The 92,196-nt window shown below is 58.0% G+C and carries 109 protein-coding genes, 1 other RNA gene, 2 pseudogenes and 1 riboswitch; of the genes and pseudogenes, 91 read left to right on the top strand and 21 right to left on the bottom strand.

Going from position 1 to position 92,196, the window contains the following annotated elements:
* The 37 genes and pseudogenes from DXX99_RS05050 to DXX99_RS05230 all read left to right on the top strand — a co-directional run.
* Positions 1–140: EF-Tu C-terminal domain-related protein (locus tag DXX99_RS05050; RefSeq protein WP_476692342.1), on the top strand; the 140-nt coding region annotated here is incomplete at its 5' end.
* A gap of 23 nt (positions 141–163) precedes the next feature.
* Positions 164–472: a 30S ribosomal protein S10 gene (gene rpsJ, locus DXX99_RS05055; RefSeq protein ID WP_015739497.1), complete on the top strand. Its 309-nt coding sequence runs from the start codon at positions 164–166 to the stop codon at positions 470–472.
* Positions 473–491: 19 nt separating this feature from the next.
* A complete protein-coding gene (rplC, locus tag DXX99_RS05060; protein WP_115792432.1) occupies positions 492–1,121 on the top strand; it encodes a 50S ribosomal protein L3 in 630 nt (209 codons plus the stop codon).
* A gap of 15 nt (positions 1,122–1,136) precedes the next feature.
* Positions 1,137–1,760, top strand: coding sequence for a 50S ribosomal protein L4 (gene rplD / locus DXX99_RS05065; protein ID WP_115792433.1), 624 nt, complete (start codon positions 1,137–1,139; stop codon positions 1,758–1,760).
* 2 nt (positions 1,761–1,762) lie between these two features.
* Positions 1,763–2,047, top strand: coding sequence for a 50S ribosomal protein L23 (gene rplW, locus DXX99_RS05070; RefSeq protein WP_015739494.1), 285 nt, complete (start codon positions 1,763–1,765; stop codon positions 2,045–2,047).
* Positions 2,048–2,068: 21 nt separating this feature from the next.
* Positions 2,069–2,896, top strand: a complete 828-nt coding sequence (gene rplB / locus DXX99_RS05075) for a 50S ribosomal protein L2 (RefSeq protein WP_015739493.1) — start codon at positions 2,069–2,071, stop codon at positions 2,894–2,896.
* Between the two features lie 18 nt (positions 2,897–2,914).
* Positions 2,915–3,199, top strand: a complete 285-nt coding sequence (rpsS, locus tag DXX99_RS05080) for a 30S ribosomal protein S19 (protein ID WP_115792434.1) — start codon at positions 2,915–2,917, stop codon at positions 3,197–3,199.
* A 13-nt stretch (positions 3,200–3,212) separates the two neighbouring features.
* Entirely contained in the window at positions 3,213–3,563 is a 351-nt protein-coding gene (gene rplV, locus DXX99_RS05085; RefSeq protein WP_115792435.1) for a 50S ribosomal protein L22, read from the top strand.
* 2 nt (positions 3,564–3,565) lie between these two features.
* Positions 3,566–4,228 carry a 30S ribosomal protein S3 gene (gene rpsC / locus DXX99_RS05090; protein WP_115792436.1) on the top strand — a complete coding sequence of 221 codons (663 nt, stop codon included), beginning with the start codon at positions 3,566–3,568 and terminating at the stop codon, positions 4,226–4,228.
* On the top strand, positions 4,229–4,684 hold the full coding sequence (gene rplP / locus DXX99_RS05095; RefSeq protein WP_115792437.1) for a 50S ribosomal protein L16: 456 nt from the start codon (positions 4,229–4,231) through the stop codon (positions 4,682–4,684).
* Positions 4,674–4,883, top strand: a complete 210-nt coding sequence (gene rpmC / locus DXX99_RS05100) for a 50S ribosomal protein L29 (RefSeq protein WP_115792438.1) — start codon at positions 4,674–4,676, stop codon at positions 4,881–4,883. The genes rplP and rpmC overlap by 11 nt, the downstream gene beginning before the upstream one ends.
* An 18-nt stretch (positions 4,884–4,901) precedes the next feature.
* Complete coding sequence (rpsQ, locus tag DXX99_RS05105) at positions 4,902–5,201, top strand: 30S ribosomal protein S17 (RefSeq protein WP_015739487.1); 300 nt, start codon at positions 4,902–4,904, stop codon at positions 5,199–5,201.
* Between the two features lie 31 nt (positions 5,202–5,232).
* Positions 5,233–5,601: a 50S ribosomal protein L14 gene (rplN, locus tag DXX99_RS05110; protein WP_015739486.1), complete on the top strand. Its 369-nt coding sequence runs from the start codon at positions 5,233–5,235 to the stop codon at positions 5,599–5,601.
* A 13-nt stretch (positions 5,602–5,614) separates the two neighbouring features.
* Positions 5,615–5,938 (top strand): 50S ribosomal protein L24, encoded by a 324-nt coding sequence (rplX, locus tag DXX99_RS05115; protein WP_115792439.1) that lies wholly within the window; start codon positions 5,615–5,617, stop codon positions 5,936–5,938.
* Between the two features lie 33 nt (positions 5,939–5,971).
* The gene (gene rplE, locus DXX99_RS05120; RefSeq protein WP_115792440.1) at positions 5,972–6,523 is read left to right on the top strand and encodes a 50S ribosomal protein L5; all 552 of its coding nucleotides are present in this window, start codon (positions 5,972–5,974) and stop codon (positions 6,521–6,523) included.
* A gap of 19 nt (positions 6,524–6,542) precedes the next feature.
* Positions 6,543–6,728 (top strand): type Z 30S ribosomal protein S14, encoded by a 186-nt coding sequence (locus DXX99_RS05125; protein ID WP_015739483.1) that lies wholly within the window; start codon positions 6,543–6,545, stop codon positions 6,726–6,728.
* 22 nt (positions 6,729–6,750) lie between these two features.
* Positions 6,751–7,149: a 30S ribosomal protein S8 gene (rpsH, locus tag DXX99_RS05130; RefSeq protein ID WP_041459163.1), complete on the top strand. Its 399-nt coding sequence runs from the start codon at positions 6,751–6,753 to the stop codon at positions 7,147–7,149.
* A 19-nt stretch (positions 7,150–7,168) separates the two neighbouring features.
* Positions 7,169–7,717 (top strand): 50S ribosomal protein L6, encoded by a 549-nt coding sequence (rplF, locus tag DXX99_RS05135; RefSeq protein WP_115792441.1) that lies wholly within the window; start codon positions 7,169–7,171, stop codon positions 7,715–7,717.
* 15 nt (positions 7,718–7,732) lie between these two features.
* A complete protein-coding gene (gene rplR / locus DXX99_RS05140) occupies positions 7,733–8,098 on the top strand; it encodes a 50S ribosomal protein L18 (protein ID WP_015739480.1) in 366 nt (121 codons plus the stop codon).
* 18 nt (positions 8,099–8,116) lie between these two features.
* Entirely contained in the window at positions 8,117–8,638 is a 522-nt protein-coding gene (gene rpsE / locus DXX99_RS05145; RefSeq protein ID WP_015739479.1) for a 30S ribosomal protein S5, read from the top strand.
* 3 nt (positions 8,639–8,641) lie between these two features.
* The gene (rpmD, locus tag DXX99_RS05150) at positions 8,642–8,824 is read left to right on the top strand and encodes a 50S ribosomal protein L30 (RefSeq protein ID WP_115792442.1); all 183 of its coding nucleotides are present in this window, start codon (positions 8,642–8,644) and stop codon (positions 8,822–8,824) included.
* Between the two features lie 20 nt (positions 8,825–8,844).
* Positions 8,845–9,294: a 50S ribosomal protein L15 gene (gene rplO, locus DXX99_RS05155; protein WP_115792521.1), complete on the top strand. Its 450-nt coding sequence runs from the start codon at positions 8,845–8,847 to the stop codon at positions 9,292–9,294.
* Positions 9,288–10,550 carry a preprotein translocase subunit SecY gene (gene secY / locus DXX99_RS05160; protein ID WP_115792443.1) on the top strand — a complete coding sequence of 421 codons (1,263 nt, stop codon included), beginning with the start codon at positions 9,288–9,290 and terminating at the stop codon, positions 10,548–10,550. The genes rplO and secY overlap by 7 nt, the downstream gene beginning before the upstream one ends.
* A 19-nt stretch (positions 10,551–10,569) precedes the next feature.
* Positions 10,570–11,316 (top strand): type I methionyl aminopeptidase, encoded by a 747-nt coding sequence (gene map, locus DXX99_RS05165; RefSeq protein WP_115792444.1) that lies wholly within the window; start codon positions 10,570–10,572, stop codon positions 11,314–11,316.
* A gap of 19 nt (positions 11,317–11,335) precedes the next feature.
* Entirely contained in the window at positions 11,336–11,635 is a 300-nt protein-coding gene (locus DXX99_RS05170) for a KOW domain-containing RNA-binding protein (RefSeq protein WP_115792445.1), read from the top strand.
* Between the two features lie 20 nt (positions 11,636–11,655).
* Entirely contained in the window at positions 11,656–11,874 is a 219-nt protein-coding gene (gene infA / locus DXX99_RS05175) for a translation initiation factor IF-1 (RefSeq protein WP_015739473.1), read from the top strand.
* Positions 11,875–11,965: 91 nt separating this feature from the next.
* Positions 11,966–12,079 (top strand): 50S ribosomal protein L36, encoded by a 114-nt coding sequence (rpmJ, locus tag DXX99_RS05180; protein WP_015739472.1) that lies wholly within the window; start codon positions 11,966–11,968, stop codon positions 12,077–12,079.
* A 17-nt stretch (positions 12,080–12,096) separates the two neighbouring features.
* Positions 12,097–12,465 (top strand): annotated as a pseudogene (rpsM, locus tag DXX99_RS05185) (30S ribosomal protein S13); the annotation flags it as partial.
* 26 nt (positions 12,466–12,491) lie between these two features.
* Complete coding sequence (rpsK, locus tag DXX99_RS05190) at positions 12,492–12,878, top strand: 30S ribosomal protein S11 (RefSeq protein WP_115792447.1); 387 nt, start codon at positions 12,492–12,494, stop codon at positions 12,876–12,878.
* Between the two features lie 25 nt (positions 12,879–12,903).
* Positions 12,904–13,530, top strand: a complete 627-nt coding sequence (gene rpsD / locus DXX99_RS05195; protein WP_115792448.1) for a 30S ribosomal protein S4 — start codon at positions 12,904–12,906, stop codon at positions 13,528–13,530.
* Positions 13,531–13,560: 30 nt separating this feature from the next.
* Positions 13,561–14,520 (top strand): DNA-directed RNA polymerase subunit alpha, encoded by a 960-nt coding sequence (locus tag DXX99_RS05200; protein ID WP_115792449.1) that lies wholly within the window; start codon positions 13,561–13,563, stop codon positions 14,518–14,520.
* Between the two features lie 3 nt (positions 14,521–14,523).
* Positions 14,524–14,865 (top strand): 50S ribosomal protein L17, encoded by a 342-nt coding sequence (rplQ, locus tag DXX99_RS05205; protein WP_115792450.1) that lies wholly within the window; start codon positions 14,524–14,526, stop codon positions 14,863–14,865.
* On the top strand, positions 14,862–15,641 hold the full coding sequence (truA, locus tag DXX99_RS05210; RefSeq protein WP_115792451.1) for a tRNA pseudouridine(38-40) synthase TruA: 780 nt from the start codon (positions 14,862–14,864) through the stop codon (positions 15,639–15,641). Before rplQ ends, truA begins: the two co-directional genes overlap by 4 nt.
* On the top strand, positions 15,632–16,084 hold the full coding sequence (smpB, locus tag DXX99_RS05215; protein ID WP_115792452.1) for an SsrA-binding protein SmpB: 453 nt from the start codon (positions 15,632–15,634) through the stop codon (positions 16,082–16,084). Before truA ends, smpB begins: the two co-directional genes overlap by 10 nt.
* A 2-nt stretch (positions 16,085–16,086) precedes the next feature.
* Positions 16,087–16,446, top strand: a transfer-messenger RNA (tmRNA) gene (gene ssrA, locus DXX99_RS05220).
* 112 nt (positions 16,447–16,558) lie between these two features.
* Positions 16,559–17,287, top strand: a complete 729-nt coding sequence (locus tag DXX99_RS05225) for a carbon-nitrogen hydrolase family protein (protein ID WP_115792453.1) — start codon at positions 16,559–16,561, stop codon at positions 17,285–17,287.
* Between the two features lie 15 nt (positions 17,288–17,302).
* Positions 17,303–17,884, top strand: coding sequence for a GerMN domain-containing protein (locus DXX99_RS05230; protein ID WP_115792454.1), 582 nt, complete (start codon positions 17,303–17,305; stop codon positions 17,882–17,884).
* Between the two features lie 22 nt (positions 17,885–17,906).
* On the opposite strand, the gene DXX99_RS05235 is transcribed toward DXX99_RS05230, so the two are convergent.
* The 5 genes from DXX99_RS05235 to DXX99_RS05255 form a co-directional block, all read right to left on the bottom strand.
* Positions 17,907–19,100: an ABC transporter substrate-binding protein gene (locus DXX99_RS05235; protein WP_115792455.1), complete on the bottom strand. Its 1,194-nt coding sequence runs from the start codon at positions 19,098–19,100 to the stop codon at positions 17,907–17,909.
* Positions 19,101–19,166: 66 nt separating this feature from the next.
* A complete protein-coding gene (locus DXX99_RS05240) occupies positions 19,167–19,892 on the bottom strand; it encodes an ABC transporter ATP-binding protein (RefSeq protein ID WP_115792456.1) in 726 nt (241 codons plus the stop codon).
* Positions 19,877–20,656, bottom strand: coding sequence for an ABC transporter ATP-binding protein (locus DXX99_RS05245; RefSeq protein ID WP_115792457.1), 780 nt, complete (start codon positions 20,654–20,656; stop codon positions 19,877–19,879). Before DXX99_RS05245 ends, DXX99_RS05240 begins: the two co-directional genes overlap by 16 nt.
* Complete coding sequence (locus DXX99_RS05250) at positions 20,638–21,561, bottom strand: branched-chain amino acid ABC transporter permease (protein WP_115792458.1); 924 nt, start codon at positions 21,559–21,561, stop codon at positions 20,638–20,640. The genes DXX99_RS05245 and DXX99_RS05250 overlap by 19 nt, the downstream gene beginning before the upstream one ends.
* Positions 21,562–21,565: 4 nt before the next feature.
* Positions 21,566–22,438 (bottom strand): branched-chain amino acid ABC transporter permease, encoded by an 873-nt coding sequence (locus tag DXX99_RS05255; protein ID WP_115792459.1) that lies wholly within the window; start codon positions 22,436–22,438, stop codon positions 21,566–21,568.
* 119 nt (positions 22,439–22,557) lie between these two features.
* Between DXX99_RS05255 and DXX99_RS05260 the strand changes: the two genes are divergently transcribed.
* Genes DXX99_RS05260 through DXX99_RS05275 form a run of 4 tightly spaced genes read left to right on the top strand, consistent with a single transcriptional unit; the run spans position 22,558 to position 28,459 of the window.
* On the top strand, positions 22,558–23,259 hold the full coding sequence (locus DXX99_RS05260; protein ID WP_240610825.1) for a YetF domain-containing protein: 702 nt from the start codon (positions 22,558–22,560) through the stop codon (positions 23,257–23,259).
* A gap of 38 nt (positions 23,260–23,297) precedes the next feature.
* Positions 23,298–23,882 (top strand): ComEA family DNA-binding protein, encoded by a 585-nt coding sequence (locus DXX99_RS05265; RefSeq protein ID WP_115792461.1) that lies wholly within the window; start codon positions 23,298–23,300, stop codon positions 23,880–23,882.
* 16 nt (positions 23,883–23,898) lie between these two features.
* Entirely contained in the window at positions 23,899–26,274 is a 2,376-nt protein-coding gene (locus tag DXX99_RS05270; RefSeq protein WP_115792462.1) for a DNA internalization-related competence protein ComEC/Rec2, read from the top strand.
* On the top strand, positions 26,264–28,459 hold the full coding sequence (locus DXX99_RS05275; RefSeq protein WP_134642954.1) for a universal stress protein: 2,196 nt from the start codon (positions 26,264–26,266) through the stop codon (positions 28,457–28,459). Before DXX99_RS05270 ends, DXX99_RS05275 begins: the two co-directional genes overlap by 11 nt.
* Here the strand turns inward: DXX99_RS05275 and kdpC are convergent.
* The 6 genes from kdpC to DXX99_RS05305 form a co-directional block, all read right to left on the bottom strand.
* On the bottom strand, positions 28,391–29,008 hold the full coding sequence (gene kdpC, locus DXX99_RS05280) for a potassium-transporting ATPase subunit KdpC (RefSeq protein WP_115792464.1): 618 nt from the start codon (positions 29,006–29,008) through the stop codon (positions 28,391–28,393). The genes DXX99_RS05275 and kdpC overlap by 69 nt on opposite strands.
* Positions 29,009–29,019: 11 nt before the next feature.
* Positions 29,020–31,044 carry a potassium-transporting ATPase subunit KdpB gene (gene kdpB, locus DXX99_RS05285; RefSeq protein ID WP_115792465.1) on the bottom strand — a complete coding sequence of 675 codons (2,025 nt, stop codon included), beginning with the start codon at positions 31,042–31,044 and terminating at the stop codon, positions 29,020–29,022.
* Positions 31,045–32,751, bottom strand: a complete 1,707-nt coding sequence (kdpA, locus tag DXX99_RS05290) for a potassium-transporting ATPase subunit KdpA (protein ID WP_115792466.1) — start codon at positions 32,749–32,751, stop codon at positions 31,045–31,047.
* A gap of 22 nt (positions 32,752–32,773) precedes the next feature.
* Complete coding sequence (gene kdpF, locus DXX99_RS05295) at positions 32,774–32,863, bottom strand: K(+)-transporting ATPase subunit F (protein WP_115792467.1); 90 nt, start codon at positions 32,861–32,863, stop codon at positions 32,774–32,776.
* A gap of 244 nt (positions 32,864–33,107) precedes the next feature.
* Positions 33,108–35,285 carry an amylo-alpha-1,6-glucosidase gene (locus DXX99_RS05300; RefSeq protein WP_115792468.1) on the bottom strand — a complete coding sequence of 726 codons (2,178 nt, stop codon included), beginning with the start codon at positions 35,283–35,285 and terminating at the stop codon, positions 33,108–33,110.
* The gene (locus DXX99_RS05305) at positions 35,269–36,489 is read right to left on the bottom strand and encodes a glycosyltransferase family 4 protein (RefSeq protein WP_115792469.1); all 1,221 of its coding nucleotides are present in this window, start codon (positions 36,487–36,489) and stop codon (positions 35,269–35,271) included. Before DXX99_RS05305 ends, DXX99_RS05300 begins: the two co-directional genes overlap by 17 nt.
* 236 nt (positions 36,490–36,725) lie before the next feature.
* Between DXX99_RS05305 and DXX99_RS05310 the strand changes: the two genes are divergently transcribed.
* From DXX99_RS05310 to DXX99_RS05370, 13 genes are all read left to right on the top strand, one after another.
* On the top strand, positions 36,726–37,961 hold the full coding sequence (locus DXX99_RS05310) for a GGDEF domain-containing protein (RefSeq protein ID WP_115792470.1): 1,236 nt from the start codon (positions 36,726–36,728) through the stop codon (positions 37,959–37,961).
* 225 nt (positions 37,962–38,186) lie between these two features.
* Positions 38,187–39,725 carry a ribonuclease Y gene (rny, locus tag DXX99_RS05315; protein ID WP_115792471.1) on the top strand — a complete coding sequence of 513 codons (1,539 nt, stop codon included), beginning with the start codon at positions 38,187–38,189 and terminating at the stop codon, positions 39,723–39,725.
* 21 nt (positions 39,726–39,746) lie between these two features.
* Positions 39,747–40,529 (top strand): TIGR00282 family metallophosphoesterase, encoded by a 783-nt coding sequence (locus DXX99_RS05320; protein ID WP_165847726.1) that lies wholly within the window; start codon positions 39,747–39,749, stop codon positions 40,527–40,529.
* Positions 40,530–40,604: 75 nt separating this feature from the next.
* Positions 40,605–40,865, top strand: a complete 261-nt coding sequence (locus DXX99_RS05325; protein WP_015739446.1) for a stage V sporulation protein S — start codon at positions 40,605–40,607, stop codon at positions 40,863–40,865.
* Between the two features lie 85 nt (positions 40,866–40,950).
* Complete coding sequence (locus DXX99_RS05330) at positions 40,951–41,874, top strand: dipeptidase (RefSeq protein WP_205664641.1); 924 nt, start codon at positions 40,951–40,953, stop codon at positions 41,872–41,874.
* Positions 41,875–41,886: 12 nt separating this feature from the next.
* On the top strand, positions 41,887–42,708 hold the full coding sequence (locus DXX99_RS05335) for a PHP domain-containing protein (RefSeq protein ID WP_115792474.1): 822 nt from the start codon (positions 41,887–41,889) through the stop codon (positions 42,706–42,708).
* A gap of 77 nt (positions 42,709–42,785) precedes the next feature.
* Positions 42,786–43,040, top strand: coding sequence for a translation initiation factor 2 (locus tag DXX99_RS05340; protein WP_115792475.1), 255 nt, complete (start codon positions 42,786–42,788; stop codon positions 43,038–43,040).
* Between the two features lie 61 nt (positions 43,041–43,101).
* Complete coding sequence (locus DXX99_RS05345; RefSeq protein WP_115792476.1) at positions 43,102–43,536, top strand: DUF3842 family protein; 435 nt, start codon at positions 43,102–43,104, stop codon at positions 43,534–43,536.
* A gap of 7 nt (positions 43,537–43,543) precedes the next feature.
* Complete coding sequence (gene cbiB, locus DXX99_RS05350; RefSeq protein ID WP_115792477.1) at positions 43,544–44,542, top strand: adenosylcobinamide-phosphate synthase CbiB; 999 nt, start codon at positions 43,544–43,546, stop codon at positions 44,540–44,542.
* Complete coding sequence (gene cobS, locus DXX99_RS05355) at positions 44,509–45,249, top strand: adenosylcobinamide-GDP ribazoletransferase (protein WP_115792478.1); 741 nt, start codon at positions 44,509–44,511, stop codon at positions 45,247–45,249. The genes cbiB and cobS overlap by 34 nt, the downstream gene beginning before the upstream one ends.
* Positions 45,243–46,355: a threonine-phosphate decarboxylase CobD gene (gene cobD, locus DXX99_RS05360; RefSeq protein ID WP_115792479.1), complete on the top strand. Its 1,113-nt coding sequence runs from the start codon at positions 45,243–45,245 to the stop codon at positions 46,353–46,355. The genes cobS and cobD overlap by 7 nt, the downstream gene beginning before the upstream one ends.
* Positions 46,345–46,962: an alpha-ribazole phosphatase gene (gene cobC, locus DXX99_RS05365; protein ID WP_115792480.1), complete on the top strand. Its 618-nt coding sequence runs from the start codon at positions 46,345–46,347 to the stop codon at positions 46,960–46,962. Before cobD ends, cobC begins: the two co-directional genes overlap by 11 nt.
* A 12-nt stretch (positions 46,963–46,974) precedes the next feature.
* Complete coding sequence (locus DXX99_RS05370) at positions 46,975–47,988, top strand: mechanosensitive ion channel family protein (RefSeq protein WP_115792481.1); 1,014 nt, start codon at positions 46,975–46,977, stop codon at positions 47,986–47,988.
* Between the two features lie 19 nt (positions 47,989–48,007).
* Here the strand turns inward: DXX99_RS05370 and DXX99_RS05375 are convergent, their stop codons facing one another.
* The 5 genes from DXX99_RS05375 to DXX99_RS05400 form a co-directional block, all read right to left on the bottom strand.
* Complete coding sequence (locus tag DXX99_RS05375) at positions 48,008–48,331, bottom strand: alpha/beta-type small acid-soluble spore protein (protein WP_115792482.1); 324 nt, start codon at positions 48,329–48,331, stop codon at positions 48,008–48,010.
* Between the two features lie 520 nt (positions 48,332–48,851).
* Complete coding sequence (locus DXX99_RS05385; RefSeq protein WP_115792484.1) at positions 48,852–50,039, bottom strand: MFS transporter; 1,188 nt, start codon at positions 50,037–50,039, stop codon at positions 48,852–48,854.
* A complete protein-coding gene (locus tag DXX99_RS05390) occupies positions 50,036–50,536 on the bottom strand; it encodes a HEAT repeat domain-containing protein (RefSeq protein WP_115792485.1) in 501 nt (166 codons plus the stop codon). The genes DXX99_RS05385 and DXX99_RS05390 overlap by 4 nt, the downstream gene beginning before the upstream one ends.
* On the bottom strand, positions 50,529–50,972 hold the full coding sequence (locus DXX99_RS05395; RefSeq protein ID WP_115792486.1) for a universal stress protein: 444 nt from the start codon (positions 50,970–50,972) through the stop codon (positions 50,529–50,531). Before DXX99_RS05395 ends, DXX99_RS05390 begins: the two co-directional genes overlap by 8 nt.
* The gene (locus DXX99_RS05400) at positions 50,972–52,135 is read right to left on the bottom strand and encodes a cation:proton antiporter (RefSeq protein ID WP_115792487.1); all 1,164 of its coding nucleotides are present in this window, start codon (positions 52,133–52,135) and stop codon (positions 50,972–50,974) included. The genes DXX99_RS05395 and DXX99_RS05400 overlap by 1 nt, the downstream gene beginning before the upstream one ends.
* A gap of 68 nt (positions 52,136–52,203) precedes the next feature.
* Positions 52,204–52,268: riboswitch (Fluoride riboswitch) on the bottom strand.
* A 379-nt stretch (positions 52,269–52,647) separates the two neighbouring features.
* Here DXX99_RS05400 and DXX99_RS05405 point away from each other — a divergent pair.
* The 10 genes from DXX99_RS05405 to DXX99_RS05450 all read left to right on the top strand — a co-directional run bounded on the left by DXX99_RS05405 (position 52,648) and on the right by DXX99_RS05450 (position 60,573).
* A complete protein-coding gene (locus tag DXX99_RS05405) occupies positions 52,648–52,935 on the top strand; it encodes a hypothetical protein (RefSeq protein ID WP_115792488.1) in 288 nt (95 codons plus the stop codon).
* Between the two features lie 77 nt (positions 52,936–53,012).
* Positions 53,013–53,411 (top strand): hypothetical protein, encoded by a 399-nt coding sequence (locus DXX99_RS05410; RefSeq protein ID WP_115792489.1) that lies wholly within the window; start codon positions 53,013–53,015, stop codon positions 53,409–53,411.
* Positions 53,412–53,439: 28 nt separating this feature from the next.
* Complete coding sequence (locus DXX99_RS05415) at positions 53,440–53,844, top strand: hypothetical protein (RefSeq protein WP_205664643.1); 405 nt, start codon at positions 53,440–53,442, stop codon at positions 53,842–53,844.
* Positions 53,845–54,215: 371 nt separating this feature from the next.
* Complete coding sequence (gene speD / locus DXX99_RS05420; protein WP_115792490.1) at positions 54,216–54,596, top strand: adenosylmethionine decarboxylase; 381 nt, start codon at positions 54,216–54,218, stop codon at positions 54,594–54,596.
* 288 nt (positions 54,597–54,884) lie between these two features.
* Complete coding sequence (locus DXX99_RS05425) at positions 54,885–55,514, top strand: hypothetical protein (RefSeq protein WP_134642955.1); 630 nt, start codon at positions 54,885–54,887, stop codon at positions 55,512–55,514.
* Complete coding sequence (locus DXX99_RS05430; protein ID WP_115792492.1) at positions 55,511–56,251, top strand: demethylmenaquinone methyltransferase; 741 nt, start codon at positions 55,511–55,513, stop codon at positions 56,249–56,251. Before DXX99_RS05425 ends, DXX99_RS05430 begins: the two co-directional genes overlap by 4 nt.
* Positions 56,252–56,254: 3 nt before the next feature.
* The gene (locus DXX99_RS05435; RefSeq protein ID WP_115792493.1) at positions 56,255–57,694 is read left to right on the top strand and encodes a menaquinone biosynthesis decarboxylase; all 1,440 of its coding nucleotides are present in this window, start codon (positions 56,255–56,257) and stop codon (positions 57,692–57,694) included.
* Positions 57,684–58,568, top strand: a complete 885-nt coding sequence (locus DXX99_RS05440) for a UbiA-like polyprenyltransferase (protein WP_115792494.1) — start codon at positions 57,684–57,686, stop codon at positions 58,566–58,568. The genes DXX99_RS05435 and DXX99_RS05440 overlap by 11 nt, the downstream gene beginning before the upstream one ends.
* Positions 58,565–59,662 (top strand): aminofutalosine synthase MqnE, encoded by a 1,098-nt coding sequence (gene mqnE / locus DXX99_RS05445; RefSeq protein WP_240610826.1) that lies wholly within the window; start codon positions 58,565–58,567, stop codon positions 59,660–59,662. Before DXX99_RS05440 ends, mqnE begins: the two co-directional genes overlap by 4 nt.
* Complete coding sequence (locus DXX99_RS05450) at positions 59,659–60,573, top strand: hypothetical protein (RefSeq protein ID WP_115792495.1); 915 nt, start codon at positions 59,659–59,661, stop codon at positions 60,571–60,573. The genes mqnE and DXX99_RS05450 overlap by 4 nt, the downstream gene beginning before the upstream one ends.
* 414 nt (positions 60,574–60,987) lie before the next feature.
* Here the strand turns inward: DXX99_RS05450 and DXX99_RS12045 are convergent.
* A pseudogene (locus DXX99_RS12045) lies at positions 60,988–62,470 on the bottom strand (transposase).
* 362 nt (positions 62,471–62,832) lie between these two features.
* Between DXX99_RS12045 and DXX99_RS05460 the strand changes: the two are divergent.
* The 5 genes from DXX99_RS05460 to DXX99_RS05480 are packed head-to-tail and all read left to right on the top strand — an operon-like array spanning position 62,833 to position 68,456.
* Positions 62,833–63,690 (top strand): menaquinone biosynthetic enzyme MqnA/MqnD family protein, encoded by an 858-nt coding sequence (locus DXX99_RS05460; RefSeq protein ID WP_115792496.1) that lies wholly within the window; start codon positions 62,833–62,835, stop codon positions 63,688–63,690.
* The gene (mqnC, locus tag DXX99_RS05465) at positions 63,677–64,744 is read left to right on the top strand and encodes a cyclic dehypoxanthinyl futalosine synthase (protein WP_115792497.1); all 1,068 of its coding nucleotides are present in this window, start codon (positions 63,677–63,679) and stop codon (positions 64,742–64,744) included. The genes DXX99_RS05460 and mqnC overlap by 14 nt, the downstream gene beginning before the upstream one ends.
* Before the next feature lie 15 nt (positions 64,745–64,759).
* Positions 64,760–66,139: an L-seryl-tRNA(Sec) selenium transferase gene (selA, locus tag DXX99_RS05470; RefSeq protein ID WP_115792498.1), complete on the top strand. Its 1,380-nt coding sequence runs from the start codon at positions 64,760–64,762 to the stop codon at positions 66,137–66,139.
* Positions 66,136–68,049, top strand: coding sequence for a selenocysteine-specific translation elongation factor (gene selB, locus DXX99_RS05475; RefSeq protein ID WP_240610829.1), 1,914 nt, complete (start codon positions 66,136–66,138; stop codon positions 68,047–68,049). The genes selA and selB overlap by 4 nt, the downstream gene beginning before the upstream one ends.
* Positions 68,050–68,054: 5 nt before the next feature.
* The gene (locus DXX99_RS05480) at positions 68,055–68,456 is read left to right on the top strand and encodes a proteasome assembly chaperone 4 family protein (protein WP_240610830.1); all 402 of its coding nucleotides are present in this window, start codon (positions 68,055–68,057) and stop codon (positions 68,454–68,456) included.
* Here the strand turns inward: DXX99_RS05480 and DXX99_RS05485 are convergent.
* Positions 68,453–68,806, bottom strand: a complete 354-nt coding sequence (locus DXX99_RS05485) for a carbohydrate-binding protein (protein ID WP_115792500.1) — start codon at positions 68,804–68,806, stop codon at positions 68,453–68,455. The two genes, DXX99_RS05480 and DXX99_RS05485, sit on opposite strands and share 4 nt — an antisense overlap.
* 154 nt (positions 68,807–68,960) lie before the next feature.
* On the opposite strand from DXX99_RS05485, the gene DXX99_RS05490 reads away from it, so the two are divergent.
* The 14 genes from DXX99_RS05490 to rsmB all read left to right on the top strand — a co-directional run bounded on the left by DXX99_RS05490 (position 68,961) and on the right by rsmB (position 82,751).
* Positions 68,961–70,208 (top strand): glycosyltransferase family 4 protein, encoded by a 1,248-nt coding sequence (locus DXX99_RS05490; protein WP_115792501.1) that lies wholly within the window; start codon positions 68,961–68,963, stop codon positions 70,206–70,208.
* 19 nt (positions 70,209–70,227) lie between these two features.
* Positions 70,228–72,669, top strand: coding sequence for a sugar phosphate nucleotidyltransferase (locus tag DXX99_RS05495; protein WP_115792502.1), 2,442 nt, complete (start codon positions 70,228–70,230; stop codon positions 72,667–72,669).
* Positions 72,670–72,770: 101 nt separating this feature from the next.
* Positions 72,771–73,475, top strand: coding sequence for a hypothetical protein (locus DXX99_RS05500; protein WP_115792503.1), 705 nt, complete (start codon positions 72,771–72,773; stop codon positions 73,473–73,475).
* A gap of 28 nt (positions 73,476–73,503) precedes the next feature.
* A complete protein-coding gene (locus DXX99_RS05505; protein WP_115792504.1) occupies positions 73,504–73,992 on the top strand; it encodes a DUF3794 domain-containing protein in 489 nt (162 codons plus the stop codon).
* 3 nt (positions 73,993–73,995) lie between these two features.
* Complete coding sequence (locus DXX99_RS05510) at positions 73,996–74,430, top strand: DUF3794 domain-containing protein (protein ID WP_115792505.1); 435 nt, start codon at positions 73,996–73,998, stop codon at positions 74,428–74,430.
* 135 nt (positions 74,431–74,565) lie between these two features.
* A complete protein-coding gene (locus DXX99_RS05515; RefSeq protein WP_115792506.1) occupies positions 74,566–75,420 on the top strand; it encodes a YicC/YloC family endoribonuclease in 855 nt (284 codons plus the stop codon).
* A 24-nt stretch (positions 75,421–75,444) separates the two neighbouring features.
* Positions 75,445–75,708: an extracellular matrix/biofilm regulator RemA gene (gene remA / locus DXX99_RS05520; RefSeq protein WP_115792507.1), complete on the top strand. Its 264-nt coding sequence runs from the start codon at positions 75,445–75,447 to the stop codon at positions 75,706–75,708.
* Complete coding sequence (gmk, locus tag DXX99_RS05525; protein WP_115792508.1) at positions 75,705–76,313, top strand: guanylate kinase; 609 nt, start codon at positions 75,705–75,707, stop codon at positions 76,311–76,313. Before remA ends, gmk begins: the two co-directional genes overlap by 4 nt.
* A 20-nt stretch (positions 76,314–76,333) precedes the next feature.
* Positions 76,334–76,549 (top strand): DNA-directed RNA polymerase subunit omega, encoded by a 216-nt coding sequence (gene rpoZ / locus DXX99_RS05530; RefSeq protein WP_115792509.1) that lies wholly within the window; start codon positions 76,334–76,336, stop codon positions 76,547–76,549.
* A gap of 2 nt (positions 76,550–76,551) precedes the next feature.
* Positions 76,552–77,766 carry a bifunctional phosphopantothenoylcysteine decarboxylase/phosphopantothenate--cysteine ligase CoaBC gene (gene coaBC, locus DXX99_RS05535; protein WP_240610831.1) on the top strand — a complete coding sequence of 405 codons (1,215 nt, stop codon included), beginning with the start codon at positions 76,552–76,554 and terminating at the stop codon, positions 77,764–77,766.
* Complete coding sequence (priA, locus tag DXX99_RS05540; protein WP_115792510.1) at positions 77,759–79,972, top strand: replication restart helicase PriA; 2,214 nt, start codon at positions 77,759–77,761, stop codon at positions 79,970–79,972. The genes coaBC and priA overlap by 8 nt, the downstream gene beginning before the upstream one ends.
* Positions 79,973–79,984: 12 nt before the next feature.
* On the top strand, positions 79,985–80,449 hold the full coding sequence (def, locus tag DXX99_RS05545; protein ID WP_115792511.1) for a peptide deformylase: 465 nt from the start codon (positions 79,985–79,987) through the stop codon (positions 80,447–80,449).
* A gap of 3 nt (positions 80,450–80,452) precedes the next feature.
* On the top strand, positions 80,453–81,385 hold the full coding sequence (gene fmt / locus DXX99_RS05550) for a methionyl-tRNA formyltransferase (protein WP_115792512.1): 933 nt from the start codon (positions 80,453–80,455) through the stop codon (positions 81,383–81,385).
* Between the two features lie 7 nt (positions 81,386–81,392).
* Positions 81,393–82,751, top strand: a complete 1,359-nt coding sequence (rsmB, locus tag DXX99_RS05555; RefSeq protein WP_115792513.1) for a 16S rRNA (cytosine(967)-C(5))-methyltransferase RsmB — start codon at positions 81,393–81,395, stop codon at positions 82,749–82,751.
* Here the strand turns inward: rsmB and DXX99_RS05560 are convergent.
* Positions 82,748–84,157: an MBL fold metallo-hydrolase gene (locus DXX99_RS05560; RefSeq protein ID WP_205664644.1), complete on the bottom strand. Its 1,410-nt coding sequence runs from the start codon at positions 84,155–84,157 to the stop codon at positions 82,748–82,750. The two genes, rsmB and DXX99_RS05560, sit on opposite strands and share 4 nt — an antisense overlap.
* Positions 84,151–84,333 (bottom strand): ACT domain-containing protein, encoded by a 183-nt coding sequence (locus tag DXX99_RS11690; RefSeq protein ID WP_205664645.1) that lies wholly within the window; start codon positions 84,331–84,333, stop codon positions 84,151–84,153. The genes DXX99_RS05560 and DXX99_RS11690 overlap by 7 nt, the downstream gene beginning before the upstream one ends.
* A gap of 150 nt (positions 84,334–84,483) precedes the next feature.
* On the opposite strand from DXX99_RS11690, the gene DXX99_RS05565 reads away from it, so the two are divergent.
* The 6 genes from DXX99_RS05565 to DXX99_RS05590 all read left to right on the top strand — a co-directional run bounded on the left by DXX99_RS05565 (position 84,484) and on the right by DXX99_RS05590 (position 89,328).
* On the top strand, positions 84,484–85,629 hold the full coding sequence (locus tag DXX99_RS05565) for a D-alanyl-D-alanine carboxypeptidase family protein (protein WP_205664646.1): 1,146 nt from the start codon (positions 84,484–84,486) through the stop codon (positions 85,627–85,629).
* Positions 85,630–85,751: 122 nt separating this feature from the next.
* Positions 85,752–86,102 carry an STAS domain-containing protein gene (locus DXX99_RS05570; protein ID WP_115792514.1) on the top strand — a complete coding sequence of 117 codons (351 nt, stop codon included), beginning with the start codon at positions 85,752–85,754 and terminating at the stop codon, positions 86,100–86,102.
* Positions 86,095–86,523 (top strand): anti-sigma F factor, encoded by a 429-nt coding sequence (spoIIAB, locus tag DXX99_RS05575; RefSeq protein ID WP_115792515.1) that lies wholly within the window; start codon positions 86,095–86,097, stop codon positions 86,521–86,523. The genes DXX99_RS05570 and spoIIAB overlap by 8 nt, the downstream gene beginning before the upstream one ends.
* 4 nt (positions 86,524–86,527) lie before the next feature.
* A complete protein-coding gene (locus DXX99_RS05580; protein WP_205664647.1) occupies positions 86,528–87,265 on the top strand; it encodes a SigB/SigF/SigG family RNA polymerase sigma factor in 738 nt (245 codons plus the stop codon).
* Between the two features lie 75 nt (positions 87,266–87,340).
* Entirely contained in the window at positions 87,341–88,765 is a 1,425-nt protein-coding gene (locus tag DXX99_RS05585; RefSeq protein WP_115792517.1) for a divergent polysaccharide deacetylase family protein, read from the top strand.
* Between the two features lie 71 nt (positions 88,766–88,836).
* Complete coding sequence (locus DXX99_RS05590; RefSeq protein WP_115792518.1) at positions 88,837–89,328, top strand: YhcN/YlaJ family sporulation lipoprotein; 492 nt, start codon at positions 88,837–88,839, stop codon at positions 89,326–89,328.
* Positions 89,329–89,388: 60 nt separating this feature from the next.
* On the opposite strand, the gene pdaB is transcribed toward DXX99_RS05590, so the two are convergent.
* Positions 89,389–90,141, bottom strand: a complete 753-nt coding sequence (gene pdaB / locus DXX99_RS05595; protein ID WP_115792519.1) for a polysaccharide deacetylase family sporulation protein PdaB — start codon at positions 90,139–90,141, stop codon at positions 89,389–89,391.
* Between the two features lie 111 nt (positions 90,142–90,252).
* Between pdaB and DXX99_RS05600 the strand changes: the two genes are divergently transcribed.
* Together DXX99_RS05600 and DXX99_RS05605 are read left to right on the top strand one after the other, a co-directional pair.
* Positions 90,253–91,362 (top strand): D-alanyl-D-alanine carboxypeptidase family protein, encoded by a 1,110-nt coding sequence (locus tag DXX99_RS05600; RefSeq protein ID WP_115792520.1) that lies wholly within the window; start codon positions 90,253–90,255, stop codon positions 91,360–91,362.
* A gap of 459 nt (positions 91,363–91,821) precedes the next feature.
* On the top strand, positions 91,822–92,196 hold a 375-nt coding region (locus tag DXX99_RS05605; protein WP_134642956.1), incomplete at its 3' end, for an SAF domain-containing protein.

A 92,196-nucleotide genomic window follows, 5' to 3' on the forward strand; every position in this document is an offset into this window, starting at 1 on the left:
AGATGGTGATGCCCGGGGACAATGTGCGTCTGGAGGTGGAGCTCATCACCCCCATCGCCATTGAGGAGGGCCTGCGCTTCGCCATTCGCGAGGGCGGGCGCACGGTAGGGGCCGGCGTGGTCACCGGGGTGCTAGACTAGGAAAGATGATCGAGGTGGCTTATATGGCGCGGCAAAAGATTCGCATAAGACTCAAGGCTTTCGACCACTATCTCCTCGACCAGTCGGCGCAGAAGATAGTGGAGACGGCCAAGCGTACGGGGGCGCAGGTAGCCGGTCCGGTCCCTCTTCCCACTGACCGGAGCGTTTACACCATCCTGCGCTCCCCCCACAAGGACAAAGATTCGCGGGAGCAGTTTGAAATCCGGACGCACAAGCGCCTTATTGACATACTCGACCCTACACCGAAGACCATCGAGGCGCTCATGCGCCTGGACCTGCCGGCCGGCGTGGACATAGAAATCAAGCTTTAAACGGAGGTGCTGAGTACCGATGAAGGGCATCCTAGGGAAAAAATTGGGCATGACGCAGTACTTCACGCCGGCGGGGGAGGCCATGGCGGTAACGGTAATCAAGGCTGGGCCTTGTGTGGTGGTGCAGACCAAAAACCGGGAGAAGGACGGCTACGAGGCCATACAAGTGGGTTTTGAAGAGGTTCCCGAGCACCGGGTTAATAAACCCCTGCGGGGGCACTTTGCCCGCGCCGGGCTTAAGCCCTTGCGCTATCTCCGGGAGTTCCGGGTACCTGATGCCTCGGCCTACACCGTAGGGCAGGAAATAAAGGTGGATATCTTCTCCCCCGGGGAAAAGGTGGATGTCACCGGCATAAGCAAAGGTAAAGGGTTCGCCGGGGGTATTAAGCGGCACGGATTCAGCCGGGGCCCCATGTCCCACGGCTCCAAGTATCACCGCCGCCCCGGCTCTCTGGGAGCTAAAGGTCCAGCTCGGGTTTTCAAAGGGCGGAAGCTTCCAGGGCACATGGGCATGGAGCGGGTAACGGTGCAGAACCTGGAAGTGGTGAAGGTAGACCCGGAGCGCAACCTGCTGGTGGTCAAGGGTGCGGTGCCCGGTCCTCGGGGAGGTCTCCTCATTATCAGGCAGGCGGTCAAGGCGACGCAATAAGAGGGGGAGATAACATTGCCTAAGGCGACCGTATATAACCTGGCGGGTGAGCCGGTAGGGGAGATGGAGCTCAAAGAGGAGGTCTTCGGGATCGAGCCCAACCCCTACGTGGTTCACGAAGTGGTGGTCATGCACCTGGCTAACCGCCGGCGGGGTACTCATAGCACCAAGACCCGGGGCGAGGTACGCGGAGGCGGCCGCAAGCCCTGGCGCCAGAAGGGCACGGGCAGGGCGCGTCACGGTAGCATCCGTTCCCCCATCTGGCGCAAGGGAGGCATCGTCTTCGGGCCCAAGCCCAGAGACTACGACTACACGGTGCCCAAAAAGGTGCGGCGGCTGGCCTTGAAATCGGTGTTGTCCGATAAGCTGCGGGCCGGCAACCTGGTGGTGCTGGACGAGTTGCGGCTGGAAGCACCCAAGACCAAGCTGGCAAAAGAACTGCTTTCCCGCTTTGGGGTGGAGACGGGTGCGCTCCTGGTGGGAGCCGAGCCCGATCCGGTGGTTAAGCTGGCCACTGCCAACCTGGAGGGGGTAAAGTTTTTGCCGGTGAACAACCTCAACGTTTACGACCTCCTCCGGTATCCCAAGGTCTTCATCACCAGGGAGGCCCTTGCCCGCGTGGAGGAGGTGCTCGGTTAGAGATGGATGTCCATGACGTTTTGATAAAGCCAGTGATAACTGAGAAGTCCACCGCCCTTTTGCAGCAGAACAAGTACACCTTCATCGTGCACCCGAAGGCTACCAAGACCGACATCAAGCGGGCGGTGGAGACCATTTTCAAGGTGAAGGTATTGAAGGTTAACACCATGCGGGTGAAGGGCAAGGTAAAGCGGGTAAGGCGTGCTGTGGGTAGGACGCCAGAGGTAAAGAAGGCCATAGTGACCCTGCAACCGGGTCACAAGATCGAAGTGTTCGAAGGACTCTAATTCGGAAGGAGGTGAGCAAGGATGGGCGTTAAGCGTTACAAGCCCACCTCGCCGGGCATCCGCTTCGTCACGGTATCCACCTTCGAGGAGATCACCAAGACGGAGCCCGAGCGCTCCCTGGTCAAGCCCTTGAAGAGGCGGGCGGGTCGTAACAACCAGGGAAGGATAACCGTACGCCACAAGGGCGGGGGGCACAAGCGCCTTTACCGGATAATCGACTTCAAGCGGGACAAAGACGGCATCCCGGCCAAGGTGGCGGCCATAGAGTACGACCCCAACCGCTCGGCCCGCATAGCCCTCCTGCACTACCGAGATGGGGAGAAGCGTTACATCCTGGCGCCGGAGGGCCTCAAAGTCGGGCAGGAAGTGATGTCCGGGCCCGAGGCCGACATAAAGGTAGGGAATGCTCTGCCTCTGCGCTACATACCGGTGGGTACGCTGGTGCATAACATAGAGCTCAACCCGGGCGAGGGGGGCAAGCTCGTGCGGGCGGCGGGCACGGCGGCCCAGATCCTGGCTAAAGAAGGTGATTACGCCCATATAAGGATGCCCTCGGGCGAGATAAGGCTTATACATCTCGACTGTCGGGCCACCATAGGGCAGGTAGGCAACGTGGACCACGAGAACATAGTCATCGGTAAGGCCGGGAGGGCGCGCTGGCTGGGAATAAGGCCCACGGTGCGCGGTTCGGCCATGAACCCGGTGGACCACCCCCACGGTGGCGGAGAGGGTAAGGCACCTATCGGTCTCCCTCACCCCAAGACGCCTTGGGGTAAACCTGCTCGCGGTGTGCGGACGCGCAAGGCCAAGCCGAGCGATAAATTCATCTTGAAGCGGCGCTACGAGTAAGGGGGGTGAAGGACGGCAATGGGACGTTCTCTGAAGAAGGGTCCTTACTGTGACCCTAAACTTTTGAAGAAGATCGAGAAGATGAACGCCACGGGTGAGCGCAAGGTAATCAAGACCTGGTCCCGTCGCTCCACCATTCTCCCCCAAATGGTGGGGCATACGATAGCCGTCTACGACGGCAGGAAGCACGTTCCCATTTACATCACCGAGGAGATGGTGGGGCACAAACTGGGCGAATTTGCTCCCACGCGGACCTTCCGCGGTCACGGTTCGCCCACGGAGCGCTCCACCGCGCTGAAGTAGGAGGCGGGAAGTGATGAACGGCAAAGAGGCGCGCGCCACGGCCAAGTACGTGCGCATTTCTCCCTTTAAAGCCCGCCAGGTGATCGATCTCATTCGGGGAAAACGGGTGGACGAGGCTTTCGCCATCCTCCGCTTTACCCCGCGCAAGGCGGCGCGGCTCATAGAAAAGGTCTTGCGCTCGGCGGTGGCCAACGCTGAGCACAACTACGACATGATTGCCTCGGAGTTGGTGGTACTGCGGGCTTACGTGGACGAGGGTCCCACTCTCAAGCGCTACCGGCCTCGGGCTTACGGGCGGGCCGATTTGAGGCGCAGGCGCACCAGCCACATAACCGTCGTAGTCGGCGAGAAAGGGGGGAAGTGAGTTTGGGCCAAAAAGTAGATCCGCGGGGGTTGAGGCTCGGCATCATCCGGGACTGGAACGCCAAGTGGTACGCCGAAAACAAGGACTTCGCCCATTTTCTGTTGGAAGACGTGAAGATAAGGCGGCACATTAAGCAAAAGTTTTACCACGCCGGCGTCTCCAACATCGTCATCGAGCGTATGGCCAACCGCATAAGGATCACCATCCACACGGCCCGCCCCGGCATGGTCATAGGCCGGGGAGGTGCCGAGGTGGAAAACCTGCGGCGCGAGCTGGAGGAGATGACCGGCAAGCAGGTTAGCATCAACATTGTGGAGATAAAGGTGCCCGAACTCGATGCCCAGTTGGTGGCCGAGAACATCGCTTCGCAGATCGAGCGGCGCGTGGCCTACCGCCGGGCTATGAAGCAGGCCATAGCGCGGGCCATGCGCATGGGCGCTAAGGGGATAAAGGTAGAGGTGAGCGGACGTCTGGCGGGGGCGGAAATCGCCCGTACCGAATGGCTCCGCGAGGGGAGGGTTCCGCTGCACACTCTGCGGGCCGATATAGACTACGGCTTTGCGGAAGCCATAACCACCTACGGCAAGATCGGCGTTAAGGTGTGGATCTACAAAGGCGATGTTCTGCCCCAGCGAGGGGCGCAGGTGCAAGGAGGTACCGCTTAAATGCTGCAGCCGCGCAAGGTCAAGTACAGGAAGCACCATCGCGGTCGGATGAAAGGGAAGGCGAAAGGGGCCACTACCCTGCACTTTGGCGACTACGGGCTACAGGCCTTGGAGCCTTCCTGGATCACGGCCCGGCAAATAGAGGCGGCTCGGGTGGCCATAACGCGTCACCTCCGGCGGGGAGGAAAGGTATGGATTCGCATCTTCCCCGATAAGCCGGTGACGGCCAAGCCGGCGGAAACCCGTATGGGTAGCGGCAAGGGTTCGCCGGCCTACTGGGTAGCCGTGGTGAAACCCGGGCGGATCCTCTTTGAAGTGGCCGGGGTACCGGAAGAAGTAGCACTGGAGGCGCTTCGGCTGGCTTCCCACAAACTCCCGATCGACACCCGGATCATCAAGCGGGAGGGGCTGGAAGTGGCCGAAGTGGCGGAGGTGGGTGAGGCTAATGAAGATTAAGGAGATAAGAGATCTTTCCAACGAGGAGATCGAAGAAAAGATCCGGGCTTCCAAAGAGGAGCTTTTCCGGTTGCGCTTTCAGCTGGCGACGGGGCAGCTTGACAACCCCATGCGGATAAGAGAGGTTAAGCGGCGCATAGCGCGCCTGAAGACGGTGTTGCGGGAGAGGGAGCTCAAGATCGACCGAGCGATCGGATAAGGAGGTAAGCTTGGCTTTATGCAACGGGGTCATCGCAAGGTTCGCGTGGGTCGAGTGGTAAGCGACAAGATGGATAAGACCGTCGTGGTAGCCATCGAGACCCTGGTGCGCCACAAGCTCTACCAGAAGGCCGTTCGGCGCACCAAGAAAGTCAAAGCCCACGATGAGAACAACGAGTGCCGGGTAGGGGACAAGGTGCTCATCATGGAAACGCGGCCCCTCTCCAAGGAGAAGCGCTGGCGGGTAGTGCAGATCCTGGAGCGGGGCAGGCATCTGGGCGAGGAAGTAGAGGAGCCGGCGCCGGAGGAAAACGCGTAAAAGCTTTCGGCGGAAGGAGGGAGTTCTAGTCATGATTCGGGTAAGCACCATGCTTAACGTGGCCGATAACACCGGCGCCAAAAAGATCATGTGTATAAGAGTTTTGGGAGGTTCTTCCCGCCGCTACGCCAGTCTGGGGGACATTATCGTGGCTTCGGTGAAGGAGGCCACACCGGGCGGGATAGTCAAGAAAGGGGACGTGGTCAAAGCCGTGGTGGTGCGGACCAAGAAGGAGGTAAGGCGCCCCGACGGCTCCTACATCAAATTTGACGAGAACGCGGCGGTCATCATCCGGGATGACAAGAGCCCCCGGGGCACGCGGATATTCGGGCCGGTGGCACGGGAGCTCAGGGAAAAGGAGTTTATGAAGATCATCTCCCTGGCTCCGGAAGTGCTTTAAGGAGGCTTGGCAGATGAAAGGAAAGGTGCACGTCAAAAAGGGAGACACCGTGCTGGTTCTCACCGGTAAAGACGCCGGGAAAAAGGGGAAGGTGCTACGAGTCATACCCGAAGAGCAGCGGGTAATCGTGGAAAAGGTCAATATAGTTAAGCGCCACATGCGGCCCACGCGCCAGTTTCCCCAGGGGGGCATCATCGAGAAGGAGGCGCCCATTCATGCCTCCAACGTTATGCTGGTTTGCCCCAAGTGCAGCCGCCCTACACGGATAGGACACCGGATCTTGCCGGAGGGGAAAAAGAGCCGGGTCTGCAAGAAGTGTGGGGAACTCATCGATTAGAGGACGCGGCGGGAAGAAGGGAGGAAGTTCACTGTGGCCTACGTACCGCGATTGAAGAAGAAGTACCAAGAGGAAGTCGTACCGGCCCTTATGGAAAAGTTTGGCTACAAGAACGTGATGGAGGTTCCCAAGCTCATCAAGATCGTCATCAATATGGGGCTAGGCGAGGCGGTGCAGAACCCCAAGGTGATTGACGCGGCGGTAGAGGATCTCAAGGCTATAACCGGGCAGATGCCGCTCATAACCCGAGCCAAGCGCTCCATCGCCGGATTCAAGCTGCGGGCGGGAATGCCCATCGGGGCCAAGGTCACCTTGCGGGGGCACCGCATGTACGACTTCCTTGACAAGCTCATAAACGTGGTTTTGCCCCGGGTGCGCGACTTCCGGGGAGTTTCCCCCCGCTCTTTCGACGGACGGGGGAACTACACTTTGGGGCTTAAGGAGCAAATCATCTTCCCGGAGATCGACTACGACAAAGTAGACAAAATAAGGGGCATGGACATAACCATAGTTACTTCGGCGGAGACCGATGAAGAAGCGCGGGAACTCTTGCGCCTTTTGGGCATGCCTTTCCGGGCGGCCTGAAAGAAAGGAGGGTGGCTTCTTGGCACGCAAAGCTTTGGTAGTGAAGGCGCAACGCCCGCCCAAGTTCAAGGTGCGGGCTTATAACCGTTGCAAGCTTTGCGGCCGTCCCCGGGCTTACATGCGGAAGTTCGGCGTGTGCCGTCTCTGCTTCCGCAAGCTCTGCTATGAGGGCGCGATACCGGGGATCCGCAAGGCGAGTTGGTAAGGAAAGGAGGTAAGCTTTGGCCGTGGTAATGACCGATCCCATAGCCGATTTCCTGACGCGTATAAGGAACGCCAATATGGTCTACCACAGCACGGTGGAAATCCCGGCTTCCAAGATAAAGATCGCCCTGGCCTCCATCCTCAAGGAGGAGGGTTTCATCAAAGATTACGAGGTCATCGAGGACGGCAAGCAGGGCATCATCCGCATCTACCTAAAGTACGGTCCCAACCGGGAGCGGGTGATAACCGGGCTCAAGCGCATCTCCAAGCCGGGACGGCGGGTCTACGTGCGGAAGGACCAGATCCCCCGAGTCCTGGGGGGGTTAGGGATTGCCATCCTTTCCACCTCTAAGGGGATCATGACCGATAAGCAAGCCCGCAAGCTGGGCGTGGGCGGCGAAGTGATTTGCTACGTATGGTAAACTTTGAGGAGGAGGCTTTATGTCGCGGATTGGTAAAAAACCAGTTCCCATTCCGGAAGGAGTAGAAGTGGTTATCGAAGGCAACCGCGTGGCGGTCAAGGGTCCTAAGGGAAGGCTGGAGCGGGAGTTCCCGGAGGGGGTGTGGATAGAAAAGCAGGACCGGCAACTGGTGGTGCACCGCCGCTCCGACGAACCCCGCGACAAGGCCCTCCACGGGCTCAGCCGCACGCTCCTCAACAACATGATCCTGGGAGTTACCCAGGGGTGGAGCCGCTCCCTGGAGATAGTGGGCGTGGGTTACCGCGCTGCCAAGCAGGGCAACAAGTTAGTCTTAAGCGTGGGTTACTCGCATCCGGTGGAGATCGAGCCGCCGCCGGGAATCGAAATCGAGGTCCCTGCCCCTAACAAGATCGTGGTAAAGGGCCTGGACAAGGAACAGGTGGGCCAGCTGGCCGCCAAGATCCGCAGCATACGCAAGCCGGAGCCCTATAAGGGTAAGGGGATCCGGTACGAAGGAGAAGTCGTACGCCACAAGGCGGGTAAGACCGCCGGTAAGGGCAAGAAGTAAGGGGGGAATAGGGACGTGCCGAAGCAGGTGAACCGGAGAGAGCAACGAGAAAAGAGACGCCTGCGGGTGCGCAAGAAGATCCACGGCACGGCCGAGCGCCCGCGGCTTAACGTCTTCCGGAGCTTGAAGCACATCTACGCTCAGATAATCGATGACGATCGGGGAGTGACGCTGGTGTCCGCTTCCTCCCTGTCCCCTGAATTGCGGGGCAAGATCAACGGCGGCAACGTGGAGGGAGCGGCGGCGGTAGGTAGGCTCTTGGCGGAAAAGGCTCGGGCCAAAGGGATAACCAAAGTGGTCTTCGATCGCGCCGGCTACAAGTACCATGGGCGCGTGAAGGCGCTGGCCGAGGCGGCGCGCGAGGGCGGCTTGGAATTTTAGTCGGAAGGAGGGAAGGTAGTGGCCCAGCAAGAAATAGATGCCAGCAAGCTGGAACTTACGGAAAGGGTAGTCTCCATCAGGCGTTGCGCCAAGGTGGTCAAGGGAGGAAGGCGCTTTACTTTCTCCGTGCTGGTGATTGTAGGTGACGGGCAGGGGCACGTGGGCGCGGGCCTGGGCAAAGCGGCGGAAGTGCCGGAGGCCATTCGCAAGGGGATCGAGGACGCCAAGAAAAACCTCATAAAGGTACCCATAGTGGGTACCACTATCCCCCACGAGGTGATAGGGCATTACGGCGCCGGCAAGGTGCTCTTGAAGCCCGCTGCGCCCGGAACCGGTGTCATCGCCGGTGGCGCGGTGCGGGCTATCCTGGAGCTGGCAGGTATCAAGGACATCCTCACCAAGTCGCTAGGATCGAACAACCCGCACAACGTGACCCGCGCCACTTTTGACGCCCTGATGAAGCTTAAGGATCCGGCCCAGGTAGCCCGGCTGCGGGGGGTCAAGATCGATTACCGTTGGGCTAGCTCTGGGAGGGAGTAACCGATGGCTAAGCTTTGGCGGATAACCCTCAAGCGAAGCTACATAGGCGCCAACGAAAAGCAGCGGGCCACCTTAAAGGCCCTGGGCCTGCGCCGTCTGCACCAGACGGTGGAGAAGGAGGCCACCCCTGCGGTTAAGGGAATGGTGGAGGCGGTACGGCACTTGGTGGAGGTCGAAGAGGTTTGAGAAAGGGGGGAAAGGGAGAGATGCTCGATCTTTCTTCGCTACGCCCGGCGCCGGGTTCGCGGCGGGAGCCGGTGCGCAAAGGGCGCGGCATAGGCTCGGGCTTAGGCAAGACGGCGGGTAGGGGCCAGAAGGGGCAGAAGGCGCGCTCCGGCGGCGGTGTGCGTCCCGGCTTTGAAGGAGGGCAGATGCCCCTGGTGCGCCGCATGCCCAAGCGTGGCTTCCGGAACCCCTTCCGCCAGGAATTCGTGGTGGTGAACGTGGAAAAGCTTAACCGCTTCCCCGACGGTACGGTGGTCACCTCGGAGCTTTTGCGCGAGGCGGGCCTGGTGAAGAAGCGGGGACCGGTGAAGATTCTGGGTAGCGGCGAGCTCAAGCGGTCGCTTACCGTGCGGGTGGAGGCCGTGAGCAAGGGAGCGGCGGCCAAGATAGAAGCCGCCGGGGGCAAGATTGAGGTGGAGGCTACATGCTAAACAATCTCAGGGTAGCCGCGGGGCTTAAGGAGTTAAGGAGCCGTCTACTTTATACCCTGGCCTTACTCCTGGTCTTCCGGCTGGGGGCGCATATCCCTGTGCCCGGAGTCAACCCCCAGGAAGTGGCCAGGCTCATAGAGTCGGGGTTGATCTTCGGCTTCTTCGACGTCATCTCCGGCGGAGCTTTCAAAAGCTTCTCGATCTTTGCCATGAGCATAGTGCCCTACATCAACTCCTCCATCATCATGCAGCTGCTGACGGTGGTCATACCCCGCCTGGAGCAGCTGGCCAAGGAGGGTGAGGAGGGCAGAAGGAAGATCATCGAGTACACCCGCTACGGCACGGTGATCCTGGCCTTCATCCAGGCGCTGGGGATGACCGCATACCTGCGCCACGCCCTGCTTCACCCCGGCCTGGGGAGTTACCTGGTGGTGGCGGTAAGCCTCACCGCCGGCACCGTGTTCCTCATGTGGCTGGGGGAGCAGATAACGGAGAAGGGAATCGGCAACGGTATCTCCCTTTTGATCTTTGCCGGAATCGTCTCCCGCATCCCGGCCGGAGGAGCGCGACTTATAAGCTACCTACAGGCGGGCACCATCAGCTGGTTTAACATCTTGGCGCTAATGTTCATCGGTGCCCTGGTGATTGCCGGGATCGTAGCCATGAATGAGGCGCAGCGCCGCATCCCTGTGCAGTACCCTAAGAGGATTGTGGGGCGTCGGGTTTATGGTGGCCAGAGCACCCACCTTCCCCTTAGAATAAATATGGCGGGAGTTATCCCGGTAATCTTCGCCTCCTCGCTCCTCTTCCTCCCGGAGCAGGTGGCGAGCTGGTTTAGGGGTAAGAGCGCGGTGGCCGACTGGTTCTTCCATGTCTTCCATTGGGGTTCTTTCTGGCACACGCTCATTTACGCCCTTCTTATCATAGGCTTTACCTACTTCTATACGGCGGTGATTATGAACCCTCTGGATATAGCGGATAACCTCAAAAAGTACGGGGGCTTTATTCCCGGTATCCGTCCGGGGCGCCCCACGGCGGAGTACATAAGTCGGGTGATGTCCCGGATAACCCTGGTAGGCGCGGTTTTTCTGGCTCTTATTGCCATTTTACCGAACTTCGTGCTCCTCATAACCCGCATCCCCAACGTCTATTTCGGGGGCACGGCGCTTCTGATCGTGGTGGGCGTGGCGCTGGAGACGATGAAGCAACTGGAGGCCCACCTCTTGATGCGAAGCTACCAGGGCTTTATAAAATAAGAAGCGGTGACAGAAGCAGATGATACACCGTAAGTCGGAGCGCGAACTCCAATACATGCGGGAGGCGGGGCGCATCGTAGCCCTAACCCTGCAGGAGCTGGAAAAAGCCATAAGGCCAGGAGTAACCACCAAGGAACTCGACAGCCTGGCGGAGGAATTTATCCGCCGCCAGGGAGCAAGGCCTGCTTTTAAAGGGCTTTACGGCTTTCCCGCTAGCATCTGCACCTCGATAAACGAAGAAGTGGTGCACGGCATTCCCGGCCCTCGCCGGTTGCGCGAAGGGGACATAATCAGCATTGACGTGGGTACTGAGGTGGAGGGCTACCATGGCGATGGCGCTTGGACCTTTCCGGTAGGGGAAATAAGCGAGGAAGCGGCTCGCTTGCTAGAAGTTACCCGGGAGGCCCTCTACCGAGGGATAGAGAAGGCGGTGGCGGGCAACCGCTTGACCGATATCTCCTATGCCATTCAGACCTACGTGGAAAGCCACGGCTTTTCTGTGGTCAGAGATTTCGTAGGGCACGGTATAGGCAGACGGATGCACGAAGAACCCCAAGTGCCCAACTTTGGGCCCCCGGGTCGAGGGCCAAGGCTAGAGGAGGGGATGACCCTGGCCATCGAGCCTATGGTCAATGCCGGCACCTACGAGGTGGAGGTGCTACCAGATAACTGGACGGTGGTGACCAAGGACCGCCGTCTTTCCGCCCACTTTGAGCACACCATCGCCGTACGTAAGACGCGGGCGGAGATTCTCACCCGCCCTTAAGGCTGTGGAGGTGGCAGGGGTGGCAGCGAGCGATAACTGTGGTATAGAACTGGGACGGCTGGTTAGTTCCAAAGCCGGCCGTGACCGGGGTCGCTACTACCTGATCTACGAGGTTTTATCCGACCGCTTCGTGCGGGTGGTGGATGGGCGGATACGGCGGATAGAAAATCCTAAGCCGAAAAACATCAAGCACCTTTGCTTTCACCCTAAAGTAGCAGAGGAAGTTGCGGCGAAGTTGAGGCAGGGGGAGCGCGTCACCAACGCGGAGATAAGGGAGGCTTTGGAGCGCCTTATCTCCAGTCCTGAAGGGGGAGCTTAGGAGGCCAAAAGGAGGTTTGTATGTCGAAGCAGGACGTTATCGAAGTAGAGGGCACGGTAATCGAGCCCCTACCGAACGCTATGTTCCGGGTCGAGTTGGCCAACGGGCATAAGGTCCTGGCGCACGTCTCCGGGAAGATCAGGATGCACTTCATCCGCATCCTGCCCGGGGACCGGGTGCTGGTAGAGCTTTCCCCTTACGACTTGACCCGGGGGCGCATCGTCTACCGCTTTAAGTAAAGGCGTGCGCCGGAAAAGGAGGTTTTCTTTCCTACCAGGCGGTAGGGAAGGAGAGGCTTGTTTTGTTTGGAAACGGAAGGGGGTTTTGAAGATGAAGGTTAGGCCTTCGGTCAAGGTGATCTGCGAGAAGTGCAAGATCATCCGGCGAAAGGGCAAGGTCATGGTTATCTGTGTCAACCCCAAGCACAAGCAGCGGCAAGGGTAAAAAGGAGGTGACGAAGCTTGGCGCGCATAGCAGGAGTAGACCTTCCCAAGGACAAGCGGGTAGAGATAGCCCTCACCTACATTTACGGCATAGGTCGGTCTTCGGCCAAGAAGATCCTAGAGAAGACCGGGGTCAACCCCGATACGCGGGTTAAGGACCTCACGGAGGACGAAATAGCTCGCATCCGGGAAGTGATCGATAAGGAGTACAAGGTGGAGGGCGACCTGCGCCGGGAGATAGCGATGAATATCCGGCGGCTCATTGATATCAGGTGCTACCGGGGTATTCGCCACATAAGGGGCTTGCCCGTACGTGGTCAGCGCACTCGCACCAATGCTCGTACCCGCAAAGGGCCGCGGCGTACGGTGGGCGTTAAAAGGAAAAAGTTAAGTAAGGAGGAAAGAGAAACTTTATGGCACGCAGGACACGGGCCAAGAAGAAAGAGCGGCGCATAGTGGAAAAGGCGGTGGCACATATCAAGTCCACCTTCAACAATACCATTGTTACCATTACTGACCCCCAGGGAAATACTATTGCCTGGGCCAGCGGAGGTACGGTGGGCTTCCAGGGGACGCGTAAGGGTACTCCTTTCGCGGCTCAGCTGGCAGCCGAGCGTGCGGCCAAAGAGGCTATGGAGCACGGTGTGCGGGAAGTGGCGGTGCTGGTTAAAGGGCCAGGTTCGGGCCGTGAGGCGGCCATTCGTTCCTTGCAGGCAGCGGGGTTGCAGGTAAGCCTTATCAAGGACGTGACCCCGGTGCCGCACAACGGTTGCCGTCCGCCCAAGCGCCGCCGGGTGTAAGACGAAGAGGAGGTGAAAGGGAGTCATGGCACGCTATACGGGACCGAGATGCCGGCTTTGTCGCCGGGAAGGAATAAAGCTTTACCTCAAGGGCGATCGCTGCTACACGAACAAGTGCGCGCTGGAACGCCGTAACTATCCTCCTGGGCAGCACGGACGGGTGCGCCGGAAGATGACGGAGTACGCCATGCAGCTGCGGGAGAAGCAGAAGGCGAAGCGTATCTACGGCGTGCTGGAGGCCCAGTTCCGCAATTATTTTGCCCAGGCGGAGCGGCAAAAAGGCCTGACGGGAGAAAACTTGCTACGCTTGCTGGAGCGGCGGCTGGATAACGTAGTCTACCGTTTGGGCATGGCGGCCTCGCGGGCGGAAGCACGGCAACTTGTCCGGCACGGGCACATCCTGGTGAACGGGCGGCGGGTAGACATTCCTTCTTATCTGGTCGAGATTGGGGACAAAATTTCTTTTGACCCCCGGTCCAAGGAGTCGCCCCGGATCCAGGAGCTCATAGAGCGCGCGGCCCAGAACAATCCTCCGCCCTGGTTGCGCTACGATCCCAACGAAGCGGTAGGAGAAGTGCTGGCCTTCCCAACCCGAGATCAGATAGACGTACCGGTGAAGGAGCACCTGATCGTGGAGCTCTATTCCCGCTAACGGAAGCTTTACTTTTAAAGGGGGCTTCGTATGCTCGGGATTGAAAAACCGAGGGTTTTGGTCGACTCCCTGGCGCCGAGCGGTGATTACGGTCGGTTCGTGATAGAACCCTTGGTCCGTGGCTACGGGATAACGCTGGGCAACGCCTTGCGTAGGGTACTTCTCTCTTCCATACCTGGAGCAGCCGTGACCATGGTCAAGATCGAAGGGGTGCTACACGAATTCTCCACCCTGCCCGGTGTGCGGGAGGATGTGGTAGAAATTATTCTCAACCTGCGGGGCTTGAAGATAAGGATGCACACCGATGAGGAGCGGATACTCCGCATCGAGGCCGCCGGGGAGAGAGAAGTGCGAGCCCGCGACATCATCGCCGATGCGGACGTGGAGATCCTCAACCCTGACCACTACATCGCCACCCTGGCGCCCGAAGGCCGGCTCTTCATGGAAATGACGGTACGGCGCGGTCGGGGCTATGTGCCAGCGGATCGGCAGCGTTACGACCACGTTATCGGGGCCATACCGGTCGATGCCGACTTCAGTCCGGTAAAAAAAGTGAACTACCGGGTGGAGAGCGCCTGGGTGGGGCAAAACGCCGATTACGATCGACTTATACTAGAGGTGTGGACCAACGGTTGCGTGCGCCCGGAGGAGGCGGTGAGTTTAGCCGCCCGCATCCTTTGCGAGCATTTCCAGCTGTTGACCGGGTTAAGTACCAGCACCGGGCACCTGGAAAAGATCATGGTGGAGAAGGAAGAGGACAACAAGAACCGCTTGCTGGAGATGCCCATAGAGGAGCTCGATCTTTCCGTGCGCTCTTACAACTGCCTTAAGCGGGCAGGGATAAACACCATTTTGGACCTCACCCAGCGCACAGAAGAAGAGATGATGAAAGTGAGGAACTTGGGTAAGAAGTCGCTGGAAGAGGTTAAGCAGAAGCTGGCTGAGTTGGGGCTTTCTCTAAAGCCGAGCAGCGAGGAGGGAGGGAAATAAGCAATGGGCGGTTACCGTAAGCTGGGGGTGAAATCGGGGCACCGGCAGGCGCTGCTGCGCAATCTGGTGACCTCGCTTTTCCGGGAAGGCAGGATAACCACCACAGCTCCCCGGGCCAAAGAACTGCGCTCGCTGGCGGATCGGCTGGTAACCCTCGCTAAGCGAGGGGATCTGACGGCGCGCCGCCAGGCGCTGCGCTACATCTACGATGAAGAAGTGGTGCGCAAGCTCTTCAACCAGATAGCTCCCCGTTATGCCGACCGCTCCGGCGGCTACACCAGGATACTGCGGCTGGAGCACCGGCGGGGGGATGCGGCCGAGTTAGTGTTGGTGGAGCTGGTGTGAGCGCAAGGCACGTAGCCTTAAAATTGGCCTACGATGGCACCGCTTTTTCCGGCTTTCAGCGTCAGCCCGGGCTCCGGACCGTGCAAGGGGTTCTGGAAGAGGCCCTGGCTCGCCTCACTAAAGAAGCGTGCCCGGTCAAGGGGGCAGGGCGCACCGATGCGGGAGTACATGCGGAGGGGCAGGTAGTTTCCTTCCGGACCATTAGCAGCATCCCCACTTCCCGCCTAGTGCCGGCTCTGAACGGTCTCCTGCCACCGGATGTGGCGGTACTGGCGGCGGCCGAGGTGCCGGAACAGTTCCACCCCCGTTACGACGCGGTAAGCAAGGTCTACCGCTATACTTTTTTCCGGCGGGCAGTGCGCTGCCCGCTAACGCGCTTCTACGCCTTGCACGTTCCCGAGCCTTTAGACGTGGAGCGCATGCGCGAAGCCGCCGCTTACCTGGTGGGAAGGCACGATTTCCGCGCCTTCCAAAATACGGGCCGACCGGTTACCTCCAGCGTGCGCACGGTATTTTCCTGCCGCTTAGAGGAGGCTGGCCCCTTTCTTTACCTCTGGATAGAGGCGGATGGCTTTCTTTACCAGATGGTGCGCATCATAGCCGGAACGCTACTGGAGATCGGGAAGGGGAGGTTTAGCTCCGAAGTAGTTAAAAGGGCGCTGGTGGAGGGGCGGCGGGAGCTTCTAGGCCCCACGGCTCCTCCGCACGGGCTCTGCTTGATGCGGGTTAGATATCCCCGAGACCCTTTCGGAGAGGATGATGCTCCGTGCCGGTAAAAGTGGTTTGCGAAAATCGCCGGGCACGGCACGAATACCACATAATGGAAACGTATGAGGCCGGGATGGTGCTGCAGGGGACGGAAGTGAAAGCTCTGCGGGCCGGACGGGCCAGCTTGCAGGACAGCTTTGCCCGGGTGGAAAACGGTGAGGTCTGGCTTTACAACATGCACATAAGCCCTTATGAGCAGGGGAACCGCTACAATCACGACCCCAAGCGCCCCCGGAAGCTCCTCTTACACAAGAGAGAGATTATGTATCTCTGGGGGCGCACCCGGGAAAAAGGCTTGACGCTCATCCCCCTGCGGTGCTATTTTAAAGATGGTAAGGCGAAGGTAGAGCTTGCCCTGGCAAAGGGCAAAAAGCTTTACGATCGGCGGGCCGACCTGGCCGAACGAGCTGCCCGCCGGGAAATGGAAAGGGCGCTTAAAAGGCGGATATAAGCGGGGGCGACGGGTTTCGACGGGGGATTGGTTACAGGAGAAGCGAGCCGGGGAAGCCACTAACCCCGTAAAACAAAGTGGCGAAAAAATAAACGCCAACAACGAGCGCGTAGCTCTGGCCGCGTAAGCGAGCCGGCCAGCGTCTCTAGCTCGGCCCGCCCGCGGCTGGGTTAGGGGCGGAAAAGGAAGCGGGCTGCCCGCAGGAACGTGCCTCCCGTTCCGGCGGAAAAAATAAGGAGGCTGGCTACCAGGTTAGCCGGGCTGCGGGCGACCGGGTAGCGAGAAAAAAGCGCAGCCTGCGCTCGGAGAAGCTCCTGTGGTCGGTCTCTCGGACGAGGGTTCGATTCCCTCCGCCTCCACCAAAGAGGTATTTATCCCCGGAGGTGCATTCCTTCCGGGGTTAACTTTTTTCTGGGGAAGAAGAGGTTTTTAGCCAATTCCTGGCGAATACTAAACCTTGAGGGGTGAAGCTGCTTGCGCCTTGGCGTGGCCCAGATTTTCATAGCCGACACCTTGGCGGAGAACGAGGTCTCCGTCCTCCGGATGGCCGAGTTGGCAGCCCGGCGGGGAGTAAAGCTTCTAGCCTTTCCGGAGATGAGTCTTACGGGCTATCATCCGCAGACCCTTGCTAAGCCGGGCTTTGAGACGGAGCTCGACCGAAGCTTGACCCGCCTTGCCCGCCGGGCGAGGGAGCTAGGCCTGGGACTCATCGTGGGTCGGGCCGAGTTGGTAGGAAAAAGACTTTTCAACGCGGCCACCGTCCTTTTGCCGGACGGAACCTCTCACACCTACCGCAAGATCAATTTAACGGAGCAGGAGGCCCCCTACTTCACTCCCGGCGATAAACCTCTGGTTTTCACCTTTCAGGATTACAAATTCGGGGTGATCATCTGCCGGGATCAAAACTATCCCGAACTGGCCCGGCAGCTCCGCCGAGAAGGGGCTGATGCGCTTTTCATCCTGGCGGCCCATTTCTACCCGCCCAAGGAGGCGCGCTGGAAGCTTCCCAAAAACCGTGCCCTGCCCATTGCCCGGGCGGTGGAGAACGGTTTTTACGTCTTGCTGGCTAACGCGGTGGGAAGCCATCTGGGCTTGGTAAGCTTGGGGAACAGCTTGATTGCCGACCCCGACGGCTGCCTCGTGGCTCTGGCCGACGAGGTAAGTGAAGTGCTTCTTACTTGCGATTTGCCCAAGAAAGCTTGAAGGAGGAGTACCTGCATGCGCCAGAAACTGGTCATTTTGTTAAGCTGCCTTTTGCTTTTGAGTCTGCTTGCGGGTTGTTTTAAAGCAAGCAAGGTGCCGGGGCCCTCGGCGCCCGCACCGGAGGAAAGGCCCAAAGTGGAGGCTCCGCAGCCTCCTTCCGTGGAACCCTCTCGCAAGGTAACCCTTTATTTTGCCGACAAGGAGGCCCGGTACTTGATCCCGGAGGAGCGGGAGGTTAAAGTAGGAAGACAGCCTCTGGAGCGCGTGGTGGTGGAGGAACTTCTTAGAGGGCCCGCCAGCCCCGAACTCTGTCCTACGATACCTAAGGGTACCCGACTTCTCTCCTTGGAAGTTAAAGATGGGATCGCCTATGTCGATTTCTCGCGCGAGTTTAAACTCAACCATCCTGGAGGGTCTGCGGCAGAGATCATGACCCTGTATTCGGTGGTGGATTCCTTGGCCCACCTGGGCACGGTTAAAAGGGTGCAGTTTTTGCTGGAGGGACAAAAGAAAGATTCGATTCTGGGACACCTAGATACTTCGCTTCCTCTGGAGCCCGACTGGAACCTGGTTAAAAAAGAGGGCGGAACCCGCTAGGGGCTCCGCCCTTAAATTTTTCCTACTTGACTTCTACCAGCTTTTCCCGCACACACTCGTACTTGCCGTCCTTCTTGACCACCTTCCAGATCTCGAAGTATCCGCCTACCCGATCTCCTCCCTGGTCGAAGGTTATGTTGCCGCTCACGCCCGGATAGTTCTGCCCTATCTTGAGAAGGGCCTCCCTAATCTTGTCGGCGTCATCGCTGCCCGCCTGGGCGTAGGCCTTGGCCAACAAATTCACCGCATCATAAACAGTGTCGCAGAATACCTCCGGTTCGGAGTTAAACTTGGCCTTGTAGGCCTGGCGGAATTTCTCGTAAGCCTGGTTTTCCGGCGAAGCGGGGCGGGTGCCAGTCATGGTCTTGGCCATAAACTCGGCCGCAGCGGGGTTCTCGAACATACCCGAGCCGTAAACCCCGTCGCACCCGATCCACTTCATCTTATCCAGGCCCAGGCTCAGCGCCTGCTGGTAGATGATGCGCCCGTCCTCGTTGTAGCCCACGTGGGCTACGGCATCGGGGTTGAGGGCTTTGATCTGGGTAAGCTCGCTGCGGTAATCCTTCTTCTTGGGATCGTACTTGATGAAGGCCAGTACCTGAGCCTTGCCCTCCAGGGCTTTCTTTATCTCCTCACCCAGCCCTATGCCGTAGGTGTTGTCCATGGCCAGTATCACTACCTTCTTGGCTCCCTGGTCGAGAGCGATCTGAGCCATGAGCTTACCCTGGTAGATGTCGCTGGGGCAGGTGCGGAAGAGATACTTGCGCCACGGCTGCCCGGTGAGCTCCGGCGCGGTGGCGGAAGGAGAAATCATTATCACCTTGCGCTCAGCCAGGAAGGGCCCCATCGTCTTGGCAGCGGAGGAGCTCATGCCGCCTATGAGAAGTTTTACCCCGTTGACTTCTACCAGCTTTTTGGCCGCGTTAAGCGCCGTAACCGAATCGGTGGCGTCATCTTCCAGATAAAGCTTTATTTTCTTCCCGTTGATCCCTCCCTGAGCGTTGATCTCGTCCACCGCCAGCCGAACGGCATCGGCCATTTTCCTGCCCATGGGGCCGAGTTGGCCGCTCATGGAAAGGATGCAACCTAGCTTCACTTCCCCTGCCGGGGCTTTCTCTTGTGTGGCGGGCTTCTGACCACAACCGGCCATGCTCAAAAGCAGGCTGAAGGCTGCCAGCAGCCCTAGGAACCGAAGAAATCCTTTCCGAAAGTGCATGCTGGACGCCTCCCTCCTTTCCAAGGATGTAGCTCATTTTCTGTTTCCTTGCCTCTCGCCTATTATTTATCTCACCTCCTTAGGCAGCCCCAAGAAGCGCTCCCGCAGGGAAGGATCGCTCAAGAGCTCCTGCCCTTTTCCCTCCATTACGCAGCGTCCCTGGTTCAGCACGTAGCCGTAATCGGCGTTCTCCAGCGCCAGGAAGGTGTTCTGCTCGACCAGCAAGATTCCCAGGCCCCTCTCCCTTATTTCCCTCAATTTTTCCAGGATGAGCAAGGCCGTCTTGGGGGCCAGAAAGGCCAAGGGCTCGTCGAGCAGCAGCACCTGTGGCCTTCCCATGAGGGCGCGCCCTATGGCTAAAAGCTGCCTTTCCCCTCCACTTAAAGTCTCAGCCCGCGCATCGCGGCGGCGGGCCAGCTCCGGGAAGATATTAAAAATTTCGTTGAGGTCTTTTTCCGTTCCTGCTTTGTCACGGCGAAAGTAAGCGCCGAGCAAAAGATTTTCTCTGACCGTCAAAGGTCCGTAGATGTTGTTCACCTGAGGCACGTAGCCTATCCCCAGGCGGGTTATGGTGTGAGGGGGAAGAAGGGTTATATCCTGGTCCTGGTAGTAGATGTGGCCGCTGAAGCGTCGAGCCAAGCCCATTATGCCCTTAAGCAGAGTGGACTTGCCTGACCCGTTGGGCCCCACCACTGCCACCAGGCATCCCTTTTCTACCTCTATCGATACCCCCTCTACCACTACAATGTCGCCGTAGCCTATTACCAGGTCTCTGGTTACAAGACACGCCATGGCCGACTCTCTCCCGCATAAATAGTGTAGAAATCGGGATGGGCGAGCACCTCTTCTGGGGTCCCTTCCAGTACTACCCGGCCGGCATCCATGAGGTAAACGTAGTCGGCGAAGTCGAAAAGAACCTCCAAGCGGTGCTCGATGACGAAAAGGGTTAAGCCCTTTTCCTGTTGCAACTTCTTTAAGGTGGCATAAATCTTCCGGGCCAGAACTGGGTTGATTCCCGCCGCCGGCTCGTCCACCAGGATCATCTCCGGCTTGGCCATCAACACCCGCCCGATTTCCACCAGCTTGCGCTGACCACCAGAGAGCTGACCCGCGGGGCGCAAAGCCAAAGGGGTGAGCTCCAGAAGCTCCAGCACCTCGCGAGCTTGGCGGGCCAGCGCCCTTTCTTCCTCCTGCCACCGAGGGCGGGTAAACAAGGCCCTGAGCGGGTTTTCGCCGCTGTTTACCGGGGCGGCGAGCAAGAGGTTGTCCATAATGGGGAGTTGATTGAAGAGACGGGGAAGCTGGAAGGCCAGTGCTAAGCCCTCCCGATATATCTGGTAGGGCGGGTAGCGGGTGATCTTTTTCCCTCGGAAATAAACTTCCCCCTCGTCGGCGGGAGTCAGACCGTAGATCACGTTAAAAAGAGTGGTCTTGCCGCTGCCGTTGGGACCCACCAGGGCGGTAACCGTCCCTTTTTTGACCACGAGGCTGGCCTGGTTGAGTACCCGGAGCCCGCCGAAGTTCTTCACCACCCGATCTACAACGAGGAGATCCAATTTTGCGCCTCCTTTCGGGCAGCGGTCTTGACCGGACCCTCAGGAAGGATCCCTTGAGGCCGGAAAATGAGGATGAGAATGACCAGTAGGCCAAAGAAAATGAACTGAAGGTTGTTGGGGTCTACCGGCAAGGTGATAAAGTCCTTCATTATCCGGGTACCGCGGTTCATCAGCTCCACGACGACTCCGCCCAAAAGAGCTCCCCAGTTATTCCCGGCACCTCCGAGAATGAGCATCATCCACACTAGGAAGGTCACCGTGGGCAGGAACATAGTGGGGTCGATGAAGTTCAGGTACTGGGCAAAGATACCGCCGGCCAAGCCCGCTATGCAAGAACCGATAAACAGGACGGAGGCCTTAAAATAGACCGGGTTTTTGCCTAAAGCTTTAACCGCCACTTCATCCTCGCGGATAGCCCGCAGCACCCGTCCATAAGGGGAATGGGCCAGGGCCTGGAGTAAGAGGAAGCACAGCGCCAGGCAGCCCAAGGTCAGCAAGATATTAGCCAGGGCGTCTGCCCGGGAAGAGCCTAAATGAAATACTGCCGGAACGCTTATGCCCCGTACCCCTCCCGCCAACCCTTCCTCCGCTTTCACTACAGTGCGCAAAATCTCCCCGAAAGACAGGGTTACGATGGCCAAGTAGTCCTCCCGCAGGCGCAGGGCAGGCAGGGTGATAACAAGGCCTATCAAGCCGGCTATTAAGGCTCCTCCCAGGAAGCAAAGATAAGGGGGAAGAGCGGCGTGGGCCAAGAGGGTGTAAGCGTAAGCGCCAGCCATGAAAAAGGCCACCTTACCGAAGTTGCCCAGCGAGGTCAAGCCAAACTCCAGGTTAAGACTCAAACTCAAAAGAGAGAAGATGCCAATGAAGATCAGGGTATCGGCCAAGTAAAATAGCGGATCCACTTTCTCACCTCCCTAGAAGGCCACGCGGGCGGAAGATTAACACCAAGATGAGCACCAGGAAGGCGATGGCCATCCGGTATTCTGTAGAGAGCCCCGTCGCCTGCAAGAAAACTACCCCTACGTTTTCTGCCAGCCCTAAGAGGTAAGAGGCGATTATGAGCCCGTAAAAGCTGCCGATCCCTCCCAAGACCACGGCGGCAAATACGGGCAGGAGAATATCCCACCCCATCATGGGGTAAAGTTGCGTGTCGGCGGCGCGGAAGACCCCTGCCACTCCTGCCAGAGCTGCTCCCAGAAACCAGGTGAAGAGGATGACGCGCTCCAGATTAATGCCGGAAACCTGCGCCAGGTCGGGGTTGGTGGCAATAGCTCTTATGGCCAGGCCTACTTTGGTACACTTGAAGAAAAGATGTAGCAATAAGGCGGCTGATAAGGCTACGGCGATGAGATAAAGCCAGAGGCTGGTAACCCTCAGTCCTCCCCAGTTGTAGGCGGTCCAGACGAGAGGGTACCCGAGGTCGGACCAAGACCAGATCTCACCCATCGTGTAGCGCAAGACGTACCCCAGCCCTATGGAGGCTACCATTAGGGGAATAAGGGATGCTCGTCGGTTAACCAGCGGACTAAAAACCAGACGGTAACTTAAAACGCTTACCAAGCCGCAAGTCAAGAAAGCTAGTAGCAAACCTGCCCAGAAGCTTTCCGGTGAGTGCTGTAGTAAAGTGTAAGCAACGAATCCCCCTAGAGTTATTAATTCGGCGTAGGCAAAATTAGGGAAGCGGGATAAACCGTAGGTGAGGGTGAGTCCAGTACCTGCCAGAAGATAGATGCTCCCCGTTATGAGGGAGTTGAGCAGGAGCTGTAGCAGGACAACCATTTCCCTTTTTCCTCCTTGGTCTCACCATCCGGCCTGGATTAAACATCGAATATTAGGATATCACAGAAAAAGAGAGGGAGTAAACTTGTAAAGCTGTGACGAGGGAGGTTGACGGCTTGTTGGCCCTCGGGCAGGTGGTTTGGCGCACCGTGCTCATCTATTTTGTGGTGCTAGTGCTGATGCGCCTCATGGGGAAGAGGGAAATTGCTCAACTTTCCCCCTTCGACTTCGCCGTGGCCATCATGATAGCCGAGGTGGCCGTCCTCCCCATGGAGTCGCTGGAGATCCCCCTTTCGCGCGGGCTTCTGCCCCTGTTGATCCTCACCATTCTGGAGATAGGTTTTTCCTACCTTTCTCTGCACAGCCGCTGGCTACGACGCCTGGTGTACGGCGAGCCTCAGCTGGTCATCTGGGAAGGGAAGGTGTTGCACCGGGAAATGCGCCGCGCCCGCTACAACCTGGACGACCTTCTGGCTCAGTTGCGAGAGAAGGGCTACCACGATCCGTCCGAGGTGGCCTGCGCGGTGCTGGAGAGCTCGGGGCGCTTGAGCGTAATTCCTAAGAGCGAATACCGGCCTTTGACCAGAGGCGATCTGGGCCTCCCACCGGTGCCGGCCGGGCCGGTTCACGTCCTGGTGGCGGACGGGGAAATCTTGGAGGATAACCTGAAGGCTGCCGGGGTGGACCGGGATTGGCTCTTCAGGGAGCTGGAGAAGCAGGGGTTTAAAGAGTTGAGAGCGGTTTTCCTGGCTACCCTGTCTCCCCAAGGTAAGCTCTTCGTCAGCCCCAAGGAGGAAGAGGGAGGAAAACTGCCGAAATAAAGCTGGCAGAAACGATACCTCGATGAGGGGAGTTCCCCTTGACTTTCGGAAAGCGAGAATACTTCGTGGCTCTGGTACTGGGGATAGCTTTGCTGGTAGGCCTGGGGGTTAAGTACCTCTTTTCCCGCCCGGTTGAGGTGGCGCCCGCCCCTCCGGCGGTGGAGCGGGAGGAGAAAGTAAAGGGCGCGGTATTGGTACACGTGGCGGGAGAAGTCAGTCGTCCCGGAGTTTACGAACTCCCTGCCGGCAGCCGGGTTAAGGATGCCCTGGAAAAGGCTGGTCTTCTCCCTACGGCCGACCCTCACGCTTTGAACTTGGCGCAGGTCTTAGTGGATGGGCAGAAGATCGTGGTCCCTCCCAAGCTTACGGGGGGGAAGGAAGGCGAGGTAAACAACCCCTTCGCTCCTCGCGTTCCTGCTTCCTCCGGGGGGAAGGTTAACCTCAATACCGCCGATGAAACTACCCTCCAGACCTTACCGGGGATAGGGCCTACCCTGGCGCGCCGCATCATAGAGTACCGGGCCAAGAACGGGCCTTTTACCTCGGTGGAGGACCTGGCCAAGGTGCCGGGTATCGGTCCCAGGCGCCTGGAGCAGTTGCGCGAGTACGTGTGCGCCCCTTGAGAGGGGGTAAGACTCTTTGCCCTTGGCCGTCTACCTAGCTTTAGCCTACATTGCCGGTTGCCTGGCCGCTCCTTATTTTCCTCTAGTTCTTGCTCGTCCCCTTTCACTGGCCGTCATGAGTGTTTTGCTGGCCTTGGCAGTCTACTACTGGGCACGACGCCGGCAAGGCAGCCTGCTCGTTATCCTGGCCCTTTTTTTCTTGCTGGGCCTGGTAGCTACGCGTCTGGCCTTCCTGGAAGCGGTATCCCCCCTCAAGCTTTACCCCAACGAGACGGTGCGGCTGGTCGGAGTGGTGGCGGAGGAGCCGGAAGTGAGAGGAAACCGGGTCAGCTACCTTTTGCGGGTCAGGGAGGCGGAAGTTAAAGGAAAAAGCTTTCGCGGGGGTAAAGTGCTGGTCACGGTAACCTCGCCCCCGCGCATCTTTTCTTACGGAGACCTGCTGTCGGTGGAAGGGAAGCTCTCCTACCCTTCGCCGCCGGGCAACCCGGGGGAGTTCGACTACCGGTCCTACATCTTGCAGCAAAGGATAATCGCCCTGGTCAGGGCCCGGCCGGAATCCGTGACCAAGATTGGAGAAGCCCCGGCCAACCCCTTGGTTTTTCTATCCCTAAAAATCAAGGAGAGGCTGGTTAAAGCCTTAGACTCCGCTTTTACACCGAAAGAGAGCGCCCTTTTGAAGGGCATGATCTTCGGCGAGCGCACCCGGATCGATCCCTTAATGTACGAGGCCTTTATGGAGACCGGGCTCGTCCATATTTTAAGCGTCAGCGGCCTTCACGTGGGCTTCGTTTTGGGAGGAGTATTACTCCTTTCCCGCCGCTTTAACTGGAGTAAAGGGGTCACGCTGCTTTTAAGCCTCGCTCTGCTCATCCTCTACGACCTCATGGTGGGGCTGGATCCCCCCATAGTGCGGGCGACCATCATGGGGGTTCTCTTTCTGCTGGCCCAGTATCTGGGGAGGAAGAGGGATTGGCGGATAGCGCTGGCGGTAGCAGCCCTCTTGATTTTGCTGGCTAACCCTTTGGCTCTTTATAACGCCGGTTTCCAGCTCTCTTTTGCCGCCACCTGGGGCATCTTCTTCCTGGGGCCGGAGGTGAACCGGTGGTGGCAGGATTTTTGGGGGAAGACCAGGCTGACGGCGCTTATCCCTTACGGGTGGTTTTTGGCCGTTCCCGTAGGGGCGGAGCTGGGCGTTTTGCCTTTGGTGGCCTGGCACTACGGATTGGTTTCCCCGGTTTCCCTGCTAGCCAACCTGCTGACCGCCCCTCTGATAACGTTGATTTTTGCCGGCGGGTTCCTGGTAGCGCTACTTGGTGCCCTTCTCCCTTTTTTAGGTAAGGCCTTAGCCTTCTTAATATCCCCTTTTATCCACCTCTTTCTGTTTATAGTTCATATATGTCAGCGCCTACCTTGCGCGGCGATCTACCTTGCTTCCGTTCCTCTTTTGGTCCTGGTGCTTTGGTATCCGACCCTTTGGCTGGCCGTGCGGGGAGGAAAGTGGAAAAGGGTGGGGATACTGGGGCTTTTGGTCCTTTGGCTTCTGCTTGTGCTGGGAGGAAGCTGGGGGAAGGGAACTCCCTTTTTGCGCCTCGATTTTATCGATGTGGGGCACGGAGACAGCATTTTGGTGCGCACGCCGGCGGGCAGAAGCCTACTGATCGATGCCGGCGGATGGTCGGAGGAGCTGCGGGGAGAAAAAGAGGGGGCAGGTCTGAGGGTGGCTCGATACCTCCGGCACGAAGGGGTGAAGAAGCTCGATGTCTTGGTACTCACTCATCCGGACGAAGACCATTGTGGCGGGGCCTGGGCGGTGCTGCGCCGTTTCACGGTGGAGCTGGTGGTTGTCCCGCCTGTTCCGGAGGAAGGGGATTACGCGCGCCTTTTGCAGTTTGCCCGCATCAGAGGGGCCAAGATAAACTATGCTCAAGGGGGAGACAGTCTGAAGCTTGATCCAGCGGTGGAGATAAGATTTTTAGGCCCTTTCCCTCCCTATTCCCCCGACCCCCAAACCTTTAACGATAAGGGGCTGGTCACGCGTATCACCTACGGCGAGCGCAGTTTCCTTTTGACGGCCGACATAGAAGAGGAAGGGCAGAAATCACTTTTGCGCTACGGCTCCGAACTGCAAAGCGATGTTCTCAAGGTGCCGCACCACGGCTCGGCCAAGGTGGCCGAGGAATTTTACCGAGCGGTGAGGCCCACTTACGCGGTCATATCGGTGGGAGAGAGGAATTCTTTGCCAGCACCTTCTACTCTGGAGTTACTTCAGCGCCTGGGGGTGAAAGTTTTGCGTACCGATCGGGACGGGGCGGTGACCTTTCTTACCGACGGGAAGCATCTTTACTGGAAGAGCTGGCGGGAAGAGCGGAGGAGGGAAAGTGGTGGGGGTTAACGGAGGGCGTTTGAAACTTCTGGTGGGGATTATATCCTGGCCGGGTAACACGGTGGCCCTTCTGCAGGAGGGGCAGGAGCTTTTAAGCCAAGGTCGAGATGTGGTGATCGGCATTTTAAAATACAGCGACCCGGAAATAGAAGCTCTAAGCCGGACCTTGCGCTCCATCCCACCACTAGGGGAGAGGCTCAACCTCCCCGAAATCTTGGCCCAACGGCCAGAAGTGGTCCTCGTGGACGATGCGGGTGCCCTTTACCCGGAGGATTCGCCTTATCAGGCTCGCTGGCAGGAAGTGGAAGAAATCCTGGCTGCCGGGATAGATGTGGTGGCCACCGTCCACGCTCTGGAACTGGAGGGTTTCAAAGAATTTCTTCCTTTCCCCCTTACTTCTCCTCCCTCCCTTTCGGAGGGAATAGTTCCTGCTTCTTTTCTCGACCGGGCTTCCGAAGTGGAGCTGGTGGACGTCACTCCGGAAGAACTTAGCCGACAGGGGATATCTCTTCCCCCCGGTTTCGACCCCCGCTCTCGTATAGGACCTTACCTAGCGGCGGCCAACTTTGCCGCCTTCCGGCGCGCCGTACTGAAGCGACTGGCCGACGAGGTGGATGAGCAACTCTTCCGCCCTGGGGTGGAAACCAGGGCCAAGGCGGCGCGGGAGAGAATCCTTTTGGCTGTTTCTACTCAACGCAATCTGGAGCGACTTTTGCGCCGGAGCCTTCTTTTGGCGGAGAGACTGCAAGCTTCCCTTATGGTGGTGCACCTGCGGGTGCCCGGTCGTCACCAGGAGCCCTTTCCCTGGGATTATGTGGAGCGGATGTTAGCCCCGGTGGGAGGCACCTGGATGGAGGAGGAAGTGGGGGACGAGAGCGAGGTTCCCGCCCGGCTTTCGGAAATAATCGCCGCCCACCACATCACCCGGCTGGTGGTGGGGCACTCGGCCCGGAGCCGCTGGGAAGAACTGGTTAAGGGCTCGGTCCTGAATGAGCTTCTGCGCCGCAACCGGCATATTAACGTGTTGGTGGTGGCCCCGGCTTCCGAGGCTAAAGAGGGGGAAACCGAAGCTGCCTCCAGTAGCGCAATTCCCGATCTCCGCCTGCCGCTGAAAGGGAAGCTCAAGATTTATTTGGGCCCTATTGCGGGGGTGGGAAAGACCTACCGCATGTTGCGCGACGCTCATGAACTCAAGGAAAAAGGGATCGATGTAGTAGTAGGCTACGTAGAGACCCACGGTCGGGCGGAGACCGAGGCCCAGATAGGAGATTTGGAAGTTCTGCCCCGTAAGCAAGTGGTCTACCGGGGTAAGACCTTTACCGAACTCGATCTGGAAGGAGTACTGCGCCGCCGCCCGCAGGTGGTACTCATAGACGAACTGGCCCATACCAATGTGCCGGGGGTGAAGAACGCCAAGCGCTACCAAGACGTGCTGGAAATCCTAGCGGCAGGTATTGACGTCTACACCACTCTGAACATCCAGCACTTGGAAAGCCTCAATGATGTCATCGAGGAGATAACGGGGGTGAAGGTGCGCGAGACTCTTCCCGACTGGGTGCTGGGGCTGGCTGATGAGATCATTCTGGTGGACCTGGCTAGCTCCCTTCTGCTTAAGCGGTTGGAACAAGGCAAGATCTACCCCCTACCCAAGGTAGAGCAGGCTTTGCGCCACTTCTTCCGGCCGGAAAATATCATCGCTCTGCGCGAGCTCGCCCTCAGACAGTTGGCTCACCATCTGGGGGAGAAGCAGGCTCGGCTGGCGCCGGAGAGGAGGGAGCGTATTTTGGTGGCGGTGAACCTAAAGCCCTACGCCGAGCGCCTGGTGCGCCGGGGGTTGCGCCTGGCCGTGGCTCAGCGCGCGGAACTTATGGTGGTTCACTGTGACGTGACGGGGGGAAAGCTTTCCCCCGAGGCCACGAGTATCCGCAACTACCTCAAGCGCCTCTGCGACTCCATCGGCATCCCCTACCACGAGGAAAAGGTGCTAAGCGACCGCGATGTAGCCCTGGTCTTGGCCAATCTCTGCCGAGCCAAAGGGATAACCCAGATGGTTCTCGGGCACAGTCAGCGTAGCCGCTGGCAGGAGTTCTGGAAGGGAAGTGTCATCTCCCAGCTTCTCCGCTCCTTACGGACGGTGGACCTGCACCTGGTTCCGATTAACTCCGGCAGTTGGACTGCCGAAGTAGCGGTCTAGGGCTAGGTTGAGTTCCAGCACGTTGACGCGCGGCTCCCCATAAATGCCAAGCCAGCGGGGGCGGGTGTACTTCTTAACCAGCTTTACCAGAGCTTCTTCCGGAACCGACCGGGCCCGAGCTATCCGGGGCACCTGGATAAGCGCCGCCTCCGGGCTTATGTGGGGGTCAAGCCCGCTGGCGGAGGTGGTGATGAGGTCCAGCGGCGTTTGCTGCCGCGTAAGGCCCGGGTTCTCTTTGGTTAAGGCGTGGTAGCGCTTTTCCACCTCTTCGGCCAAGCTGCGGCTCGAGGGGGCGTAGTTGGGCCCGCCGGAGTCCATGGCGTCATAGTCGGAGGCCGAAGGCCGGCCGTGGAAGTAGTAAGGGGAGGTGAACTCTTGGCCGATGAGATACGACCCTATCACCTTCCCGTCCTTGGTTTCGAGGCTGCCGTTGGCTTTGTGGGGAAAGGCCAGCTGGGCTAAGCCCGTAACCAGTAAAGGATAGATAAGTCCGGTCAGCACCGTGAGCACAAGGAAGAAGAGTAGGCACCGTCCCCAATCCTTGAGCATAAGCCAACCTCCTATCGCACCAGGTGGAGAATAAGATCGATGAACTTAATACCCACAAAGGGCAAAACGAGTCCGCCCAGGCCGTAAATCAATAGATTGCGCCGTAGAATGACCGAAGCCGGCGCGGGCCTGAAGCTCACTCCTTTAATGGCTATGGGTATCAAAGCGATGATTATGAGAGCATTGAAGATCACCGCCGAGAGCACGGCGTTTTCCGGAGAGCTCAGGCGCATCACGTCCAGCACCCTAAGTTCGGGCCAGGCGTGGGCGAATATAGCAGGAATTATAGCGAAGTATTTGGCCACGTCGTTGGCGATGCTGAAAGTGGTAAGCGCTCCGCGGGTCATGAGGAGCTGCTTGCCCACCTCCACGATCTCGATTAGCTTGGTGGGGTTAGAATCCAGGTCCACCATGTTGGCCGCTTCCTTAGCGGCCATGGTACCCACGTTCATGGCCAGTCCCACGTCGGCTTGAGCCAGGGCCGGAGCGTCGTTAGTACCGTCACCGGTCATGGCTACCAGGTGGCCAGCTGCTTGTTCTTCCTTCACCCGGGCGAGCTTGGCTTCCGGTGTGGCCTCGGCGATGAAATCGTCCACCCCGGCTTCCTGAGCTATGGCCTGGGCGGTTAGAGGGTTGTCCCCGGTGACCATTATGGTACGAATGCCCATGGCTCTGAGCTGAGCAAAGCGCTCCTTTATGCCTCCTTTGAGCATGTCCTTGAGGTGTATCACCCCGATTACCCGCTTGTCTTCCGCCACCACCAAGGGAGTGCCTCCCGCCTTGGCTATAGCTTCTACCTTGGGTTCTAGGTCGGGTGGGATCTCCCCTCCCTGGTCCTGCACCCACTGGATGATCGCCTTAGCCGCTCCCTTGCGGATGCGGCGGTTGCCGATGTTGACCCCGCTCATGCGGGTACGGGCCGAGAAGGGAACGAACTCCACCGACTTATCGGCAAGATCTCTCCCCCGGAAGCCGTACTTCTTGGCCAGGGCTACGATCGATCTCCCTTCCGGGGTCTCGTCGCTCAAAGAGGCGAGTTGCGCCTTGTCGGCCACTTCGGTCTCTGTGGCGTCTCCTACCGGGATGAACTCCACTGCCACTCGATTTCCCAGGGTGATGGTGCCGGTTTTGTCCAAGAGAAGCACGTCCACGTCACCGGCGGCTTCCACCGCCCTTCCTGACATGGCCAGGACGTTTTTCTCCAGGAGACGGTTCATACCGGCTATGCCGATAGCCGGAAGAAGCCCCCCGATAGTGGTAGGGGCCAGACACACGAAGAGGGAGGCCAGCACCGCTATGGAAGGGAGTACACCGTAGCGGAGGGAGTAGGGTACCAAGGTTACGGTCACCAGCAGGAAGATGAGGGTCAAAGCGGCCAGGAGCAAAGTAAGAGCTATCTCGTTAGGGGTCTTCTGCCTTTTGGCCCCCTCCACCAGAGCAATCATGCGGTCTAGGAAACTGGAGCCAGGATCGGCGGCTATCCTTACCTTTATCCAGTCGGAGAGGACCCGTGTTCCGCCGATCACGGCGCTGCGGTCTCCTCCCGACTCCCTAATGACCGGAGCCGACTCTCCCGTTATGGCCGACTCGTCCACCGAGGCTATCCCCTCTATGACCTCTCCATCGCCCGGAATCAGATCACCGGCTTCCACCAGCACCACGTCTCCTTTGCGGAGCTGGGTGGCGGGCACTACCTTTATCCCTTCCGGGGTAATGAGCTTGGCCATCGCTTCTTGCCGCGTGGCACGCAAGCTTTCCGCCTGAGCCTTGCCTCTTCCCTCGGCTAAAGCTTCGGCGAAGTTGGCAAACAGTACGGTAAACCAGAGCCACAGGGCTATTTGCCCAGTAAAGGAGGCTTCTGGAGCGCGGGAAAAAGCTTCTCCCAAGGCAACCGCTGTCGTATAGGCAGCTCCTACCTCGACGCAAAACATGACCGGGTTGCGCGCCATCTGGCGCGGGTCGAGCTTCTTGAAAGCTTCCTTTACTGCTTGGATCAAAAGCTTGGGTTCCCAGAGGTTAACCTTGCGCCTAGCCACTTAGAACAACCTCCCTCTGGATAAGAGCAGTTGCTCCAGGATGGGTCCTAAGGCCAAGCCCGGGAAGAAGGTTAGCGCCCCCACGATGACGATTACCCCGACGAGCAGGACGGCGAAAAGCCAGCCCGTGGTGGGGAAGGTTCCGGGGCTTGGCGGGATGGTCTTTTTCTCCACCAAGCTTCCGGCCAGGGCCAAGACGGCGGCCAGGGGTAGGAAGCGGCCCAGCAGCATGGCCAAGGCGGTGGTCCAGAGGTAGAAGGGAAGATCGGCTTTTAGCCCCCCGAAGGCACTGCCGTTGTTGTTAGCAGTAGAGGCGAAGGCGTAAAGCACCTGGCTTAAGCCATGGGGCCCGGCGGCTGTTATGCCTTCGCGTCCGGCGGGCAGGATTACCGCCAGCGCGCTAAGGAAGAGAACCAAGAATGCGGGCACAAGAACTACGGCCAGCGAAAGCTTAACCTCCCGCTTTTCGATCTTTTTACCCAAGAACTCCGGGGAGCGGCCCACCATGAGTCCGGCCAGGAAGACGGTGAGCAACGCGTAGGCGATCATGCCGTACAGTCCCGAACCTATACCGCCGAAAATAACCTCACCGGTGAGCATGTTGGCCAAGGGGACGAGTCCTCCCAGTGGGGTGAAGGAGTCGTGCAGACTGTCTACTGCGCCGCAGGAGACGGCTGTGGTCACAGCGGCGAAGAGGGCCGAATCGATGGCGCCGAAGCGCCATTCTTTCCCTTCCAGGTTGGGTCCGCTGGAGAAGCCCAGCCGGGAGAAAAGGGGGTTGCCTTGAGCCTCGAACCAGCAACAGGCAAAAGCTCCTACCAGGAAGAGAAACATCATGACTCCGTATATGACCCATCCCTGGCGCATGTTGCGGATCATGCGGCCGAAAGTAAAGCACAGGGCGGCTGGCAAAATGATTATCAGCATCGCTTCCACGAAGTTGGTGAAGGGGTTGGGGTTTTCAAAAGGATGAGCAGAGTTGGCGTTGAAGAAACCCCCGCCGTTGGTCCCCAGAAGCTTTATCACCTCCTGGGAAGCCACCGGCCCCAGCGGTATGGTTTGCTCTCTTCCCTCCAAGGTAACTGCCTTCACAGGGGGGTGGAAGGTTTGCACCACCCCCTGGCTTACCAGGACCAGCGCCACCACCACGCTTATGGGGAGGAGGATATAGAGAACGCTACGGGTGAGGTCTACCCATACGTTGCCCAGGGTTTTCTTTTCCTTGCGGGCGAAAGCCCGGGCAAGGGCTACCGCTCCTGCCAGGCCGGTGGCGGCCGAAAGAAAGTTTTGCACGGCCAGGACAAACATCTGGGAAAAGTAGCTCATAGTGGTTTCGCCGCTGTAGGCCTGCCAGTTAGTGTTGGTGACGAAGCTGACGATGGTGTTGAAGGCGAGCGCGCCGGGCACGCCGGGAAGGTGCAGGGGATTAAGGGGGAGGTGGTTTTGCCACCGCAGGAGGAGGTACCCTACCAGAAGCCCCCAGAAGTTGAAGAGCAAGAGAAAACCCAGGTATCTGGTCCAGGACATCTCGGCGTAAGGGTTTACCCCTGCCAGTCTGTAGATGGCTCCTTCGATCGGCCGGAGGAGGGGAGAAAGGAGCGTTCTTTCCCCTTCGAAGACCTTGGCCATGTAAAGACCCAACGGGACGGCCAGGGCTGTAAGGACGGCGGCGAAGAAGGAGACTTCCAGGATGATCCTCCAAGTCATTTCCCTTTCCCTCCAGGGCGTTTTAGAACTTATCCGGGTTACAGATGACGTAGCTTAAATAAACGAAAAGGAAGAGGCTTATGATAAGTCCAGCTAGGTACCAACCGTTCACGCTTCATCCCCCTTCCCAAAATGCCGGCTAACAAGAGTAAAACCCTGGTTTAATTTCCCAGGGCAGCAAAAACCCCCAGGGTTTGGCCCGCCTGAGCCCTTTGTGCTTCGGCTTCTTCTGCCTACGGCCCAAAGCCGCCGTACAGGCTTGCGCGCGAACTCACCCCTGAGGGTAGTTTTTATGGTGCGCGTTACCTCTATTCTAAGCCGGCTGGTCCTGACTGTCAATTACCTCGGGGCTTTGTTTAAGTTTCGATGGTGATTTTGAGGTCCCCCTCTCGCTTGGTGGGGAAGCAGAGGATGTGCCCGTTGCGACGGACGAACTCCAGTCCCACCTTCACCCCCTGCACCCGCAGCCCGCAGAGATACAGTTCCTGAATACCGGCAGGGAGTATAGGGGACTGGATGAGTAACCCTTCCGGAGTGCATTTCAGCCCTAGGCAGGCTTGCAGTAAGAGGAAGATACTCCCTGTTGCCCAGGCTTGCGGCTCGCAGGCTACTGGGTAGCGTATGGGGCTGGCGAAGGGACGCCGGTCGAACCCGCAGAAGAGCTCGGGTAGACGGAAATAGGGGAAACGCAAAGCGGCGTCGTAGAGGGAGGAGGTGAGCTCCTCCAGTTCCTTGAGAAAGCCGTAGCGCCTCAAGCCCACGGCAATAATGCTATTATCGTGCGGCCAGACAGAGCCGTTGTGGTAACTTATGGGGTTGTAGGCTTTCTCCCGGCGGCTCAAGGTTCTTATACCCCAGCCGGAAAACATATCACGGGCGAAGAGGCGGTCCGCCACCTGTCTGGCCTTTTGCGGCGGTAGGATTCCGGTGAAAAGCACCTGTCCCATATTGGAGGCTACGGTGGGGATGAGGCGCTTGTCCCCGTCGAGCGCCAGCCCTAGATAGTTACCTTTCTTTACCCAGAAATCTTTGAGAAAGCGCTGGCGCAGCTCAGTGGCTTTGCGGGCGTAAAAGTTGGCCTTTTCCCGCTCTTTGAGCAAATTAAAGAGGTAAAAGGCCCGCCGGTAGGCGGCGTAGAGGTATCCTTGGACTTCAACCAGGGCTATGGGTGGTTTTACCGGTTTCCCTTCCGGATCGGGCACCCCGTCCCAAGAGTCCTTCCAACCCTGGTTTTGCAGCCCTCCGTACTTGCTTCCCTCGTACTCGATATAACCGTCGCCGTCTTTATCGCCGTACTTGCAGCACCATTCCAGAGCTGCCTCCAGCGCGGGGCGCATTTCCTCCAGGAAAGTAAGATCCTGGGTCCAGAGTATGTAGTCGCCCAGAACGATGATGAACCACAAAGTGGAGTCAATGGAACCGTAGTAGGGTGTATGGAGTATCTCCCGGCAGTTGGCCATTTCTCCTCTTCTTATCTCGTGAATAATCTTGCCTGGCTCTTCTTCGCGGACGGGGTCCACGGTCTTGCCTTGGTAGTGGGCGAGCAAGCGCAGGGTTTCTCGGGCCAGATCGGGGTTAATGGAGAGGGTCTGCCAGGCAGTGATGAGGGCGTCACGGCCGAAGAGAGTGGCGTACCAGGGGATGCCGGCGTCTATCCCCAGGCCCTCGGGGTAGCGGGTTTGCAGGATCCAGAGGTCGGATAGGGCCTGGTTGAACATCTGGTTTACGCGCGGGCGGTCACTCTCTAGTCGCGTGCAACTCTCGTACCATTGATAGTAAGCCTTTTTCTGCTGGGCGGCCAGCCGGGTGAAGGCCGAGCGCAGATCTCCTTCTTTCACGATGATGAGGCTCTCCGGTACAGCCTCTATTTCCGGCATTATCCGCCAGTAAAAATACACCCGGTCCTTGGGCGCAAGCTCAAACTGGTAGACTAAAACCACGTCGTCCCCTTCGGCGAAGATGTCGGCGGGAGGAGGATCCCAGATGACGGTGGTACGCCGGGTGAGCTCATCAAGCCCCCGGTAGCGGAACACCAGACCCTCCCGGCCGGTACAGAAAGGGAGAAGCGTACCCCGGCGGGGCCGGGATACGCCACGTAGCTCGAATATGTCCCGGAAGTCGGCACCTAGCTTCAAAGCCAAGGTCAGGGTCACTTTGTTGTAACCGTAGTTGGTCACCCGCAGGCGCTGGTAAAGGGAGCCGTTGAGAAAGCGCAGGAGCCGCAGGTGAAGCGATTCCATGGGAGCCAAGACGGCTCCTTTTTCGTCTCGCAGCTCCGGGTTGGTGAGATCGCACTGGCAAAAGTGGCTGAAGCGCACTCCGGAAGAGAGGAGTATGGGTTCCCGTCCGTTGACAAAAAGTTCGTGGCGACTAAGAAATCGGGTATCCCGGAAGTAAAGCCCTAGGCCTCCGGGATACCCGGCAGGTATGGAGCTATCGGGCAGGGAAACCAAGAAGAGATCGTTGTTTTTAAGGACCTCGGTTACCCCTGGTGTAGAAGCCGGCGCTATGCGCAGACTATCTTCCAGCTGCACTATACGAAGGCGCTCCTTTCTCTCTAGTGCTCCGACGCCAAATCAGGTGGTAGTAGTTCGTCATGGCCTTTAGCATTTCCTCCAGGGAAAATTTCTCTTTAAAGCGCTTCAGTGCCTTTTCTCCCAGTTCCTGTGCTTTCTCCGGGTGCTGCAAGAGGAAGATGAGTTTATCGGCCAAGGCTTCCGGATCTCTGGGGGGTACGACGAAGCCCGTCTCCCCATCCAGGACGATTTCGGGCATTCCTCCTACCCGAGTGACCACCAGAGGCTTACCCAAAGCCATGGCCTCCAGCAACGCTATCCCGAAGGGCTCCTGGAAGGCCGAAGGATAGACTACAATATCACTTTCCCGGTAGGCGGCCGGTATCTCTTCCCAGCTGAAGAAGCGGATCAAGATATCCTTTTCCAGTCCCAGGTAGTGGATGAGCTCCTTTATCTGGGCTATTTCCTTCTGCTGCACTGCCCCCCAGTCCACCGTTTTATCGGTGCCGGCCAGAAGAAGGAAGGTGGAGGGGCAAGTCTCCTTTACCCGTCGAAAGGCTTTCACCACCACGTCGGAGCCCTTGGCCAGGCTCATACGGGCCGGATGGAAGATTATCTTCTTGTCTCCAGCCGCTTCCCTAATGACTCGCCTTATTTCCGGGTTTTCGGTCCGGGCCAGGAAATGTCGGTAGGCCAGCCCATGGTGGATGACCACTATCTTTTCAGCAGGATAGCCCGCGGCCACCATCTCCCGCTTAATAAAGTGGCTCACGGCGATTATACCATCCCAGTCATGACGGAAGCGCAGCATTTCTTTGAAAAGCTCGTCTTCCCACACGTTGTGCGCCGTAAGGATCACCGGGAAGCCGTAGCGCTTTTTAAACTCCATTAAGATTTCTGTGTGTACAGGGCTGAAATAGTGCATGTTGTGGGCGTGTACCAAATCGGGCTTGAAGGTGGTAAAGAAGCGGTTCATCTCCTCCGCGATGGCGGCACGCTTTTCCTCAATCAAAGCCGGAGTGAGGGAGTTGAGGTCCAGGAGAGGGGTGCGGCGGAGGTAAACTCCCTGCCATAGCTCTTCCTGGGTCTCGCCGTTGATGGCGCCAGTTAAGACACCCACCTGGTGCCCCCGCCGGGCCAGAGCCGGGCAGACCATAAACAGGTGCGTTTCCACCCCTCCTATGGTGGGAGGGAAAGCCCAGTGAAGCATGGCGATGCGCATGGTAAGCCACCACCTCCTGGGTAAGTAGAATATGCGACTGGCATCTTAAGAATAACAAGCGCAGGAATAAGTGCGGCAAAAAAGGTAGGACTGCAACGCTTCTCACTGCCACCCGCAAATAGCAAAACCAAAAAAATTTTACCACAACCAAATAGATAAAAGCAATGCATAGTGTACAAGAGGCTCGCCGGATGCTAAAATTTTAACGGCTGTTCGAAAGGAGTCGCGTGGAGAATATGCCTGAAGAGGGGTTTGTTTCCGACCTGGCCTCCATTGAAGACGAGGCCGTGCTTCGCCGGGAGATAATCTCCTTGATAAGAGATAAGGCGGGGGTTAAGGAGGTCCGGCTACACACCGCTCTTTCTTCTCCTCCCACCGGTAAGGTTCTTTCTCTTTCCTTCGCTGGTGTGGAGGTGGGCAGTATTGAGTTTGAGTCGGAAGCCGATCTATCGGCGGCGCAAAAGAGCCTAGCTCCTCTTCTCCCTTTACTTTCCTTGCTTCTGGCCTTCTTCTCGCTCAAGGAGTGGAAGGAAATCTGCCAGCAGGAAGAAGCGGTGTTGCAGGAAATGGGAAAGGCTCTCACTCTTTTTCTGGCCGGAAAGATGGAGACCTCCGAGGTGCTCACCATTTTAGCCGCGACGCTGGGCTGGGAGGTAGCGGTCTTTATCTACCGGTATAAGTCGGGCGAGATTGCTTTCGAGTCGAACCAGCCCCTTCTCCTCTCCCCTGAAGATCTACGCCAGGCTTTCAGGCAGCCCGAGCTACTCCTGGACTTTTTCCGCCGCCACGGTTTCGCCGAAGGAGAAGTTGTTCCTCTGGAGTACGATGCCGGTTTGGCTTTGGGTTACCTTCTCCTTCTGCGGCGTAACCCAGCTCCGGCTTTTCCCCTGCGGCGCTCGGCTTTGCGGGAAAGTCTGAGCCGCTTAGGGGCCGCAGCCCTGGTTAACTCTTACCTCTACCGGGAAGTAAAGGAGTTGGCCGAGCGGGATGAGCTCACCGGTCTTTATAATCGGCGCAAGTTCTGGGAGATCTTCCTTAAAGAGCTAGAGAGGGCTAAGAGGTATCAGCGAAAGCTGGCAGTCTTACTTTTGGACGTAGACAACTTCAAAGATTACAACGACGCCTTTGGGCATCTGGCGGGGGACGAATGCCTGCGGCGCCTGGGAGAGGTCATAAAGAAGGAAATCCGGGCTTCGGACACGGCGGCCCGCTACGGCGGCGAGGAGTTCGTAATTCTCCTGGTAGAGACCGGAGGGGAAGGAGCAGTGGCGGTGGCGGAGAGACTTCGCCGCCGGGTGGAAGGTATAGGGAAAAAGGAGCCCTTTCCCACCATAAGCCTGGGAGTAGCTGTTTTTCCCGAGGACGCCCAAAGTGCAGAAGTTCTCTTAACCTGCGCCGACAACGCCCTTTATACCGCCAAACGCTCAGGCAAAAACCGGACGGTCTGGAGAGGGAAAATACGCTCTTCTTAGGCTCGCCTTGACACTTGTTCCGGGCGATCGATACAATACAAGCAAGCTTCAGGCTTGTCACCCTAAAGAAAGCTCTCTTGGGGCGGTAAATCATAGATCGATAACGGTCCCCGTTAGGCTTACCCTGTTTCTTCAGGGTTAGTCGCGGCAGGAAAGGAGGCGAAGGGCCTGGTTGGGGGACCGGCCCAACCTCTTTGGTTGGGTCTTTCAAAGCCAGGTGCAAATTTGCCGGACACAGCATGGTGGATCTACTGGGCTTCTCTCCCCCTGGCTTTTGCGGGAGGTTATGCCTTAAGACGGTTTGTGGCCGAAGCCAAGGTTCGTTCTGCTGAGGAGCGGGCGCGAGAAATCATAGCGGCAGCGGAAAAGGAAGCCGAGGCTAAGAAAAAGGAAAAGTTGCTCGAAGCCAAAGAGGAGGCTTTAAGGCTCAAGCACGAGCTGGAGCGAGAGCATCGGGAAAGACGGCACGAGTTACAGCGCCTGGAGCGCCGTCTCCTGCAGAAGACAGAAGCAGTGGAGGCCAAGCTGGAGTCCTTGAGTCGACGGGAGGAGAGCCTGGGACGTAAGGAGGCGGAGCTGGAAGCTAGGCTCAAAGAACTCGAACAACTCAAGAGCCTCCGGCTGGCCGAGATAGAACGCGTAGCTCAGCTCTCGCTGGAAGAGGCCCGCCAACTGCTGCTGAGTGAGGTGGAAAAGGAAATGCAGCAGGAGGTGGCGCAGCTCATCCGAGATATGGAAAACCGGGCCAAGGAGGAAGGCGAGAGGCGGGCCCGCATGATCATCGCCTTGGCCATACAACGTTGTGCGGTTGACCAGGTAGGGGAAACTACCGTCTCGGTGGTTCCGCTGCCCAACGACGAGATGAAGGGCCGGATAATCGGCCGAGAAGGGCGCAACATCCGGGCCTTTGAAACTTTGACCGGGGTCGATCTTATCATCGACGACACCCCGGAAGCGGTGATCCTCTCCAGCTTCGATCCCATCCGCCGCGAGATAGCACGTATTGCCTTAGAGAAGCTGGTAGCCGACGGCCGCATCCACCCGGCGCGGATTGAAGAAATGGTGGAGAAGGCTCGGCGGGAAGTGGAGCGCCAGATCTGGGAGGCCGGCGAGCAAGCGGTCCTGCAGGCTGGCATCCACCACATCCATGAGGAGCTCATAAAGCTTTTGGGTCGACTTAAGTTCCGCACCAGCTACGGCCAGAACGTGCTGCAGCACTCGCTAGAGGTTATGCATTTGGCGGGGGTCATGGCGGCCGAGTTGGGAGCCAACGTAGCTCTGGCTAAGCGCGCCGGGCTCCTACACGATATCGGCAAGGCGGTGGACCGCGAAATGGAGGGTCCTCATGTGGCCATCGGGGTGGAGCTGGCGCGTAAGTACGGCGAGGATCCGGAGGTAATCCATGCCATAGCGGCCCACCACGGCGACGAGGAACCCCAGACGGTAGAGGCGGTACTGGTGCAAGCGGCCGACGCTATTTCCGCCGCCCGTCCTGGCGCCCGCCGGGAGACGCTGGAAGCTTACATAAAGCGTCTCACCAAGCTGGAAGAAATCGCAGCTTCTTTCCCCGGCGTGGAGAAGGCTTATGCCGTCCAGGCGGGGAGGGAAATTAGGGTAATGGTGAAGCCGGAACGGGTGGACGACGCGGCTACCGTGCGCCTGGCGCGGGAGATAGCCAGACGCATCGAAAGCGAGCTCGAGTATCCCGGCCAGGTGAAGGTGGTTGTGATCCGGGAAACCCGCGCGGTAGAGTATGCCAAGTAGGAGAGGGTCTAAGCGGTGGCTTTGCGCCTCTTGCTGATCGGCGACATAGTCGGACGGCCGGGGAGGAGGGCGGTGAGGGAATGCCTTCCTTCCCTGCGTCAGAAATACCAGCTCGATTTCGTCATCGCCAACGCGGAAAATGCCGCGGGGGGTAACGGTTTAACGCCAGCGGTGGCGGAGGAGCTCTTCAGCTGCGGCATCGATGTCCTTACGGGGGGAAACCATATCTGGGACAAAAAAGAGGTGTTTTCACTACTGGACGCGGAACCCCGCATTATAAGGCCGGCCAACTATCCACCGGGGGCTCCGGGAGTAGGTTACGGTATTTTTTCGGTGCGGGAGCATAAAGTAGCGGTGATCAACTTATGCGGGCGGGTCTTTATGCCCGATCTAGATTGCCCTTTCCGCCTGTCTGAGAGCTTGGTTGCCGAGCTTAGGGTTCATACTCCTTTGATCGTGGTGGACTTTCACGCGGAGGCCACTTCGGAAAAAATCGCCTTTGGGTGGTTCTTGGACGGCAAGGTGACGGCTGTCATAGGAACTCATACCCATGTGCAAACGGCGGATGAAAGAGTCCTGCCCGGCGGCACGGCTTACCTTACCGATGTGGGGATGACCGGGCCCCGGGACGGGGTGATCGGGGTGAAGAGGGAAATAGTTATCGAAAAATTCCTTTCCCAGTTGCCCCGGCGTTTCGAGGTGGCTTCCGGTCCTTTCCAGTTCAACGGTTGTGTGATCACGGCCGACCCTTCTTCCGGAAAAGCGCTTACCATAGAAAGGGTGCAAATCTACGAAGATGAATAGCTCGGGAAGGAATTTTCTTCCCGATGGCGAAATATGAGGAACAGGGTAAAAGCAGGCCCAAAGGAGGCGGAGGGCATGGAGGTACTGAAAGTTTCGGCCAAATCTAACCCCAACTCGGTAGCAGGGGCGCTAGCGGGGGTCTTGCGGGAGAGGGGTGCGGCGGAGATTCAGGCCATAGGAGCGGGAGCAGTGAACCAGGCGGTCAAGGCCATTGCCATCGCTCGTGGTTTCGTGGCTCCCAGCGGCATGGATCTGGTCTGCATTCCGGCCTTCACCGACGTGGTGATCGACGGAGAGGAGAGAACGGCGGTAAAAATCATCGTCGAGTCGCGTTAAGTTCCCGGAACTAACTTTAAAAGCAGAAACGGACGCGATTTCCATTTCTACCTCCTACCCCAAAACAGGGAAGGAGGGCTTTTGTTTGTTAGTAGTAGATGCGCACTGCGACACTTTATCCCGGCAGGCGTGCCGAGGATTCCCCTTAAGCCGACAACTGGAGGGACAGGTGGACCTGCCGCGCCTGCGACAGGGGAAAGTAAAGGTGCAGTTCTTCGCCGTCTTCGTGCCTCTTGAGTACCGAGGGATGTATCTCCGCCGGGCTTTAGAGCAGGTAGACTACTTTTACCGGCTCCTCTCTACCTGGGAGGAGGTACGGCCGGTGAAGGACCGGGCTTCTTTAGAAGAGGCTTTGGCGGAAGGGAAGACGGCCGGTGTGCTGGCAGTGGAAGGGGGGCACGTACTGGAGGGGAGCCTGGCTGCCCTCCGGGTTTTCCACCTGCTCGGGGTACGCTGCCTCACTTTAACCTGGAACGGGCGCAATGAGTTGGGCGATGGAGTGGGAGAGGAGGGGGGACTTTCTTCTCTGGGTAGGGAGGTGGTGCGGGAGATGGGGCGCCTGGGTATGCTCGTGGATGTAGCCCATCTTTCCCCCGCCGGCTTTTGGGATGTTCTACGTCAGGCCGAAGGCCCCATCATAGCCTCCCATGCCAACAGCCGCGCTTTATGCGATCACCCACGCAACCTTACCGACGAGCAGGTGAGGGCGCTGGCAGCTACCGGAGGAGTTATAGGGGTGACCTTCGTTCCCCACTTTATCGATCCGGAAAAACCCACTCTTGACCGGCTTATAGACCATATGGAGCACCTGGCGGAAATAGGAGGCATTGATTGTGTGGGGGTGGGTTCCGACTTCGACGGTGTTCCGGAACCATGGGAAGAAATGCCCGACGCTACCTCCTGGCCCCGCCTTATCTCCCGGCTCCGCGAGCGGGGCTGGAAAGAGGAGGAAATAAGAAAGGTCATGGGAGAGAATTTTCTTCGGGTAATGCGTGCGGTATGGCCGTAGAAAGGGGATAGGATGACGGCTCTTTACGATCTGCACGTTCATACTACGGCGTCTGACGGGGCCGAGACTCCGGCAGAAGTAGTGGCCAGGGCTAAAAGCATAGGGCTGGCAGGAATAGCCGTAACCGATCACGACACGGTGGCCGGTCTGGGCGAAGCGCTAGAGGCGGCGAAAAGGGAAAATCTGCTGGTGGTGCCGGGAGTGGAAATAAGCACCGAGGAAAGGGAGAGGGAAATTCACATCCTGGGCTACTTCCTAGATCCTGCCCACCCTAACCTCCTGGCCACCCTGCGCTGGCTGAAAGAGAAGCGCCTGGAACGGGTGGCGGAGATGGTGCGGCGTCTGCGAGATCTAGGAATTCCCCTTACCCTGGAGGAAGTGGTGGCCAAAGTGAGGGTGGCGGCAGGGCGCCCTCACGTAGCCCGGGTTTTAGTGGAAAAAGGGGTGGTGGCCAGCATAGAGGAGGCCTTCAAGCGCTTTTTGGGACGGGGTTGCCCGGCCTACGTTCCCCGAGCTCGCTTTTCCCCGGTGGAGGCGGTGAAGGTAGTGCGCCAGGCTGGAGGAGTGCCTGTGCTGGCCCATCCGGGCTTAAACTCCGCCGAAGAACTTTTACCTGAGCTCATAAGGGCGGGTCTGCGGGGAATCGAGGTGGAGTACCCCGAGCACACGCCAGAGCAGAAGTCCTACTACCGCGAACTGGCTTCCGCCTTGGGTCTCATAGCCACCGGCGGCTCGGATTACCACGGTCCTCATTATCGTCACCCGCTGGGGGCCGCCGTAGTTACGGAAGAGGTGGTGCTCGCCCTGCGCCGGGCGGCGGGCGCGTCCAGGTAGAGGCCGAGGCCGACTACGCCCGCTTTAAGCTGCATAATACTATCCTGGAAAGAAGCTTGGAAGGCGGGTGAGGGTTCGTGGGAGAGGAGGAGCTTTACCTGCGCGCCCGGATAAAAGAACTAGAGGAGAAGCTAGCCCAGGTGCGCCTTAGCCGGCGGGTGCTCCTTTACTTACTGGAGAAAATGGAGGGAGAAAAAGAGCTTTTGCTAAAGAAGCTGGAACGGGAAAACGAGAGGCTGCAGCGGCTCAATGCCCGCTACGCCCGTTCGCTCTGGCAGAAAAACCGGCGCATAGTGGAGCTGGAGTCCAAACTGCAAGGGAAAGAGTCTTGAGCTTTGTCCCGCGCCGACTCCCGTGCTATAATGGATGAAGCCTCGCATAGGGAGAAGAAAGATGCGCATCGCGGTAGTCGATGGCCAGGGAGGCGGCGTAGGCAAGCATATCGTAGAGAAGCTGCGCAAGCTTTTGCCCGAAGGCACGGAAATCTTGGCGCTGGGAACTAATGCTTTGGCCACCGCCCAGATGCTCAAAGCTGGCGCCAACGAGGGAGCCAGCGGGGAAAATGCCATCGTTTTCAATGCCAGCCGGGTGGACCTCATTGTTGGTCCGGTGGGGATTGTGGTACCGCACGCCATGGCTGGCGAACTCACCCCCCGTATAGCAGAGGCTATCACCCAGAGTCCCGCTCCCAAACTGCTCCTTCCCTTGCTGCGGGGGAAGTGCGAACTGGTGGGCATCCGGCCAGAACCCCTTCCCCATCTGATTGATGAACTGGTAGACCGGGTGAAAGAGATAATTGCTGTTTCCGGGGAGAAGACCTCTCCCTGAGCCTGCGTTGCGGCCGGTAGTAATCGTTTTGGCGCTAGTTCTTGATCTTGTCCTGGGCGATCCTTGCTGGCTACCCCACCCGGTGCGCCTTTTCGGGCGGATTATCTCCCTTTACGAAAGGGTGCTGGTAGGTATTACCAGACGCCCTCTTATATTGTTGGGCGGGGGACTAGTGCTGGCCGTGGCTTTGCCCCTGGGGGTCTGGTGGGGGGCACGTTGGTTTCTTGATCTCGCCTATGGCTGGAACTACTGGGTGGGATTGGCGACAGAATCCTGCCTCCTGGCTACTACTGTGGCCTTGAAAGGGTTAGGGCAGGCCGCCTTGGCCGTGCGGGACCTCTTGAAGACGGGAGATTTGCCGGGAGCACGTCGGGAAGTGGGCATGATCGTGGGACGGGACGTGGACCGGCTCGACGCTTCTGGGGTGATAAGAGCGGCGGTGGAAAGCGTGGCGGAAAACACGGTAGACGCGGTGATAGCCCCGCTTTTTTACGCCTTCCTGGGTGGAGCCCCCCTGGCGCTGGCCTACAGAGCGGTCAACACCTTGGACTCGATGGTGGGCTACCGCCGGGCTCACTACCGCTACCTGGGCTGGGCCTCGGCGCGGCTGGATGATCTCTTAAACTTTCTGCCGGCGCGGTTGGCAGTCAGCCTCTTCATCTTAACCGCCTTTCTTTGGCGGGCCGACGTCCGGCGTACCTGGCAGGTGCTTTGCCGGGACGGGAGAAAACACGCCAGTCCCAATAGCGGACTGCCGGAGGCGGCCATGGCTGGGCTTCTGGGGGTAAGGCTGGGCGGGCCGTGCTTTTACGGTGGGGAGCTTCATTCCCGGCCCTACCTGGGGGAAGAGAGGGTTCCTTTGGAGGTGGAACATATTACTCAGGCGGTCAAGGCGCTTTACTGGGTGAGCTTTCAAGGTCTCCTGGTCGGCGTTATCCTCTACCTTCTCTTAGAGTTGGGTGCGAAAATGATATGTGGCGCTTTTTCCTCTGGCCCTGGCTTTTAGCCTTGCAGAACCTCACCCGCCTGCCCCTCGGAAGGGTACCGTATCAGGCCGAGGTTTTCGGCCGGGCCACCGTCTTCTTTCCCTTGGTAGGCTTGGTCATAGGGGGATTGTGGACGGCGACTTACTGTCTGCTTTCGCCCTGGTGGCCGCCGGCGGTGGTAGCGGCTGCTTTGTGCGGGCTGAACTTCTGGGTTACGGGGGGTATGCACGCCGACGGCTTCATAGACTACGTGGACGGCCTAGGGGGCCGAACCCCAGCCGAGCGGCTGGCCATCATGCGCGACAGCACCGTGGGGGCTTTTGGGGTGATGGGAGGAATTGTCTTGGGACTTTTCCGCTTCGCCCTTTTCTTTTCCTTACCTTCTCATCCTTGGAGGATTTTGCTGCTGGTGCCGGTCATAGGCCGCACCGGTATGGTGTGGGCCATACGTTTTTTCCCCTATGCTCGTCCCCAGGGGCAGGGGAAGCTTTACAAGGAGTTCACCGGTAACGCTCAGGTACTGGGAGCCTCTCTCATTGCCGGGATCATAGCCGCGCTCGTGGGCGGTTACAAAGGGGCGATGCTTCTGGGGGGAGCGGTGCTCGGGGCCCTGCTCCTGGGCCTCCTTTTCCGCAAGCAACTGGGGGGCTTGACCGGCGACACCTACGGCGCCTTAAACGAGATCCTGGAAATTGGTTCACTGGCTGCGGGTTTACTCTTATGGTAATCGGGTGGGGTTTTGGCGTGGAACACGGAGGCAATATATTCGCCGCTGCTGCTGCTTTCGGAGGCTCTCCGGAAGACTATCTGGACTTCAGCAGTAACGTAAACCCTTTGGGGCCTCCGGCCGGGGTACTGGAGAAAGTGAGCTCGGCCCTTCCCCACCTTTCCCGCTACCCCGACCCGGAATGCGGGGACTTATGTCAGGCGGTGGCGGACTACTTGGGAGTAGAAAAGGACTGGCTTTTCCCCGGCAATGGAACGGCCGAGCTCATATACCTGCTAGTTTATGCTTTGGGCTTGAGAAGGGTGCTAATAGTCGAGCCCACTTTTTCCGAGTACGCCCGAGCAGTGGAAGCTCACGGCGGCCACGTAAAACGGGTTTTCTTGTCCGCACCGGAATTCGAGCCCCGGGCGGAATTGATTCGAACCCAGCTTGACGGGATGGAGGCGCTCTTTATCTGCCACCCCAACAACCCCACGGGTAAAACTTGGCCGGCAGAGGAATTGGCCCTGCTGGCGGAAGAAACCGGTAAGCGGGGAGTGTTGCTTATAGTGGACGAGGCGTTTATCGACTTTCTTACGCCGGAGGAGATAAAGAGCTTGAGCGCTAAGAAGTTTCTGGGGCGCTTCAGGCACCTAATTTTGCTCTATTCGTTGACCAAGTTTTTCGGGCTTGCTGGACTGCGACTTGGGTTTCTGATAGCCTCTCCGGAGATCCTGGCGCGGGTGAAGAGAATAGCTCCTCCCTGGCGGGTCAATTTCCTAGCCCAGTTGGCGGGGGTAGAGGCGGTCAAGGACCGCGCCTACCAGGCACTTACCAGGGAGCTCGTTTCTAAGGAAAAGGCTTTCCTGGAGAGGGAGCTCGGCAGACTTCCGGGGTTCGAGGTGTTGCCCGGGCAGGCCAATTTCCTGCTGGTGCGGGTTGAGAGGACGGGGAAAACAGCCAAGGAATGGACGGCCTCTTTGGCCCGTCGCCGGATCCTGGTGCGCGATGCCAGTAATTTTCCTGGGCTTGACCCGTACTATATTAGGGTGGCAGTAAAAAAGAGGGAGGATAACCTGAGGCTGCTGGCTGCCCTTAAGGAGGTCTGTGAAGAATATGGGCTGTAAAATTTACCTGGTGCGGCACGGGGAGACCATCTGGAACCACGCTCTGCGCTACCAGGGGCACGCTGACATTCCCTTGAACGAGCGAGGAAAACGCCAAGCCGAAGCTTTGGCCGAGCGGTTGAAAGGGGAGGAATTCGCGGCCTTTTACGCTTCGGACCTGCAGCGGGCCCTGGACACGGCGCGTATCGTGGCACGCCCGCACGGAAAAGAGGTAATCCCCCTGGCTTCTTTGCGGGAAATAAACTTTGGGGCTTGGGAAGGACTTACCCGGGAGGAGATAAAGAAGCGTTTCCCCGAGGTGGCGGAGCGCTGGTGGCAGGCTCCTTATCACACCCGTCTCCCCGGCGGAGAGACCTTGGCCGAGGTGGCGGCTCGGGCGGTAGGGACCCTCAAAGAAATCGCCGAGCGGCATCCGGAAAGCAAGGTTCTGGTGGTATCGCACGGGGGCACCATCCGGGCGGCCATAGGCTACCTTTTGCGCATGGACTTAAACCAATACTGGCGCCTGCGCCAGGACAACGCGGCGCTCAACATCATTGAGCTTTTCGAAGAAGAGAAAGCCATCTTGATGCTTTTTAACGACACCAGCCACCTCAACGGAATTTAGGGGGAGAAAACGGTGAGGGTACCGGTAGGAACCGGTCTTTTCCTGGTCTTAGGTTATCTTCTGCTGGCCGTTCTGGTCTCCTGGCTTCTGGGGAGGGGAACGAGCTACCTTATCGGGCGGTTGGCTCGCCATGCCCGCTGGTCGTCAGCTCAGGATGTGGCCAGGGTTTCCACCTACCCGCTGATTCTGCTCTTCTTTCTCCTTTTTGCCCACATAGGGCAGAAGCTCCTGGCCCAGTCGCCGGGATACCATGATTTGAAAGTTTTTACCTATATTGACGGGATCAACTTTATCTTGATGGTGTGTTTCTTTACCTGGTGGGTGGATAGACTGTGGCGGACTTTTGTCAACTGGCACTTCCGGCGGCTGGGGGGTCCTTATGAAAAACATTTACTCCCCATTTTCCTCTATAGCGGGCGTATCTTGCTTTATTTCGTGGCTGCCGTGATTGTTCTAGGATACTTTCATCTCAACCTTTCCGGCTTGCTGGCCACGGCCGGCATAGCCTCTTTGGCGGTGGCCTTCGCCACCCAGGAGACGCTTAGCAACATGGTGGCCGGTTTTATCCTTCTGCTCGACCGTCCTTTTACGGTGGGAGATCGGATAGAGATCGTAGGCACAGGTTTGATAGGGGATGTGCTGGAGATAGGGGCGCGCAGTACTAAGATTTTGACCCTCAACCAGACAGTGGCCATCCTTTCCAACCGCGATCTGGTGTCCAGCCGGATCATCAATCACTCCCGCCCCAATGTGATGGCGCGGCTGGAGATACCCCTTGTTCTGCCTTACCAAGTGAAAGTCGAGGAGGTAAAGGTGGCCCTTATGGAGGAGCTTCAGAAGCATCCCAAAGTGCTCTCCTCCCCTCCCCCTGTCGTTTATCTAACCGATCTGGCCGAGAACCAGTTGCGCTTCTTGGTGGTCTGCCATGTGGCCAACCTGCGGGAACTCTTGAAGGTCAAAGACGAGCTTAATGTGGCCTTTAAGGAGCGCCTGGAGTCTTTGGGAGCCTTGCCCGGTGCTTCTTAAAAATAAAAAAACGGCGCGGCTAAGGCCGCGCCATCAGATTCTGCTCGGCGAACTTGATCATACGACGCACCATGTTTCCTCCGATTTTACCTCCCAGGCGCCCGCCTACGGCGCCGCAGAGGCGGGAAGGAACATCTCCCCAGTATCCTTCCCTGAGATAGCGGTCCAGTCCCAGCTCCCCTGCTACTTCGTACTTCATCCGCTCCAGGACTTCCCGGTAATTTTCCGGGGTTATAGCCGGGTGACCAAAGGTGGGATAGCCTATCTCGTTGGCTACTTCTATTTTTAAGAGTTCCAACGGGGAGGCAGCCTGCGGAACCAAAAGGGACTTCCGCCTTAGCATTCCGCACCACCTCCATCTTTATCTTTCCCACCTTTAAGACGCCTCATACGAGGATTGTTCCTTCGCTTTTGGAATTAAATAGAAAACTCAGTATGAATGTAGCTTGGTAGGTGGTAATTAGGGTGGGAAGGCCGCAAGGGTGTGGGGACCGTGCGAAGCCTCCCTGGCGGCAGGCGCACTTTTTTACAAAAGAGAGCAACTCCTCAGGATGATTTGGTTTGCCCGGCAAGAGCGAATGTGTAGCGGTTAGGTAGTAGCAATATTCAAGGTAGGAGAGTGCCAGCGGCTCTACTTCTTGTAGGAAAAGCAAGACATCCTTGCGGGGCAGGAGAGATTCTTTACCGATAAGTTTTAGGATTGCGGTACCGTAGAAAACGGTGGCCAGGCCGCTGAGATCGTTAGCGTTCAAAATAAAAGGTATCGTGCGGACTGCCGGGAGGAATCCGGGCAAAAAAGTAGCCCCCGTCTGGCGTGCGGCAACTCTCTACGTACTGAGCTATCCTTTCCGACCAAGCAGGACTCAGCATTTCCCATCCCTCTCCTGCTCAAAAGCCCGCCAGTGCTTGACCATCTGGAGGAAGAGCAAGAAGGCTATTGCTTCAAGAATTACTACGAGTATTATGACTTGGTGCGGGCTCCGGTCGTAAAGCATGCCTAGTAAGGCGCCACTAAGGAAAGCAGCTGTGCCGTAAGCGGTGTTGAAGATGCCGTACCCCAAGCCACGTCGTGCTATGGGGGTAAGGTCGGCGATGGCCGCACGCAGGGTGCTCTCATGCAGGCCCATGACTACTCCCCAGATAAGCGTCCCCGCTACCACCTGCAAGGGGTGTGTAGCTAGCACCAGAAAGGTGAGCAGCACCGTCAAGAAGGGCACGATTATCAGCGAGCGCAACCCTATCCGGTCGTAAAGTCTGCCCGCTAGAAGAGCAGCCACGGCGTCGGTAGCCATGGCACCGGCGTAAAGGAAGGGAATGGCGGCATCAGACAGGACTTCTTTAACCTTGAAGTGGTAGGCTAGAATCTGGAAGTGGAGAAAGCCGGCTACGGCCACGGCGCTGAAGGCTAAATAGTACCAGTACGCCTGGGGAAAGCGGGGAGAGTCGGTTTCTGGAGAAGAACGAGGGCTTATTTCCAGCTCTTTAGGAACGGGAAAGCTAATGCGGGCCCAGGCCAGAATGATGAGGGCTAAGAAGGCGGGTACGGCGTAAAGGGCGAAGCTTTGCCGGAAGGTCCATCCCAGAGAGAGCACGCCTGCGGCCAGAAGGGGCCCGGTGATAGCCCCTATCTGATCCATAGCTTCGTGGAAGCCGAATCCCCATCCCCTGCCGACCTGCGAGGTGGCGTAGGAGAGCATGGCATCCCTTGGCGGTGTCCTTAGCCCCTTACCTGCACGTTCGATGACCATTAAAGCAGCGGCGGTTTCCCACCTACCGGCCAGGGCCAGGCTGGGTACCGCCAGCAGGTTCACCAGGTACCCCAGTCCGGTTAACAACCAGTACCTTTCCGTTCTGTCGGCCAGATATCCTCCTATCAGGCGCAGCGCATAGCCACCGAGCTCACCCAGGCCAGCAAAAAAGCCCACGATGGCTGCACTGGCACCCAAGGAAGCCATGAAGGGGCCTATTATGCTGCGGGCTCCTTCGTAGGTGATATCGCCGAAGAGGCTCACCAGTCCCATGAAGAAGATAAAAAGCCAGGCTCGACTCATAGTAGGTCGCCCCCCTTCTTTATCCGGCTGAGCAAAGCTTGCGCTTCCTTCTTTACCTTTGGGCTGGGGTCCTCCTTGGCTAAATTCTGTAAGATAGCCGCCAATCCTGCCGGCAGGGCAGAAGTTTCAAAGCTCTTTAAGCTTTCCAAGGAAGCAAGGCGCACCAAGAAACTAGAGTCTCTAAGTGCTTCGAGCAAAATGTCTGGCCGTTCTTTCATCCTGCCTAGCGCCCTAACCACCGCGGCCCGCAAGAAGGGGTCGGGAGAATAAAACAAAGAGGCCAGTACCGGAGCGGCGGGTGAAGCCCGGGGCCCCAGCTTCCCCAAAAGCTCTATGGCCCGCAGGCGAGTCTCTGGCTCCGGATGTTGTACTGCCCAAATGAGCTTGGTAAGAAAGTCCTCGTGGTGCCCCCCTTCAAGGGGAGCACCACACTTCTCGCAGACCTTCTTCTCAGGCGGATTCTCGTGGTAGCAGCTCGGGCAGAACTTTTTAACCATTCCCGTCCTCTTCTTTTCCTTTCTCTATGAGAACGGCGCAGGGAGCGTGACGCACTATGTAAGTGGAGACGCTTCCCATGAGCAAACGCTGAAGTGGGCTCCAACCTCGGGTACCGGCGATAATGAGATCGCACTCTTGTTCCTGGGCGAAGCGGATTATGGTTTCCCCGATATGGCCGAACAGCAGGTGGATTTTAAGCTCCACACCTCTAGTCTTTGCCTGTTGTGATGCCTTTTCGAGTTTCTTACGGTAAAAATCCTGTGCCTTCCCGACCATCTCTTCCACTTCGCCCACCGTGCCTGCGTATTCGGGCAGACTTACCACGGTGAGGACGTGAAGCTCACTGCCGCAGCACCGAGCCAGCTCTATGCCGGCAGTCAGGGCTTTTTGGGAGTAAGGGGAACCGTCGAAGGCCACCAGAATTTTCTTGTACATTATCTCTCCTCCTTAGCAGGTATCGCTTTGCTCACAGCTTCTTTCTCCTTTGTCCCTTTTGGATAGAAGAAAGCCTGGGCTATTAAGGTGGGAATGACCCCGCTTAGTATCACCACGGTCACCAGTACGGAGTACTGTTGCTGGTTTATTAGGCGGTGGGTAAGCCCGTAAAGAGAGGATATGGTTCCGAAGGTGAGTCCAGTGGACATGAGGAGAGTGGTATACATTCCCTCGCGCACTTCCCAGCGGAAGAGCCTGGTTAAAGGCCATACGCCTATAAATTTGGCCGCCACTTTGACTAGGAGAAGGATTATTATCAGGGCAAGCGAACTCCAAAGGGCAGGCAAGGAGATGTAGATCCCTGCCTTAAGGAAATAGAAGGGAGTTAATAAAGCGAAGGCCGCCGCCCGCATGCGGAACAAGAGTTCCCTTTCCCTTTGGAAGAAGTCCGCCAGGCATAGCCCCAGCAAATAAGCCGGTAACACCGCTTCACTTCCGGCTTTGGTGGCCAGGCCTCCTAGTAAGAGCAGGAAAAAGAGAGTGTACTTTACTTCTGTCTGACTGATTTTCCCTCCAAATATTCGTTGAAACATGGGGGTAAGCCGCGGTAGCAGGAACAGTATGAATAAGGTGGCCAGGATAAAGAAAAGCATCCAGTAGTCGTAGTGGGCGAAAGCCACGCCCAAAGCCAGCACTGTGCCTAGGTCGGTAATGAAGCAGCCTGCCAGAATTAGTTGCCCTAATTCCGTGGCGTTAATTCCGGTCTCCACCATTACGGCATAGACGATGGCTACCGAAGTGGTGGACAGAGCGATACCGGCTATCAAGGCGGCTTGCAGGTCCCACCTGGCCAGATAGTAGCTGTAGGCGAAGGCTGCTAGGAAGGGGAACAGAAACGAAACCGTGCCCAGAGCAAGGCTCTCTTTCAAGTTCTTCTTCAGGACCGCGGGATCCACTTCTGCTCCGGCCAAAAAAGTGAGGACGATGGCCCCCAGCCCGGCTAGAAAGTTGCCCCACTCGTTGGGCTGTAAGTGCAGAAAGTTGTCGGCCAGTACCCCTACTAGAATCTCCACCATGGCTACCGAGATTCCAGTGCGGATGGAGATAATCCCGGCTACCAGCGCGAGCCCTAGCCAAACTGAAGCCACTAACCAAGTGTTCATCTTAGAAACCTCCTTTTAATGTTTACTAAAAAATACAAAAGCTCCTGGCCTTCCCTTGGAACAACTAGGGAAAACCAGGAGCCATTAGCCCTTGTCCGGGGCGGTTAAGGCGGGCTCCATCGCCTTGTAGTTTTTAAGCCGGAAACCATTATATTTTACTCCCGTCATAAGGTTCAACCACTTTTGGGCCTTAAGCTTGTGCAAGAAGCCCCCTGGTTTTTCTAAGGGCTGGATTTATTTCTACGAAAGAAGCAGAAAAAGGGAGCGAGAGGAAGTCCGAACCAGAGAAAGACCGGAAGAATGGGTAAGAACGGGAAATTCTATCCGGAATCTGGTTTGACTAGTCCTAGGACTCTTGTAATATTCTTAGCTAGAAATTGCGAATATGTGTGGTGGCAATACTCGACTAAAAACCTGTAATTCATTCCTTCAATCTTTTTCGACATGTTCCGCTACTTGCAGCGCTGGTGAAAGCAGTTTAGTTTCTAGGCGTGTGAAGGGAGGTGATAAAGTTGAAGAAGGCGTTAGTTCTAGCAATTGCGCTGTGGTCTTTGTCTTTTGCTTTTTTCGACTGGAGCTGGATGCGCCAAGTCCTTGATCGGGACATGGAAGCGATTAGTGGCAGCGTCGACGTTCGGGTGGTTGTCAACGGTCACGCGGAGGAAGCTTTTCAGGAACTTCAACCAATAGGCCCTAACCTTTTTGGAGCAGAAGCAAAGGTAGAAAAAGTAGTAGACGGCGTTTCTGCTCGTGCCAGTTCCTTTGTTCAGATCTACTTGCCTACTGCAACGGTTAAGTAATCCTTCAAGCCCTAGGCTAAAGCGAGCAACCGGGCCGTGAGGACAGGCGGAAACTTAGATGAGGAGGGGATGTAAAAATGCGTAGGCTGGGCCGAAAGGCGGTTTGCTTTTTCACCCTGTCGTTGCTAATGCTGCTCCCTGTGATTCCGGCATTCGCGGCTGAAAATCCGCTGGGCGATCTTCTTAGCTCCATCAACCAGTTGGTGGGAAGCACCAGCGTAACGGCCGATACCATGGCAACCATAAAGTTGAGTAACGGAACACAAGTGGTAGCCAAAGCGGGAACCAACCAAAATGCCAGCGGTGTTACCGGATTGCTTTCTTCGGTTACCGGTGGCAGCATGGCGGCGGGAGCCAGCGTTACCTACGGGGACTACGCTGCCAGCGCCTCGGTGAACGCCGACTGGGGCTTGGCTTCTTCGGTGCGGGCTCTCGGCGGCTTGTTGGCTTCCCTGGGTGGTGCCCTGGGCAAGTAGAAATCCAGATGGAAGGAGGTATAGAATCGTGTTCAAGAAGAGTAAGGTGCTCGCGGTGGTTGTGCTGGCCGGTCTGCTCCTGGCGCTGAATACCGGGGTGGCTCTGGCGGCAGAAAATCCTATTGGTGACCTACTCAACTCTGTAGGGCAGCTGGTAGGAGAGCACAGCATCGTTTCGGGAAGCGGGGTCTATGCCACACTGCCCAACGGTGATGCAGTCGGGGCTACGGCTACTTACTCCAATAAACAGACGGGGCTTAACGGGTTGCTGGGCGGTCTTCTGGGTGGCAGCTACGCTACCTCGGCAGAGCTCAAAGGACCCAACAACCTCTCGGCTTACGCTTACACTTCTGGTGATTACGGCCTCGCTTCCTCGGTCCGCGGGTTGGCTGCCGGGTTAAGCGGTCTCTTGAGCGGGGTTCTGGGCAGGTAAAAGTTCCTCTCGTAACGCCTGTTTCTTACGGTCCGGACTCGAGTGGCTGCGTCTTGGAAGGGACGCAGCCATTTTGTCCTTAAGAAACTCATCTCGGAGTGCGCGTAAAGTTTCTGGTAGGCACTGGGAGTGCTCTCAGCTGCTCGCCAGGTCCTTGGGGCCTAAACCTCGACGGGCAACCGGGCCACCGTTTGCCAACCCTTGAGGCACGCGATCTAAAAATCTTGTTGACAATAGGGGGGGTATGTGTTAAAACTAAATCGATTGGAATTGACCGCTTAGCGCCTGATACACAAGGTTTTTGGCGCTGGGTGGCGGTTCCAAAAATTTTTGGTCAAGTAAAAATCTTTGAGGAGGGGGGAGCGGTAAAGATGAAGGCCCTGGGGCGGCATGTGCTGGCAGAGTTCTACGGTTGCGACTTCAATGCTCTCAACGATGTCGAGCTGGTAGAAAGGGCTATGGTCGAGGCAGCGCTCGAAGCAGGAGCAGAGGTGCGGGAGTGCGTCTTCCACAAGTTCAGCCCTCAGGGGGTAAGCGGGGTAGTAGTCATTTCAGAGTCGCATTTGGCCATCCACACATGGCCGGAGTTAGGGTACGCGGCGGTTGACGTCTTTACCTGTGGAGAAAAGGTAGATCCTTGGGAAGCCTGCAATTATCTCACCAAGTGCTTTGGAGCTAAAGAGGTAGTAGCACACGAGCAGAAGCGGGGCATCATTCCCGCCTCCTATCTGCAGGCGGCCAAGGCGGTTTAAGGGAGGGATTTTTATTAGTACGCTCTTAAAGAGAAGAGCGCCTAAACTCTAAGTGGGCCTTGCGGGTAAGAAAGGAGCTCGCGAGGCCAATTTATTTTTCACGGGATTTATGCCGGCAGGAAAAGAGCTTGGGCAGGCGAATACTATTGCACAAGGGTGTAGCGAACCACCGGGGAGGAGGCGTACCTGCTGCGTTTTAAAATAGACGGGCCAGAAGAAAACCCTTCCATAAGAAAGATTTGGCCTGAGTTGGGAGAACTATTAAAAAAAATAACCAAAGCGGCAGGCTTGCGGCTGGAGGAGCTGGCCAGCGGCGATCAAGGCGAAGATTTTTATCCTTTACTTGTACTTTTTTCGGCCATCCTGTGCGGCTACCCTTTGGATAAGGTGCTTCCCTTAGCGGCAGGAGTAAAATTTCTTTTCTGGGGCAACGTATTGCACCGGCGAGCGGTTCTGGGATCGGGGAGTAAAACGAGGAGCCGACTTTTGTGGGGCGATTACTGCTACGGCGTTCTTTTTTACCTGCTGGCGGAGGAGGAATTACGGCGCTGTTTGGCTCCTTTAGCGCGGGTGGTGAAGGCTCACTGCGAAGCCCCTTTTATTCCCTCCGGGCGGGAGTTCGGGGCGGCAAGGGAGGTTCTGGCCTTGCTGGGAGGTGAGAGTTGTTGCCTCCCGGCGCTGCTGGCGGGGAAAAAGCGGTGGGAGAAAGAACTTTATGGCTTCGGGTTTGCCTTCGGTCAGGCTCACGCTCTCCTGCTCTCTAAAGGCATGACGGCGGAAGCGGAAAGGGTTCTGTCTGAGGCAAGAAGTTATCTACTTTCCTTGCCCGGGGGCGAGGGGAGAGAGGGACTTGAACGCCTTGTGGAATCTTTACTGCTTATCCCTGCTCAGAGCAAGGAGTGTTCGGAAGCCCGATGACTAGCCTAACGGAAGAGCATAAGCGCAAGGAAGCTTTCATTCGCAACCTCTTCGCTCAGATTGCCCACCGCTACGATCTTTTGAATACCCTCTTGAGTTTCAATCGTGACAAGGCATGGCGGCGTTTTGCCGTTAAGCAATGCCGCCTGCGTCCGGGAGGAGTTGGGCTTGACGTCTGCACCGGGACGGCCATGCTGGCCCTGGAGCAGGCCAGGGTAGTGGGATCTGAGGGGAAGGTTGTCGGACTTGACTTTTGTCCGGAAATGCTGGCGGTTGCCAGGAAAAATCTAGAACGAAGCCCTTACGGCCACATAGTGGAGCTGGTGGAAGGGGACGCCATGTCCCTTCCTTTTCCGGACAACACTTTCGACTGCGCTACCATAGGCTTTGCTCTCCGCAATGTGCCCGATTTCCGGCAGGTACTCCGGGAAATGATAAGGGTGGTCAAGCCTGGCGGCAGAGTGGTATCGCTGGAGCTGGCCAAGCCTAGGTGGCCCATCTTCAAGCAGATTTACTATCTTTATTTCGATCGTCTGGTACCCTTGCTGGGCAGGCTGGGGGTAGGGGTGGAAGGCCCTTACAGTTATCTGCCGGCCTCCCTAAAAACCTTTCCCCACCAAGAGGATCTGAAGCGCATTTTTGAAGAACTCGGTCTGGTAGAAGTGAGCTTCTTCGAGCTCACTGGGGGAGTAGTGGCCGTGCACGCTGGAACTAAGCCGTCAAGGTGGGGGGAGTAAAGGTTGGCTTTTAAAGACTTGCGCGATTACCTTGAAGCCCTGGATAAGCGGGGAGAACTCAAGCGGATAAGGGTCGAGGTATCTCCAGACCTGGAAATCACCGAGATCACCGACCGGATGGTCAAGGCGGGGGGGCCGACCCTTTTCTTTGAGCGGGTAAAAGGCCACCAGATACCGGTGGTTACCAACCTTTTCGGTACTTGGGAGCGGACCAAGTTCGCCCTCAATTCCCCGGATATCGATGCTCGGGGAGAGGAGCTGGCCAGTCTTCTGCAGCCGGATCTACCAACCACGCTGTGGGACAAGCTAAAAAGCCTTCCCAAGCTGGCGGAAATATCTTCCTGGGCTCCCCGGCTGGTGCGTCGCGCCCCTTGCCAGGAAGTGGTGGTGGAAAATCCCGATTTAACCTGGCTTCCGGCGCTTAAGTGCTGGCCCAAAGACGGAGGGCGTTTTATCACTCTACCCCTGGTCATAACCAAAGATCCCGAAACCGGCAAGCGCAATATGGGCATGTATCGCATGCAGATTTTCGACGCCACCACTACAGGGATGCACTGGCATCGCCATAAGGACGCGGCAGAACACTACCGCAAGGCGGAGGCCAGAGGGGAGAGGCTGCCTGTAGCAGTAGCGCTGGGAACTGATCCGGCTACCATTTACGCGGCTACGGCTCCTCTACCCTTCGGGATGGACGAATTTTTACTGGCGGGTTTTCTGCGCCGGGAACCGGTGGAATTGGTGCGCTGTGTCACGCAAGATCTAGAAGTCCCAGCCAACGCTGAGATCGTGCTGGAAGGCTATGTAGAACCGGGGGAGAGAAGGCTGGAGGGCCCTTTTGGTGATCACACGGGCTTTTACTCGCCGGCGGATTACTATCCGGTCTTCCATGTAACCTGTATAACTCACCGGCGCAACCCTATATATCCGGCTACTATAGTGGGAAAGCCTATTATGGAAGATGCTTTTCTGGCCAAGGCTACCGAGCGCCTTTTCCTTCCTCTTTTGCGCTTGCAGCTGCCCGAGATAGTCGACATGTGTCTCCCGGTGGAGGGTGTGGTGCATAACTGTCTCGTCGTTTCCATCCGCAAGCGCTACCCTGGGCAGGCCAAGAAAGTGATGCACGCCCTCTGGGGCTTGGGGCAGATAGCTTTCACCAAGCTCATCGTGGTGGTGGACGAGGAGGTTAACGTGCATGATCCGCGGGAGGTGTGGTGGCGGGTCTTCAGCAACGTGGATCCCCGGCGGGATCTCCTGCTTTCCGAGGGGCCGCTTGACGAACTGGACCACAGCTCTCCGCGCCCGGCCTACGGCGCGAAGCTGGGCATAGATGCCACCCGCAAAGGACCGGAGGAAGGGCATCCTCGCCCCTGGCCGGAGGAGATCGCCATGAGCCCGGAGATAAAAGCTCTGGTCGACAGGAAGTGGAAAGAGTATGGTTTCTAGGGCTTGGCGCAAACTGGTCATTTTTCTCGAGATGATAAAGTTCGAGCACACCCTCTTTGCTCTTCCTTTTGCCTACCTAAGTACTCTGCTGGTTTACCGGGGGTTACCGCCGGCTGCTCCCCTTTTCTGGCTCACCCTGGCCATGGTAGGAGCGCGGACAGCGGCCATGGCTTTGAACCGGTTAATCGATCGGGAAATAGACGCCAAGAACCCCCGCACTGCCAACCGCGCTCTGCCGCGGGGACTCATCTCTGCTACCGAAGTCTGGTTTTACGTCTTCCTTTCTTTCGGCCTCCTTTACTGGGCGGTCAGGCACTTAAGCCCTCTGGCGATGAAGCTCTTCCTCCCTCTGGTGCTCATCCTCTGGTTCTATTCCTACACCAAGCGCTTCACCTGGGCCTGCCACTTCTATCTGGGCTTCACCTTGGGCCTGGTTCCTTCGGCGGTGTGGATCGCCCTCACCAATGGCTTGAGCCTTCCCCCGGTGATCCTGGGGGCCGGGATTCTCTTCTGGGTGGCGGGTTTCGATATCGTTTACGCCTGCCTGGATTATGACTTCGACCGGCGCGAAGGCATTTACTCCCTGCCGGCCCGCTTTGGGATAGGTCCTGCGCTGTGGGTGGCCCGCTTCTGTCATGTGCTGGCAGCCCTGTTCTTCATTCTGACCGGGGTGGTCATGCACCTGGGGCTCTGGTATTTTATCGGGGTGGCGGTGGCGGGTCTTTTGCTCTTCTACGAGCATCGGCTAGTCAACCCGGAAGATTTGTCTTTAGTGGGTCTGGCCTTTTTCAATCTCAACGGCACGCTCAGCGTGGTTATGTTCTTCTTCACCCTTCTCGACGTACTTCTGGCCAAAGGGGTTGGAGTCTGGTGAAACTTAACCAGGGACTGGAAGATATAGCGGAGAAGATTCGCAAAGGAGAGAGGCTTGACTTTGAGGACGGGGTGAGGCTCTTCAACTCTACCGACCTCTTGGGAATAGGCTTGCTGGCTCAGGAGGTCAAGAGGCGGCGGCATGGACGGAAAGTTTTCTTCGCCGTCAACTGCCACGTGAACCATACCAACGTCTGCGTGGGTAGTTGCCGCTTTTGTGCCTTCAGGCGCAGGCCCGGGGATGCCGAAGCCTACACCCTCAAGCCGGAGGAAGTGATAAAAAGGGTGCGGGCGGTAGCTCTGTGGGGCCTTCGCGAGATCCATCTGGTGGGCGGGCTTAACCCGGATTTAAGCCTTGACTACTTCCGGAAGATCTTGAGGGGTATAAAGGAGAGGGTTCGGGGGGTCACGATCAAGGGCTTGACGGCGGTAGAGATCGATTTTCTGGCTCGCCAAGAGGGGCTCACGGTCCGGGAAGTGCTGCAGGAGCTCAAGGCGGCCGGGCTCGACGCCCTTCCTGGTGGTGGGGCGGAGATCTTTGCCCCGGCGGTGCGCCAGCGCCTTTGCCCGGCCAAGATAAGTGGGGAGCGCTGGCTAGAGATCCACGCCGAGGCGCACGCTTTAGGCATTCCTACTAACGCCACCATGCTTTACGGGCACTTGGAGTCTTATGAAGACCGGGTGGATCACCTTCTGCGCCTGCGAGAACTGCAGGACCGTACCGGGGGCTTTCAGGCTTTCATTCCCCTGCCCTTTCTTCCTCAGAACAATCCGCTGGCGGCTGAGGAGGGGGTCAAAGGCACCACCGGTTTCGACGATCTGAAAACCATAGCTATAAGCCGCCTGCTTTTGGACAATTTCCCGCATATCAAGGTTTACTGGGTGATGGTGGGGACCAAGCTTTCCCAGGTGGCGCTTAACTTTGGAGCCGACGACATAGAAGGAACCGTGCTGGAGGAGAGGATAGCTCACAGTGCAGGGGCGGAGAGCCCCCAGGTGCTTACCCGGCGGGAGCTGGAGGATCTCATCATGGCGGCGGGGGGAGTGCCGGTAGAGCGCGATGCCCTGTACCGCGTGGTGAGGGAAGGAGTTTGAGCCGGGAAGGAGTTCGCCTTCTCACCCTTGCTTTCGGTCCTCACCGGGTAGAGGCTTTGCCTTTGCTGGAAAAGGAGCTTCGTGCCCATAAAATAGCAGTTTTAGAAGAACCACCCCACCCGGACTTTGCGCACATGCTACGAGGAGAGATCGGTCTCCGAACCTACCTGAGGCGCGGTAATTTCGGCTTCCCCCGCTTCGCCTTACGAGCTTGTCGCCTTTACCAGAAGCTTTTTCGAACTGTGGGCACTTCCTTTTACCAGGTGGAGCCCTACCTGGAGATAGTCGGGCGACTGTCGGAGGGAAAAAGTCCCGCCACAGAGCTGGAGCATAAAGTCTGGAAGTGCGAGCACGAGGCCACCGGGGCCCTCCTAGCTTACTATCAATCGGTAGCTGAGGGAAATTTTACCTCTGTGGTGGAGGCGGTCAAAGATTTCGCCCGTGCGGACGCCCTGCGCCTACGTCTGCGGGCTGAGCTTCGGGCCGAGGCCATAAAGGCCTTGCTGGACCGAACGGAAGGTTCCGTTTGCGTGGAGGCGGGCTACATCCACCTGCTGCTTATAAAACTTCTGCGTGACCGCATAAAACCCCGGGTAAAGTTACAGGTGTTATATCTGCTGCGGGATCCCATGCGCACCTTTGGCTTGCGCTGGCGCCAGCATCTGGGGCCTGGCGATGTGCTCACTCTGCGCTATGTCTTTGGCTTGCGCCCCTCACTTTTCGACAGCCTACTAGCGGCCAGGAGCCTGGTCTACGTGGCTTTGCTGCCCAAGGAGGAGCTCCTACCCAGTCAGGAAGATCCCTATCCCCACCTACGCCGGGAACTGGAACTGCAGCGTCTGGTCAAGCGGCTAAGTTACCGGGAGTGCGCTGCCTGGTATTATCGCCTGGCAAAACGCCCACCTTTTTGAAGAGGTCAATTTTCCCTAAGCAAAGTTAAGCAAACATGTGTTTTGCTTAACCCGCTGTTTTGCTTAACCCGCCTAGGTACTCATTGTACAGGTTCATCGGCCCTTTCTGGCCTCTCCGACGGCTACCTCCGTCACCGTCTGGCCAACCCGGCATCCCCTCACGGGGAAGGCCCGCATCTCCCCGGTCTCGGGCCCACGGCTGCCGGGCCGCTTCCCGGCGTTTTCCGTCCCTCAGGCGGGTCCCACGTCCGTGGGCTGCAGGGAAATCCCCGCAGGCGGTACCTACCTTCGGGCACATACCGGGAGGGGGAGTTACCCCGCCTACCCGCCGCCCCTTTGCCCCCACCCCACGGTGTTGCCGGACTCCCGAGCAGCCCCGGCAGGGAAGAACGGCAGGCTTAAGGGGAGAGAGTTTCAGCCCGCCCCGGCAAAGATGTGTTCTAACCAGGCGGAAGGGGTAAAGGCTCCGGTATTGAAATAGCGGAAAACCTTCTTCCGGGCTGCTTTGAACACGCCGAAGAGCCTCCCCCAGAGCTTCCTGTGCGTCCATCCTTCCACCGGCGGACGCCCGAGAAGCTTCTGGATGAGGGGCTTCGGCACTTTTTCTTTAAAGCCCAGCGCCCGGCGCGCTATGACCAGTGCCGCCGCCTGGTGAGCGTTAAGTCCGTAAGTCTCAGAGTACTTGAAGAAGCCTGTGAGCGAGGTGAAGTGGGCGGGCACGGTGAACATCGCGATGCCGCGCTTCCTTAAAGCCACGACGATGCGGTTGAAGAGCAATCTCACGCAGAAGTTGTGCGTGATCCGGTTGAACGCTCTGTTGGTGCCGTGATCCTGGGCGAAGGAAAGCTCCTCCAGGGCAACCTGCCTCACGCCCGAAGATTCTAACCAGTCGGCCACCTCTCTGGCCAGGTTGCCCGCGATCCACTCCCGCTTCTCACGTAAAGCGTGGACCAGGTCGTGGCACCAGAAGAGCCGGGAAACCTTGAAGTTCCCGTCCGGCAGGGCCACCGTCACGGCCACCACTTCAGGGTTCAGGTCTACTCCGGCCATGGGAGAAGTCTTATCCACTTCCGCAGTATCGTCTAGGGAAAAGGAAATGAGGCAGTCGAACCTGCCCGCCTTCCGCACCACTCGGACGGTGTAGGCCCTCCCCTCGACCAGGCACTTCAGGAGCAGGGGCCTGTACCTCGCGGGGACTTTCAGGGGCACGGAGACCCAGTCTTCACCCCGCCTCAGCCTGCCGCTCTTGTCCCCTGGCTCCGGCGGTATGTAGACGTTGAGCCGGAAGGAGCCTGTCGTCCCATCGTAGACGATTTCCGTGTTGGCGTTGCCGTGCTGGCCCGTCATACCCTTCTGGTTGGCCTGGCCCACGGAGTAGAAGGCGTTGGACCTCAGCTCCCGCCACTCCTCTTTAGAGAGCTTTCCCTCCTGGAGGAGCAGCAGGTTTTTCTTGCCGCCGAAGACGGCAGGAGGTACCTCGTCCCGCTCCAGGAAACCCCTTCCAGTACTCCAGTTTTGCGCATAACTTGTTGACGCGGGCCAGTATCCCCTGACGGTGAAGCTTGTTTCTGGTGCGCTTAAGCTTCTCCGCGGACTTCTCTATCTTGGCTTCCAGATCCGAGATGTGCAGCTTGACCTGCTCTTTTTGACTTTCGATAGTGGCCTTTGCGTCCTCCACGGCCCACTGGCACCATCTGGCGTTGGGGAAGAACTTCCGGTAGAGGTCCTTGACGATTTCTCCCGGTCCCTTTCCCCGTCTCAGCGCCTGGTAGGCCGTGCGCTTGGCCGCCTGGAACCGACGCATGAAGGACACGAGCTTCTCTTCTGCCGTTTCATCCGGGTATATCCTGCCAGGTACGGTTATCATGTCGGCGGGTTTCCTGGTCTTGAACTTCAAGACTCTCACCTGAAGGCCAAAGTTTCTCCTGACGAGGTTGATTCTACCGTGATATGGTAGAGAGCGCAACTGTTGAAGAAGATAAAGGATGCTCAGAATTGTTTAGGAAAAACGGTGACTGTTGAAAGGACGCCGGCTCCGCTTCTTGCCTTATAAACTCTACTTGGAGTTCTTCTACCGCTGGTCCGGTCCGGTTTACCCTCCTTTCCAGTGCCTAAGGAAAAGAGACGCGGTCTCTAAGCCTCGGTCCGCGAGCTTGAGGCAAAATAAGGTTGAGGGATCTGGAGCAGGACTAGAGGTTAAAGGGATAGAAGTCTTAATTGCCTTCGGTTGCGTTCGGAGAAGAGGGGAGGTTTTTAGTTTTGCTACGTCTGGGATGGGTCGATTATCTGAACTGCCTGCCCATATATTACCCATTGGAGCGCGGGGAAATTAAGCCCCCCTTTCCGCTGGAGTTGGTTAAAGGGGTGCCCACAGAGCTCAACCGTCTTTACCTGGCGGGCGAGCTTCAGGCCACACCCCTTTCTTCCATAGAGTACGCCCGTCAACCGGAGGTTTCGTACATCTTGCCGGGCCCGGTGATAGCGGCGGACGGGCGGGTGGGCAGCATCCTCCTTTTTAGCCGCCTTCCTGTGACGGAGCTGGAAGGGGCTAAGGTGGCCCTGACCAGCGCCTCGGCCACTTCGGTGGCCCTTCTTAAGATTCTCCTGACCTTTTATTACCATGTAGAACCAGAATACTGGGTCTGTCCCCCGGTTTTGGAGGATATGCTCCAAGCGGCCGAGGCGGCTCTGCTCATCGGTGACGATGCTTTAAGAGCCCACGAAGAGGTGAAGTGCAAGGGAGAAAAGCTTTACGTGCTGGATCTGGGGGGAGCCTGGAAAGAGTTCACGGGAGAAAAGATGGTCTTTGCCCTCTTTACCGTGCGGGCCGATTTTGCGGAAAGAGACCCGGAGAGAACCACCAGCCTTGCCCGGCTGCTCCTCGAAGCTAAAGACTGGGGGCTTCGGCACTTGCAGAAAGTGAAAGAAGCGGCGCAGGCGAGCACCGGGCTTTCTCCGGAGGTAATCGAGGACTACTTTACCCTCCTGCGCTATGAGTGGGACGAGGCCTGCCGGCGCTCTCTCCTGCTTTTTTACGATTACGCCTACAAGTTGGGCTTGGTAGAAGAACGCGTGAAAAGCTTACGCGTCTGGGGGGAAGGGTTTGGAACACCTTGAGAAACTCTTGGGAGAAGTAGTGGAGGGCAGGCGGCTGACGGTAAAGGAGGCGCTTTATCTTTACCGGGAGGCCGATCTTTTGCTTCTGGGCAAGGCGGCCTCCGCGGTAAGGGATCGCCTACATCCCGAGAGAATAGTCACTTTTGTGGTGGACCGGAACATCAACTACACCAATATCTGCTATTGCTCCTGCCTTTTCTGCGCTTTCCACCGCCGGCCAGAAGATCCGGATGCTTACGTGCTCTCACGAGAGGAAGTGCTGGCCAAGGTAGAAGAGTTGGTGGAGCAAGGGGGAACCCAGGTCCTGCTGCAAGGAGGACTTCATCCTGACTTGGGGCTTGACTATTTCGAGGAGCTCTTCCGGGCAATAAAGGCCCGTTATCCCGTGCACCTGCACGCCCTCTCTCCTCCCGAGATCATTCACTTGGCCCGCAAAGAAAAGTTGACGGTGCGGGAAGTACTGGAAAGATTGAAGGCGGCGGGGCTAGATTCTATTCCCGGAGGCGGGGCGGAGATTTTGGTGAACCGAGTCCGGCGTCTCATCTCCCCCCGCAAGATCACCTGGCAGGAGTGGATGGTGGTGATGATCACCGCCTTTGAGCTCGGCCTTTTCGGCAGTGCCACCATGATGTTCGGCACGGTGGAGACGGTGGAGGAGCGGATTGAGCATCTCAACCGCCTGCGCGAGGTACAGGATCGAACGCGGGGCTTCACCGCCTTCATTCCCTGGACCTACCAGCCTTATAACACCGCCTTAGGAGGCAACCCGGTACCGACGGTGGAGTATCTGCGTCTCCTGGCCCTCTCGCGCCTTTTCTTAGACAACATTCCCAACATTCAAGCCTCCTGGGTGACCCAGGGAACCAAAGTGGGGCAGGTGGCGCTGGCTTTCGGGGCTAACGATTTCGGTGGTACCATGATGGAGGAGAATGTGGTGCGGGCTGCCGGTGCCGCCTACCGAACCAACCGGGAAGAGGTAATAAGGCTCATCAAAGATGCCGGCTTCATCCCGGCGCAGCGCACCACCGACTACCGGATAATCCGCTTTTTCTGAAAGGGCGGTAAGAATATGGAAGAGAAAAGCATGGTTAGACAATTGCCTTCAGTGGACGAGATTTTGCGTTGGCCGGAGACAGCCTCCCTTATTGCTTCCTATTCGCGGGGGATAGTGGTGAACGCGGCCAGGCGGGTGCTGGACCGGCTACGGGAGGAGATCCTGTCCGGCTGTCGGGAGGAGGTCTCTTCCTCAGAGATAATAGCACGTCTGCGGCAGGAGGTCCGGCCCCGGCTGCAGCGGGTGATCAACGCCACCGGCGTGGTGTTGCACACCAACCTCGGAAGGGCTTTGTTAAGCCAGCGAGCCCAGGAGGCGGTAAAGACTGCGGTGGCCCACTACACCAACTTGGAGTTTAACCTGGCCACCGGCAAACGGGGAGAACGGTACTCCCTGGTGGAGGAGCTCCTTTGCTTGCTTTCAGGGGCGGAAGCAGCCATGGTGGTGAATAACAACGCCGCTGCTGTGCTTCTGGCCTTGAACACCCTGGCCGCCGGAAGGGAAGTTATCGTCTCGCGGGGGCAGCTCATTGAGATAGGCGGCTCTTTCCGGATACCGGACGTCATGCGCCAGAGCGGGGCCATCTTGGTGGAAGTGGGGACGACCAACAAAACCCACCGGCGCGACTACCGGGAAGCTATAACGGAGCGCACAGCCCTAATCTTGCACGTGCACATGTCCAACTACCGCATCATCGGCTTCACCAGCGAGGTTCCGGTGCCGGAGCTCGTGGCTCTAGCACGGGAGTACAACTTGCCGGTAATGTCCGATCTAGGAAGCGGCAGTCTGATAGACTTCAGCCGCTTCGGCCTTCCTTACGAGCCCACCGTGCAGGAGACGGTTAAGGCCGGGGTGGATGTGGTCACCTTTAGCGGGGATAAGCTGCTGGGAGGGCCGCAGGCAGGAATCATCGTGGGAAGGCGGGAGTACGTGGAGCGGATGAAGCGCAACCCGCTCAACCGCGCCCTGCGCATCGACAAGATGACTCTGGCGGCGCTGGAGGCTACGCTCAGGGACTACCTGGAGGAAGAAGAGGCCCTGCGAAGCATACCTACCTTGAAGATGCTCCTCTGCCCTTCGGAGGAGCTCCGGGAAAAGGCCGAGAGACTGGCCCAGATGCTGGGGAGCTTGGAGGGGATTGCGGTTCAGGTTATCGAGGGCTTTTCCCAGGTGGGGGGAGGGGCCATGCCCACCGCTCAGCTTCCCACCTGGCTGGTGGCGGTGACCGCGGCTCCCCTGGGGGAAAGCGCCCTGCTCAAAGCCTTGAGACGGGCCGACCCGCCTGTTATTGCCCGGGCCGAAAAAGGTATGGTGGTTCTGGATCCCCGGACTTTTTCCGAGGAGGAGATACCCTTACTTGTAGAAGCTTTTAAGCAGGTTCTGGCGGGGGGATGAGCTTGAAGCGGGTGGTCATCGGCACGGCGGGGCATGTGGACCACGGCAAGACGGCCCTCATAAAGGCGCTCACCGGCATTGACACCGATCGCCTGAAGGAGGAAAAGGAACGGGGTATCTCCATAGAACTGGGTTTTGCCTACCTTGACCTTCCCAGCGGCATAAGGGCGGGAATAGTGGACGTTCCTGGGCACGAGCGCTTGGTGCGGACCATGCTGGCTGGGGCTCACGGCATAGATATGGTGCTACTAGTGGTGGCGGCAGATGAGGGCGTAATGCCGCAGACGCGGGAGCACGTGGACATAATAGGGTTGCTCGGGATTAGCCGGGGTGTGGTGGCCCTTACCAAGATAGACCTGGTGGAGCCCGACTGGCTGGAATTAGTGCAGGAAGAAGTGAAGGAGTATCTTACCGGCACCTCCCTCCGGGACGCCCCCATCGTGCCCGTTTCGGCGGTTACGGGTGAGGGGCTGGCGGAGCTCGTCCGGATGTTGGACGCCTTGGCTCAAGAGGTGACGGAGAAGCCGGCCACGGGGCCGGCGCGCCTGCCGCTGGACCGGGTTTTCACCATTCCGGGTTTCGGCACGGTGGTCACGGGCACCTTGGTATCGGGCACCATAAGGGTAGGCGACACTTTGAGCATCTTGCCGCCGGATAAGACGGTGCGCGTGCGCCAGCTCCAGGTACACAAGCAGCGAGTGGAGGAAGCCCGGGCCGGACAGCGGGTGGCTGCCAACCTGGTGGGGGTGGAGGCAGGGGAAATCGGGCGGGGAGACGTGCTGGTAACCCCGGGATCTTTTCGCTCTGCCACTTTGCTGGACGTCAAGCTATACCTCCTGCCTACCGCTCGGCCCCTCAAGCACCGGGCTAAGGTGCGTTTCCACCTAGGAACTACCGAGGTTTCGGCGCAGCTGCACCTGCTCGACCGGGAGGAACTGGTCCCGGGGGAGGAGGCCCTCCTGCAGCTCCTGCTGGAGGAGCCGGTGGTGGCGGCCAAGGGGGACAGGTTTGTCATCCGTTCCTTTTCTCCACCTTTAACTGTAGGCGGGGGGAGGGTGCTGGCCTTACCCCGAATGAAGTATAAGCGCTTTCGTGCGGAAGTGCTGCAGTATTTGAGCCGGCTGGCCGAGGGGGAACTTAAAGATCAAGTCGAGGCCTATCTGCGAAAGGAAAGCCAGCCGGTAAGTTTGGAAACAGTAGCGGAAACGCTGACCGAAGAGAAGGAAAGGGTAGTCCAGGCCCTGGAAGAGCTATCTAAAGAAGAAAAGGTAAAGCTTATAAAGGTCGAGGGGCAGGTCTATGCCTGCTCTGCCGCCACTTACCGCAAGCTGAGTGACGAAGCTCGCTCCCTCGTAGCCCGCTACCTAGAAGAGTACCCCTTGCGCGAGGGGATGCCCAAAGAGGAGTTGCGCTCGCGGCTGTTGCCGCAGCTCGGGGTGCGGGCCTTCCAGACCTTGCTGGAGGAATGGGCGGGCGAGGGAGTATTAAGTCTTACTGCACAGGCGGTGAGCCTGCCAGGGCTTGCCGGCCCCTCGGCGGAAGACCAGGAGCGCATCGCCTCCCTGGAGGAAGTCTACCGGCGTGGAGGGTTGCAACCCCCTGCTCTGCGGGAAGCCGCTTCGCTTGTGGGAATAGAGGAGAAAGAGGCAGAGGAGTATCTGGGTTATCTCTTGCGCGCCGGGCGGCTGGTCAAGGTAGCAGAGGGTATACTTTTTCACCGGGAGGTACTGGCAGCGGCCGAAGCTCAGGTAGTGGCCGCCCTCAAGGAGCGGGGAGAGATCACGGTGGCCGAAGTCCGCGACCTTCTGTCCACCTCCCGCAAATACGTAGTGCCCCTGCTGGAATACTTGGACGGGAAAAGGGTGACCAGAAGAATAGGAGATAAAAGGGTGCTGGTTAAAAAGGAGTGAGGGCCGTGGCTCTGCTTGACTTCCCCGAGGGTATCGAGGTTTTCACGGTAACGGCGGGGGAGGACCCCTTGAGGCTTGTTTTTTTGGTCACCAGAACCAGGGAAGGGATCATCGTGCAGCTGTTGGGCGGGGATAAGCCGCATGTGGGGGCTATAGTCCTTTCCCTGCCCCGTCCCAGTCGTTCGGTTCCCGGAGAAAGGCGCACCACCACCACCGTGCTTCCCCTTTACGGCCATCAGGATGACGAGGTGGCTCGGCCGGTGGCCGAAGAGCTGGCGCGGAGATCGGGGCAGCCGGTGGTGGTGGTGGCGGGAATCCACATCGACCAGGCTTCGACGGCCGATATAGAAAAGATAAAGCTTTACACCCAAGAAGGTCTGCGCCTGCTCCTCCAGAACTTCTTTTAAACGAGCCTGCCGGCGTGAATGATGTAGCTCCAGTTAAGCCCGTTGTTATTGTCCCAGTTGCCTGCTCCGTCCCAGAAGCAGAAGTTAAGCCTTTCCTCATCAAAGGGAATGCTTATGGTCCTCACCCATCCCCAGGAAGTGCGCGACATCTTGAGATCCTGCACCCGGTGCCAGTTGTCGGGGGGACCAAATCCTAGGTGCAGGTAGATCTGGCTGGCCCCGCTCCGAGCCAGGATTCCGTTGTAAAAAATAGTCACTTCCTCACCCGCGGTTATGGGAGTCGGGTCTACTACTACTCCTCCCGGCAGATCGGCCGGATGAAGGACTTCCCTGTTTTCTTCCAGTAACATGAGGCTTAACCTCCCCTTCCTATAGCTTTGCAAAGCTTTCTGTCAACTGCCATTTTGGCCAGAAGACCAAGGGTTTATTCCCTTGGTTTTTTTTCCACGTATGCGTCACCGTTCGGCTACATATCCTTTGGAGGTGACGGAGGAGGATTACGGCGTGCGGGTGGTAATGTTATCCTGGGAATTTCCTCCTAATAATGTGGGAGGATTGGGGCAACATGTTTACGATCTCACCGCTGCCTTGTCCCGGCAAGGGGTGGAGGTGTTTCTCTTCACCCTCGGAGCTCCCGGTGTGCCCCTAGCCGAAGAAGTAAACGGGGTGAGGGTATACCGCGTCCATCCTTCCGGGCCTTCCACTCCCGACTTCACCACTTGGGTTCTGCAGGCCAACACCTTCCTTTTGGAAAGGGCCATCCCGGTTTTGGCCAAACTTAAGGGGATAAAGGTGGTGCACGCGCACGACTGGCTGGTGGCGTGGGCGGCCCGGGCTTTAAAGCATGCTTACCGCCTTCCGCTGGTGGCGACCGTTCACGCCACCGAGTTCGGCCGCCACCGAGGCCTGCACACTCCCACGCAGCACTTCATAAGCAGCGCGGAATGGTGGCTGACCTACGAGGCCTGGCGAGTAATCGTCTGCAGCCGGTACATGGAGGGAGAAGTAAAGTACATTTTCCAGATCCCCGCCGACAAGCTGGTGGTAATTCCCAACGCGGTGGATTCGGAGCGCTACCGCTTTGAGCCCGAGGGGGTAGATCGCAACTGGTTCGCCGCTCCCGACGAAAAGATCGTTTTCTTCGTGGGACGGCTGGTGTGGGAGAAGGGGGTGCATGTTCTTCTCCGAGCCTTCCCCCTGGTTTTGGCCCGGTGCCCCCAAACCAAGCTCATCATCGCCGGCACCGGACCTTATGAGGGAGAACTCAAGCGGCTGGCAGAAGAGTTGGGTATCACCCACCGGGTCTACTTCACCGGCTATCTGGAAGAGAAGGTTCGCAACGCCCTTTACCACTGGGCTTCGGTCGCGGTCTTTCCCAGCCTCTACGAACCTTTCGGCATCGTGGCCCTGGAAGCCATGGCCGCTCAGGTACCGGTGGTGGTGAGCGATGTAGGGGGGTTGCAAGAGATTGTAGAGGATGGGGTGGACGGACTTAAGTGTTCCCCCGACCAGCCAGAGGCCCTAGCCGAAAGGATCGTTCGGCTTCTTTTGCACCCGGAGTTTGCCGCTTCTTTGCGCGAGCGAGCCTACCAAAAGATAAAGGAAAAATATACCTGGGAGGATGTAGCACGCCGCACCAAGAGGCTTTATGAAGAGGTGGCACGGGAGAGGCAGCGGACAAACTGGCCGGCACCGCCTGAACTTTGTGCCAGCCGAACACGTATCGCCTACCTATTCCACCGGTACGCCTGATTAAAGGGGGATGGGGAAGTTGAAAGGTATCATAATGGCGGGAGGGAAGGGGACCCGCCTCCGGCCCCTAACTTGCGACCTTCCCAAACCCTTGGTTCCGGTGGCCAACCGTCCGGTGATGGCTTACGGCCTGGAGCTCCTGCAGCGCCACGGAATAACCGAAGTGGGGGTGACTCTGCACTACCTCTCCGAAAAGGTTCAAGAATATTTTCTCAACCAGGGCTTTGAGGGGAGACTCGCATTCTTTCGGGAAGAGAAGTCCTTGGGAACGGCGGGCAGCGTAAAGAACGCCGCTTCTTTCCTGGACGACACTTTCGTGGTGTTAAGCGGTGACGCCCTTACCGATCTGGACCTTACGGCGGCCATCGCCTTTCATCGGGAGAGAGGAGCCCTGGCCACCCTGGTGCTCACCCGAGTGGAGTGCCCGCTGGAGTATGGTGTGGTCCTTATGGAAGAGGATGGCAGGATACGCTGTTTTCTAGAGAAGCCGGGTTGGAGCGAGGTCTTCAGCGACACCGTGAACACCGGCATTTACATTCTGGAGCCGGAGATCCTGGACTACGTACCGGCGGGAGAGGAGTTCGATTTTAGCAAGGATCTCTTTCCTTTACTTCTGCGGGAGGGCAAACCCCTCTACGGCGTTGTTCTGGAAGGATACTGGTGTGACATAGGGAACCTGGAAGCCTACCGGCAGGCCCAGGAGGACGTGCTGGCCGGTCGGGTGAAGCTTTCCCTTCCCGGGCAGGAGATAGCCCCAGGTATACGGGTGGAGGAGGGAGTGGAGATCGATCCCACCGCCAGGATAGAGGGGCCGGTACTAATAGGGGCGGGCAGCCGCGTAGGCCCCGGAGTCCATGTTGGTCCTTACACGGTGCTGGGCCGCGAGTGCTGCCTGCAGGAGGGAGCCAGCCTCAAGCGGAGTATCCTTTGGGACCGCTGTTTCGTGGGGCGTGGAGCCTCACTGCGCGGAGTGGTGCTAGGCCACCAGGTCCAGGTGCATGCAGGAGTGAGCGCCTACGAAGGGGTGGTGGTAGGGGATCGTTCGGTGCTGCAGGAAGGGAGCGAGCTTGAGCCCGGGGTTAAGCTCTGGCCTCACAAAGTGGTGGAGAAGGGGGCCAAAGTGAAGGATAGCTTGGTCTGGGGATACGGCTACCGACGCTACCTTTTCGGTGCGGAAGGAGTGCTGGGGCTGGCCAATATCGAACTTACGCCTGAGAGCGTGGCCCGCTTGGGCAGCGCTTTCGGGGCTTGTTTGGGCAAGGGGAGCGCGGTGGTGGTGACCAGCGACTCTTACCCCGTCTCCCTCATGCTGAAAAAAGCGCTGATAGCCGGACTGCAGGGGGTGGGCCTGCGGGTCAAAGACGCGGGAGAAGGCGTGACTCCCATGACTCGCTTCGCCGTTCGGCACTATGACTTGGCGGGCGGTGTCCACATAAAGGTAACCTCTCAGAACCCCGACAAGGTGCGCCTGGTTTTTTTAGAGGCCACGGGGGGAAACCTCTCTCGTAGCACAGAAAGGAAGGTAGAAGAGTTCTTTTACCGCGAGGACTTTGCCCGGGAGACTCCGACCGGCATCTTCCCGGTGGACTTCCTGGAAGAGGTTTTTTCCGCCTATCTCGAGCACTTATCCCGTCTCTGCTCTCCCAGGCTCTCCGGGCTCAGGCTGGCTTTACTTTACGAACCTCTAAACTTAGCCCGGTTTGTGCGGGGCCTGGCCGAGCGGACCGGAATCACCTGGCTGGAGTTCGATGCCGCCTACTCCTCCAGTCACCCCCGCCCCTGGTCTTTCTACCAGCAGCGCCTGCCCGATCTGTGCCGTATGGTGGTGGAAAACGGGGCCGACGGGGGAGCGGTTTTGGACGCCAACGCCGACCACCTGGTGCTTATCGATGAGCGGGGCCGCATCATCCAGGACGATCTTTTCACCGCCCTCTTGGCTCTGGTGACCCTGAAGCAGCAAAAGGGGCCGGTGGTGGTTCCCGTGACCGCTCCGCGGGCCGTAGAGGAGCTGGCCTCGAAGTATCGGGCGAAGGTGGTGCGCACCAAAGCCAGCCGTCGAGAATTGTGGCGGGAAGCTTGGCAGCACGCGGCCGAGCACGCCCTCCTCTACTTCGACGCCTTGGCCGCTATTTTGCGCATCTTCTCCTTCGTGGCCGAAAACCGGACCACCTTAGCCAAGCTTGCGGACGAAATCCCGTCCTACTTCTTGGTCCGCCGCGATGTCCCGGTGGCTTGGAAGGCCAAGGGAAGGGTGATACGCCGGCTGGCCGAAGAGCACCGGGGGAAGCAGGTGGAGTTCATAGACGGGGTAAAGGTCTACCACCCGGAGGGATGGACCCTCATCCTACCCGATCCTGAGGAACCCGTTTGCCGGGTCTTCAGCGAGGGCGCTTCTATGGAGATTGCCGAATCGCTCACCGACTTCTACTCCGAGCGTATAAAAGAACTCACCGAGGACTAAGCTTTAAAAGCTCTCGGCCGCCCCGGAATTCGGGGCGGTTCCCATTTTGTAACCAAAAATTTGCCCTCTTTCATAAACTGGCTAGCAGGGGAGGATCGGCATTGGTTCTGCGGTATAAGCGCCAGCTGTCCGGTTGGGAGTTTGTGGCGGAAAAGGGTGAAAATGTGGAGACAAAGCGACGGGCCGGGGAAGAGGTACAGCCGACTCCTTCTTCTCCCAGAGAGACCGGGCCTGAACTTCTGCTCTTTCTTCTCCTTTTGGAGCTCTTGCTGGCTCTGGCCCATTCTCGTCCCTCTCCGCGGGAGAATCCTGCTCGGTCGGAGACGAGAACGGTGACCCTGGTACTCGGCTCCAGCTCCTTCGGCCTGCGCGAGTGTCTGCGCAACGGGGGCTTCGAGTCCTGGAAAGAAGGCAGACCTCTTCATTGGGAGGGGGAAAACATCGCCTTTACCCCTAGTAGCCACAGCGGTTCAGGGGCGGTGGCGCTGGGGGAGGATCCGGGCAAGGAAGCCTTTTTGTGGCAGGACTTCCCTGTGGTGGCGGGACGTCAGCTCGACTTCCGCTTTACCGCCCGTTTTAGCCTAGGCACGCCGGTGGTGCGGGGAAGGGTGGAGTGGCTGGATCGGGAAAAAAGGCCTGTCGGCTTAGGAACGGAGGTGGTGCTTCCCGCGACCCTTCCGGCGGATTACCGGCCTTACTGGCGATTGACCGGAGGGGTACCAGAGAAAGCGGTTTGGGGGCGGGTCTGCTTCGTCAAGGAAGGGTATGGAACGGCAGAAGTGGATGATGTTTCCTTAATAGGTTGAAAGCAAGTAGGAAGGAGGGTGAACCGTCATGCCCCTTATCAAGACGGAAGTGGTGGTAGGGGAAGCGAGTACCGAAGTTTTGCTGGTAACTGATACCATAACTTTTGCCACCCCGGTTTACGAGGTGCTGCAGGAAGAGGTGAAGATCAAGGTAACCGACTGTTATGTTTGCACCGACAAGGTGATCTTCAACGGCGAGGCCCGAAAGAACATAGTCTACAAGGCACCCCCCGATCCTTACACGGGGGAGGGAACAGTGGTCTACCACGAGCTCACTTTGCCCTTCGCCGGTTTTGTGAACGTACCCGGAGCCCTTCCGGGGGACCAGTGCCAGGTGGTTTCGGCCTCGGTTAAAGACTCGACCGTGCTCATCCCCATTACCAAGGACGCCTTAGGCCATATCTTGACGGCCAGGCAGAAGATGGTGGCGGAGATCAAGATTAAGGTGGTGCGCACGGAGCAAATAACCGTAGCTTCACGCGACCCCAAGTTTCGCCCTCTAGGGGAGGAGGAATAAGGTATGCCTTATTATCAGGTAGACGAGGTAGTAGGAATAGGGAGCACTCAGATCCTTCTGGTGCGCGATATAACCTTCGCCGTACCCGTTTACGAAGTCGTGGAGGAGCTTTTCACCGTCAACATCACCGACTGCCACGTATGCACCGACAAGGTAATCTTCAACGGCACGGTGGAAAAGAATATCGTCTACAAGACGCCGCCTGGAGTTACGGGCGAAGGCACCATCGCCTACCACAAGGAAGACTTCACCTTTTCCGGCTTCGTTACCGTGCCTGGAGCAAAGCCCGGAGACAAATGTCAAATCGAAAAGGCGGAGGTGGGGGACTGCCGCTTCCTCATCCCCGCCACCTCACCACCTTACACCTCTGCCAGGCAAAAGTTCATCGTAGACGTTGCCATTAAGGTGATAAGAACCTTGGAGCAGCCCAGCATCTAAAGGGCGTATAATCGAGCTTTAAGGCCCGAAAGGGCCTTTTTTCTTGTTTGTCGCAGGAATTTGCCCTGAGATTGGCGAAAACTACTCCTGAGAAGAAACGGGGAGGAGATAAATATCGAAGGAACCTTGCGCAGCATGACCGGATACGGACGGGGAGAAGCGGTAGGACCTCAAGGCAGGGTGATAGCGGAGATGAAGTCGGTGAACCATCGCTTCTGCGAAGTGGTGATCCGGCTTCCCCGCCTCTACCTGAGCTTTGAGGATCCCCTGCGCCGGCTCATTCAGAAGGAGATCCGCCGGGGCCGGGTCGAGGTCTACTATACCATAGAGCTGGAGAGTAGGAAAGTTGCGGTAAAAGTTGACAAGTCGCTAGCGAAGGCGTATCATGAAGCATTGGAGGATTTACGCCTGTTTTTGGGGCTAAACGAGCCTATAGGGCTTGAAACCATACTTATGTCGGGCCAAGGGGTACTGCTGACGAGCGAGCAGCCGGATGAAGAAGCTTGGCCCTTGCTAGAAGAGGCCACCTGCCGAGCCCTGGGGGCCCTGGTTGAGGCACGCCAGAGGGAAGGGCAAGCCCTGGCCGTAGACCTGAAGAAGCGGGTAGCGCGGCTGAGAGAGTTGCACCGCCTTATGCTGGAAGAGGCTCCTAAAATGGTGGAGCATTATCGGGCGCGCCTCACCGAAAGGCTGAAGTCCTGGGAGGTGGAGGTAAGCCCTGACCGTCTGGCGGCGGAGGTGGCCCTCTGGGCCGAGCGGGCCGACGTAACCGAAGAGTTAGTCCGACTGGAGCACCATCTGGGGCGCTTCCAGGAGCTTCTGGAAGCCGGAGGACCAGTGGGGAGGCAAATGGACTTCCTTTGCCAGGAAATCCTGCGGGAGCTAAATACCTTAGGAGCCAAGTCCCAGAGCTTGGATCTGAACCGCCTGGTTTTGGAAGCCAAGGGCGAGTTGGAAAAGGTAAGGGAGCAGGGGCAAAATATCGAATAATTCAAGCCGAAGGGGGAGTTTTCTTTGGACATCAAGCTTGTCAACATCGGTTTTGGGAACATCGTCTCCGCTCACCGCATAGTCGCCATAGTGAGTCCCGAATCGGCTCCCATCAAACGCATCATCACCGAGGCCCGGGACCGGGGAATGCTCATTGACGCCACCTATGGACGTCGCACCAGGGCGGTAATCATCACCGATTCGGATCACGTGATCCTATCGGCGGTGCAACCCGAGACGGTAGCTCACCGGCTTATGCCTAAGACGGAGGAGCCGGCTAAGGAGTGAAAACTGGACTTTTACTGGTTATATCCGGACCTTCGGGAGTGGGTAAGGGCACCATCTGCCGGGCTCTCCTGGAAAAGGACCCTACGATTTACCTTTCTATTTCGGTAACCACCCGTCCGCCGCGGGCGGGGGAAAAGGACGGCCGAGACTATTTTTTCGTTTCTGAGCAACGCTTTCTGGAAATGGTAGCCCGAGGGGAGCTTCTGGAATGGGCCCGTGTTTACTCTTTCTATTACGGCACCCCCAAAGCCCCGGTTTTTGAGGCTTTGGCCGCTGGCCGCGACGTGTTGCTGGAAATCGACGTCCAGGGCGGATTTAAGGTTCGGGAAAACTATAAGGACTGCGTCCTCATCTTTCTCTTGCCCCCTTCCTGGGAGGAGCTAGAGGCCAGGCTGGCGCGCCGGGGCACAGAAGATGCGCAGGCACGCCAGCTCCGTTTGGACTGGGCCAAGCAAGAGCTCAGCCTCTACTACCGCTACGATTACGCGGTGGTAAACGAGCGGGTTGAAGATACGGTGGCCGCGATCGAGGCCATCCGCGTAGCGGAGAGGTGTCGTTCCCACCGCCAACACTTCTCCTGGCTTAAAACACTTCTCGAAGGATAAATGGAGGTGGAGGATTTCTTATGCCCATGAACGAACCGCCGCTGGACGACCTTTTGAAACTCACCAAGAACCGCTACATCTTGGCCATACTGGCGGCCAAACAGGCGAGGAAAATCAACGAAAAAATGAACGCAGGACTCATAGACGACGGCATGAAGCCTGTATCTCGAGCGCTGCGCCAGATCGCCGAAGGTAAGGTAAAATTTGTCTATTCGGAGGAAGGAAAGGAAGGATAGTATTGATACCTCAGGTGGCGGACGGGCTGCGGGGGAAAAAGATAACCATAGGAGTGACCGGGAGTATAGCGGCTTACAAGGCCGCTGAACTGGTCTCTTTACTCGCCCGGGCGGAGGCGGAGGTGAACGTGGTTCTCACCCGGGCAGCCAAAGAGTTTGTCACCCCGCTCACCTTCGAGGTGCTGGCGGGCCGCCCGGCCTTCTGCCACCTTTTCGGTGGTCCGGACCGGATTCCCCATATCACCTTAGCCTGCAACACCAACCTTCTGGTGATCTATCCGGCTACCGCCCACTTTTTGGCTCAGGCGGCCTGGGGCTTGGCCTCCGACTTGCTGACCACCATGCTGTTGGCCTACAGGGGGCCGGTGCTCATCTGCCCGGCTATGAACAGTCAGATGTACCTGCACCCCGCCGTGCAAGAGAACTTAAAGCGCCTGGAAAGCCGGGGGTATATCATCCTGCCGCCGGAAGAGGGAAGGCTGGCCTGTGGGGAAAAGGGGCCGGGACGCCTCCCTCCTCCCGGGCGGGTGCTGGAAGAAATAGTCCGCTTCTTCCTTCCTCAAGATTTGAAAGGATTGAACTTTTTAGTGACGGCCGGCCCCACCTGGGAGCCCTGGGACGAGGTGCGGGTCTTAACCTCCCGAAGCTCCGGGAAAATGGGGTACGCGGTGGCCCGGGCGGCCCGTGACCGAGGGGCCAGGGTCACCTTGATAAGCGGCCCTACCGGCCTCTTGCCACCTCCCGGAGTGGAATTTGTGAGGGTTACCACCGCCCTGGAGATGAAGGAAGCGGTGGAGCAACACTTTGAGCAAGCAGACGTGCTAGTTATGGCCGCGGCCGTCAGCGACTACCGGCCCCGCGAGAGGGTGGCGGGCAAGATAAAAAAAGGACCCGAGAGACTTACCCTCGAATTAGAGCGTAACCCTGACATCTTGGAGGAACTGGGAAAAAAGAAGGGGAAACGTCTGCTGGTAGGGTTCGCCGCTGAGGCAGGGGATGTGGTGGACAAGGCCCGTGCCAAACTCGAGGCCAAGAACCTGGACCTGGTGGTAGCCAACGACATAACGCAGGAAGGGGCAGGTTTTGGCTCCGACACCAACATAGTAACGGTTCTCTTTGCCGATGGGCGGCAGGTTCAATTGCCGCGCCTGGACAAGCTTACCTGCGCTCACCGGTTGATCGACTTGGTGGCGAAGATGGTACGCAAAGATGACTGAACGGGGAGAAAAAGTGGTTCAGGTGGCGGTGGCCTTGCCCTTGCCGCCGGGAAAAGAAGTTTTCTCCTACTGCCTACCCCCGGAGCTGGCGGAAAAGGTGGTCCCGGGCGCGCGGGTAGCGGTTCCCTTCCGGGGGAGACTGGTGGCAGGGGTGGTGGTCGAACTAAAGGAGGAGATACCGGAAGGAGTAAAGGAGCTCAAACCGGTAACCAGGGTGGAGGAGGCGAAGCCCCTTCCCCCCAAGCTTCTGCGGCTGGGGGAGTGGCTGGCCGAGCGCTACCTCTGCTCTTTGGGTGAGGCTCTGCTGGCTCTTACGGCGCCCCCGGGAGAGAAGGAAGAGTGTTACTTTCCCGCTGAGGACCGGGATCTGGAAGAGGCCATTGAGGTTTTATCGCGCCGCTTTCCTGCCCAGGCCCGGGCCTTGGCGGTGGTAGTGGCCTTCCCCGGTATCGATCGTTTGTCCCTTTTGCGGGAGGCCGGGGTGAAGGCGCAAACCCTGGACGCCCTCTGGCGCAAGGGTCTTATTCGGAAAGAAAAGGCTTCGTTTAAAGCCCTGCCTTTTCCCTCTACTCCTCCGGAAACTGGCCTTTCTTTGACTCCGGCCCAAGCCAAGGCGCTTTCGCGCGTGGAGGAAGCTTTGAACCGTAAGACACCTGCAGTCTTGCTGCTGCACGGGGTCACCGGCAGCGGCAAGACGGAGGTTTACCTGCGGGCGGCTTCCCTAGCTTTGGCGCAAGGGCGTCAGGTAATAGTGCTGGTGCCGGAAATAGTCCTGGCTTACCAAGTGGTGGAACAATTCCGTTCGCGCTTCGGAGACAGGGTGGCAGTATTGCACAGCGCGCTGGGGGAACGGGAAAGGGGCACCTCCTGGCAGCGGGTGGAGCGGGGAGAGGCGCCAGTAGTGATAGGAGCTCGCTCGGCCGTTTTTGCTCCCGTTTCTCACCTCGGCCTCATCGTGCTGGACGAAGAGCACGAGCCTGCTTATAAACAAGAGCAGGTGCCCCGCTACCATGCCCGTGAGGTGGCGCTGGTTCGGGCGGCTCAGGATGGGGCGGTGGTGCTTCTAGGGAGCGCCACTCCCTCCCTGGAGACCTACGCGCGAGCCCTCGCCGGACATTACGAGCTTTTAAAGCTCCCTCAGAGGGTAGACGGGAGCCCCTTGCCTCGGGTGCGTCTGGTCGACCTGCGCGAGGAACACCGGCGGGGGATGACCGGTGTTTTCAGCCACTTCCTTCTGGAGCGCGTGAAGGAAAAGCTCAAGCGCGGGGAACAAGTGATTCTTTTTCTCAACCGGCGAGGGTTTGCTGCCTTCGTCCTCTGTCGCTCCTGCGGCCGCATTCTGCGTTGCCCGTACTGCGACATCGCCCTCACTTTTTACCGGCCGGATCTGCTGCTATGCCACTACTGCCACTACCGGATCCGTCGGCCGCAACTCTCCTGTCCTTACTGCGGCAAGGGGGAACTGGAGCTTTATGGGGCGGGCACGCAGCGCTTGGAGGCAGAAATCAAAGCCCTCTTCCCGGAGGCCCGGATAGCGCGGCTGGACGCGGAGACCACTTCCCGACGTGGCAGTCACGGTACCATCCTGTCGGCCGTCGCACGCCGAGAAGTGGACATTCTCGTCGGCACTCAGATGGTAGCCAAGGGGCTCAACTTGCCCGGGGTCACCCTGGTGGGGGTGGTGAACGCCGACATCACCTTATCCTTGCCCGACTTTCGCGCGGCGGAGCGCACCTTCCAACTACTCTACCAGGTAGCCGGGCGAGCTGGACGGGGGGGTGCACCGGGAGAGGTGGTCATCCAGTCGTACTGTCCCGAGCATTACGCCATTTATTTGAGTGCCCGGCAAGATTTCTCTACTTTTGCCCGCCGAGAGTTAGCTCTCCGTCGGCGCTTCGAGTATCCCCCCTTCACCCACCTGGCACGGGTGGTCTTCACTGGGGTGGCGGAAAACAAAGTGAGAGAGCAGGCCCTGCGCCTCCGGGAGTTACTCTTGGCCGAGGCGGGGGATGAAATCGCCGTGCTGGGTCCGGCCCCTTGTCCGCTGGGAAAGTTGAAAGGTTTTTGGCGGTGGCATATCATTTTGAAAGGAAGGAAAGCCAAGTCTCTCCGGGAAATATTAAGGAAAGCGATGGAACAAACGAGGCGCAAAGCAGGAGCCGAGGTAAAAATGGTGTTAGACGTCGATCCTTTAAACATGCTCTAAGGAGGTTTTGTTTTGGCCGTAAGGAAAATAGTCACTTTAGGGAGCTTAGAGGAGGGAGTGCTCCGGGAAAAAGCCCGGCCGGTGGACAAGATCTCTCCCCAGATCCAGAAACTGATCCGCGACATGACCGAAACCATGTACCGGGCTCAAGGGGTGGGTCTTGCTGCTCCACAGGTAGGGGTCTCTTTACGCGTTATAGTGGTAGACACGGGTTCCCACCTGTACCAGCTTATAAACCCGGTAATAGTGGCAAGAGAAGGAGAGGAGAAAGGGCGAGAAGGATGCCTCAGCATCCCAGGCGTCTGGGGGGAAGTGGTACGGGCGGCTTCGGTGCTGGTCCGGGCCCTAACTCCCGAGGGTAAAGAGGTGAGTATCGAGGCTGATGGGCTTCTGGCCCGGGCCCTTCAGCATGAGATAGATCACCTCGATGGCATTCTTTTTATTGACCGGGCCGAAAAAATTTACGAGGGGCAGTGACTCTTGCGGCTGGTCTTTATGGGCACGCCCGCTTTCGCCATACCTTCCTTGGAGGCGCTGACCAGGGCGGGGCACGAACTTGTACTGGTGGTGACGCAGCCGGACAGGCCCAAGGGGCGCGGAGGAAAGCTTACTCCCCCACCGGTTAAGGAGTGGGCTTTACGCTATGGGCTCCCTTGCCTGCAGCCCGTGCGCCTTAAGGATCCTGCTTTTCTGGCTGCTCTGCGGGAGGCGGAACCGGAGGTAATAGTGGTAGTAGCTTACGGTAAAATCTTGCCCCCAGAGGTGCTGAACTTACCCCCGCGCGGTTGTATAAATCTCCACGCCTCTCTCCTGCCCAAGTACCGGGGAGCTGCCCCCATCCAGCACGCTCTCCTTTCCGGGGAGAAGGAGACAGGGGTAACCACCATACTCATGGATGAGGGAATGGATACGGGGGATATTCTCCTGCAAGAGTCTCTGGTCGTGGGAGAGGAAGAGAACTTCGGCTCTTTGCATGACCGCCTGGCCCAACTGGGGGCAGAGCTTTTGTGCCGTACCCTGAGTCTCTGGAAAGAGGGGAAGATAAAACCTAAGCCTCAAGATCATTCTCAGGCTACCTATGCTCCTCCCCTGCGAAGCGAGGACGAGATTATCCGCTGGGAGGAACCGGCAGAGAAGATAAAAAATCTGGTGCGGGCTCTCGATCCTGCCCCCGGGGCGCGCACTTTCTGGCAGGGCAAGGTGCTTAAGATATGGCGGGCCAGGGCCTTGACCGGCCCTTTCGGCGGTGTGCCGGGGGAAGTCCTAGCCTTAGCCCCGGAAGGTATAGTGGTGCGTGCGGGAGAGGGAGCACTTTTAGTTCTGGAGCTTCAGCTAGCCGGAGGGAAAAGGCTTAAAGCTTCGGAGTTCCTGCGGGGTCATTCCCTCACACCGGGAACCGTTTTAGGGAGTTGAAGACTTTATGCTTTCGGCCCGCGAATTGGCCTTAAAAGTGCTTTACGCCGTCGACGTAGAGGGGGCTTACGGCAATCTGGCCCTTACCTCGATCATGGGTAAATACCGCCCCCAGGGGCCGGAGCGTGCTTTGCTCACCGAACTCTGCTACGGGACTCTGAGGCGGCTTAACACCATAGACTGGGTGCTGGCCAAGTTCATCAAGCGCCCTCTGTGCGAACAAAATCCCTGGATACGTAACATTTTGCGCCTGGCAGTCTACCAGATACTTTACCTCGACCGCATCCCCCCGGCAGCGGCCACCAACGAGGCGGTGGAACTGGCCAAGAAATACGCCCCTCCTTCTATGGCCGGTTTCGTCAACGCTGTCTTGCGCCGGGTAGTCAGGGAAAAGGACAACCTTACTTTCCCAGACATCCGCACGAATCCGGTGGATCACTTGGCGCTCAAGTACTCCCATCCCACTTGGCTGGTGGAGATGTGGCTTAAAGAGTTCGGACTGGAGGAGACCATCCGCATTTGCGAGGCCAATAACCAACCGGCGGCTGCCACCTTGCGCACCAATCTTCTGCGCATTACCCGGGAGGAGTTGATGGAGCGGCTGCGCCAGGAGGCTGACCTCAGAGTAAGCCCTACCCTCTACGCTCCAGAGGGGATAAGGGTGCAAGGGTTTTTCGACCTGCAGCACCTGCCCTCCTACCAAGAGGGGCTTTTTTATATCCAGGACGAGAGTTCCATGCTGGCAGCGCACGCCTTGGCTCCTGCTTCCGGCTCCTTCATTCTCGACGTTTGCGGCGCTCCCGGGGGGAAGGCTACCCACCTGGCGGAGCTTATGCGGGATAGCGGCCGTATCCTGGTGGTGGACATTTACGCCCATCGCCTGGCCCTGGTAGTAGCTAACGTGCGGCGGTTGGGGCTTAAGAGCGTGGAGACCTTGCAGGCCGATGCCCGCAGTCTCGACCGGCAGTTTGCCGGACAGGCGGATTATGTTCTGGCCGACGTCCCTTGCTCCGGTCTGGGGGTTTTGCGGCGCAAGCCCGACATCCGGTGGCGTAAAGAACCAGAAATCTTCCCGGGTCTCGTGGCTCTGCAGCAGGAGATTTTGGAAAGCGCCGCTGCCTGCGTGCGCCCAGGGGGAGTACTTCTTTATTGCACCTGCACCTTGGGGGAGGCGGAGAACCTGGGCCAAATAAAACGCTTTCTCTCTCGCCATTCCGATTTTCTCCTGGAGGATCTCCGTCCCTTCCTTCCAGAGGCTTTGGACCGGGAGGGAACCCTCAGGCACGGCTATATCCAGATTATGCCTTACCAAGGCATGGACGGCTTCTTCATCGCTCGCCTGCGGCGTAAAAAGTTGACTTCCTAGCCCCTTTTTCTCAACAGGCGGGCGGGGAAGTAGTCTCCGTGCCCTGGAGCTACGATCGCGCCCCGATTTTGCTTCTTTAACTCCTCGTCAAGCTCCAGAGCGATTTTCTCCAGAGCCTGCATCTCTTCCCGGAAGAGGGCAGAATTGGTATTGGTGCTGGTCATCATAAACTTGGGCAGGTTCAAGAACTCTTTTTCCTCCGGGTCGAGGCTGGGAACGAAGAGGAGGTAGTCGCCCGTAAAGAGAAGTCCAGCTTCGGCGCTCAGGAAGAAGACCTGGCCGGGGACGTGTCCTCCTAAACTTTCCAGGACCTTAAAGGTACAGCCTCCCACGGTGAAGGAATCTATGATCGGGAAACCGCAGATTTTTCCCTTCCCCTCCCGACGAAAGGCTTCCCAGGAAGGAGGCGGGGTGAAGTTGGTGAAGGCGTTGACCAGCACGGTGAAGTAATGATTGAGCTCAGTGAGGGGAGAGCCGCTTCCCCAAGCGCGATTTTCCTTCTCCAAGACGCCGCGGGCATCGGGGTGAAGGAAGACCTGGGTGCCAAACTCCCGTGCCAGGTGGCCGCTTAAGCCGGCGTGATCGGCATCGGCGTGGGTGAGGTATATGCGCTTGATGCGTGCCGGGTCAAACCCGTTGTCTTTCAGCATCCGCTTCACATCTTCATAGTAGATCCCATAGCCTCCGTCGATCAAAACCAGCTCCTCCTCGCTTTCCAGCAGATAAAGGTTTCCTCCGGTAGGTAGACGGAAAGCGTGCAGGGTGAGACCGCCCAGAGGCAGCGAAGGAAGCCGGCGGTAAGAGAAGCTGGCGCCGGTTTTGAAGCGGGAGGTAGCTGCAAAAGTGAGGATATTGGTCAATACTTTACTGGTGGCCAGATCTTTCCCCGCTTCCCGGTAAAAGCTGATCAAAGCCTCGCTCATGCACCGGGAAGCCTCCACTATCCTTCTTAATTGCTCTGTGTTTTCTTCTCCCAGGAGTCGTTTCAACCGAAAGTAGAAGTATTCCACTAGGTTAAGTCCTATGATGTTTTCCGCTTCTTTTTCCTCTGCCCCCCTGTATTCCACGCTGTAGAAATAGCCTGCGCGGTGGAGATCCTTCAGGAGTTCATCTACTTCCCGTGTGTCTTGTACCACGAGGGTTACGGTAGCGGTAGTTTCGGCCACCGCTTCGTTGTAAGCCATGTGGATGACGTTGGCTCCCCGCTGCCGGAGCAGACGGGCAAAGGCTGCCAGGGTTCCCGGCCGGTGCTTCAGGTAAACGTTAAGCTTCAGAAGATTCTGCAGGCTGAGGACCTCCAGGGAAAGATCGGAGTCGGGCTGCAGGGAAAACATCCCCGCTTTTTCGAGTTCTTCGCGCACCTTTTCCAGAGCTTCAGACTCGGCGCTTCTTCCCTCGATCAGCACCCGGTTGGGGTGCTCCGAGCGGTTGTAATAGAAGTATAAGTGATGTTAACGCCGCGGGCAGCGAAAGCGCTGGCTATGGACTCCAGCATGCCCGGTCTATCGGGAACCATGAGAACGACTTTGCTGAGGTAATGATCGGCATCGAGGGAAGCGTACATCCTCCAGTTTTTCTCCATGGCCGGCACTCCTCGAACCTGATTTAACCAGCTAGAGCCTGGTATAAACCAATTTAACGGTAGCGGTGAAGGTGCGTCAAGAATTGACTCTGTTAGATTTCTCTCCTTTCGGAAAGACTTCTTAAAAAGAAGCCGGAAGGAGGAGTTTCGGTGCGCAGAGTTGCTCTTTTCCTTACTACTTTGCTGCTTTTTTCTCTGCTCATGGCAAATTCGCAGGCTTTTGCTTCCCCCTTCCTTTCAACTACGGCTAAAAGCGCGGTACTGATGGAAGCCTATCACGGCCAGATACTGGGAGAAAAAGAGCCTCATCGAAAACAACCCATAGCCAGCGTGGTAAAGCTCATGACTTTACTTCTGGCAGTGGAAGCTGTGGAGCAGGGGAAAGTGCGCCTTACCGATAAGGTCACTGCCAGCGAGCATGCGGCTGGCATGGGCGGTTCCCAGATTTTCCTGGCCCCAGAAGAAGTTATGAGCTTTAAAGAGTTGCTCATAGCGGTGGCTACCGCCTCGGCCAACGATGCCAGCGTGGCCGTGGCCGAGCACATAGCGGGGAGCGAGGAAGCTTTCGTGGCCGCTATGAACGCCAGAGCTCAGGCTCTGGGCATGTGCAACACCCGGTACGTCAACGCCACCGGTTTGCCGGCCGAGGGGCAATACTCCACCGCTTACGATCAAGCTTTGCTTCTCAGGGAGGCTTTGAAGCACCCTCTTTTCTTAGAATTGGCGCAGATTAAGGAGTACGACCTGCGTGGCGGGAAGTTTAAGCTCTACAACACCAACAAGCTCCTGTGGTGGTACAAGGGAACAATAGCAGGAAAGACCGGCTGGACGGAAGAAGCGGGTTACTGCCTAGCCTCGGCGGCCAAGCGTCAGGGGTTGACCTTGATAGCTGTGGTGCTGGGTTGCCCGGAGCCGCGCAGCCATTTCCGGGAGTCCATAAAGCTTTACAATTGGGGGTTTGCCCGCTACCAGGCGGTTCCCCTGTTGCCGGAGGGAGCACGGGTAGCTACTCTGCCGGTGGAAAAGGGGACGGAAGACCGGGTGGACATCCTGACCGGTCGGGAAGTGGTGCTGGTGGTACCCCGGGGAGGGGACAAAGGAATAACCCAGCAGGCGGAGTTGCCCCGGAGCCTCAAAGCCCCGCTGCGGCAAGGCGAGAGGGTGGGGTATTGGGTGGTGAAACAGGAAGGCCAAGAGAAGCTGCGCGTGCCCCTGGTGACGGCTAGCGGGGTAGCTAAGGCGGATTTTTACACCACCTTACGCAAGGTGTTGCGCCGTGTTACCAAAGGTCCCTGAGGTTTATAACGCCTTCCGGTATCCCCGGTTTATGCCGGGGTTTTGTTTTATTTTCACAGTAAATTGCAGGAAAAAGAGGCACGAATAGCGAACTACCTCCCAGAAGGGAGGTAGCGAGAAGGTTGGTTCGCTTCGAGTATAGCGAAGATACGCTTTTGGCTCGGCTCTTTGGGGAGATAGACCTTAAAGTGGCCGATTCGCTGCGGCGGGAACTGGAGAGTGCTCTGGACCGCCACTCGGTAAATTTTCTGGTCTTCGACCTTTCAGCCGTTTCTTTCTTAGACAGCACGGGTTTAGGGGTGATCCTTGGCCGTTATAAACGGGTGGCCGAGGCTGGGGGTAAAGTGGCTTTCATCGCTCCTCCTCCTCAGGTGAAGCGGGTGCTGGAACTGGCGGGGGTCCTGCGCTTTTGTCCACTTTTTTCCTCTTGGGAGGAAGCGCGGGTTTCCCTGAGGGGGGAGGCCTGTGGATAATCGCTTTCGCTTGGAGATCCTTAGCAGGCCGGAAAACGTGGGATTAGCGCGGGTGACCGTGTCCGCCTTCGCCGCCCAACTGGATCCCACGGTGGAGGAGCTGGAGGAGGTAAAAGGAGCTGTCTCCGAAGCGGTAAGCAACGCTATTGTTCACGGCTACCAGGGAAGGCCGGATGGGGTAGTAGTCGTGGAGGGCTTTCTCGACGGGGACCTTCTGGAAGTCCACGTAGAGGATCGGGGCAAGGGCATAGAAGATGTGGCCCGCGCCCTGGAGCCGGAGTACACCACCGATCCCCAGCGCCTGGGTCTGGGCTTCAATTTCATGCGCTTCTGGATGGATGAGGTCGAGGTGGAGTCCCGGCCGGGGGAGGGGACGCGGGTCGTTATGCGGAAGAAGCTCCGTTCGGCTTCCAAGGGGTAGGGTTTTGCCCGGGAAAGGCCTTCTAGACCCAAAGGCCACCCGGACTCTCCTTCTCCGGGCACAAAAAGGGGATTCCCAGGCGCGGGAAATTTTGGTGAAGGCCAATCTAGGACTGGTAGGCAAGGTGGTTAGGCGTTTCGTCGGACAGGGGCGGGAGGGCGAGGATTTGTTTCAGGTAGGCTGTATAGGGTTGCTGAAGGCCATCGACCGCTTTGATCTGCAGCGAGGGACTTGCTTTTCCACCTACGCCGTGGCCACCATCTTAGGAGAAATTCGCCGCTTCTTGCGCGACGACGGGATGCTGAAGGTCTCCCGCTCACTTAAAGAAACTTCGCGGCGGGTGATAAGAACGCGGGCAAATCTCAAGGCGGCTTTGGGAAGGGAGCCGTCGGTAGCGGAAATAGCCGATTCTTTGGGCATCGCAGTGGAGGAGGTGGTGATGGCGCTGGAGGCGGGGAAAGCGCCCGCTTTTTTGCAGGAGCCCCTGGCGGGGGAAGGAGAGGAAGCCTTATGCTGGGAGGATTGCCTCTCCTCAGAAAAAGAGGAAGGTTGGTTGGAGGCTCTCACCTTGAAGGAATCTCTTCGGCGCCTACCTGCCAGGGAAAGGGAGGTCATCTGGTGGCGCTTTTTTGCTGGTTACACCCAGGAGGAAGTAGCGCGGGAGCTAGGTATATCCCAGGCTCAGGTCTCGCGTCTGGAGAGAAACGCTTTGCAGAAGTTGCGCGAAGAACTCGAGGCTTAAAATTCGTCTCTTCTAGAAGCAAGGTCTGTCCCTCTACACATAATAAGCAAAAAAAGTCGATGGGGGGACGAGCCTTTGCTTTATCGCCTGTTTCTGGTGGCAAGCTTTTTCTTTCTCCTGTTTTCTTCTCCTTGGGCTGCCAGGGCTGGCAGTTTGGAGGGGAAGACCATCGTGCTGGATCCAGGGCACGGGGGCTGCGATCCGGGAGCTGTGGAGCCCCGGCTAGGTATCCATGAGAAGTACATCAACTTGGCGGTAGCCCGCCGACTGCAAGGAATGCTCCGCGCGGCTGGGGCTCGGGTGCTCCTTACCCATGACGATCCGGACAAGATGGAGAAGGAAAGGGAAGATTGGCATCTTCCTTACATAAGCCTGCGCGAGCGGGTCCGACTAGCCAACGACCAGCGAGCCGACGTCTTTCTGAGCCTCCATGTTAACAGCTTCTCCGACCCCCGGCGGACAGGGCAGGAAATTTTCTTCGCCCGCGGCTCAGAGGCTGGGCACCGGCTGGCCGAAGCCCTTCGTCGGGAGTTGGCCAAGCTGGGGGGCGACACCGCCTGCCACCCTAGCTCCTTCTACGTTCTGGAACACTCCCGGATGCCCGCCGTGGTGGTGGAAATGGGTTATCTTAGCAATGCAGCTGAAGCCGCCCGGCTGCTCGATCCCAGCTATCAGCAAAAGATAGCCGAGGCCCTTTGCGCCGGGCTGGAGGCTTATTTCGCCCAGGCTAACTCCCTTCCCGCCGGGGGGAAACTTCACGCGCCGAGGGCTCGCGTGGCCATCGTCATCGATGATTTTGCCGGCCCGAGCGAAAAAAAGGGTACACAGGAGTTTCTCTCCTTGAACAAGCCCTTGACCTTTGCCGTGCTGCCCAACTACCCTCTTTCTGCTCCTACGGCGCGCGAGGCCGTAAAGGCCGGATTCGAGGTTTTGGTTCACCTGCCTATGGAACCTTTGAAGGGTAACCCTTCCTGGCTCGGTCCGGGGGCCATATATGTCAACCTTAGCGACGAAGAGATCGAGCGGCGGGTAGAAAGGGCCATAGCCAGTGTGCCGGGGGCGGTCGGCATGAACAACCACATGGGTTCTCGTGCCACGGCCGACCCGCGGGTTATGCGGGCCGTTTTAAAGGTGGCCAAGCGCCATAACCTCTTCTTCTTGGACAGCAAGACCACCAATAAGTCGGTGATTCCGCAGATAGCAGAAGAATTAGGGGTGCCTTACGCGGAAGACGGCCTTTTCCTTGACGCGGTTAATGATGTGGAACACATCAAGAAACAGCTGCATAAGCTGGCCCAACTAGCCTTGAAGAATGGTAGTGCCATAGCCATAGGACACGTCGGAGTGACGGGGCCCAACACCGTGCGAGCGATCAAAGAGATGCTGCCGGAGTTTGAACGCCTGGGGATAGACTTGGTCTATGTCTCCACCCTGGTTAAGCGCCCTAACGGTGCGGGCGCCAGATCGGAGCAGCAAGAGAGAAGAGGCTTGCCACAATAGTCCAGGCATGTCTTCCGGAAAACTAGAAGATACTACTGAACGAAGATAGCGTAGAAAGGGGGGATTAAAAGTTGTGGTGGCGACGGTTAGGGCTAGGAGTTCTGGTGGTGGTTCTGCTTCTGAGTATGCTCGGGGTTAGCGGTTGCCCGGAACGGCGCACGCCTTCCCCGCCGGCCACTCCCACGCCGGCCCGCCCGGAAACCAAGGTCTTACCCACCGATCCGCGGGAACTGAGCCGTATAGCCACCAATCTGGCTCACGAGGCTGCTCGGGTACCCGGGGTCAACAAGGCTACAGTAGTTATAGCGGGGAACACGGCTTATGTGGGGCTGGATGTGAAGGCGGGGTTAGAAAAGGGCCGTATCGACGAGGTCAAGCGGGAGGTGGCCACCCGCTTGAAGAAGGCCGAGCCGCGCCTAGCACGAGTGATGGTGACCACCGATGCCGATACCTACAAGCGCATAAAGAATGTGCAAGACGGAATAGCCAAAGGCAAACCTCTCTCCTCCTTTGCCAGCGAGATCGAAGAGATCAACCGGCGCATGTCACCCACCACTCGATAAAGGTCAAGACCTGGTCCGTGAGGCTTTGGCGGGAACGGCGGACCGGGTCTTAACCTTTATTTACTCGGCCACTCCCGGGCCATGCTGCAAAAGTTCCGATACCGTTACCATGCGGTAACCTTTTTCTTTAAGCCCCTGGATGATGGTAGGGAGGGCTAAGTGGGTCTGCTGGCAGGTGTCGCTGGCGTGAAGCAGCACTATGCTCCCCGGGCGCACATTTTTGAGGACACGCGTAATGATGGTGTTCACCCCTGGGTTTTTCCAGTCGAGAGAGTCCACATCCCATTGGATTAACGTGTAACCCATTTCCTTAGCCACCTTCAACACTTTGGCGTTGTAGTCGCCGTTGGGCGTGCGGATGAGCTTAGGGGTCTTCCCCGTAACCTCTTTTATGGCTTCGTGGGCCCGGCTGATCTCCGCTTTTATCTCTTCCGGTGGAAGTGGGCTCAAGTTTATATGGCGATGCCCATGGCTGGCAATTTCGTGTCCATCCTCGGCTATCCGTCGAGCCAACTCCGGATACTTCTTTACCCAGGGCCCGGAGAGGAAAAAGGTGCACTTAACGTTTTCTTTTCTTAAAAGGTCGAGCACCTTGGGGGGAGTTTCCGTCCCCCAGCTTATATCGAAGGTAAGGGCCACCAGCTTCTCCTCGGTGCGTACCCGGTAAATGATGGGGGAAGAGGAGGTGCTGGTCGGCGAAGCACAGGGTTCTTTCAGGAGGCCAAGGATTACCAGACCCCCTATAAATGTCACTCCTGCGAGTAAAAGCAAACCCTCTTTGAGTCGCCGGAGGTTTAGGTAAAGCACCCGCATGAGAAGTTCTTACCTCCCGCGCCACCCTTTCCTCTGCTAAGAGTTATGAACTTTCGGGGAAAGATATGAGTGTTAGAAACTCACCGAGCGAGGAAGAGGGCTGGGGCCTCTATGAAAGTGAAGGTTTGGTTTTTGCTTCTTGGCCTCTGGCTTTTAGGAATGGTACGGGAAGCTTGGGCTTCTCCGCCCGAAGTGACGGCAGAAGCGGCTGCGCTCATGGAAAGACAGAGTGGACTTTTCTACTACGAGAAGAACGCTACTGAGCGCCGCGCTCCGGCGAGCCTTACCAAGGTCATGACCTGTATTTTGGCTTTGGAGATGGCCGACCCGGAGGAGGTGGTCACCGTGAGCCGCCGCGCAGCTTCCATCTCCATGGGGTCGGTAATCGACCTGCGCCCCGGCGAGCAGATAAGACTGGGGGAACTCATAAAAGCTGCCCTTATCCACTCGGCCAACGACGCTACGGTGGCCATTGCCGAGGCAGTAGCGGGGGATCATGACACCTTTGTGCGCTGGATGAATGCCAAGGCGCTCCTTTTGGGGCTGGAGGATACCCACTTCGTCAACACTAACGGCTATTCTCATCCTGAGCACTGGAGCACGGCAAAGGACTTGGCCCGGCTTACCCGCTACGCCCTGCAAAACCCAACCTTCGCTTCTTTGGTAGCCACCCGCCAAGCGGTGGTGCGTTGGGAAAAGCCGCAGAGGGAGCTTCCCATCAGTAATACCAACCGGCTTTTACACGGCGGCTATCCCCAGGTAACGGGAGTGAAGACGGGCACCACCCAAGCAGCAGGGCAGTGCCTCATCGCTTCGGCCAGATCGGGGGAACAGGAGTTCGTCGCGGTGGTGTTGAAAAGCAAAAATCGCTACCGGGATGCCGTAGCGCTTCTTTCCTGGGGTTCTAAGGAGCTTAAGGAGGTTAACCTTTGCGATAAGGGAGAGTACTGGACGCGGCTGCCGGTGGCAGAGGGGCGCCTAGGAGATGTACCCTTGGTGGCGCGGGAAGGGTTGTCCGTCCTGCTCCCCCCGGGTGAGCCGGTGGAGAAGCAGATCTGCCTAGCCCGAGCTCTAAAGGCCCCGGTTTATCCAGGCAGCCCTCTAGGAGAAGTAATTTTTCTCTGGCGGGGGCAAGAACTGGGACGGGTTTCTTTGGTGGCGGGTAAAGAAGTGCTAGAGCGCCCCTGGTGGTGGCGTTTGCTGGGCAAGAGGTTCGAATAGCACAGAATTCAGTAAAATCAAGGCTTTCCGGGCCGCGCGGGGCTCAGATTGAAGCCGTTTTCAATACCGTGGAGTCCTTGACAGTCCCAACTTTCTGATTTGGTTCGGAGAGCGCGTATTGACAAACAGATTGACACCTTTTAATTGCAAAGGCGAAGTTATTTTCCATTAGGGCGGAAGCAGGAAAGGAAGCCGGGAGAAGATCCCGGCTTTTGCGTTTTTATGGGACTTTTTAAAACACTTGCCGGGACGTCCGGTCCCGGAGGAAAAGGGGGATTGCGATGATGGAAAAGATCGAGAAGGGCGAAACGATGGAAGTGCGGGGCGGGATCATTTTCGTAGGAAGGAGAAGGAGAGTGAAAACAGGCAGGCGAAGCTCCTGGAGCGGGGGTGGAGGCCGGACCTGCCGGAGAAGCCGGGGCTATTTGCCTAGCGTCCGTGGGAAGGAGGGGTTGTTAGTTGACGCGCACGCGGAAAGTGGGCTTAGTGGTTTCGCTCCTCCTGTCGCTCCTCTTCACGGTCGTAATCGTGGCGGCGGCCAACAGGAAGTACGGCGAGGCCACGCAGCCGGTGGAGGCCTTGAAGGTCAGGGAAGTCATACCCGCCGGGGTGGAGATAAGCAGCAGGAACACGGAAGTGGTGAAGGTGCCGAAGCCTGCTTCGGAGGGCTTAGCTCCGCCTCAAGAGGCCCTGGGCAAGGTGGCTAAGGTGCCCCTGGTGAGGGGCCAGCTCGTTTACAGGGAGGACCTGGACACCGCTCCGCAGCTCGCCCCCGGCTGCGTCGAGGTCCTGGTCCCGGTCGACCTCTCCAGCTCCGCCTGCGCCCTCCCCGGC

The organism is Ammonifex thiophilus, from assembly GCF_003368535.1.
GTDB lineage: Bacteria > Bacillota > Desulfotomaculia > Desulfotomaculales > Ammonificaceae > Ammonifex > Ammonifex thiophilus.

Excerpts from the sequence above, each read along its gene's own strand:
- rpsJ (WP_015739497.1), top strand. The coding sequence starts at position 164 with ATGGCGCGGCAAAAGATTCGCATAAGACTCAAGGCTTTCGACCACTAT.
- rplC (WP_115792432.1), top strand. The coding sequence starts at position 492 with ATGAAGGGCATCCTAGGGAAAAAATTGGGCATGACGCAGTACTTCACG.
- rplW (WP_015739494.1), top strand. The coding sequence starts at position 1,763 with ATGGATGTCCATGACGTTTTGATAAAGCCAGTGATAACTGAGAAGTCC.
- rplB (WP_015739493.1), top strand. The coding sequence starts at position 2,069 with ATGGGCGTTAAGCGTTACAAGCCCACCTCGCCGGGCATCCGCTTCGTC.
- rpsS (WP_115792434.1), top strand. The coding sequence starts at position 2,915 with ATGGGACGTTCTCTGAAGAAGGGTCCTTACTGTGACCCTAAACTTTTG.
- rplV (WP_115792435.1), top strand. The coding sequence starts at position 3,213 with ATGAACGGCAAAGAGGCGCGCGCCACGGCCAAGTACGTGCGCATTTCT.
- rplP (WP_115792437.1), top strand. The coding sequence starts at position 4,229 with ATGCTGCAGCCGCGCAAGGTCAAGTACAGGAAGCACCATCGCGGTCGG.
- rpmC (WP_115792438.1), top strand. The coding sequence starts at position 4,674 with ATGAAGATTAAGGAGATAAGAGATCTTTCCAACGAGGAGATCGAAGAA.
- rpsQ (WP_015739487.1), top strand. The coding sequence starts at position 4,902 with ATGCAACGGGGTCATCGCAAGGTTCGCGTGGGTCGAGTGGTAAGCGAC.
- rplN (WP_015739486.1), top strand. The coding sequence starts at position 5,233 with ATGATTCGGGTAAGCACCATGCTTAACGTGGCCGATAACACCGGCGCC.
- rplX (WP_115792439.1), top strand. The coding sequence starts at position 5,615 with ATGAAAGGAAAGGTGCACGTCAAAAAGGGAGACACCGTGCTGGTTCTC.
- rplF (WP_115792441.1), top strand. The coding sequence starts at position 7,169 with ATGTCGCGGATTGGTAAAAAACCAGTTCCCATTCCGGAAGGAGTAGAA.
- rpmD (WP_115792442.1), top strand. The coding sequence starts at position 8,642 with ATGGCTAAGCTTTGGCGGATAACCCTCAAGCGAAGCTACATAGGCGCC.
- rplO (WP_115792521.1), top strand. The coding sequence starts at position 8,845 with ATGCTCGATCTTTCTTCGCTACGCCCGGCGCCGGGTTCGCGGCGGGAG.
- secY (WP_115792443.1), top strand. The coding sequence starts at position 9,288 with ATGCTAAACAATCTCAGGGTAGCCGCGGGGCTTAAGGAGTTAAGGAGC.
- map (WP_115792444.1), top strand. The coding sequence starts at position 10,570 with ATGATACACCGTAAGTCGGAGCGCGAACTCCAATACATGCGGGAGGCG.
- infA (WP_015739473.1), top strand. The coding sequence starts at position 11,656 with ATGTCGAAGCAGGACGTTATCGAAGTAGAGGGCACGGTAATCGAGCCC.
- rpmJ (WP_015739472.1), top strand. The coding sequence starts at position 11,966 with ATGAAGGTTAGGCCTTCGGTCAAGGTGATCTGCGAGAAGTGCAAGATC.
- rpsK (WP_115792447.1), top strand. The coding sequence starts at position 12,492 with ATGGCACGCAGGACACGGGCCAAGAAGAAAGAGCGGCGCATAGTGGAA.
- rpsD (WP_115792448.1), top strand. The coding sequence starts at position 12,904 with ATGGCACGCTATACGGGACCGAGATGCCGGCTTTGTCGCCGGGAAGGA.
- DXX99_RS05200 (WP_115792449.1), top strand. The coding sequence starts at position 13,561 with ATGCTCGGGATTGAAAAACCGAGGGTTTTGGTCGACTCCCTGGCGCCG.
- rplQ (WP_115792450.1), top strand. The coding sequence starts at position 14,524 with ATGGGCGGTTACCGTAAGCTGGGGGTGAAATCGGGGCACCGGCAGGCG.
- DXX99_RS05230 (WP_115792454.1), top strand. The coding sequence starts at position 17,303 with ATGCGCCAGAAACTGGTCATTTTGTTAAGCTGCCTTTTGCTTTTGAGT.
- DXX99_RS05235 (WP_115792455.1), bottom strand. The coding sequence starts at position 19,100 with ATGCACTTTCGGAAAGGATTTCTTCGGTTCCTAGGGCTGCTGGCAGCC.
- DXX99_RS05240 (WP_115792456.1), bottom strand. The coding sequence starts at position 19,892 with ATGGCGTGTCTTGTAACCAGAGACCTGGTAATAGGCTACGGCGACATT.
- DXX99_RS05255 (WP_115792459.1), bottom strand. The coding sequence starts at position 22,438 with ATGGTTGTCCTGCTACAGCTCCTGCTCAACTCCCTCATAACGGGGAGC.
- kdpC (WP_115792464.1), bottom strand. The coding sequence starts at position 29,008 with ATGCTCAAGGATTGGGGACGGTGCCTACTCTTCTTCCTTGTGCTCACG.
- kdpA (WP_115792466.1), bottom strand. The coding sequence starts at position 32,751 with ATGACTTGGAGGATCATCCTGGAAGTCTCCTTCTTCGCCGCCGTCCTT.
- DXX99_RS05305 (WP_115792469.1), bottom strand. The coding sequence starts at position 36,489 with ATGCGCATCGCCATGCTTCACTGGGCTTTCCCTCCCACCATAGGAGGG.
- DXX99_RS05310 (WP_115792470.1), top strand. The coding sequence starts at position 36,726 with ATGCCTGAAGAGGGGTTTGTTTCCGACCTGGCCTCCATTGAAGACGAG.
- DXX99_RS05325 (WP_015739446.1), top strand. The coding sequence starts at position 40,605 with ATGGAGGTACTGAAAGTTTCGGCCAAATCTAACCCCAACTCGGTAGCA.
- DXX99_RS05335 (WP_115792474.1), top strand. The coding sequence starts at position 41,887 with ATGACGGCTCTTTACGATCTGCACGTTCATACTACGGCGTCTGACGGG.
- DXX99_RS05345 (WP_115792476.1), top strand. The coding sequence starts at position 43,102 with ATGCGCATCGCGGTAGTCGATGGCCAGGGAGGCGGCGTAGGCAAGCAT.
- cobS (WP_115792478.1), top strand. The coding sequence starts at position 44,509 with ATGTGGCGCTTTTTCCTCTGGCCCTGGCTTTTAGCCTTGCAGAACCTC.
- cobD (WP_115792479.1), top strand. The coding sequence starts at position 45,243 with ATGGTAATCGGGTGGGGTTTTGGCGTGGAACACGGAGGCAATATATTC.
- cobC (WP_115792480.1), top strand. The coding sequence starts at position 46,345 with ATGGGCTGTAAAATTTACCTGGTGCGGCACGGGGAGACCATCTGGAAC.
- DXX99_RS05375 (WP_115792482.1), bottom strand. The coding sequence starts at position 48,331 with ATGCTAAGGCGGAAGTCCCTTTTGGTTCCGCAGGCTGCCTCCCCGTTG.
- DXX99_RS05385 (WP_115792484.1), bottom strand. The coding sequence starts at position 50,039 with ATGAGTCGAGCCTGGCTTTTTATCTTCTTCATGGGACTGGTGAGCCTC.
- DXX99_RS05390 (WP_115792485.1), bottom strand. The coding sequence starts at position 50,536 with ATGGTTAAAAAGTTCTGCCCGAGCTGCTACCACGAGAATCCGCCTGAG.
- DXX99_RS05395 (WP_115792486.1), bottom strand. The coding sequence starts at position 50,972 with ATGTACAAGAAAATTCTGGTGGCCTTCGACGGTTCCCCTTACTCCCAA.
- DXX99_RS05400 (WP_115792487.1), bottom strand. The coding sequence starts at position 52,135 with ATGAACACTTGGTTAGTGGCTTCAGTTTGGCTAGGGCTCGCGCTGGTA.
- DXX99_RS05410 (WP_115792489.1), top strand. The coding sequence starts at position 53,013 with ATGCGTAGGCTGGGCCGAAAGGCGGTTTGCTTTTTCACCCTGTCGTTG.
- speD (WP_115792490.1), top strand. The coding sequence starts at position 54,216 with ATGAAGGCCCTGGGGCGGCATGTGCTGGCAGAGTTCTACGGTTGCGAC.
- DXX99_RS05430 (WP_115792492.1), top strand. The coding sequence starts at position 55,511 with ATGACTAGCCTAACGGAAGAGCATAAGCGCAAGGAAGCTTTCATTCGC.
- DXX99_RS05440 (WP_115792494.1), top strand. The coding sequence starts at position 57,684 with ATGGTTTCTAGGGCTTGGCGCAAACTGGTCATTTTTCTCGAGATGATA.
- selA (WP_115792498.1), top strand. The coding sequence starts at position 64,760 with ATGGAAGAGAAAAGCATGGTTAGACAATTGCCTTCAGTGGACGAGATT.
- selB (WP_240610829.1), top strand. The coding sequence starts at position 66,136 with ATGAGCTTGAAGCGGGTGGTCATCGGCACGGCGGGGCATGTGGACCAC.
- DXX99_RS05485 (WP_115792500.1), bottom strand. The coding sequence starts at position 68,806 with ATGTTACTGGAAGAAAACAGGGAAGTCCTTCATCCGGCCGATCTGCCG.
- DXX99_RS05505 (WP_115792504.1), top strand. The coding sequence starts at position 73,504 with ATGCCCCTTATCAAGACGGAAGTGGTGGTAGGGGAAGCGAGTACCGAA.
- DXX99_RS05510 (WP_115792505.1), top strand. The coding sequence starts at position 73,996 with ATGCCTTATTATCAGGTAGACGAGGTAGTAGGAATAGGGAGCACTCAG.
- DXX99_RS05515 (WP_115792506.1), top strand. The coding sequence starts at position 74,566 with ATGACCGGATACGGACGGGGAGAAGCGGTAGGACCTCAAGGCAGGGTG.
- rpoZ (WP_115792509.1), top strand. The coding sequence starts at position 76,334 with ATGCCCATGAACGAACCGCCGCTGGACGACCTTTTGAAACTCACCAAG.
- priA (WP_115792510.1), top strand. The coding sequence starts at position 77,759 with ATGACTGAACGGGGAGAAAAAGTGGTTCAGGTGGCGGTGGCCTTGCCC.
- rsmB (WP_115792513.1), top strand. The coding sequence starts at position 81,393 with ATGCTTTCGGCCCGCGAATTGGCCTTAAAAGTGCTTTACGCCGTCGAC.
- DXX99_RS11690 (WP_205664645.1), bottom strand. The coding sequence starts at position 84,333 with ATGGAGAAAAACTGGAGGATGTACGCTTCCCTCGATGCCGATCATTAC.
- pdaB (WP_115792519.1), bottom strand. The coding sequence starts at position 90,141 with ATGCGGGTGCTTTACCTAAACCTCCGGCGACTCAAAGAGGGTTTGCTT.
- DXX99_RS05600 (WP_115792520.1), top strand. The coding sequence starts at position 90,253 with ATGAAAGTGAAGGTTTGGTTTTTGCTTCTTGGCCTCTGGCTTTTAGGA.